Genomic DNA, 110,157 nt, shown 5'->3' on the forward strand with positions numbered 1-110,157 from the left:
GCCACTCGGACAATGTCGCAGCCGGAGGCTGTCAGCTCGGCGATCTGCTGCAGTGTGGCGTTGATGTCGGTGGTCTTCGTGGTGGTCATGGACTGCACGCTGATGGGCGAGTCGGAACCAACACCAACCGAGCCGACCTTAATCTGCCGGGTTTTGCGTCGGGGCGTGAGGACTGGCGGTGGCAATGGCGGCATTCCGAGACTGACCGAGGTCAAAATGTGCTCCTTGAAGATCTTTTTAATGAAGCGTCCGCGGCAGCCTTTGAATGGCGCCGCGACAAATTTTCCGCATCATCTGTTCTAAATTGTAAGCTGGTTCCCGGCTATCGGCGCCGGGGTGAGGCCTAGGCCATATATTTGCTGAACTGGCCGATGACCGGCTTCCATTCGGAAACTTTCAGCCCTGTGACTCCCCCGCCACGGCTCATCGGATCCTGCTTCAGGATCTCGTACAACGTGGCTTCATCGGTGGCCTGGAAGATTAGCAGGGCGCCGGCGCCGTCACCGTAGGGTCCTGAGGCCAGCACTACATCGGCTTGCGCCTGCTCCGCCAACCATTCGCGGTGCTTGGGACGGTGTTCGGTCCGCTCGGCTTCGGCTTCGGGACCATAGACATATTCAACGGCAAAAATACTCATGAGTTCACCCTATAGTAGGAGCACTTTGGCAAGCACAGCGACGGCAGCTGCCCAGAGCATGGAGGCCAAAGTGCCGATGATGAACCGTTCGCTGGCGGCGGGCGTATTTTTCAATTCCGGATACCTACCCAACCCCTTGATGGCAACAACATAGGCAATCGCCACTGGCTGGTTGGTGAGAATGGCGAGGACGACGGCGGCACGTTCCAACGCTCCGATCAACAGTCCCCCGCGCATGACTCCAATCTGGGCTTGCTTGGCTGGCGGCGAGCTGTCCGACGCTGTTACGGCTAGAGCAGCTGGAGCAGTATTTGCCCCGAAGTCTGCGGTGGAGTCGGCCGCCGGATCGTCCGCGTCGTGGTCTGTGCGCTCCTTGCCGTTTTCTGCCAACTCAACGGCTGCCACCGCACGTGATGTGGAAAGCTTCAGTATCCCGGCCGTCACGGGCCAACCCCCCAAACAGGCCGCCACCACTGTCAGTGCAATCCACAGTGCATCCATGGAATCCCTTTCTTAGTGTCGTTGACTTTCAGCGTAGTGGTCCCCTGTGACAATGGGCACGTCGGCCTGCGACAAGAGGATCTGAGCGGCAAGGGCACCGTTGCGTTCCTCGACCCACCCTGACCGAAGAATGGCTTTGCTGACGGCCTGCGGGCTGATACCCAATTGGTGCGCCACCTCCGTCTGGAGTGGATTCTGATTTGCCATGAGAGCATCCACTACGCGCCACTCGGATTCGGAACGTTTTCGCACCAAGTCCCCGATCAGCACCAGAACAGCTTCCGCTGCCGCAGCCTCTGGCACTGTCTGTCCGCGGACACAGAGGGGGACGCGCGCACCGGATTTCTTGGCCTTTTCCACTGCTTCGCGCGCTGCAATAAAGGCACCCCCAGCCGCTTCATGGGATCTGGCCGGCAAAGGCGAATTTACTCCTCCGACACCAATTCCCACGTGCCAATGCCCCGTTCGCAGCGCGCGCATGGCCACGTCAACAACGGCTGCGGGGTCCTCCAGCAGCCCCTGGACCTCATCACCGACAGTGCGTTCAAAGGCCAGCCGGGTGGGAATGTCAGCCAGGCTGGCCAACAGTTCAGGAACTCTGTCTTGGCTGGCGCGGCTGCCGCGCTGGTCGATTGTAAGAACAAACATGAGTAAACCATAATTGGTTAACCTTATAGAATCAACCATTTTACGGTGACTAGTGATCGTTAACGAGGAAACCCGAATGGGCGCCGAATGAACTGTGACTCAAACACTGGGCTCCAAGTCACGAACGTAGGCATAGCTGTGGCCGCGTCACATTGGGAGCTGTTTGGCCACCAGTGTTAAGGACCGCCGGGCCTCCTGGCGCACTTCTGGGATGGCACTTTCAGCAACAATCTCGGCAAGGATGGTTAGGCAATCGGGATGGTTGAAACTCTCGAACGCGCGCACAATCTTCCATTGCAGCAGGTCATCGTCCGGGCTGCCTTTAAGGCAACTGATTAGCGCCCGCAAAGCAGCCATACGGTCCTTGCCTGGCACGGATGAATAAAAGCACATGAAACCAACGGCATCGATTGCCTCCACAACTTGTATTCGTGGACCGTCGCGAATAACCGAGACAAGCATTGGCAGTATTTGAGTATCCATGCGGGCAAGAATTCGAGCCACGATGTCTCGCGGCAATGGATAGCTCGTTTTCCTGAAGACGCCTGGCTCCGGCCGCCTATGTTGGTTCTTGCCGATCGTTCCCAGCAGGGGAACAAGCATTCGTGCGGTTCCGACCCCGCCATTTTGAATTGCTCCACAGAGCTCCAGTTTGGTGTACAGCTTGGTTTCGCGCCGGAGTCGCTCGACAAAAAGGAGGTTCATCGAATCGTCCGACGACGCCGAGGGTGCAAGTAGCCGAATGGCAACAGTTCGCTTCACGGCATCGTCGGATTCCAGTTCTCCAATCAACTCCGTTGTTGACAGGTGACTGAAGGCGTCGAGATCCTTCTGACTCAGGAATCCTCGCCCCTGCAATTGACTCATCTGACTTTTCATCTAGCCGTAACTCTATCTGGACTACTTGAGGATGTGCGGGTCAGCCCCGGTTGCCCCTATGAGCAACTGACTTCCAACTCCGAGTCGTCGTCGGATGCGAGTGAAAGTGGCCGCTTGACTCGGCGAGACCGGAGTTCAATGACGGTGAGCACCGTCGCTGCAACGGCCAGTGCTGCGGCAGTCCAGAGCGTACCCCTGGCTCCGACCTTGTCATAAATCTGCCCACCGGTCAGCGCGCCTAGGGCCATTCCTGCGTTGAAAACACCCGACCAAAGCGCGGAGACACTCTCGCTGGCAGTGATGGGCGCAGCCGATTGGATCGCGGTTTGGGTAGTGACAGACACGCCACCGTAAAGCATCCCCCAAATAATCATGACAATGCCGGCGCCGAGAGCAGTGGTTGCAACCGCAGGCGCGAGGGTCAGCGTTGTCGCGATTCCCAATGCGAGAACGAGAAGGATGCCGACGGACGAGCGAGCAGCAATAGGACCTGCGGTGAAGTTGCCGGCAACCCCGAAAATGCCGTAGATCAGCAACATAGCTCCAACAAGGCCTGGGCTCAGGCTCGCGAAAGATTCGAGCGCGGGCCTCACATATGAATAGGCGGTGAAATGGGCTGTCACCAGAAGCGCAGTAATTGCCATTCCGATACGTACACCAGGAATTCGGAGCACACCAGCCAGACTTCCTGAAGGGTGACTTCGTTCGGCAGGCAAAGGGGGAAGCAAGACGATCATCAGCATTGCGATTAAGACGGCTGTGACGCTCAGAAACCAAAAAGCAAATCGCCAACCAAAAATCGCACCGATGAAAGTGCCTGTGGGGACACCGAGCACCGAAGCGACCGCAACACCACTGAAGACGATCGTCACAGCAAGACCCTTCGAAGGCACAGCGACCAGGCGCGGGGCAATACTGGGCGCAAGGGCCCACACTCCACCCATGCCAATGGCTAGGAGAACACGAGCCACTGACACGACGGCGAAGCTGCTGGCGATTGCGGTCAGCACGTTGGCAGCCGCGACAAGCACCATCAAGACGATCAACACGAGTCGGCGATCTATCGCCCGGATCAGAAACGGGGTCAGTGGAGAGGAGATAGCGGCAACGAGTCCGGTGATAGTCAGGGTGAGACCGACAGTGCCTTCGCTCTGGCCAAGGTCGGCGCCCATCGGGGTCAGCAGACCTACGGGCATCATTTCGGCCGCCACAACCATAAAGGTCGCAAATCCGAGAAGTACCACCCCAGCCCACCGATTCCCGGTCGGAGACAAACTTAGCGAAACGCGGTCAGTGGCTGGAGCAGAGCTCGGTGATGATGGGATCATGCAGACAAGTCCATCAATTCAGTCGGCCATGATCAACGGCGAATGCCTGATGGTGCTATTAGCTGAGGTAATCGATAAAGTTCAGGAGTGAGTATTAGAGAGTTGCCGATGCGGGAGCTGGAATGCTTTTTGGTCCTTTCGGAGGAACTGCATTTTGGCAGAACAGCAGAACGGTTGTACATTTCCCAAGGCCGGGTCAGCCAGTTGCTGCGCGCCCTCGAGCGCCGGATTGGGGTCACACTGGTAGAGCGGACCAGTCGCAAGGTTGCACTGACGGATTCCGGGGCAAAGTTCTGCGCTGACCTTCGGCCGGCACATCGTTTGCTGGCCTCGGTTGTTGATGAGGCCAAGGACCGTGCCCGAGCTACACCGACGCCGCTCTTGGTCGGATTTCAATGCGCATTCTACGAATCGATCGCCAAGGCGGTTAGCGCTTTTGAGCGAAACAATCCAGACAGCATCATCCAATTCAAAGAACTCCCTTTGGGTGATCCCTTCAGTGACGTCCTTGCAGCTCGCATCGACGCGGCAGTTTGCCTGCTTCCAGTTGCCGAACCGCAACTGGTTACTGGACCGGTGTTCTCGCGTCAGCAGCAAACCCTCGCAGTTGCCACCGGTCACCCCTTCGCAGCATTGCCAGAGATCACCGCGGAACAACTTGCCGACGTCGTCATGGTCCCCGTATGGGGACCGGCACCTGAGTATTGGCGCCAATCACAGTCACCAGAGAGGACTCCGTCCGGACGGCCGATCCAAACTCGCGCGGGAGTCTCCACTGTGCAAGAAGGACTTATGCGGGTCACTACAAGCAATGTGGGCCTGCTGCTCTGCCGGGCGAGCGCCGAACATTACTCCCGCCCGGACATATCCCACGTTCCCGTGACCGGACTTCCGGAGTCGGCCCTCGGTCTGGTCTGGCGGGCCGACAACGAAAATGATCGCATCCGCCGCTTCGCTCAGTCCCTGGCAGGCGCGCTGGACTGAATAACGGCTAGCCGAACAGATTGACCGGCTTGACGATGTCGGCGTAGATCAGCAGGGCCCCCATGACCATCAGCAGTGTTGCAGCCACATAGGTGACTGGCAGCATCTTGGCAATGTCAAAGGGTCCCGGGTCCTTCTTCTTGAACAGCTTGGCTACGAAGCGCCGCGCCCCTTCGTACAGGGCACCTAGGACGTGTCCGCCGTCGAGCGGTAACAGCGGGATCAGGTTGAAGACAAACAATGCAAGGTTTACGCCGGCCAGCAAGCCAATAAGGGTGGCGATCCGCGAGCTGAGCGGCACCTGCTCCATGGAGGCAACTTCACCGGCCACCCGGCCCACGCCCACCACGGAAATGGGGCCGTTCGGGTCGCGCGGTGCCGAACTGAAGGCCGCCTGAGCCACGCCCACCAACTTCTGCGGCAGTTGGAAGACGATGCCGCCCACCTGGGCAATGTTGTTGCCCACTGCGGGAAGCACCGCGCTGGCCGGTTGCGGCACCATTGCTGAGCTTGGACCCATTCCCATGAAGCCAACCTGGACGGTTTCGGCTTTTCCTTCGGCGTCCACCACTGCGGAGCCATTGGCGTTCAGCACGGGGCGGGCAGTGAGAACAGGGGTTACGGAGGTGGTGATTGTTTCCGCGCCGCGCTGGTAGGTAATCTCCACTGGCTTGCCTGCAGAGGCGCGGATCCAGTCGGTCAGAGTGGCCCAGTCAGTGACTTCTTTGCCGGCAAAGGTTTTGATGGTGTCCCCGGGCTGCAGTCCGGCGGCAGCTGCCGGCGTCTTGGTGCAGTTGGAAAGATCAGTCGGAGCAGGCTGGCCGTAGGCGACCTGGCAGGCGTTGACCTCGGAGAGCGTGGTGGTTGCCTGTGGCGTGCCAAACCCCATGAGCAGGACGGCCATGAGCACAATTCCAATGAGTAGGTTCATGGTGGGCCCACCGAGCATGATCACAATTTTTTTCCACACGGGGAGCTTGTAAAAAACCCTGTTGGAGTCCTCGGGACCCACCTCCTCGTGCGCCAGGCTGCGGGCTTCGGTGGCAAGCGTCTGGAACATGCCGGTGCTGGACGGCCGCACACTGCCATCACTGGGATTGGGCGGGTACATGCCCACCATGGCCACGTAGCCGCCGGCAGGGATGGCCTTGATCCCGTACTCAGTTTCACCCTTTTTCCGGGACCAAATGGTGGGCCCAAAGCCGATCATGTACCGGGTAACACGAACCTTGAAGAGCTTGGCGGGCAGCAGGTGCCCCACCTCGTGCAGGGCGATCGAAACGGCCACGCCAATAGCGACGAAGAGCACGCCGCCAATGAAAAGCAATACAGTCACAATGAACTTTCTAGCTACATATTTCCCGGTATATCAAGAGAATTCTTCAGCCCTTGGCGGCCAACAACTCGTTGGTCCGCGCCCGTGCCCACTTTTCAGCTTCCAGCACCGACTCTAGGGTCAGCTCCGAAACCGGTGTGTGTTCGCTGAGAACTTCCGCAATGGTATCCACAATGTCCAAGAAGCCTATCCGGCCTGCATGGAACGCGTACACGGCTTCCTCGTTGGCTGCGTTGTAGACGGCTGGGCAGGTGCTCCCCCTGCGTGCAGCTTCCTTGGCAAGTTCGACGGCGGGGAAGGCCACGTTGTCCAGTGGTTCAAACGTCCACGTGGCTGCCTTTGTCCAGTCACAGGCCAGGGCGGCACCCGGGACTCGCTCCGGCCAGCCCAGTCCCAGGGCGATCGGCAGGCGCATGTCCGGCGGCGAGCATTGCGCGAGGGTTGATCCATCGGTGAATTCGACCATGGAATGCACCACCGACTGCGGATGAACCACGGCCTCGATGCTATCCAGGGGCACATCAAAGAGCAGATGGGCCTCGATGACTTCCAGCCCTTTGTTGACCAAGGTGGCCGAGTTGGTGGTGACCATGGGGCCCATATCCCAGGTGGGGTGCTTGAGCGCCTGGGCAGGGGTCACGTCCGTGAGTTCTGCTCGGGTGCGGCCCCGGAATGGCCCTCCCGAGGCGGTGACAATGAGTTTGTGAACTTCCCCGGGCGTGCCGGAGCGCAGCGCCTGGGCCAAGGCCGAATGTTCGGAGTCGACGGGGACCAGCTGCCCGGGCGATGCCGCATCCTTGACAAGCTGTCCGCCCACGATGAGGGATTCCTTGTTGGCCAGCGCCAAAATCGCGGGGGTGCCCAGCGCGGCGAGTGTCGGCGCCAGGCCAATGGAACCGGTGATGGCGTTGAGCACCACATCCGCTCCGTGGGCGGTATTGGCACCCCATGCGGCAATGACGGTGGAGGCGCTGGGCCCCGTCACGATCTCCGGTTTGTAGCCTGTGGCCCCGGCCGCAGCGGCCCGGGAGTCGATCAGCGTACGCAGGGATTCGGCGTCGTCCGTGGCAATTCCGATGGCCAAAGCCCGGGTTTGCACGGCCTGCTCGGCAAGCAGCGCCAGGTTACCGCCGCCGGCACTCAGTGCGGTCACCGTGAAGCGGGGCGTCCCGTCGGCCAAGGTGGCACGTCCGACGACGTCGATCGCCTGCGTGCCGACGGAACCTGTGGAGCCAAGAATGATCACTTTTCGATGCTGCATAGCTACAAGTATTCCCCACCTGCTCCCCAGCCTCGTTCCTCGGCCGTGGTCCCTCGCAGGCGTGGGCCCACCCAACGGCAATCACCGCCCGAAAGCTCGCATCGGGGCCCTCGCGCTTGTGGGCCCAAACCAACGGCAAAACTGCATTTCCTCGGAGGCTATCCGGACGGTCGGCCGCAGGCGGCCTTTGGGTCCTCCTTTACGCCGCCTATGGAAATACAACCTCGCCGCCTCCGGCCAGGCATGAGGGGACTGGCCCAAAAAGTCGGTTCTAGTACTTTCTCACCAGAGGCCGCCCGATATGGCAGCGCCTCGGATCTTTTGCAGGGAGGAGCGCAATTGCTCCAATTCGGCGGGTGTGAGCGGATCGAAAATGGTTTCGCGCACCATAGTGACGTGGCCCGGCGCCGTCCGACGAACAGCGTCCCAACCCTCGGGTGTCAGGGTGATCTCCTGGCCGCGACCGTCGGCGCTGGCTGCACAGCGCCCGATCACTCCTTTGGCCTCCATGCGACGCAAGAGGTGGGAGACCCGCGACTTTTCCCACTCCAGTATGCGGGCGAGATCGCCCGAACGCACACCTTCGGGCGGGGCTTCGGATACTGCAGCCAAAACGGCATACTCACCCCCGGACATGCCGGCATCCTGGTTGAGCTGGCGGTCTATGACTCGCGGCATACCACTGACAAAGTCACGAAGCTCAAGCCAAATTGCTTGCTCGTCCGCACTGAGCCAGCGCGTCTGCGATTCTTGGGCTTCCGCCGCCTTCGACTCCGACTGGATCGGATTGGTCATGATGGGCCTCACTGTTCACAGTTCGCAATAGGTGGTTGACATGTCAATTATGTCTGATGCATGATGGAAACATCAAGTTTTAGTTGACACGTCATACACATTGATGGCGGGTTACAAATCCAAGGAGAACAGCGCATGACCAAGATCGCCATCGTCACCGGTTCCACCCGCCCCGGCCGCATCAACTCAGGTGTTGCAGAGTGGGTTCTTGCCCAGGCACAGCTGCGCGGCGACGCTGACTACGAGCTGGTAGACATTGCCGACTTCAACCTGCCCGTCCTGGATGAGGCCTACCCGGCCGGATACCAGAACTACCAGAACGACCACACCAAGCTCTGGTCCGCCAAGATCGCCGAGTTCGACGGCTACGTCTTCATCGCCGGCGAGTACAACCACTCGGTTCAGCCGGCCCTGGCCAATGCCATCTCCTACCTGAACGTTGAGTTCAACAACAAGGCCGCCGGCATGGTTGGCTACGGCTCAGCCTTTGGCGTCCGTGCCATGGAGCACTTGCGCGGCATCTTGTCCGAACTGCAGGTTGCCCACGTGCAGAAGACGGGCATGTTCTCACTGTTCACCGACTTCGAGAACTTCTCCACGTTCAAGCCCACCGAGTTGCAGGCCGCCTCCGTGGCCCCCATGCTGGATCAGCTGGTGAGCTGGACCCACGCACTGAAGTCTGTGCGTGAAGACGCCATGGCTGCCGTCTAAGCTCCACCCCGCCCAACGCGGTATCACTTTTGGCGCAGTTTGGCCCAACGCGGTATCACTTCTGGTGCAGTTTGGCCCTACGCGGTATCACTTTTGGCACCATACGACTGAACGCTCTCCCACATTGGGAGAGCGTTCAGCGTTTAAGTGCCAGAAGTGATACCGCGTCAGTGGAAAAGTCACCAAAGGTGATACCGCGTCGGTGGGAAACGCGCCAAAAGTGATACGGCGTCGCTAGGCGCGGCGCAGGATCTGCTGGGCGTGCTTGAGGATGGGCCCGTCAACCATCTGCCCCCGGAAGGCAAAGACACCCGTGCCAGCATCCTCGGCGGCCGCGAGCAGCTCAGTGGCCTCGGCGATGGCAGCATCCGAGGGCCGGTAAGCCCCGCGAATGACCGCCACCTGGCTGGGGTGGATGCACGCCTTGGCGCCAAAGCCGCTGGCGACGGCGTCGTCGGCCTCAACGGCCAGCCCGAGAAGGTCGGGGATGTCCGCGTAAATGGAGTCGATGGCCGTTTTCCCAAAGGCGCCGGCCGCCAGCAACAGCTGCGAGCGCGCCTGCACGGCCACTGCCCGGTAGCTGCCATCGGCGAACCTGCTGGATGTCCCTCCCAGGGAGGCGACCAGGTCTTCGGCCCCCCACATCAACGCAACAACATTGTTCAGCTGTGCCAGCGCTGGTGCCGCCATGATGCCTGCCGCAGTTTCGCACAGGGCCACTACCTGGTAGCCGGCGAGCGCAGCGACGGCCGCCGGGTTTTCTGACTTCGCCACCATGATGGTCCGGTACTCAGTGCGGGCAAGCGCTGCCAGGTCAAGGGTGCTCTCCGGAGTGTCCAGGGCGTTGATGCGGACCATGGTGGTGGCCGGGTTGAGCTGGTTGCCAATAAGGTACTCGCGCGCCTGCGCCTTGGCATCGGGCGCCACGGCGTCCTCAAGGTCAAGGATGACGGCGTCAGCCCGCTCGGCAGCCTTGTTGTAGCGCTCGGGTCGGTCGGCCGGGGCAAAAAGGAGCGCCGGGCCCATGGTGAATGGTGAAACTGTGATGGTGTGCTCCCTCTAAGTAGTCGGCTTGAGCCAGAACAGGGCGGTGCGGCTGGCCGTTCCCACTACGACGCCGGATTGGTTCCGTCCCGTGTGAACCATGGTCACAATACCCTGGCCCGGCCGCGACGATGAGAGCCGCTTTTCGGTGATCACGGTCTCCGTGTACAGGGTATCGCCGTGAAATAGCGGATGGGGGAAGGAAATATCGCTCATCCCCAACTGCGCCACAATGGTGCCCTGCGTCAGCTGCCCCACGGACTGGCCCACCATGGTGGCCAGTGTGAACATGGAGTTCATGAGCCGCTGCCCAAAAGGCTGCGTGGCGCTCCAGGCGGCGTCTAGGTGCAGCGCCTGGGTGTTCATGGTCATGGTGGTGAACAGGACGTTGTCCGTCTCCGTCATGGTCCGCCCCGGCTTGTGTTGATAGACGACGCCGGTCTGCAGCTCCTCGAAATACAAGCCTCTCTGGGCTATCACCTCGGGCTCACTCATACCGTGTCCACATCGTGCATCTCCAGGTTCAGCGGCGCACCGGTGGCGGCCACAATTTCTTCAACCGTAACTCCGGGCGCAAGTTCCTTTAGAACCAGCCCGTCAGGGGTTACTTCTATGACGGCCAGGTCGGTGACGATCAAATCCACGCAGCCCTTGCCTGTCAGCGGCAGGGTGCAGTTTTCCAGGATTTTCGGATTGCCGTCCTTGTCGGTGTGATCCATCATGACGATGAGCTTCTTGGCTCCAAAGACCAAGTCCATGGCGCCTCCCATGCCCTTGACCATCTTGCCGGGGATCATCCAGTTGGCGAGGTCGCCGTTTTGGGCCACCTGCATGGCACCGAGCACAGCCACATCTACGTGGCCTCCCCTGACCATGCCAAAGGAGAGCGACGAGTCAAAGAATGCCGCACCCTTGTTGACGGTGACGGTTTCCTTGCCTGCGTTGATCAGGTCCGGGTCCACATCTGCGGCCACCGGATACGGCCCGGTGCCCAGGATCCCGTTCTCGGAATGGAGCACCACTTCCACCCCGGCCGGGATGAAGTTGGGGATCAGTGTGGGCATGCCAATACCAAGGTTCACGTACTGGCCGTTGTGCAGCTCGCGAGCCACTCTGGCGGCTAGTTCATTGCGTGTCAGCGGCATGGTTATGCCTCCTTTGATTCGGTCTCAACCACCGGGTCGGATACTGTCCGCTTTTCAATGCGTTTCTCACTACCGGGGGAACCAGCAGGGATGTGGACCACGCGTTGGACAAAGATGCCAGGCACGTGGACGTGCTCGGGATCAAGTTCACCAGGTTCAACGAGTTCTTCCACTTCGGCAATGGTGATCTTCCCGGCCATGGCGCACAGAGGGTTGAAGTTCATGGCGGTGGCATGGAAAACCAAGTTGCCGTGCCGGTCGCCCTTCCAGGCGTGCACCAGGGCAAAGTCGGGGGTTAGTGATTCCTCGAGCACAAACTCGGCGTCACCAAAGCGGCGCACCTCCTTGGGCGGCGAGGCGATCGCCACCGTTCCGTCGGCGTCGTACTTGCGTGGCAGGCCCCCCTCACTGACCTGGGTGCCGACGCCGGCACTGGTGTAGAAGGCGGGGATTCCCGCACCACCGGCACGCAGCTTCTCGGCGAGGGTTCCCTGGGGTGTCAGTTCCACTTCTAGTTCACCAGCGAGGAACTGGCGGGCGAACTCCTTGTTCTCCCCCACATAGGAGGAAACGGTGCGCCGGATCCGGCCATCGCGCAGCAAGATACCCAAGCCCCAGTCGTCGACACCACAATTATTGGAGACGGTTTCCAGTTCGGAGGTGCCGGCGTCGTGCACGGCCTGGATCAAGGCGACGGGGATCCCGCACAGCCCAAACCCGCCCACGGCCAAGGATGCGCCATGGTGGATGTCATGGACGGCTGCGGCAGCTGATGCAACCACTTTGTTAATCATCGCTAAAACCTTTCACTGTGTCTTCTTCTCGTCACGCTGAACCAAAGGCGGCGGAGCCGGTGTTTCCGTAGGCGGCGTAAAGGAGACCCCAAAGGCCGCCCGCGGCCGACGGGTCGGATAGCCGCCGAGGGAATGCCGGTCCGCCGCCGATGGCCGGGAAGCCGCCGAGAAAATACCGGCCTGTCGTCACAGGCTACAGGCCAAGTTCGCGGGCTATGAGCATGAGCTGAACTTCGGTGGTGCCCTCTCCTACTTCCAGAATCTTGGAATCGCGGTAGTGGCGGGCAACCGGAAATTCGTTGATGAACCCGTAACCGCCAAATACTTGGGTGGCGTCGCGGGCGTTGTCCATGGCCGCCTCGCTTGCCACCATTTTGGCTATAGCCGCCTCGGTCTTGAACGGCTTGCCTGCCAGCATACGTGCGGCGGCGTCGTAGTAGGCCAGGCGTGCGGTGTGGGCGCGTGTTTGCATGCGGGCGATCTTGAAAGAGATGCCTTGGTAGTGCCCGATTGAGTGGCCAAAGGCGTGCCGTTCCTTGGCGTACCGTACGGCCTCATCCACGCAGCCCTGCGCCGTCCCGGTGGCGAGCGCCGCAATAGCGATGCGTCCTTCGTCCAGAATGGAGAGGAAGTTGGCGTAGCCGCGCCCGCGCACGCCGATCAGGTTCTCTTCCGGCACGTGCGTGTCCACAAGGGTGAGCGGGTGAGTGTCAGAAGCGTTCCAGCCCACCTTGTTGTACGCCTTCTCCACGGTGAACCCGGGGGTGCCATTGGGCACCAGGATGGTGGAGATTTCCTTCTTGATGGAACCGTTGGCACGCTCGGTGGTGCCCGTCACCGCCGTCATGGTCACAAACTTGGTGATGTCGGTGCCGGAGTTGGTGATGAACTGTTTGTGCCCGTCAAGAATCCACTCTCCACCCTCAAGGCGCGCCTTGGTGGTGGTGCCCCCGGCGTCGGATCCGGCGTCGGGCTCCGTCAGGCCGAAGCCTGCGAGCGCCTCACCGGCGGCCAGGGAAGGCAGCCACTGCTGCTTTTGTGCCTCGGTGCCAAAACGGTACACCGGCATGGCCCCAAGCGAGACACCCGCTTCCAGAGTGATGGCTACGGACTGGTCCACCCTGCCGAGCTGTTCCAGGGCCAAGGCCAGGGCAAAGTAGTCCCCGCCCATGCCACCGTATTCCTCGGGGAAGGGCAGTCCGAAGAGTCCCAGCTCCCCCATTTGGGCGACTATCTCGTAGGGGAAGCTGTGTTCCTCGTCGTGCTTGGCGGAAACTGGTGCCACCACGTTGTCGGCGAAGTCGCGGACTGTATCGCTCAAGTCCTGGTAGTCGTCGCTGAGTTCAAAATTTGGCACGTCATTCCCCTTCAGGGTTGGTTGGTTTTGCTTCATCCGGCACAATTGTTGCGACAATCTGGTCTGCCTTGACCAGTGCACCGATGCTGACGGCGATGTGCACCGTGCCGGCCATGGCTGCGGTGATCTGATGTTCCATCTTCATGGCCTCCACCGCCAGCAGCACCGTGCCTTCTTCGACCCAGTCCCCTGTTTTGGCGTTGACCACGGTGACGGTGCCGGGCATGGGGCTGCGCAGCTGCGGGTCGGCTGCGGCAGATTCGCGTTCCAGCCCGGCCAACATGCGCGCCGTGGCGGCGTCGCGGTCCAGCCGCTGGAGCGCCACACTCCACCCGCCACTACCCAGGAACACGGTGTCCCCTGCCAGGGCGAAGGCGTAGCCTTCCACCGACGCGGGCACCTCCTGCGTTCCGTTCAGTCCACTGACATGGACGACGTCGGGACCATCCGTGCCGTTGTTGTCCTCCGTGCCGCTGACTGTCACCACGCCGGTGCGGTCAGGCGCCGCCCAGCTGCTGCGCCACGGTGTCGGGTCGCCGAGCCGCCACCCGTCGGTGCGGTGCCACGGGCTATCAGACGGTGCTTCCTGGCGGCGCACCGCGGCCGCACCGGCCCGCGCAACAAAGGCCGCGGCTGCGTAGTCGGCGGCGTCCACGTGGCGGAAGTTCATCTCCGGCAGCTTGCGCTCGATCAAGTTGGTGTCGAGGCGACCGGCCTGCACGTCGGGATCGGCCAGGAGCAGGCGGAGGTATTCCACGTTCGTGGGCACGCCGAGAACCACGTAATCGGCGAGCGCAGCGTCCAGCCTGGCCAGCGACTCGGCGCGGTCTTTCCCCCAGGCTATGACCTTGGCCAGCATGGGGTCGTAGTTGGAGCTGATCTCAAGACCCCAGACCAACGAGCTGTCCACCCGGACGCCGGGGCGCAGCGCAACCGATTCATCCAGGGCGGCCAGGGTTCCGGTGGCGGGCAGGAAGCCCTCGGCCGGTTGCTCCGCATAAACGCGCGCCTCGATGGCGTGGCCCTCCAGGGTGACATCCGCCTGCGTGAAGTCAATCTTCTCCCCGGCGGCGATGCGAAGCTGCCATTCCACCAGATCCAGGGCTTCGCCGCGCACCCGCGCCACCATCTCGGTGACGGGGTGTTCCACCTGCAGGCGAGTGTTCATCTCCATGAAGAAGAACTCTTCGGGATTCTCATCCGAGACCAGGAATTCCACGGTCCCGGCACCGGTGTAGTTGACGCTGGCGGCAGCCGCGCAGGCGGCGGCTCCGATGCGGGCCCGGGTGGCGCCGTCGTCTCTCAGGCCAGACAACAGTGGTGAGGGCGCTTCCTCGATGACCTTTTGGTGTCTGCGTTGAAGCGAGCATTCGCGCTCCCCCAGGTGAATGACGTGGCCAAAGTTGTCGCCAAGGATTTGCACTTCGATGTGGCGTGGGGTGGAGACCAGGCGTTCGAGGAAGAGCGTGTCGTCGCCAAAGGAGCTGGCTGCCACCCGCCGTGCTGTGGCCAGAGTGGCTGGCAGTTCTTCCGGGGTCCACACGGCGTGCATGCCCTTGCCTCCGCCGCCAGCGGACGGCTTGATCAGCAGGGGAAAGCCGATGTCGGCCGAGGCGGCAATAAGGTCCGCGTCGGTGAGTCCGGGCGCTGAAATGCCCGGCACTACCGGCACACCCGCCTCGGTGACGTGGTTCTTGGACCGAATCTTGTCACCCATGACGTTCAGGGCCTCAATATTGGGGCCGATGAAGGTGATGTCTGCCTCCGCCAGGGCCTGGGCAAAAGCCAGGTTTTCGGAGAGGAAGCCGTAGCCGGGGTGGACGGCTTGGGCCCCCGATTCCTGGCAGGCGGCCACTATGGCTGGGATGGAAAGGTAGCTTTCGCTGGCGGCGGCCGGACCAATGCACACGGCCGTATCGGCCTCACGCACGTGGCGGGCTCCGACGTCGGCCTCGGAATAGACGGCAACGGAGCGGATCCCCAAGGCTCGCAGGGTGCGGATGACGCGGCAGGCGATCTCGCCGCGGTTGGCCACCAGGACGGTGTCAAAAAGAGGTGTCATGAGCGGATCACATTCTAAAGAGGCCGAAGGAGGTTTCCGGCAGCGGGGTCCGGGCGCAGACGTCCAGGGCCAGGCCCAGCACGGTGCGGGTGTCGGCCGGGTCAATGACACCGTCGTCCCAGAGGCGGGCGGTGGAGTAGTACGGGCTGCCTTGATCCTCATATTGGGCCTTGATGGGGGCTTTGAACGCCTCCTCGGCGTCCGCGGACCAGTCCTCGCCGCGGCCCTCAATTTGGTCACGTTTGACGGTGGCGAGCACCGAGGATGCCTGGTTGCCGCCCATGACGGAGATGCGCGCGGCCGGCCACATCCACAGGAACCGTGGCGAGTACGCCCGCCCGCACATGGAGTAGTTGCCGGCCCCAAAGGAACCGCCCACAATAACCGTCAGCTTGGGCACGCGGGCGGTGGCGACAGCGGTGACCATCTTTGCCCCATGCTTGGCGATGCCGCCGTGCTCGTAGTCCTTGCCCACCATGAAGCCGTTGAGGTTTTGCAAGAAAATCAGCGGAATTCCGCGTTGGTCGCACAGTTCAATGAAGTGCGCGCCTTTGAGCGCCGATTCGCTAAACAGAACCCCGTTGTTGGCCACAATGCCCACGGGGTGGCCGTGCAGGGTGGCGAAGCCCGTCACCAAGGTGGTGCCGTAGTTCTTCTTGAATTCGTGGAACTTACTTCCGTCTACCAGCCGGGCGATGATCTCGCGAATGTCGTAGGCGGTGTTCAGATCCGTGGGAACCGCGCCATACAACTCGCCAGGCTCCGCCTCAGGTTCAACGCTTTTGGACACGTCCCAGGCAGGTGCCGGGTTCAGCGGCAGGGTGGCCACAATGTCACGCACTATGGAGAGTGCGTGTTCATCGTTCTCCGCCAGATGATCCACCACCCCGGAAATCCTTGAATGCACGTCGCCGCCACCGAGTTCCTCGGCGGTGACGATCTCGCCGATGGCGGCCTTGACCAGCGGCGGTCCGCCCAAGAAGATGGTGCCTTGGTTGCGGACGATCACGGTCTCATCGCTCATGGCGGGCACATACGCACCACCGGCCGTGCACGAGCCCATGACGGAGGCGATCTGCGGGATCTTCCGGGCAGACATTTGGGCTTGGTTGAAAAAGATCCGGCCAAAGTGCTCCTTGTCGGGGAACACCTCATCCTGTTTGGGCAAGAACGCCCCGCCAGAGTCCACCAGGTAGATGCACGGCAGCTTGTTCTCAAGAGCGATCTCCTGCGCACGCAGATGCTTCTTGACCGTCATCGGGTAATAGGTGCCACCCTTGACCGTGGCGTCGTTGGAGAGAACCATGACGTGGCGCCCGTGCACCAGACCAATGCCGGCGATCACCCCGGCACCGGGGGACGCGCCGTCGTACATCCCATTCGCGGCCAACGGTGCAATCTCCAGGAACGGGCTGCCGTCATCGAGCAGGTGGTCGATGCGATCGCGCGGCAGAAGCTTTCCGCGAGCAATGTGGCGCTCACGGGATTTTTCCGGTCCGCCCAGCGCCGTAACACGCAGGTGCTCGCGCAGCTCGGCCACCAGCGTGCGTTGCCCGGTATCGTTGCGCGCAAAGGCCTCGCCACCTGGCTCAATCCGGGATTGCAAAGTCTCCATCGACTATTTGTCCGATCTTCAGCAGTAGATGCTAAGTTAGTAACCACTAACTGAGTTTCAGGTTAGTAGATGAATTCAGTGATGTCCAGCACAAGGAAAAAGATGAGCGAGCCAGCCAGTAACGCACGCACCCAGGCCAAGGCCAACCGTCGCGCCATCCTCCTGACCTCCGCCGCGACCCTTTTCGCCCAGCGCGGCTTCAACGGCGTGTCCATTGAGGACTTGGGGGCCGCGGCGGGTGTCAGTGGCCCCGCTGTCTACCGTCATTTCAGCAGCAAGCAGGCACTCCTGGGCGCCCTCCTTGTGGGTGTGAGCGAGGACCTTTTGCTTGGCGGACGTGAAGTCCTGGAGCGGAACCTCGACGCCGGCACCGCTTTGCGTGAACTTGTCAGCTTCCATGTCGATTTCGCCCTGGGAAAACCCGACGTGATCCGGGTCCAGGACAGAGACCTTGACGCGCTCAGCCCGGCGGACCTCCGCCAGGTCCGGTTGCTGCAACGAGGCTATGTTGAACTATGGGTGGAGGTTTTGGGCACGTTGTTTCCCGCCCGTGACGCCGTGTTGCGACGGCTACAAGCCCACGCGATTTTCGGCTTGATCAATTCCACCCCGCACAGCGTCCATCTGCAGGGTGGCCGCTTCGGTGCCGTGGCGGCCCGGCCTACGTTGGAAGCCATGGCGTGGGCGGGACTCACGGGCGTCTGAGACCCACCGCAGGCCCCAATAGCCCGTGGCGATGTCCACCCCATGGAACATCACCGCACGTTGCCAGAACGTAATGCTATTGTTACCCACGATGTCCACTCCAAAACCTGCTCAAATCAATGCTCCGCGACGTGGCCGCCCACTCGATTCAGCCCTCGCCGAGCGTGTCCTAAGAGCAACCCTGAACCAACTCAGCTCCGTCGGATACCCCCGGCTAGAAATTGAAACGGTCGCCGCAGACGCGGGCTGTTCTAAAACAACCATCTACCGCCGATGGGGAACCAAACCGCAGTTGGTGGCAACTGCGATTGCCTCGGAGTACCCCGGCCCTAGCGAGATCGACAACGGAAATGTGTTGGCGGATCTGTTGGAACATATGAGCATGGGACCCTCATTGCTTAAGTTCGGGAGCATGTCACCTGTCGCGTGGACGGCCATGCTGGAGCCGGAGGTGTCAGCTTACTTGCGGTCGGAGGTTCTAAACCGCCGCGATGAGGCGGCCGAGGTGCTGATCCAACGCGCGGTTGACCGCGGAGAGTTACCACCGGACGTCGACGGCCTTACGATCGTGCACACCGTGCTCGGGCTGGGCCTGTACTCACGATACTTGGTGGGCTCTCCGACAAACCCGGAGACCCTGCGACAGGTGTTGTCGGCACTGCTTGCCAACCCTCCTCGGAAACTCGCAACTGCCGCCTAGCGGTTCCTAACCCGCCGCGGTCCTGCACAGGCAGTGGCCCGCAGGCCACGGGCATTGAATCGCCAAATTTCAACGATTCCTTTTTCGTGACCTGCGGGCCAATTCTGGCGGGTGGGAACGAGGTGATCCAATCCCTTGCGCCTGATAGCTATCGCGACAAATTAGTGCGCCGGCAGTCCCTTATCGTGGCCAACTGTGTGCTCGCGCATGCTCGGCTGGATAGCCAAAACACCTGCGATCAGAGCCACACCGCCTGCGATCCATGAAGTCCATGCTGCCCCTGTATGGCCTGAGTATCCTGCCAGCCAGGGGGAAATAAACAGCAAAGCCCCAAGGACCATCAGTACCCATTCACCTACGGGGGTCCCCGGGCTCATGAGATTCCAGACACCGGCGGCCATCAACAAGACGCCACAACCAATCATCATGACCATTGAACTGCCTTGTTGGGTTGTCCACATGGTTGACAACGCGGCGTACAGACCAGCTGCCACGGCAACGAAATCTTGCCAGCGATTCCACCTCTTCATTGATACCAACCTCCTATTCGAGTTGGCTCCCAGAGTGGGGGTCAACTCCAATATACGTCCGCCGCGCGGGCGTTACTAGAGCCCAACGTTGCACTACGGCGGCAGTTCAGCCCAGGGCGAGGGCCATAGCCGGATCCTTCATGATGGCGCCAATATCGGCCAGGAACCGAGAGCCTTGTTCGCCGTCAACCAGGCGGTGATCGAAGGACAAACTCAGTGTCATGACCTGCCGCAGCGCAATGCCGCCCTGGTATTCCCAAGGTGTATTGCGCACCGCACCCAAGGCAAGAATCCCGGCCTCTCCCGGGTTCAGAATGGGTGTGCCGGCGTCAATGCCAAAGACCCCGATGTTCGTGATGGAGAACGTGCCACCACTTAGGTCCGCCGGTGGAGTCTTTCCGTTTCTGGCTGTGCTGGCCAGTTCTCCCAGTGCTACAGCCAGTCCGTGCAGACCCAGCGTTTGCGCATCCTTGATGTTGGGCACTATCAGCCCGCGTGGTGTGGCGGCGGCAATCCCCAAATTCACGTAGTTCATGGTGACGATCTCTTGGTTGGCCTCGTCCCAGCGCGAATTCAGCGACGGCTGCCGGGCCATCCCAATACAGACCGCCTTCGCCGCGAGTGTCAGGGGTGTCAGCTTGACGTCGGCAAAGCTCCGGCTCGCCCGCAGCCGGGCCAGGAAATCCATGCCCTCGGTAACATCGACGGTAAGAAATTCTGTGACGTGGGGGGCCGTAAATGCGCTCTTCACCATGGCCGCGGCCGTAAATTTACGCACACCCTTGATGGGGGTGCGTACCTCCCGCTCCGCGTTGCGCCCCGAGGGTTGGTACGACGCCGGAGCCGTGACCCCAACCGCTGGGGTTGTGTCACCACCAAAGGCAACCACATCCTGCCGGGTGATCAGGCCCCTCTCCCCCGTGCCCAGTATTGTGGCAAGGTCAAGTCCCATGTCCCGCGCAAGTTTCCGAACCGGCGGTGTGGAGCGGGGCCGATCTGCCTGCACCTGGGTGCTTGGGGCCGCCGGAACCGTGACCGAAACTGGCGCCTGAAAAGCGCGCGCGCGTCTGGAGGGACGCTTCGAGGACTCCGGATCGGCCCCGTAGCCAACGAGTGTGGGCACCCGCTTCGGCGCCGTATCACTTGCAGGTTCAGGGCTAACGGCCGGCGCCTCCCCGGCAACGTCGAAGGAGATAATCACCTGGCCCACTTCCACCACGGTGCCCGGCTCATGATTAATTCCAGTCACGACGCCCGCGTAAGGTGATGGCAGTTCAACAACGGCCTTGGCTGTTTCCACCTCACCAATGACCTGGTTGAGTTTCACCGTATCGCCAACAGCCACCTGCCAGCTAACGATCTCGGACTCGGTAAGACCTTCGCCGAGGTCGGGGAGCTTGAAATCCACAATCATGGTCATCCTTCCAGCCCGCTGAGGGAGTTGGGGCGGCCCAAGGCGCGGTCCACGCCGTCGAGCATACGGTCAAGGTCGGGCAGGTGATGCTTTTCCAGCTTGGAGGGCGGGTAGGGGATGTCGAACCCGGTGACACGCACAGGCGCGGCCTCTAAGTAGTTGAAGCAGCGTTCGGTGATGGCGGCGACGATCTCCGCCCCGAGCCCCAGCGTTTCGGAAGCCTCGTGGGTGACCACCAGGCGCCCCGTGCGGCGCACCGATTCCTCCAGCGGGCCGTAGTCAACGGGAGAGAGCGAACGGAGGTCGATGACTTCGATGGAAATACCCTCATCGGCTGCCGCCTTGGCCGCGTCGAGAGCCGTGGTCACCAGCGGCCCGTAGGTCACCAGCGTCACATCGGTGCCGGCGGCGACAATACGTGCAGCACCCATGGACGGCGCCCGAGAAAGGTCCACCTCCAGGTCAACTTCGCCCTTGGCATGGTAGCGGCGCTTGGGCTCAAAGAACAGGACAGGATCGTCGCTGGCGATGGCCTGACGCAGCATGGTGTAGGCATCTTGTGGGTTGGAAACGCTGATCACTCGCAGCCCGGAGGTGTGCACAAAGTAGGCTTCCGGTGATTCGGAGTGGTGTTCGGGCGAGCCGATGCCGCCGCCGAAGGGGACACGGATGGTCAACGGCATGCGCACCTGGCCGTGGGTTCTCATGTGCAGCTTGGCCACCTGTGAGACGATCTGGTCGAACCCCGGGTAGATGAAACCGTCGAACTGGATTTCGCAGACGGGCCGGAAGCCTCGATAGGCGAGCCCGACGGCGGTGCCAATGATGGCGGATTCGGCCAGTGGGGTGTCGATGACCCGGTGTGAGCCGAAGTCCTTCATCAGTCCGTCGGTGACGCGGAAGACGCCACCAAGTGTGCCGATGTCTTCGCCGAGCAGCACCACCTTGGGATCGTCTTCCATGGCTTTGCGCAGACCGGCATTAATGGCTTGGGTCAGTGTCAAGGTGGTCATGACCGGGTTCCTTCCACAAGGGTGTTCGCTGCCGTTGCACCGGAAAAGCTGGCCAAATAGCGTTCGTAGTGATCGCGCTGGCGGTCCAGGATGGCGTGGGGGGACGTGTAGACGTTGTCAAAGATACTCATGGGCGCCGGGTCGGGTGTTCCGATGCAGCCCGCCCGCAGCTCGGCGGCCACAGCATCGGCCTTCGCCTCAATGGCTGCCTCTTGGTCGGCGTCGAGCTTTCCGCGGCTTTGCAGGAAAATGCGCAGCCTGGCGATGGGGTCCTTGGCGCCCCACTCCTCCAATTCCGTCAGCCCCCGGTAACGGGTGGGGTCATCGGCCGTAGTGTGGGGGCCCATCCGGTAGGTCACCGCCTCGATGAAGCTGGGGCCGCCGCCGCTGCGTGCCCGGGTGGCCGCCCAACGAGTGGCTGCGAGCACGGCCAGAACGTCGTTGCCATCAACCCGCAGGCTGGGGATCCCATACCCGGGGGCCCGCCCGGCTATGGGAACGTGTGCTTGCAGGCCCACCGGTTCGGAGATGGCCCAGTGGTTGTTTTGGCAGAAGAAGACCACGGGGGCCTGGAAACTGGCTGCGAACACCATGGACTCATGGACGTCGCCCTGGCTTGTGGCGCCGTCGCCCAGGTAGGCGATGGCCAGGGATTCTTTGCCGTCCATGGTTAGTCCCATGGCGTAGCCGGTGGCGTGCAGCGTCTGTGCGCCAATGATGATCTGTGGCGTGGCCATGTTGAACTCATGGGGGTCCCAGCCTGTGTTGGCGCTTCCCCGCCACGTGCTCATGATCCCCGCGAGATCGGCTCCGCGGCAGTAGGCGACGCCGTTTTCGCGGTAGGTGGGGAAGATGAAGTCATCGTCGGCCAGGGCGCGTACGGACCCGATCTGGGAGGCTTCCTGCCCCAACATGGGGGGCCATAGGGCGAGCTGACCCTGGCGCTGGAGCGCTGTGGCCTCGAAGTCTATGCGCCGAATGACCACCATGTCGCTCAACAGCCCCAGTAGTTGCTCGTCGTCCACGTCTGCCACGAACGGCGCCAGTAGTTCATCTACGACGCCGGCCCCATCGGCGGCAATGAGTTGGTGAAGCCCTAGTTGTGGTGAAGTCCCGGGATCTGCTGTTGCGTCCAACACGGTGGTTCGCCTCCTTAGCGTTATGCCACAGGCGCTAAGCCCTGGCAGTCAGTCGGGGCGTCTTGTGGACGCTGACCCGCAATCCCCGCGCAAAGGCAGTGCCCGCGCGGCAGGGTGGCGTCGTTGCGACCCTTAGCTGTGACCATACTCACAGCGGACAACCAGCGCAATATCCATCTGAAAAATTGAGCAGGATGCACTAACTCCATTGAAGTGACCGTGCTAGTCTGCGCATTATGCCTACATTTGATGACACTGACGCACGGATCCTTCTAGCCATGGTCGAGGACCCCCGACAAACCGTAGTGGCCATGGCGGCGAAGCTCGGCCTCTCCCGCAACACTGTCCAAGCGCGCATGGTTTCCCTGGAAAAGCGGGACGCCTTTTTGGCCTTTGACCACAGGATCAGCCCGGCACCCATGGGCTATCCCCTGACCGCGTTCATATCCGTCCACGTACAGCAGCAAAAACTTGGCGCCCTGGCATCCTCGCTGGCATCCATCCCGGAAGTGGTGGAGGCCCACGGTCTCAGTGGCCGGGCAGACATCCTGGTACGGGTAGTCTCCAAGGGCGCGGAGGACCTTTTCCGCATCAACGGCAAGATCCTGGCCTGCGACGGCGTGGAACGCACGGAGACGTCGTTGGCCATGAATGAGCTGGTTCCCTTCCGCATGACCCCTCTGCTAGGCCGCGCCACGAGACGGTAGCCAGCACAGCGAGCTCTGCCCGCCAAAGAAATTGACTCCTGTTGCAATCCAAACTCCCGATGCCTCCGAATGACTGCTATGGGCTCCGTTTAGGGCCCTGTCAATCAAAGGCGGACAGGCATCTTCGCCTTCGAGGAAAAGGATTGAACGCCATGCGTACATCACCGAACAAGTTACTCGCCACTGTTTTTGGGGCTGTCTACCTTTTGGTGGGAGTCTTGGGATTCTTCGTCACCAGCGGGATCGGCTTCTTCGCCACGGAAGGCCGGAACTTGATCATCTTTGAGGTCAACCCGCTTCACAACGTCATCCACCTCGCCATCGGCGCGGCACTGCTGATCGCAGGTCTGACCTCGGTCACGGCCGCCAAGACGGTCAACTCCACCGTGGGCTCTGTCTACCTTCTGGTTGGCATTGTGGGCCTTTTCCTCCCGGGTTCGGCATTGAACATCATCGCGCTCAACGGCGCCGATAACGTTCTCCACTTGGCCAGCGCCTTGGTGCTGCTGGCCGTGGGTCTGTCGCAGGACCGGAGCGCCACCGCCAGAATCGCCTAACCATGGCAACCGTCCAACCCGTGGGCCCGGGGTTCCATGCTAGCCATGGAACCCTCCGGGCCGCGCGCCCAGCCCCGTCATTCCCTGCCCCCACAGCGCACCCACTGACCACGCTCTACGTCAGCCTTGCTGCACTCGGGGTGGCAGCACTAAGCGGCGCTGGCGCATCAAGTCTTATCGCCGGACTGGCGGGGGGCACGGCGCCAGCGCCATGGTTGCAGTGGATCTCCATCATCGCTACCTCCGCGTGGTCGGTGGCAGCACTTTTGTACGCGTTTGCCGCACTCCGCACCACTAAGTTGCTGTGGGCGGCAGTAGCGCAAAAGACCGTAGCCGTCGCTGCGGCCCTGCACCTTGGCGCACTATTGCTGGGGATGTGGCGGCTGCCGGAGACCACCCGGTCATTTGACCTCACATTGGCCGGCCTGTTGCTGCTGGAACTGTCGGTGCTCGCCGTCGCGGGCTGGCAACGCACCAGCGATGCTCGAGCACGATCAAACGCTCGAACCCACCATGCACCATCGGCGCTAGCGCTTGTAGCAACCCTGTTCGCGGCATCTATTTTGGTCGCGGCAGTCGCCACGGTAGGCATGGCTTCTTCGGCCGCAGGATCACTGGCAGTGCCGCACTCAGGGCATGGCGAATCTCAGCACAATCCCCAGCTGCCTTCAAATGTGCAGCAGCTCAAGAACTCTGAACATCACCACTGAATGGGCTGTTCGCTGGCAACTAGGTGCTAGGAATGCTACTTGCCAGCTGGGGTGTCGATGGCTGCCATAAGCTCCACCACGCGGTCCAAGAACGCATCCACCTGGCTCTCCTCATATCCGCCACCACCCTTGGCTGGTGCAAAAATGGCCCGGCGCACAATGTCAACGCTGAGCTCACCGTTATCTTCAATGTAGGTGAGGAGTTCGCGGCAGAGCAGGTCGACGTCGGCGGTGCTGTAGCCCTGGGTGTTCTTCCGCAGGGGGTGGCGGAACCGTTCGCCGTCGGGCCGGTGGAGCCTTGCACGCAACACCGTTGCGGTCTTGCCGATCTTGATCATCCACGCCTTTTCACCCTCGGCGTTGATGAGCAGTTCCTTCTCGCGGAGTACGAACTCGTCTTCAATCCTGTCCATGGCAGCATCCACTGCCTGGGCGTTGTAGCCACCGCGGGCTGGGTCAAAGGATGCTGTGCGGACGTCAAAGCTGGTGATGGCCTTACCGCTGGAGTCCGGGTTCAGGAAATAGGCGCGGGCGCGGTCAAGGAATACGTCCACCTGCTTGACGTTGTAGCCGATGTCCTTGGAGCCCACCAGTTTGAACTTGGAGTTAGTTCGAGTCTTTTGTTCCACAGTCACAGTCATTCCTCGGGAGTTACTTACTTGGGCGGGTGCCGGCCGGGCACGCAGTCACGGTGTGCATCAAATCTGACCTAAAACGCTAAAGGTGGCGTAGGCGACGGGCGCTGCAAACAAGATCGAATCCAACCTGTCCATAACGCCCCCATGTCCGGGCAACAAGTTGCTCATGTCCTTCACACCCAGTTCACGCTTGATCATCGACTCGGCGAAGTCGCCACCGGTTCCGGCAAAGACCATGCCAATGGCCAGGGCAAACCCAACCCACCAGTGCTCGTCAAGCAGGAACACGGTGGCGGGAATGGCCACCAGCGTTGCGCCGCCGAGTGAGCCGGCAAAGCCTTCCCAGGACTTCTTCGGGCTGATTTTGGGAGCCATGGGGTGCTTGCCAAACAGCACGCCCACCAAGTAGCCGAAGGTGTCGTTGGCAACCACCAGCAAAAGCATGATGACCACCTGAACAACACCCGGATTGATGTGCGCAAAGTCAAGGGTGAGCCCCAGCGTGGGCGACCGTTCACCGCGCAGCATCAAAAAGACGAAGCTCAGAAGGAAAGGAATCCACATCAAGGAAAATATGCCGGCAAGGATGCTCTTGAGTGCGCCTGGTTCCGGGTCCAGTGACCTCCACAATAAGGTGGCTCCGGCGCTGGCAACGAGGGCAAAGAGAAGGCCTTCGGAACCGGCAAAATAGGCCGACGCCGGCATGGCCAGTGAGCCGATCATGACAGGCGTCAGGGGCGCTTTGATGCCCTTGGTGCCGATGGCGCGGGTTACCTCCCACACCCCCACAACAACAAATGCTGTGGCGACCACAACGAACGCGAGCGGGAAGAACAGCAGGCTGCCGATCACCAAGGAAAGCAAGATGACACCCACAGCGATTGCCGCCGGAAGATCACGGCCGGCTTTGGGTGTGCGTGGCGGCTTTTTGTTCCCGAGCTCATCCGGCAGAGCGCCTACAGGGCCTGCCGGAAGCGGCACCGCAGGAATTCCGGTGACCGCAACGGCCGACACGGGAGCCCGCAGGGACGATTCATCAATCGACTCGCCGCTGGGGTCAACCGCAGTTTCAGGGTCAGCGTCGGCCGTCGGCTTAGTGGGCCTGTCCTGCTCGGCGTCCACGTCTGCGTCAGAAGCTTTGTCCGGCACCGCCTCAACCTCGGGTTCCGGGTCAGCAGCTGTATCGGCGCCGGATTCCGGCTCCGGATCAGCTTCAGGTTCCGACTCAGCTTCGGGTTCCGGGTCAGCAGCCTTGTCCGGCTCCTTCTCTGCGTCCGGTTCTACGACGGCGTCGCTTGATTCCTCGGCAGCCTGGTCCGCAGTTTCCGCGGCGCCGGCGTCCTGGGGGGCGTCGACGTCGTCCTTCACCACATCGGAGGCCAGAGCCTGCGGGCTGGACGTATCAGCGTCGGACGCCTCACCCTCCAAGGGCTCGGATTCCGCCGTCGAGGCATCAGGCTGCCGCACGGGCTGCGCCTGCAAGGGCTTTCCTGGCACCACAATGGGAATCATGCCCGTTAGTTCGGCAATGCGACGGGCTTTCCGCGAAGGGAACTGGTACTCGGCATCCGCTGGAGAGGCGGGCGCCGCTGAGTTGGACGCGGGCGGCTCCTTTTCAGGGGAGCTGTCCGGCGCAGGCTGGGGGTCTTTCATTAGACCTCGAGGAGCTCGACTTCCTTGCGCTTGAGCAACTCGTCGATGTTATCGGTGTGCGACTTGGTCAGTGCGTCAAGTTCCTTCTCGGCACGGGAGCCCTCGTCTTCACCGGCGTCGCCGTCCTTGACCAGCTTATCCAGCTGCTCCTTTGCCTTGCGGCGGACGTTGCGAACGGAAATCTTGGCGTCCTCACCCTTGGTGCGCACCAGTTTGACGTATTCCTTGCGGCGTTCCTGGGTGAGTTCGGGCATCATGATACGGATGACCGTGCCGTCGTTGGACGGGTTGGCGCCAACCTCGGAGGAGCTCAAAGCCCGCTCGATCTCATGCAGGGCAGACTTGTCGAAAGGTGTGATCAACAAGGTGCGCGCTTCCGGCACGGCAAAGGATGCCAGCTGCTGCAGCGGCGTGGGTGCACCGTAGTAGTCCACCATGACCTTGGAGAACATGGCGGGGTTGGCGCGGCCGGTGCGGACGGCGGCGAAGTCCTCTTTCGCGACCTCGATGGCCTTGTCCATCTTTTCCTCGGCCTCGAGCAAAGTATCTTCGATCACGTCTATCTCCCTCAACTGTATTGATTACATGACTCATCCACGGTCTATGCACGTGGCAAACCTGAGACCATCCTATCGTGGTCTGGCACCTTGACGGGGCCAGACCACACGGGAGGTTGGCGCAGTTACGGTGTGACCAGGGTGCCCAGTTCTTCACCAAGGATGGCGCGGGCCACGTTGCCTTCACCTTCCATGCCAAAGACCAGCATGGTGACGTTGTTGTCCCTGCATAGGCTGAACGCGGTCTGGTCCATGACACGGATGTCGCGGGCCATGGCCTCGTCGTAGCTGAGGTGGTCCAGCTTGACGGCTGTCGGGTCTTTCTTGGGGTCCGCGGTGTAGACACCGTCAACGCCGTTCTTGGCCATCAGCACGACGTCGGCATGGACTTCCAGCGCGCGCTGGGCAGCGACGGTGTCGGTGGAGAAGTAGGGCAGGCCGGCGCCGGCGCCAAAGATGACCACGCGGCTCTTTTCGAGGTGTCGGATGGCGCGCCGGGGAATGTAGGCCTCGGCAACCTGTCCCATGGTGATGGCGCTCTGCACACGGGTGTCGACGCCGGCCTGTTCCAGGAAGTCCTGGAGGGCCAGGCAGTTCATGACTGTGCCCAGCATGCCCATGTAGTCGGCGCGGGAGCGGTCCATGCCGGAGGCGGAGAGTTCTGCGCCGCGGAAGAAGTTGCCGCCGCCGACCACGATTGCCACCTCCACCTTGTCCACGGTGCTGGCGATCTGCTGGGCGATGCCCCGGATCGTGTCGGGGTCGACGCCGAGCTTGCCGGCACCGAAAACCTCGCCGGAGAGCTTGAGTAGGACGCGGCGGCGTTTGGTGGGTGCGCCGGTTGTTTCGGCGTTTTCCTGGGCAATCTCTGAGGTGTTCGTTGTCATGTCGCCTTCCATGGGGTCCGGCCACTTGCGTTGGCCAGTAATTCCCTCGATGCAGTTGTCTCGGTGCAGTGGTCACTGCTGTGCAGCGTTCGTGCCGGCCACGTGGACCGGTGATGAGAAGGTGCGTCTAAGATCATATCCGACCTTGGGCACAAAAAAGGGGCAGTCACTGTAAGTGGCTGCCCCTTCTTCATCACATTAGTGAGGTGTTGCTTTATGCTCCAACGCGGAAGCGTGCAAAGGCAACAGCCTTTACGCCGGCTTCGTCCAGGACGGAGCCAACGCTCTTCTTGGAGTCCTTGGCGAATGCCTGGTCAACCAGAACCATTTCCTTGAAGAAGCCGGTCAAACGGCCTTCAACGATCTTGGACATGGCTGCTTCGGGCTTGCCTTCGGCTGCTGCAGTTTCTGCGGCAATGCGGCGTTCGTTCTCAACGGTCTCGGCAGCGATTTCGTCGCGGCTCAGAACAGTCGGGGACATGGCGGCAATGTGCACGGCTACATCGTGTGCAACTTCCTGGTTGTCACCGTCAATTGCGAACAAAACGCCAACCTGGGCCGGGAGGTCCTTGGAGGTCTTGTGCAGGTAAGCGTCAACCGTGGCACCCTCAATGCGAGCGATGCGGCGGATTGCAACCTTTTCGCCCAAGAGCGCGCCGGCCTCGATGACCAGCTCGGAGAGCGGCTTGCCGTCGACGTCAACAGCCAGCAGGGTTTCGACGTCGGCAGCACCGGAGGACAGTGCGGTCGCGAGAACCTTGTTGGAGAAGTCGATGAACGGGGCAGCCTTGGCTACGAAGTCGGTCTCGCAGTTGATTTCAACCATGACACCAACGCCACCGTCAACAGCTGCGGCAACCAGGCCTTCAGCGGTGGAGCGGCCTTCGCGCTTGGTGGCGCCCTTCAGGCCCTTGATGCGGATGAGCTCCATGGCTTTGTCGGCGTCGCCGTTGGCCTCGTCGAGAGCCTTCTTGACGTCCATCATGCCAGCGCCTGTGCGCTCGCGCAGAGCCTTAATATCAGCAGCGGTGTAGTTCGCCATATGAACCCCTCAGTGTAGATTTTTCAGTATTTAAAACTATTACGGGAAAATCTGGCAGGACCGCTTTGCCTTGTGAGCGGTGCGATCCTGCCAGCTTGTATCCTCAAATATCAGCCGGTGAATTGATCCGTAGGCTGTAAAAGAATGGGTGAGAATTACTTCTCGGTTGCAGCTTCTGCAGCAGCTTCGGCCGGAGCCTCAACAACGGCTTCAACAACAACCTCGGCCGGAGCTTCAACAACAGCTTCAGCGGCGGCGGGAGCTTCGAGGAGCTCGCGCTCCCACGCAGCCAAGGGCTCGGCCGGAGCTTCGTCGTTGCCGGTTGCCTTGTTGTTGCGAGCGATCAAGCCTTCAGCAATGGCGTCAGCGATTACGCGGGTCAACAGTGCAACGGAGCGGATGGCGTCGTCGTTACCCGGGATCGGGAAGTCAACGTCATCGGGGTTGCAGTTGGTGTCCAAGATGGCAACAACGGGGATCTTGAGCTTGTGAGCCTCGTCGATGGCGAGGTGTTCCTTCGGGGTGTCAACGATCCAGAGCACGGACGGTGCCTTGGTCAGGTTGCGGATACCACCGAGGTTGGTCTGCAGCTTGGTCAGTTCACGCTTGAGGAGCAGGAGCTCCTTCTTGGTGTGACCGGAGGAAGCAACGTCCTCGAAGTTGATCTCTTCGAGTTCCTTCATGCGGGAGATACGCTTGGAAACCGTCTGGAAGTTGGTGAGCATACCGCCCAACCAGCGCTGGTTCACGTAGGGCATGCCAACGCGAGTAGCCTGCTCGGCAATTGCTTCCTGAGCCTGCTTCTTGGTACCGACGAAGAGTACGGTGCCGCCGTGTGCAACGGTGGCCTTTACGAACTCGTAGGCGCGGTCAATGAAAGACAGTGACTGCTGCAGGTCGATGATGTAGATGCCGTTGCGCTCCGTGAGGATGAATCGCTTCATCTTCGGGTTCCAACGACGGGTCTGGTGTCCAAAGTGGACGCCGCTGTCAAGCAGCTGGCGCATAGTTACGACGGGCATGCCGGCGCTCCTTCATGTAGTTTACGGTTCTTTAGCTTGAAACCTACGGCGAATAATCGCCAAGGTCCTGCTCCTGGCACCCATTGTGTTTCCCATAAACCGCTGTGAAGCGGACCGTATGGGCACAATCCATTGGCAGTTTCCGGATTGCTCCGGCTACTCGTCAGGGTGGGGTGCGCGTAGTCAGCATGCAAATAGCACACTGCTCTGTCCATGTTACTACAGTGGCCAGAGGGCGGCTAACCATAATTGGCCCCTCCACAGCGGCCCTACTCCCCCGGGCTGCGCACAATTTGCTGGGCATGGCCCTCCCGCCGCGGTCACCTCGGCGCATGCTGGGTTCATGAGCACAGTTCAGCGGCAAAGCAGGTGGCGTTTCCTGGCGGGAATCGCCTTGGCCGTGTGCGTGCTGCCGATGCCCGGCCCCACTGACAGCATGGCAGCGGGGTCACTTTCCAGCGTGGTTTCGGATACTGCTTCCGATACGTCTTCCGGCACGACGGCGGTACGTCCCCTCCCAGCCTCACTAGCCTGGGCGTGGCCGGTGGCCGGACCGTCCCCGGGAGGGCCACCCCGTGTGGTGCGTGCTTTCGACCCGCCAGCGAAGCCCTGGCTCAGCGGTCACCGGGGCGTGGACCTGCTAGCTCCCTTTGGTGCAACTATTCGGGCGCCAGCGGCTGGCGTCATCACTTTTGCCGGCACAGTGGTTGACAGACCCGTTCTAACAATTGCCACACCCGATGGTCTGCGGCTTAGTTTCGAGCCCGTAACCTCAACGTTGGCGGCGGGCGCCACCGTCACCAAGGGCCAGGAACTGGGATCGCTGGCGACCCCAACGCATTGCGACGCCGGTCCTCCGGGCCAGGAAAGCTGCCTACATTGGGGTGTGCGGCGCGGAGAGGATTACCTCAACCCCTTGCAGTTCGTCCTTGACCTGCGCCCGTCAGTGTTGCTGCCCCTCAGCGGCTGAGGTTGCTAGACGATCGCGGAGATGCCCGTGATGGCCCGGCCTGCGACGAGGGTATTGATCTCGTAGGTGCCTTCGTAGGAGTAGATGGCCTCGGCGTCGGCAAAGATCTTGGCCATCTCGTAGTCGGTGACAATGCCGTTGCCGCCAAAGATGCTTCTGCCCATAGCGACCGTTTCACGCATGCGGGCGGTGGTGAAGGCCTTGGCCAGGGCGGATTGTTCGTCCTTGGCAATGCCCTGGTCCTCTAGTTGGGCAAGACGGACCATCATGCCCATGGAGGCCACGGTGTTGCCGAGCATTTTGACGAGTTGGTCCTGGACCAGCTGGAAGGAGGCGATGGGCCGGCCGAATTGCTGGCGTTCCACAGCGTAGCGGCGGGCAACGTCAAAAGCGGCCATCTGCTGGCCCACGGCTTGCCAGGCTACGGCGAGCCGGGTGACCTTGAGGACCTTGTTGGTGTCGCGGAAACTGTTGCCGCCAGCGAGCTTGAACTCGTGGGGAACCACCACGTTCTCCAGCAGGATGTCGGCGTTCTGCACGGTGCGCAGGGAGATCTTGTTTTCAATCTTGGTGGCGCTGTATCCGGGCAGGGTGGTGTCGACAAGGAAGGCCTTGACCTGGTTATCGGCCACGTCTCGGGCGTAGATGACAACCCAGTCGGAGAATGTAGCGTTGCCGATCCAGCGCTTGGCGCCGTTGAGGATCCAGTTGTCGCCGTCGCGTACTGCTGTGGTGCGGGTGCCACCGGCAACATCGGAGCCGCCCAAGGGTTCGGTGAGCCCGAAGGCACCAATCTTCTTTAGGGAGTAGATGTCCGGCAGCCATGCCGCCTTCTGCTCCTCGGAGGCCAGGGCCTCAATGGAGCCGGTGAATAGACCATCGTGGACTCCCATAAACGTGGCAATCGAGGCATCGGCGCGCGTGAACTCCGCATGGCAGATACCTGCAAAAACATTGGAGTAGCCCTGGCGGTGGACGGGGCTGGCAATGTCCAGCTCGGCAAGCTTGGGGATCAAATCCATGGGGAACTCGCCACGGTTCCAGCAGTCCACGGCGATGGGCTTGACTTCCTTGGCCAGGAAATCGCGGATCACCTGCAGGCGTTCACGCTCGGCGTCGCTGAGCAGTTGCTCAAAGCCATAAAAGTCGCCGTCGGCGTAGGGCAGGTTGTTTAGGTCAATGTCAGCCTTGGACATGGTCATTCCTTTTTGCTTGATCTCATCGTTGAAAGTCAGCCGTTCGGCATCTCAACGAATATGTTACTCACGAGTAACATACCGCACCGGAGGTGACGTATGCAACATTTACGACTGGCGGCATTCACAGGGGGATGCTTCACTCGGCCAGAACCGGAGACCGCAACCCTAGAATTGCGCCATGACTCTAGAACGCTGGCAAAAGCTCTCCGAGTGGCCACTAATCATCATTTCGATCCTTTTTCTAGGGGCCTTCTCGCTACAAGTTTTGTCAACATCGGCGGCAGTGGCCACGACAGCGAGCAATTTCATCACTATCACTTGGGGCATTTTTGTCCTGGACTACGCATACTCCCTATTCCTGGCCCCCAATAGGAAAAAGTGGTTTGTTCGTCACTTGCACGAGTTGGCAATCGTAGTTCTGCCCATGCTGCGCCCGCTGCGATTGCTTCGCCTTGTGACACTTGTCAGCGTGCTACACCGCGTGGCCGGGAACGCCCTGCGAGGACGCGTTGTCACGTACGTCATCGGGGCGTCGTCGCTGCTCGTCTACATTGGGGCATTGGCCATGTACGACGCCGAGAGGAACGCACCGGGCGCGTCGATCACGACTTTCGCGGATGCCCTTTGGTGGTCAGTGGTAACCATTACCACTGTCGGCTACGGCGACTTCGCTCCCGTTACCGGCCTTGGCCGTGGCATCGCGGTGGGCCTGATGATTGGCGGAATAGCCTTGTTGGGCATTGTTACCGCAACGTTGGCCAGCTGGCTGGTCGAGAAGGTGTCGGCCACAGAATCGAGAGCTGAAGGTGCCACTGCGGAGCATGTGGAGCAGCTTCTGGCCGAAATCAGGGAACTTCGCCGCACGGTGGAGGCGGCGCAACTGGGGCGCACCACGGTGGAGGATACGTCGAGGTAGCAGTCTCCGAAAAGGCAAGATGGGACACAAAAAGCCGCAGGCCAGATTCCCTCGAAAGGGTCTCTGAGCTGCGGCTTTACACGTAGGGCCACTCGGACTTGAACCGAGGACCTTAGGATTATGAGTCCCGCGCTCTAACCAGCTGAGCTATGGCCCCGTGCGGAGTACTTCTGCACGGATGGAAACCACCTGCGCGAAAAGCACTCCTGCAATCGTAATGGATTCGCCCCTAAACTGCGTGATCCTCGTAGGTGCCGCCACGATAAATGTCTTCGAAAGTGTCCAGGGTCTTCTTCAGCCCATGGCGAGACACCATTTCATGGCCAGCCGCACCCATCGCGGCACGCTCCTCAGGGGACAGACGCATGATGGTGGTGATCTTGCTGGCCAGGTCGTCGCTGTTGTTCGGCTCAAACAAGTAGCCGTTGACGCCGTCCTCCACCAGATGGGGCAGCGCCATGGCGTTCGCCAGGATCACCGGAGTAGAGGCACTCATGGCCTCCAAGGTGACCAGGGACTGCAACTCGGCTGTGCCGGGCATGACGAACAGGTCAGCCTTCAGGTAGACGTTGCGCAACTCCTCGTCGCTGATCAACCCGGTAAAGGTTACCCGTGAGGACAGCCCCAGCTTCTCAGCCTGGGCTTTCAGGGCAGCCTTGACCTCGCCACCGCCCACCACAATCAGGTTCAGATTCAAATCCGCGGGCGCCTTGGCGATGGCGTCAATGAGCACGTCAATGTGCTTTTCCTCAGCCAACCGGCCTACAAAGGCAACCGTCGGATAGGGGTTCCGTTCAATGACCTCACCTTCGGCCAGTTCATAGTTACCCACCTCAATACCGTTGGACAACGGCAGCACCTTGCGCAGGAACGCATGCTGGTGCATGGCCTTGGCCGCCAACGGCGTAGGTGTGGTGACCACGTCGGCCTTGCTCATGACCTTGCCCATGTCACGCCATGACACCCTGCCCACAATGTTCTTGAACCACTGCGGGAACGGCAGGAACGGGTTCAGGTTCTCCGGCATGAAATGGTTGGTGGCCACGATGCGAATGCCGCGCTTCTGGGCCTCGGAAACTACCCGTCCACCAATCATGTAGTGGCTCTGCACGTGCACAACGTCGGGCTTGATCACATCAAAAAGGGCAATGATGTCGTTTTTGATCTCCCACCCCAGGCTGATCCGGAAGTACTCGTTGGTGGGAACCGAGCGCGAACGCAGGCGGTGCACCGTTGCCTCATCACGCTTTTCGGTGAACATGGGGCCGCTGTCCGCGCGGCACGCCATCACGTGGACGTCATGGCCGCGCGCGGTCATGCCCGTGGCCAACCTGTACGAGAACTGCGCCGCACCATTGACGTGCGGCGGGTAGGTGTCGGCGGCGATCAAGATCGTCAACGGCTTCTGCGGGCTCTCGCCGGGTGTGGATGTCACGGGATAAAACTCCTGGTGGATTGTGTGGCGCCCGGATCTGGCCGGCACCCAACGGAAGGCAACCGCAAAGGGTCACGACGCCGTCGTACTTCTGGTCAATGAGGCCCCGCTGTTGCAAGACCACTGCTGTACTACTTGACTACTTGCGCTGCTCCCGTTTCGCATCCTGGCGCCGCTTAACAACGTCGGGATGGTGCCGCGACAGCGCAACAACCCCCACGATAGCAAGCAAAGCGGCCCCAGCCATGGATATCGCGATCACCGGCGGCACATCGGGACGAAGCTCACCCAGGATCACAATGCCAATGGCGATACCAACCATCGGATCAATGACGGTCAGCCCGGCAATAACAAGATCCGGGGGCCCACTGGCGTACGCGCTTTGCACAAACCAGCTGCCCAGTCCCCCTGCTGCGGCAATGGCGATAATCGAGTACCACTGCACGTTCAGCAAAAACAGCCCGTTAGGGTCAAAGAGTTGTTTGGAAATGATGCGCGTCAAAACAGCAACAAATCCGAACAGGACACCGGCGCCGAGAATGTAGAAAAATGCTTTGAGCCTGTGCTTGAAAAGCACCAGTGACCCACCAAAAATGCCCAGGACGACGGCGAGCAGCAGCACCACCGTCAGCTCTTCCTGAACCGTGACGTGCGTGTTCTCGCGGACCACGTTGACGGCCAGCAAGACGAACAGCGCGCTTCCGGTGACACAGGCGCTGATGGCAACCACTGTGGCACGGTTGAGCCTGATGCCTTGGTCGCGGGAGTTCACAATGGTGGTGATCACCAGGGCGATGGCCCCGATGGGTTGGATGACCGTCAGGGTGCCCAGCGTCAGGGCAATTACGTTCAAGGCCATGCCCATGCCCAGCAGTACCAGGCCAAAAACCCATCGCGGATTCCCGAAGAGCCGCAGCAAACCGGACCCGCCCAGGGCCAAGCCACCAGTGTTGTTCTGGACGGCGCTGCCTTGGCGTTGCGCGCCAAAGGCAAGGAAGAACGCCCCAGCCACGGCACAGGCCACGGCAATACCCATCATTGTTGACCATCCTGGGGCAGGGGAAGCTGCGCTGCTGACGGGTGGTGAATGTCGCGGTGCTTGATTAGCAAGGCACGGAAATACTGGCTGAAGGCAATGACGTGCATGACCATCCCCGCCCCCAAGATCACCCACGCCGCAACGCTGGTGAGCTCCGAATCAAGTGCCTTCGCGAGCAGCAGCATGGGCGTACCGATCATCAGCGCAGCCGTACGCGTCTTGCCCAACATGGTGACTTTAAGACCGGCGTCGCCCCGGAAGAAGTACAAGGTGACGGCGAGCAGTACGACGTCGGGAATCAGCAGTAGGAGCAGCAGCCACAGCGGCAGGATATGGGCAATAACCATGGTGATCACCACAGCCACCAGGGCAACCCTGTCGGCCAACGGGTCCATCATGCGCCCCAGCTTTGAGGCCTGGTTAAGCTTGCGGGCAACGAACCCGTCAATCCAGTCGGTACAGCCCATCATGGCCAGGACAAACACGCCCCAACCGTATTGCTCCTTGGCTAGAACCAGCCACACAAACAGTGGCGTACCCAAGAATCGCACCACGGTGATGATGTTGGGGATAGTGACGATGGCGTTGGGATTGGCCATGGGTGCACTGGAACCGGCAGCCACCGTCTGTCACCTCTCCCTGAGGACTAGTAGTATCAACGCCGTTGCGCCTTTGGACCGCGCCTGCCGGGGCAGACGGGTATTACTTCTTGAACAACTTTCGCAGTAACAACACACAAGCTGTGGCCGACACGGCGAAAACGCTCAGTGGTTTCCATCGCGTTTTCACGATTTCAACCCCCTGGGCCAGGGCGCCTCCAGCCGTGGAGCTGACCGTTTCCTTCGCCCGAGTCTTGGCTTCGTCAATCAAGTACGCGGCCTGCTTCTTCACATCGGCTTGTTCAAGCAGTTCCTCGCGCAACGTCACCAGGTGCTCGCGGCGGGCGTTCGTGCGTGCAATGAGCTCATGCTCGTTGGCCTTGGGACCAAGCTCAGCCGCCTTGGCTTCACGCTCGGCTTTCGCCTTGGCGGCTGCGGCCTCGACTTCGGCTTTCTTAGCCTTCTTTTCTTCCTTACTCAGCTTCTTAGGAATGAGTGTGGAGGGGTCAAAGTCACGGCCTTCGCGGGCAATCCCGATGTCATGCCTGATCCCGCGCCAGGCATTTTCCGGCAGGAGCGGCAGCAATGACTTGAACTTCTTGTAAGTGACGAGCCCGCTGATGGCTATCAAGACCAGCAGCGCTGCGCTGACCACCAAGGCGGAGAGCCACAGGGGCATGACGGTGGCCAGCCCGGCAATGGCTGCCACCACCAAAGCGATGACCAACAGGGTCAGGAAAACCAGGGCCAGGGCGGCGTAGGTGGCTACACCGCCGAGGCGGCTCTTCTTGTGGTTCAGTTCGAGTTTGGCAAGCTCAATTTCATCCGTGACCTGGCGCGGCACAAGCCGGGCCGTCGTCTTGATCGCGGCGACTAGGGTTGAGCCCCCAGATGCCGGAATTTCCTCGGCCTCGACTTTTACGTCGTTCTGCGCACCTGCCATGGGATTGCCTCCATCATTTGCTTCCGCGGCCTTGGTGCCAGCTACGAAATCTTTGCGCGCGCGAATTACTTGCGACACTACCGTAAAGATAAAATTACCATTCAACCCCGCCGCGGATTCCCACGCCAGGGGAACGCGAATGGCGCCGTAAAACTTTTCCAACCCACTAGGGCAACTTTGTCCTCATCGAAACGTTCCAATTCCGGTGACGATACGCATAACATAAATAGCACAAGCGAACGCACCCATTTTTGCGGGCTTGGCACGGCATTACCTAACATCTCCCCAGCTAGGAACCCTTCTTGACCCCCATCACGCACCCCGGTGACAGCCTGTCCCGGCGGCAAAAACTCATTTACATCCTGGTCCTAGGCCTCTTGACCGCCCTTGGCCCCTTCACCATCGATTTGTATCTGCCGGCATTTCCGATCATCGGCAAGGAACTGGGCGTCAGTGCCACCGCGGTACAGCTGACACTGACCGCAACCACCATCGGCTTTGCCGCCGGACAGCTGATCGTGGGCCCGTTCAGTGACAAGTTTGGGCGCCGCATGCCGCTGATCCTGGCCACAGCCTTGCACGTGCTGGCCTCCATTGGAGCCGCCATGTCAACGGACATCACCATGCTGGGGATCTTCCGCGTCCTGCAGGGCATTGGTGCCGCCGGCGGTGGCGTGGTGGCCATGGCCATGATCCGTGACCTCTTCGGCGGCTACCAGCTGGTGCGAATGCTTTCACGCATGTCCCTAGTCAATGGCATGGCACCCATCCTCGCCCCGGTCATTGGGTCCCAGCTGCTGGGCATCATGGACTGGCCCGGTATCTTCTGGTTCCTGGCCGGCTATGGCGCACTGGTGGTCATCGCCGCTTTTGTCTTCATCATCGAAACCCTGCCACCGGAGAAGCGCAAGTCCGACGGCGTGAGCGTCACGGACCGCTACAAGGCCGTATTCAGTGACCGAATATTTGTCGGAACGCTATTTGTGGGAGGACTGAACTTCGCCGCCCTCTTCACCTACTTGTCGGCGTCGACCTTCCTGTTCCAAAACACCTACGGGTTCACCCCCCAGCAGTATGGCTTCCTCTTTGCCGTGAATTCCTTGGGCGTGGTGGCAGGTGTGCAGACTGCCGCCTACATCATGCGACACACGGGCCCGCAGTGGGTCATTGCCTGGGCCACAGTCGCCCAGGTGGGTGCGGCAATTCTCATGGTGGTCTTTGACCAGTTAGGCTTTGGCCTCTGGGGTGTCATGGTGCCGCTGTGGATCTTCATTTGCGCCACCGGCTTCATGTTCCCCTCCGTGCAGGTGATGGGCCTGGCCCGCAACGGCAAACAGGCGGGCACTGCAGCATCCCTCCTGGGCGCCGCAACCTTCGGCTTCGCCGGCCTGATCACCCCCGTGGTGGGCCTGGTGGGCGTGGCCACGGCAACACCCATGGCCATCATCATGGGCGGGTCCATCCTGCTGGCCATGGCGGCCCTGTGGTTCATTGTTCGCCCACGCATGGTGCCCACCATCTAGGACGCCACTGCATAGGCCCACACTTGCGCTTTTGATTGAGCTTGGACATAAAAGAATCCCCTGCACTCACAACGAGTGCAGGGGATTCTTTGACTCGATTTGAACCAGCAACTCCTCAGCTATTTGAGCGCCGTTAAGCTCTTAGCTAGGCCCGATGAGTCCGCTAACGATAACCCCGAGGGCTGCCAGTCCTGCCAACACCGCCCAATACTGCATGGGGATAAAGAACAAGGTGTGCGTGTTGAAGTAGCGGCCGCGAGCCTTCTCTGCTTCGTACTTCCATTGCTCTTCCGCGAGGGCGTGGGCTTCTTCGACCGATTGTGGCGCCGGCAGGCCTGGGAATTGGTAGGCGCCCACCTCGACGATCCGCCTTAGTTCCTGGGCTCGGTACCCCAGGGCAACGTCATAGGCGGCCTTCGGCCTAATCTGATTCAGCCAGCGTCCCATGTACCAGACCCCGACGGCCGCTGCAGCCAATCCAAAGCCGATCGCGATGGGGTTGCCGTGTGACAAACCGCCGGCTAATCCTCCCCCGAGACCACAAAACAATACGACCAAGATTCCCCACCCACGCCAAATAATCATTTCGATAGTCTAACTCGAAAGGATGGTCGCGGATGCAAAAAAATCCCCCGCACTCGTGACGAGTGCGGGGGATTTTTATTTGCAAGCTCCTCTGACTGGACTTGAACCAGTAACCCTTCGATTAACAGTCGAATGCTCTGCCAATTGAGCTACAGAGGAATGAAGCAGACAATAGATTAGCAGGCCATTTTCAGAAAAACAAAACGCTCAACTTACCTTTTATTTCTTCGTGCGCGAGGCCGTACGGAATTGGCATCCGTCAAACCGATGGCCCGAACCTGAGACAGGAACGGGCCATCGGGTGTTGGCTCCTCTGACTGGACTTGAACCAGTAACCCTTCGATTAACAGTCGAATGCTCTGCCAATTGAGCTACAGAGGATCGCGCAGAAACAACAATAACAAAGGCTGGCCCGGTTGCGAAATCGAAAGGGCATCCGGGGGCAAAATCAATCTCCGCGCAGCGCCCTTCGGGCAGTTTCGAGCTCCATAAGCTCACGTTGGAGCATCTGATAGCCCTCTGGATCCACGGCAGGATCCATGCGCTGCAAGGCGCCGAGCCGTTCTTGCTTGAGTCGGGTGATTTGCATCTCAAAGAGCCTGCGCAGGATGTCACGGCAGTACCTGTGCAGCGTTTCCTCATTGGTGGCCGGCAGCGGGCTAAGCGCCAACTCCGCAACCAGGGAAGAAAGGACCGGTGGAACACTCTCCCGAACTGCCTCCAACCACTGCGAGGATGCCACCAAAGACTCCCCCGCCGCCGCAATTCCTTCCTGAACTGCCTTGAACGCGGGAATCACAAACTCGGTGGCCTGAAAATGCTGCCAGTTCCCCGTAGTGAGCAGGCCAGGATGCTGCAGCACCACTTCCAGCGCCTCACGCTCCATCCGGCTCTGCGGATCGCGAGGATCCGGTCGGGCAAATTCTGGCTCGGCAGGCTGCACCGAAGGTTCGACGCCGCTACCGGCTCCCAGCCCACGCTCACCGTACGCCGGGGTACTGGCCGCGGCGCCGCCGTCGTACGGGGTCCCCTGCTGCTGCGACGGGGCAGGGGCGCGAGAGGCGGAGGAATGCGATGCCCCGGCACCGTGGGCAGGCTGCGCGTGCGCCCGTTTCTCGGCACCCTTGACGGCCCGCAACACCTCATCGGGATCGGCAATGCCCAGCCAGCCGGCCAATTCTTGGCTGTAGCCCATCCGGGTGGAGCCGTCGCGGATGGCGGCGACCACCGGCGCCGAGGCGCGCAGGCCGCTCACCCGCCCTTCCACGGTGCTCAGGTCAAACTTGGCCAGCGTGGAGCGGATGGCAAATTCAAAAAGTGGCCGGCGGGAGCGGATCAGGGAGTGTACGGCCTCGTCACCGCCGCGCTGGCGCAGCTCGCAGGGGTCCGCGCCGGAAGGCTCCACAGCCACGAATGTCTGGGCCACGAACCGCTGATCCTCATCGAACGCCTTCAGAGCCGCCTTTTGCCCGGCAGCGTCGCCGTCGAAGGTGAAGACTACCTCGCCTCCCGTGCCGTCGTCGGAGAGCAGGCGGCGTGCCACCTTGATGTGGTCGGCGCCAAACGCGGTGCCACACGTTGCCACAGCGGTGTCCACCCCGGCCAGGTGACAGGCCATGACGTCGGTGTAGCCCTCCACCACCACCAGCTGGCGTTTGGAGGCGATATTGCGCTTGGCCAGGTCGATGCCGTAGAGCACCTGGGACTTTTTGTAGAGATGGGTCTCGGGGGTGTTCAGGTATTTGGGGCCCTGGTCGTCCTCGAAGAGTTTCCGGGCGCCAAAGCCCACCGTGTCCCCGGCAATGTCCCGGATGGGCCACATGAGCCGGCCACGGAAACGGTCGTAGATCCGGTTTTGTCCGGCCCCGGAGGAACTTTCGGAGAACATCCCGGTGAGCTTGAGTTCCTCGTGCGTGAAACCCTTCCCCGTCAGATGTTTGAGCAGCGAGTCCCAGCCCTGGGGCGAAAACCCGACGCCGAAGTGGTCTGCGGCGCTGCGCTCAAAGCCGCGCTCGGCCAAAAATTGCCGCGCTGTGGCCGCCGCGGGGGTGAGTAGCTGTTCGCGGAAAAATTCGCTCGCGATCTTGTGGGCGTCAAGCAGCCGTTGCCGCCGCCCCACTTCCTCACGGCGCGGACCGGTCCCCCCATCCTCATAGTGGAGTTCAAAGCCAATGCGGGCGGCAAGTTTTTCCACGGCCTCGGAGAAAGGAATGTGATCCATCTTCTGAATGAAGGAGATGACATCGCCGCTCTCCTGGCAGCCAAAGCAGTGGAAGTACCCCATCTGGGGGCGCACATGGAAGGAGGGGCTGCGCTCGTCGTGGAACGGGCACAGGCCCTTGAATGACCCTATTCCGGCAGATTTTAGGGTGACGTAGGCGTCGACGATCTCCTTGAGGTCGGTGCGCGTTCGCACCTCATCAATGTCTTCTCTTTTAATTAGCCCAGCCACACCGCCAGTTTACGTGAGCGGCGGTTGCCGTAATACCTAAAGCAGTGTGCGTTCGGTCCCCACGAGCCGCTCGTGCAGCGCCAGCGCCGAAACATCAGTCAGTGAGGCAATCTGGTCGATGACTACCCGGAGCCGGGCGTCGTCGTCGTTGGCCTCGCGCCAGTCCGCAGCAAACATGGTCTCCAGATGCGCATCTCCGGTGGCATTTAGCACCGCCACCAGCTCGCTGAGGACGTCCTGCTGGCGCTGGTAGATGGGCTGGCGGTGGTCGGTTGTCATGACGAACGTGGTGGCCAGGCCTTTCATGACGGCAATTTCGATGGCCGTTTCTGCAGGGACCACAACGTCCGCCGCGTACCGGGTGAGCCGCTCGGGCCCATAAATTTCGCGGGTGGCTCCGACGGCGCTTTGGCAGAAACGGCCGATCAGCTGACTGGTCATGTCCTTCAGTGCAGCCATCGAGGCGCGGCTGCCGTCGGCGTGGCGTACCCACACCTTGGTTGCCTCCAGCCGTTGCAGGGCCGCGTCGATCTCCGCAGTGTCCACCTGGGGCAGATACCACTGTTGGGTGTAGCCCAGGACGCGGTTGCGCTGGTCCTGGTTGGCCAGCCATTTCAACTGCACGTGGCCGGCAACAATGGCGTCCTCCACGTCGTGCACAGAGTAGGAGATGTCATCGGCTAAGTCCATGACCTGGGCCTCGATGCAGGTCTTGCCTACCGGGGCGTTCTGGCGCAGCCAGGCGAAAACTGGGAGATCGTCGGCGTAGGCCCCGAACTTGCTGGTCCGGCGCCCGTCTATCAGGGGCGCGTCTGCTGCCAGCCACGGGTATTTGGCCGAGGCGTCCAGGGAGGCGCGGGTCAGGTTCAAGCCGGCCGAACCGCCGTCGGCCGTCAACACCTTGGACTCCAGCCGGGTCAGCAGCCTCAGCGTCTGGGCGTTGCCCTCGAACCCGCCGATGTCATGGGAAAGATCATTCAGGACAGATTCGCCGTTGTGGCCAAACGGCGGGTGGCCTAGGTCGTGGGCCAGGCAGGCGGTGTCCACGACGTCGGGATCGCAACCCAGCGTCCGCCCCAACTCGCGGCCAATTTGGGCCACTTCCAGGCTGTGGGTGAGCCGGGTCCTCACGAAGTCATCGGTGTCCGGTGCCACTACCTGTGTTTTAGCACCCAGCCGGCGCAATGCCGAGGAATGTAATACGCGCGCCCTGTCCCGCTCAAACACCGTACGGAAACTCGTTTTAGGCGCTTCCTGAACCCAGCGCTGCGCATCGAAGGGAGAGTACTCGGGCTGCGTTTCGGTGGACATAAGCCTAAGTTTAGGGCCAACAGTGCAGGAGCCGTTGCCTGCTGTCCACAGGCGGCAGGGATCCCGCGCTATTGAGCAATCGTTACGCTGCGCAGCTGAAGTCCAGGCCCGAGCTTAGGCTACGTGAAAGCTTCAGTGATCACATTGGCGCATGCCCGGACCACGTCGCTTATGCCTGAAACCCGACACGAGTTCTGCGTCGAGTTGTTCGCTAACTCTGCGCCAATTTCAAACTGGCGCAGAGTTAGCAACTAACCGCGTGCAGGAATCGCGGGCACGGCAGGATCACCCGCCTGAGACGTCCAGTTCGGCTCCGACGAGTTCCACTTTCTGCGAGCCGCTGAGCGTCCTCTCATTGAGCCAGCCCTCGGGCAAGGCGGTGCGCTTGGGGGTGCCAGCGCGGCCGCGGGGACCCTCGGCGTCGGTGCCGGGGTACGGGGAGTCCATGTCGAGCTGATCCAGCAGCCCGCGCAAAACTTCCAGGGTGGGCACGGCAGACAGCTGGGCGCGCAATTCCCCACCGACAACGTAGCCCTTGAAGTACCAGGCCATGTGCTTGCGAATATCGCGCAGGGCCTTGTTCTCGTCGTCGAAGGTGTCAACCAACAGCTCGGCGTGGCGGTACACAGCAGCTGAGACCTCGGCAAGTCCGGGGCGGTGACGGACATCGCTGCCCTCAAAGGCGGCCATCAGGTCACCAAAGAGCCAGGGGCGGCCCTGGCAGCCACGGCCCACCACAACGCCGTCGACACCCGTCTGGCGGACCATGGCAATGGCGTCCTCGGCGCTCCAGATGTCGCCGTTGCCCAATACGGGAACGTCCGGGAGGGCCTCGCGGAGGCGGGCAATTGCATCCCAGTCGGCCTTGCCGGAGTAGAACTGGCTGGCGGTACGGCCGTGCAGGGCGACGGCGGCAACACCGGAGTCGCGGGCGATCCGGCCGGCTTCCAGATAAGTCAGGTGGTCATCGTCGATGCCTTTGCGCATCTTGATGGTCAGCGGAATATCGCCCTTGGACGCCTCGCGGACCGCCGTCTGCACGATGGAGGTGAAAAGGTCAATCTTCCACGGCAGGGCCGCTCCCCCGCCACGGCGGGTCACCTTGGCCACGGGGCAGCCGAAGTTCAAGTCGATGTGGTCGGCGTGGTCTTCCTCAACCAGCATGCGCACGGCCTTGCCCACGGTCTCGGGGTCCACACCGTACAGCTGCACGGAACGGATCTTCTCGTCCTCGTCGTGACTGATCAGCCGCATGGACTCCGGTGTTCGCTCCACCAGGGCACGAGAAGTGACCATTTCGGAGACAAAAACGCCGCCGCCATGCTCGCGGCAGAGCCGGCGAAAAGCGGTATTGGTGATCCCAGCCATGGGCGCAAGCACCACCGGAGTTTCCACGGTGATGTTGCCGAGCTTCAGGGGCGGGAGGTCCAACTTGGTGTCGCTGGTGGGGATATCTGTAACAGTCACGCTTCAATTCTCTCAAATCCGTGCAAATTAAGCTCCCGCCCGCGTTGCGGGGCGGATCCACTTCGATTTCACGCCTCTGCCATCCGGTGAGTGCCCAGCTGATGCGGGTTGTGGCGTGCTCAACCCGCATTAGCTGCGCACTCAGGCAACGGTAAACGCGCGACCCGCCTCAGCTGCGCAGTGAACAAGCTCACCGCCGCACGGGTAACCACAGCAGCCACACCGTTGCTAGACTGACTGGTCAGTACAAAGAATTGATTTTATCGGTACCCTGCCTTGGCAACCCCGCCAGCACCGTCCCGCGTCACGAAAGGAACCTTGGTGCATATCAACGCCCACAGTCTGGAGCTGTCCGCAGATCGCGGCCCCGTCTACGGCCCGCTCACCTTTGAGATAGGCGACGGGCTGACCGTGCTCCGCGGCCATGCAGGCAGCGGGCGCACCAGCTTGCTGCTGACACTCGCTGGGCGAATGAAGGCCGACGCCGGTGAACTCACCGTGGGCGGCCACAGCCTCCCTCGCGAGCTGAGGGCCGTCCAGAAAATGACCGCCGTGTGCGGTTTCGCCGGAATTGATGAGCTCGAGGACTCCGTGAGCGTGGGCGCCGCATTGCGGGAGCGCAAAGCATGGCTCGCCCCCTGGTGGTCCATTGTTCGCCAGCTCAACGACGTGGACGTGGCGCAGATGTGTGCACCGATCTTTGGTGAGGAACCCATCCCCCACGCCAACACCGTCATTTGGGACTTATCCGACACCCAAAAATTCTTACTGCGGATCACCCTAGCCATGATGAGCAGTCCCGCGGTCTTGTTCGTGGACGACCTGGAACAGATCCGTGGCCGGGATTCGCGTGCCGTCTTGTGGGGCCGCCTGGCGCAACTTTCGGATGGGCATACCGCCGTGGTGGTGTCCGCCTCTTCCCTTGACTCGGATCTGTGGGTTGGTCTGGAAAACCACCCAGAGATCGTCGAGATGAGCACCACCGCAGCCGAGCAAGAATTGATCGAGGAGACCGTCTAAATGTTTGCCTTTTTGTCCTCCGGCACCGAACTGAGCCGCTTCAAACGCGGCAAGATGCCCAAGATCGCCGTGGCGGTCATGCTGTTCATCCCCCTGATCTACGGCGCCCTGTACCTGTGGGCCTTCCAAGCACCCGACAAGCACATGAACGATCTCCCCGTGGCCCTGGTCAATGAGGACACCGGCGCCACCAACGGCACCGAGCCCATCCATGCCGGAACGGATCTGGCCAACGAGCTGATGGGAGGCATGGAGCTCAAATGGGACAAGGTGGACGCCACCGACGCCGCCCAGGGCGTGGCCGACGGCAAGTACTACTTTGCTCTGACCATCCCGGCGAACTTTTCCACGAACGCCGTCTCCGTCGGTACCGACACACCAGCTCAAACCATGCTGGATGTGCAGTACAACGACTCCAATAACTTCCTCTCCACTGTCCTGGGCAAGCAGGCCATGGCCCAGGTGCGCGACGCCGTCGCCCAACAGCTGGGCGAGCAAACGTCAAGTACCTTGCTGGTGGGCCTGCACGACGCCGGGACAGGGCTACGTGCCGCGGCCGACGGTTCCGCCGAAATCACCACCGGCCTGGACAGTGCCAAGGATGGTGCCGGAAAACTGGTGATCGGCATGAACGATCTGGCCAGCGGCTCATTGACTTTGCAAAACGGCGCCGGTCAGCTCGCCACGGGCGCCACCACCTTGTCTCAGGGCATCAACACCCTGGCCGGAGGGACTTCCTCGCTCTTCAACGGCGCCTCCTCCCTGTCCACCGGGGCCAACTCCCTGGCGAGCGGCGTCGGAACGTTGTCCGACGGCGCGGGCCAGCTGGCAACGGCCAGCAAGACCCTTTCCGACGGCACCGGGACCCTTGCAGCAAAAATGAACGATTCGCTTCCTGACGCCCAGAAGCTGGGAACCGGGGCCACCTCAGTGTCCGACAACGCCGCCCTCCTGGCTGCGAGCGCCGCCAAGGTTTCCGGGTCAGTGGCAATGCTGGGCACCAACGCTGACGGTGTCTCCGCCGGAGCTGCCGCGGCCGCGGAGAATCTCAACGCACTGATTTCAAGGGCCCAAAACGGCGAGGCCATCAGCGCGCAGCAGCTACAGGTTCTCCAGTCCCAGCTGACGCCTGTTGCCGGAGGATCTGCCGCCCTGGCGGCCGGGGTCCACCAGCTCGGAACCGACGGCGCCACCCCGCTGGCGGCCGGTGCCGACTCGCTGTCCAAGGGCGCAGCGGTTGTGTCCGGCGGTGTAGGCAAGCTGACTACGGGCGTTACCGAAGCAGCCACGGGCGCCAGCACTCTGTCCGCGGGTGCGAACCGGCTACACGACGCGGCAATCAAGCTAGCGGCGGGGGCTGCAAATGCGGCCACCGGTTCCCATGATGTGGCAGCAGGAGCGTCTTCACTCACTGATGGAGCCTCGCAGCTTGCCGCCGGGGCTTCCTCCGCCAATGACGGCGCCGCTGCTCTCGCGGCGGGTGCCGGCACCCTCAGCGACGGCACCTCGGATCTTGTCACGGGGACGGGAAAACTTGTGGACGGCGGCGCAACCCTTTCAGAGGGTGCCGATAAGTTGGCCACCGGCAGTCACACCTTGACCCAGAAACTGCGCGACGGTGGCCAGGCGTTGCCCAACGATTCCTTGGCTCTTCTGGACCACAAGGCCCAGGTGCTGGCCAATCCGGTGGGCGTCAATGCCAGCTGGGACAACCAGTCCTCCAGCTTTGGTGTTGGCTTTGCCCCCTTCTTCATTGCCCTGGCCACCTTTGTGGGCGCCCTGATTTCCTGGCTGTTGCTGCGTGCCTTGCCCACCCGGGCCCTGGCCGCCGGAGCATCGGGAATTCGGGCAGTGCTCACCGGTCTGCTCCCTGCCCTGGCCATTGGCCTGGGTCAAGTGTTGATCATGGTGGCTGTCTTGTTGTGGGGCCTGAAGATGGACCCGGTCTACCCGGTGGCCATGGCCGGGTTCATCTACCTGACCACTGTGGCGTTCCTGGCGTTGCAGCAGATGTTCATCATTGTCCTAGGCACAGCTGCCGGCCGGGTTCTTAGCCTGGTCCTGCTGATGCTGCAGCTGAGCTCCTCCGGTGGCACGTATCCGGTGGAGACCACTCCCGGCTTCTTCCAGGCCCTGCACCCGTTCATGCCCGCCACCTATGTGGTGAATGGGCTTCGGGAGTTGACGACAGGTGGAATAGACTCCCGTATGTGGATTGCGGTGGCATTCTTGGTAGCCATGACGGTTGGTTCGGTGGCCATTAGCTCCTGGAGCGCCGGGCGCCAACGCGTCTTCTCCATCAAGCGACTGCACCCGGAACTGGAAATGTAGGTCCCGCCACCGCCGTCCACCGTCTAGACCATCTCTGCTAAAGGAATCCCATGCCGCGCATCACAGCGACCAAACAGGCTATCTTGACTGCCGCACTGGAACTGGGTGCGTTGCATGGGATTTCCGGCACCACCATGGAGGAAGTGGCAGAACGTGCCGGGGTTGCCAAGGGCAGCGTGTATTACAACTTTGCCTCCAAGGACAAACTTTTTGGGGAACTGCTAACCACCGGGGTGGGGACCTTGTCCTCAACTCTGCGTGAGGCCCGGCTGAGCGCTACCGGGTTTGGGCGCATCGAAACCATGGTCACCGCCATGCTGAGATTGATTGCGGACAACCGGGCACTGGCCAAGTTGATGGCAGCGGAAATCTTCCGCACCGACAGGGTATGGCAGGAGTCCATGTTCATCCTGCGCCGAGAGGCCCTGTCCGAATTTGAGGCGGCCCTGAACCCGTTGGTTCCAGCAGATACCTCCGAGGATGCCAGGTTGCTCATGGCCAGCGCCATCTTCGGCGCCACCTTGATGGGAGGGCTCGAATGGTTGCTGTTCAGCCCGGACAAGCCCGCCGCCGCTGTGGCCGACGCCGTACTCTTCACGTTCTCCGGACGCCTGGGCGAAGGCCAGTCGGAAGCGACCATTTAGGTGCCTGCCGGATTCCTCCGGTAGTCTCAGCAATGAATCATCCAACGCCCGGGAGGGCGCGAGCAACAGAAAAGAGGAAAGCCAGCACCATGATGGCCGAACCCCCGAGTATGTACTCCATGGCCCCCTCCGGCTCCGCATAGGATTTTCCTAACACCTTGCGGCAGGTAAACCGAGGCTGGCCATAGACGAGCCTCCCCCACCCTTACTGCCGTTTGGATATTCCCATGAACACCCGTCGCACTGTCACGCGCCTGCAAAACCTCGCTCCCCTGAAGGTCCGGGAAACCCCCGCCCCGCCCGCCTCAACTGGCCCAGCCAGCCCGGGCACCGGCGTCGAACACGCACCCCAGCGCACGGCCAACAGCATGGTTGACGCCGGAATTTACCTTGACGGGGTCCGAATCTCTTCCCCCAGCACTCTCCCGGACACGTTTCGGGAATTGAACAAGGCACCCGGGTCCATGGCCTGGATCGGCCTGGTCCGCCCCGAAGAGACGGAGCTGCAGGAGCTGGCTGCCGAGTTTGATCTCCATGAGCTGGCCGTTGAAGACGCCGTCATGGCGCACCAGCGTTCAAAGATCGAACGTTATGGGACAACACTTTTTGCCGTGCTGCGTGCCACCCGGTACCTGGAGTCGCAAGAAGAGGTGGAGTTTGGTGAGCTGCACATTTTTGTTGGCGCCAACTTCATCATCACGGTTCGTCACGGCCACTCCCCCGACCTGGCCCTGGTCCGGCGCCGCATGGAACAGGACCAGACGCTGCTTCGCCTGGGCCCGGAGGCGGTGCTCTATGCCATCTTGGATACGGTGGTGGATGGTTTTGCGCCCGTGGTGACGGGCCTGGAAAACGACATTGACGAGATCGAAACCGAAGTGTTCAGCGGCGACCCCCAGGTATCGCGGCGCATCTACGAGCTCTCCCGTGAGGTTATCGAGTTCCAGCGCTCCACCAAGCCCATGGTGGGCATCCTGGCTGCCCTGGCCGGCGGGTTCACCAAGTACGGAATCAACGAGGACCTGCAGCAGTACCTGCGCGACGTGGACGATCACGTCACCCAGGTCAACGAGAAGATCGACGGTTTCCGGTTCATGCTCCGCGACATCCTCACCGTCAATGCGACCCTGGTGGCGCAGCGTCAGAACGAGGAAATGAAGCATCTGGCCGAGGCCAGCAATGATCAGAACGAGGAAGTGAAGAAGATTTCCGCCTGGGCGGCCATCTTGTTCGCACCCACCCTGGTGGGCACCGTTTACGGCATGAACTTCGATTCGATGCCCGAGCTGCATTGGGACTGGGGTTACCCGTTGGCTCTGATCGCCATGTTCGGGGTCAGCGTGGTCCTGTTCGGCATCTTCCGCAACCGGCGTTGGATCTAAGGCGCGCCGCACCCTCGCGTCACAGGAGCCAGCCGTTTTCCTGCGCTATGTGGACGGCCTCGGCACGGGTCTTGGCACCGGTCTTGCCCATGGCGCTGGAGAGGTAGTTGCGCACGGTGCCGTCGGAGAGGAACGTTGCCTTGGCGATCGAGGCCACCGTCCCGCCCTGACTGGCCGCTCGCAATACGTCCGTCTCCCGCTCGGTCAGGGGGCTCTCCCCGCTGGTGAGGGTTTCGGCCGCGAGCGCCGGATCCACTACGCGCAGCCCGGCCGCCACTTTGCGTACGGCGTCGGCCAGTTGGCGTGCCGGGGTGTCCTTGACGACAAATCCGCCCGCCCCTGCCTGGAGGGCGCGGCGCAGGTAGCCTGGGCGGCCGAACGTGGTGACCATGAGAACCTTGCACCCGGGCGCAGTAGTGCGCAGCTCGGCTGCCGCGGCGATGCCGTCAAGTCCGGGCATTTCCACATCCAGCAGGGCCACGTCCGCATTGTGAAGTACGACGGCGGCGCTCACCTCATCGCCGCGGCCCACCTCCGCCACCACATCAATATCGTGCTCCAGCCCGAGTAGGGCTGCAAGGGCGCCACGAACAAGGGCCTGGTCGTCGGCTATGACAAGTCTGATCATAGGCTGAGCCTAAGCCTAAAGCCGCCCAGCTCCGAACGGCCCAGCTCCAGGGTGGCCCCCGCCGCCGCGGCACGTTCGGCTAGGCCCTTCAAGCCATTGCCCGCTGTGGTTTCGGCGGGGTTCTGCCCCGTGGGATTCTGCCCGATGGGTGCGCCGCCCGGGCCGACGCCGTCGTCGTCGATCTGTAGGAACTTGGCACCCAGGCTGACCCGGCAGCGCCCGGCATCCCCGTGCCGGATCACATTGGTGACGCCTTCGCGTAGAGCCCAGCCAAACAGCTCCCGGGACTTTGCCGGGACGGCGTCTGCGGCACCGGGCAGCTCGGCGTCGATCCCAGCTGCCGCCAAGGCAGTACGGGCACTGGCCAGCTCGGTCAGGACGTTGACGCCACGGTAGCCACCAACGGTGGCTCGAACGTCCTCGAGGGCGCCGCGGGCCAGGTCTTCAAGGTCGGCGATCTCCGCCGCGGCCTTCTCCGGGGCAACCTCCAGCAGCCGGCCAGCCAGCTCGGCCTTGACCGCGATGACGGTGAGGGAATGACCCAGGATGTCGTGCATGTCCCGGGCCACCCGGCTGCGCTCCTGAAGGACAGCCAATTCCGCAAGTTCATGCTGGGTCTGGCGCAGTTCACGGATGGTAGAAAGTTGCCGTGAGAACGCCATCATCATCAGTCCCAGGGAGGCGATGGTGACCGCCTGGGAGAAGGCGTTGGTGCTGTCCACACCCTGCGAGAGGTTGATGAACATGCCGGCCACCGCCAGCCCACCGATGGCAAAGCCGGTCACCACCCGGGGCATGCCTTGGCTTGCGACAAACACGGCCACAAACGTCCACAGCCACGTAACCCCCAGGACACTGTCCTGATAGGCGAAAAAGCCCGTACTGAGAGCAAAGAATGCCAGGGCCAGCAAGGCCTTGAACCGCTGGCTGCGGTACCAACTCACCGGTGGACCCAACAGGAACAGGACAATGAAGGCCAAAAGGTGCGCCCACATCAACACCTTGAGCCAGGTGGGCTCCCCGGCGGCGGCTGAAAAGTCGCGGCTGTTGGTGGCCAGCAGGATCAGGCACGCGATGCCCGCACCGGTGAACCACCGCCGGGTGCCGCGACCGGCCACCAGTTCACGAAAGGTGGGAACGTAGCCCAGGGGAGGAAACCAGCCCACGGCCGGGACGTTGTTCGGAGCTGCCATGCTGATAACTCTATGCGTCCTGGCCGCTGCGCCCGCCATCTAGACACGCTTGGTGTCGCGCCGGAAGGCGAGCGTTGCACCCACGGTGAAGACGGCCAGCCAAATGGCGACGTTGACCACCCAGCTCCAGTCGAAGTCTCCGGTTAGCGGGCTGCGTGCCAGCTGTCCCAGACCATAGGTGGGAACGAACTTGGCGATTTCTCCGAAGGTGGTTCCCATGACGGAGATGGGCACGAACAGTCCGCCCAGCATGGCCAGCACGGCCAGGATGGGGCCCAGCAGCTGCATGACGTTTTGGGAGGGCACCAGGTAGCCCATGAACAGGCCTAGTGCGGCAAAGGTCAAGGAGCCAAGCCAGGCGACCAGCCCGGCGATGAGCCAAATCTGCCAGTCCATGCGGACGCCGAAAGCGAACCCGATCACAAACTCGGTGGCCACCGACAGTAATGCCAGGGACAGTGCGGACAGTGCCTTCACGGCAATATAAGCGGCAGGCTGCAACGGGGTTAGGCGCAGTTGCCGGCTCCAGCCCAGTGCCCGTTCAACCGCCACCATGCCGCCGGCCGAGGTTGCCGCAGTCATGGCACCATAGACGGCCAGGCTGATCAGGATGTAGGAGCCATAGCTTTGGCCGTTGGGCAGGTGCTGGTCCTTGTTGGGCAGGCCGAAGATCAGGAAGAACAGTGCGGGCATCAGGAGCGTGAAGATCACTGTGCGGCGGTTGCGCAGGAGTCGCCTGATTTCAATCTTGATGAACGTGACGTTCAGGCCGCCGGCGGAGGGGACTCGACGCTCCAGGGAGACACGTTCGGGCTGGGTGGGTGAGGGGGTTGCGAGCGTGCTCATATCAGTTTCCTTCCGCAAGGCTGGGTGTTTGGGCGTCATCCCCGGTGAGTGCCACGAAGGCATCTTCAAGGTTGTTCGAGGTGATCTCAAGATCGACGGCGTCGGTTTGGGTCAGCAGGTATCGTGCCACGACGTCGGAATCCTTGGTGTGCACACTGACCTTTCCGCCCTGAACGCTGACCGAGTCGACACCTGGCAGGCCCGCGATGGCGGGCTGGTCAGGGGCGTTGAGACGGGCCGTCACGGTGCGCCCGGCCGCCAGGTTCTTGATCTCGGCAGCGCTACCGTCGGCCACAATCTTCCCGCGCCGCAACAAGATGATCCTGTCGGCGTAGGCGTCGGCCTCCTCCAAGTAGTGGGTGGCGAAGACCACGGTCCGGCCACGGGCGGCGTCGGCCCGGATGGCGGCCCAAAAATCGCGCCGTCCCTCCACATCCATGCCGGTGGTGGGTTCATCCAGGATCAGCAGGCCGGGGTCGGAGAGCAGCGCCAGGGCAAAACGGAGCCGTTGCTGTTGGCCGCCGGAGCACTTTTCCACCATGCGGGAGGCGATCTCGGTGATGCCTGCCCGTTCCAGGACCTCATCCACAGGACGGGTGTCAGCGAACAAGGTAGCCGTCAGCTCCAGGGTCTCGCGCACGGTGAGGTCCTTGAGTAGGCCGCCGGATTGCATGACGGCGGACACCTGGCCGCGGGCGATGGCCCCTCGCGGGGTGTGCCCGTAAATGCTCACCGTTCCGTGGCTGGGCACGGACAGCCCCAGCAGCATGTCGATGGTGGTGGTCTTGCCGGCGCCGTTGGGGCCGAGGAAGGCGACGATCTCGCCGGGTTTGATGGCCAGGGAGACACCGTTGACGGCGGCCACGGCGCCGAAAGACTTATGCAGGTCGCGGGCGTCGACGGCAAGGGTGGTGGCCGGTGCTTCCACTGTCTGGGTGGTGGGGTGGGTCATGACAATCCTTAGCGATTCTTCGGGGAAAGTGGGGACACGATGGGTATTTACGACTGGCGGGCCGGAGCGTGCCAATCCAAGTTCTTGGCGCGAGCCAAGGTGGCGAAGCGTTGGGCCGCCAACGCAACGGCAAGGTAGAGCATGATGCCCACGGTGCCCAGCGAATTCGTGGCTCCGTTGTTGGGAGAGAGCACCTCGCCCGCCTGGTCAAGGCCCAGGTGGATGGCGATGCCCACCACCCACAGCACAATGGTGAGCCAGTTGCCTTGGCGCGTGAGCACGCCGTCGACCCTCCACAGGTGGACGTAACGGCCACGCAGCCACCCGAAGATGGCCCCCGAGACCAGGCCCGCCACCAGTGCGCCGTACGCGGCGCCGGTGATCTGCACCCGGCCGGCGAGCTGCACAATCTGGACCAGGCCAACCACGCCGAGCACCATCATGAGTGTGTAGGGGCGCTGCTCTTTCAACGGCCGGGCCCGCAACTGCCGGGAGATAACCCAGATGAGCACCACCGCGGCGATGAGGATGTTGATGACGTTTTGCTGGTTCACGGTGTGCAGGCTCCTTGGCGGATTTTCCGGCCCAGTCGGCCCGGTTATTCAATCGTGCTGCCATCCGGAGGTTTTTGCCGCACACGTTTATCACCGCTTGCCGATGACATTTGTCATGCGTTGCCATTGTGTTCGAGTCCGCCGTCCCCTAAGAATGGACTATGACGGTCACGCTGAGGTCTCTGGAAACTGCTGTCCCGCCCACCATTTTGGTGCAGACCCAGGCCCGGGATGTTTTTGCCGCCCAACCCGGACTGACCCGCCTGGGCCAGCGCCTGGTGCGCACTTGTTTTGACTCGGCCGCGATCGACACCCGGCACACCGCCGTGGCGGAAATGAGCGTTGACTTCCACAGCGACGACCCCGTGTTTTACGACGGCGGCACCGGCTTGTTGCTTTCCCCCAGCACCAAGGTGCGCAACGAGTTGTTCACGGTGGAATCCACCAAATTGTTCATTGAGGCCGCCAGCAAGGCCGTGGCCGCCTGCACGGGCATCACGGCCGACGACGTCACCCACGTCATCACCGTCTCCTGCACCGGATTCTTCAACCCTGGCCCCGACTACAAGATTGTCCGGGCCCTGGGCCTGCAGCCGTCGGTACAGCGCTACCACCTGGGCTTCATGGGCTGCTACGCGGCCTTCCCGGCGCTGCGGGCCGCAAAGTCATTTTGCGAGGCCGACCCGTCCGCCGTGGTGCTAGTAGTGACGGCCGAGCTTTGCTCCCTCCACGTGCGGACATCCAACAATCCGGACACCATCATGGGATCCTCCTTGTTCGCCGATGGTGCCGCTGCCGCCGTGGTCACTGCACGCGATCTTCCCACCACGGGGCCCGTAGTGGTGCTGGATGAATTCGAGACCGTCCTGACGCCGGTTGGCGAGGATTCCATGGCGTGGAACATCGGCGATGAGGGCTTTGAAATGGTCCTGGACAGCTACGTCCCCCACATCATCGATGACCATATTGTGGGCGCCCTGGAACCGCTGCTGGCCCACAACCCGGCACTTGCGGGGGCCCCGTACCGGGACATCAAACACTGGGCCATCCACCCCGGCGGGCGCAGCATCCTGGACAAGGTGGAGGCCAAACTCGAGCTCACGCAGGAGCAGTTGGTGCCAGCCCGTGAAACCTTGCGCAACTACGGGAACATGAGCAGTGCCACAGTGATGTTCGTGCTCAAGCACATCATGGATCTGCCGTCCTCCGAGGCCAGGGAACCCATCTGCGCCATGGCGTTCGGGCCCGGGCTGACGGTAGAGACAGGGCTCTTTACAAAGGTTTCTCCAGTCCCGCTCCTTGGCTCGCAGGCGGCAGACACAGCGGCTGACGTAGTTGCTTTTGGGGTGGACCCGAGCGCCCTTGAAGACGCTGTCAGTGCCTGATCCGGCAGGCTTTTTGCGCCATCGGGACCCCGATGCCGTGGAGGAAATGGACAAACCGGATTGTGATCTTGAAAAACTGCAGCGCACCTATGCCCAGTTCCCGCTCATCAACGCCGTGGTGTCCGGTTGGCGTGCAAGTTACCGGCACCGGATCCGGCCGCTGCTGAACAGCACTACCGAAACCACCTTGCTGGACGTCGGCTGCGGTGGCGGAGATGTGGCCCGTAGCTTGGCCAAGTGGGCGGCCGCCGACGGTTTGAAGCTGCGGATTACCGCCATTGACCCGGATGAGCGGGCCTTCGCCTTCGCCTCGTCACAGCCCCCCATTTCCGGGCTGAGCTACCGTCGGGCATTGAGTTCTGAACTCGTTGCCGAGGGTGCCGCGTTCGACGTCGTCATCTCCAACCACATCCTCCACCACCTCAGTCCGTCCCAGCTGGGAGCCGTGCTCGCCGACTCGGAACAACTGGCAGGCAGCCTGGCCGTGCATAGCGATATTGCCCGCAGCCCCGTGGCCTACGCCTTGTTCGGTGCCGGTACCCTGCCGTTCTTTCCCGGTTCCTTCATCCGCCGGGACGGGCTGACCTCCATTCGGCGCAGCTACACCTCCGCAGAACTACGCTCAGTGGTGCCCCCTGGATGGAGTGTCACCTCGGAACGCCCCTACCGAAACGTGCTGCTCTTCACCCCCGTTCCGGACAGGCCCCGCCGTGCTTGACGTGCTAATAGTCGGTGCCGGGCCAGTGGGGCTGTACCTGGGGGCACTTCTGCTCCAAGAGGGTTTGGCCGTACGCATCCTCGAGCAACGCACCGAACGCAGCACGCATTCCCGCGCCATCGGCATCCACCCTCCGGGCCTGGCCGCCTTGGCCGAGGTGGGCATTGCCGCCGATCTGATCAGCGAGGGCGTGCACATCACCCGGGGCCTGGCCCGCAGTGCCGGCCAGCCGGTGACCGGGCTACGTTTTGAGGGCATCGGGAACCGGTATCCGTTCATCCTTGCACTCCCCCAGACACGGACCGAGGAGCTACTTCAGGCTCGAGTTGAAATACTTGACCCTGGCGCTTTACTCCGCGGACTCGCCGTCACTGCCCTGCACGACGCCGGAAATTCCGTCACACTCACAGCCGCCCGGGCCGCCGGGGAAGGGTTGGATACTCTCGAAGCCGACAGCCAGCACCTCACTGCCCGGCTTGTGGTGGGTGCCGACGGGGCTCGCTCAAGCGTCCGGCGCGAGCTGAGGATCGCCACCCGGGGACGCAACTACCCCGACACGTATCTGATGGGCGATTTTCCCGACACCGGTACCGACGGATCCGCCGCCGTGCTTTACCTGGAAACGGGCGGCATCGTGGAGTCGTTCCCGTTGCCGGGCGGATTGCGGCGCTGGGTGGTCCACACCGACACGTTGCTGGCCGGCGCCTGCGCCGCAGACTTGGCACAGTTGATTGCCGCGCGCACCGGTGTTGCCGTGCCGGCGGGCGAAAACAGCATGCTCAGTGCGTTTGGTGTCCGGTCACGGATGGCGACCAGCATGGTGCAGGGCAGGGTAGCCCTGATTGGCGACGCCGCCCACGAGATCAGCCCGATCGGCGGCCAGGGCATGAACCTGGGCTGGCTCGACGCCGCCGCCCTGGCGCCGATCATCGTCGCGGCCCTGCGCGGGGAATCGACGGGCCTGCGACTGGAACGCTTTGAGCAAACGCGGATGGCGGCAGCCCGCCGGGCCTCGGCACAGGCCTGGCTGAACATGGCCCTGGGACGCCCGGCGCCGGCGTCGTTCCTGGAAACGCGGCACCTGCTGGTCCGGGCAGTATTCGGGGCACAGTGGCCCCGGGATTTGGTGGCCCGGCGCTTCAGCATGGCTGGGTGGGCGCACCGCTGATCGAGGCCGCTAGATCAGAAAAGGCGTGCTGGGCAGTGTCAGGTAATCGTCGGGGTGGGTGACGGGTGCGCTGAGCATGCCAGTGCACGAGTCGATGAAAAAATAGCCCACCCCGGCCCAATTGGGTTCCTCGGTGCCGTTATTGATCCGCTTCTCGTATTCCGCACAGACACCCATCATCATGGGCCCAAGAATCATGGACCTGGCCTGAATAATCTGCGGCGGAATATTGCCCAGTGCCGTTTGTAGGCGCCGGATCAAGCCCTCTACCTCCGGATTTGTCACGGCAGAGCTGGCCAGCGCCTCCGCCATGGAGGGAACGGTTCGGACCTGAAACAAGAAGCCCGCGCGCCAATTGGGAACCGGCAGCGACGCCAAATGATCAATCCACGGCAAGATTAGGGCCGTCAGCAGGTCTCTAACCCCGGCATCGTCGTCCAACGCAGCGATCAAGGCCACTCGGCGGTGGTTCATCTCCTGAAGGTGACGGCCGAGCAAGGCGCGCAACAGTTCCTCGCGGCCACCGAAATGGTACGCGATGGCCGAATGGTTTGCCGTGCCTGCGTGCTCGGTGATCTTCCGGTTTGATACCGCGTCGATCCCATAGCGGGCAAAGAGTTCCTCGGCGGCGTCCAACAACGATTCCCGTGCCTTGTCACTGTGCAGTCCCATGCACGCATGCACCCCCTTCATCAGCTCCCAACGCTACCGTGTGCGCGGCTACTTTGAAGCCCTCGTTCCACCCATTCGCGTTTTTACGCCACGTGGCGTAAATTTAACATTCTGGTTCGCCACCCGCATCTCCAGGGACCGTCCGCCAGTGTTCACGCACACGTTCGACACCATATTTTCAGGAGCACCACCTTGAGCAAACAGCCCGCCATGGACACCACCCATCCCCCGGATGGGGGCTCGCCAGACCTGGCACCCGATCTTGCCGCCGTGGAGGCTGCAGCCCTGAAACGGGCAAAGGCCGAAACTATCGGACGCTACGTGGCCATGTTCTTCATGCCCTTGATCATGGTTTCGATGATGATCAGCGGCTACCTGGGCACCATGCACGCGCCAACCCCACACAACATGCCGATCGCCGTCGTCGGCTCCGGACAGCAGGCAAGCCTCTTTGCCGGGGCTTTGGAGGCGGGCAACCCCGACGCCGTCGACGTTCAAATTGTCGACTCGGCCGAATCGGCCCGTCAGCTGGTGCTGGAACGCAAGATCTCCGGAGCGGTTTACATCACCGACGGGACGGCAACCGTCTACACAGCCAGTTCCGCTGGCGCATCCCAGGCCACAGTGGTCAAGGGACTGCTCGCGCCCAAGGTACTGGCCCAGGGCCTGACACTGCAAACCGAGGATCTGGCTCCCCTGCCACAGAATGATGCCGCCGGTCTCGGTGCCATGTTCCTTGCCACTGCACTGGTGATGGCCGGCTATTTGCCGTTCAGTATGACGCTCTCCAATTCCCCAGAGCTATTACGCTTCCGCCGCGCCGTTCCACTGCTCGCCGGCTGGGCTGCGCTGGTCGCCGCCCTTGTCTGGGGTGTGACCGGGCCCGTACTGGGTGTGGTGCAGGGCCACACGATGGCCGTGCTGGGTATCGCCTGGCTGGGCGTCTTTGCCATCGGGTCCGTGCAGCTTTTGTTGACGCGATTTTTGGGCCCCATGGCCGTCATCGCCGCCATGCTTTTTTTGACGGTGCTGGGCATGCCCGCTTCCAACATGAGCATGTCCGTCTACACCATGCCCGGATTCTTCACATTCCTGCATTCGGTCCTACCCACCCCGGCCATCGGCGAAGCCCTGCGCTCAGTCCTGTACTTTGACGGCAGCGGAGTTGGGCCGCACCTGCTGGTCCTGGTGATCGGCGCAGTCCTTGCCCTTGGCCTGACACTGATGTTCGACGCCCGCAAACGGCGCCGGAATCCCAGTTACACGGGGCCAAAGCCCAGTGTTCCCTCATTGCATGGTGGTCCGCGACCCAAGACCCGCCGCTGGCGCTACGGCTCCTTGCTGCTGTTTCCGCTGGCCATGGTGACCATGATGATTTCCGTGACGGCCGGTGCCATGGGGTCACCGACACCCCGGGACATGCCCGTGGCGATCGTTGGTACCACCGTTGCCCAGGCCCAGCAGGCAGTTGACGGGTTGAACAAGAGCATGCCAGGACTGTTTGACCTGCGTGCCCTCGGTTCTGCAGAGGAAGCACGCACCCAGGTGCAGGACCGGACTGTCACAGCCGCGTTTGTGCTCCCCTCGGCCGAAAATCCACAGGCCACCTTGGTGACCAACCAGGCCGCCGGCGCCAGCGCGCAGCAGGTTACCGTCGCAGTCTTCGGGCAGGTCGCCACGGCGCAGCACCTAAAAATGGTCACCGAAAACGTGGCCCCTCTGTCCTCGACAGACACCATGGGCTCCGTGAGCATGTATATCGCCATGGGTTGGATCATGGCCGGGTTCATGATCATCATCGTCGGTGCGAACGCGGCCCCGAAGTCCCGCCCGTTGCGCAGACTCCTGCCCATCGTCACCGCCTGGTCGGTGTTCATGTCGGCGGCACTGTGGCTCATCGCCGGACCCATCACCGGCAGCATCGAGGGCCATTTTTGGCCACTGTTTGGAGCGGGGATCGTCGCCATCTTCTGCGTGGCAATGTTCACCACCGTACTCGAGCGGCTTATGGGGATGTTCGCTGTGGTTCCGGCAGTTGGCATCTTGATGCTTGTCGGCATTCCAGCCTCCGGCGGTGGATTGTCCGTGTATATGGAGCCGGAGATCTTCCGCGTCCTCCACCAGTTCCTGCCCATGCCCGCGGGGGTCGAATCGATCCGCTCTATCCTCTACTTCGGCTCCGACACCGTTGGCACCCACCTGCTCACGTTTGGGATCTGGGGCGCCATTTCATTGGCCTTGGTCATGATCATTGACAAGATCAAGCCACCGCGCACCGAGATGCACCCGATTGAGCCGGAGACCACCGGCGTCGAACCGGCGAAGGAACTGGTCACGGCCTAGCAGTGCTGAGCTGACCGCCGTGGCCTGCATGGCCCGGCGGTCAGTAGCCAGCAGGCCAGCTGAACGCGGCGGGTGCACTTGCCTGCGAGGAACCGGTGGAGATGACGATGTCGACGTCCTCGTGTTCGGCCAGCGCGATGTCCGCGGCATCGCCGGCATACTTGGTGCCGTTCACGAACGTGGTGATGGTGTATCCGCCGGCCGTCGTGTACGAGCCGAGCTGTTTTGCCGACAGCGCCACATTCCACTCTGTGAAGAACTCGCCCAGCGTGAATCCCTTTTGCACCGGCGACTCCACGTGGATGATTCCGGAGGTGTCATGGGTGTGCAGGGGCGAGATCAGCTGGGCGCTAAGGTCTATTCCGACGTCGGCGGGAACCGTGATGGCCTTACCGTCGGCGGTGATGCTCAGATGCGTATGGATATGTTCGGCAGTCCCCTCGGCCGTGAGCATGGTCAGTCCGGCGGCTTGTGCCCGGGACGCGGCATCGGTAGGGGCGGCCCACGGCGGTGCCTGGGCGGATCCCTGCGCGGGCGACTGCGCACTGGAGGTACTGGTACCGGCCGTTGCGGACCCCAAAGAGCCACTTAGGCCAGAGATGACGCCCACCGCCACTACGGCCACCACGGCGGCACCGGCACCCGAAAACATCAGGAGGCGACGGCGTCGTTCCTTGGCTTTCTGTTCGGTGGCCATGGCCGCGGCTTTCCGGCGCACGTCCTCGCTTTTTCCAGACATGGGGTCTCCTTACAGCCCCGTGAAAGTACGGCGCCAAGACATGATGCTCCCATGCCTAGCCAGCGTCCGGGACGTTTCCGGGCACATTCACAGCGAATGCAACGCTCCCGCCCAGCGTGAGGATCCTCGCACGCCACGTCACAAATACGGCTGAACCCCAGGCCTGGCCCGGCGAGCAGCTAGATTCAACAGATGCTCAGCATCACAGATATCTGGCCACTTTTCGGCATCAAAGTCACCAGCCCGAACCTCGTCATGAGGATTGTCCGTGATGAGGATATTCCCGGCATCGCGGAAGCTGCCCTGGCCGGAATCCACGATCCAGCCACCATGCCATTTTCAGTGCCGTGGACCGATGAGCCGCGCGAACAGATGATCAAGAACATGGCAAAACACCAGTGGAAACTCCGAACCACAGTGCGCCCGGATCATTGGACCCTGAATTTCGTCATCCTTCTCGACGGTGTACCCATTGGAACCCAATCCATCGGCGCCAAACTGTTTTCACTGACCAAGAGCGTCTCTTCCGGTTCCTGGCTGACGGCCAACCACCAGGGGAAGGGGTATGGCAAGGAGATGCGTGCGGCGATCTTGCTTTTTGCCTTCGACTATCTGGGCGCGGAAGTTGCCGAGTCCGGCGCGGCGGCGTGGAATGAGCCGTCACTTGGTGTCTCGCGAAGCCTCGGCTACCGGGCCAATGGTCTCAAGCGCGTTGTGGGAAGACCCGGCCAGTTGACACACATGCAGGAACTGCGTCTGGCAGCGGAAGACTTCGCGCGGCCTACCTGGAATATTGCCGTTGAAGGTTTCGAGGCCGCCCGAAACGAAGTATTGCTTCCCGCGCCCTAGGCACGGGAGTGCGTCAGCTCACGGATTGCTCCACAGCTGAGGGCTCCGCGGATGGCATCGCGGCTGATGTCTTCCGTCCCGTTGACTTCACCACGGCGACCGCGACCGCCGTCGTAACCGGAATGGCCAGGACAAGGCCAATGGAGCCGACGAGGATCCGCACGACTTCCTCGGCCAGCTCGGCACTAGTCAGGGCTTTGAGCAGCGGCTGCTCATAGAGGGACACCATGAGCAGCACCGGCAGGGCACTACCGGCATAGGCGAAGGCGATGGTGTAGACGGTTGAGGCGATGTGGTCGCGCCCAATGCGCATGGCCGAGGTAAAGAGCTCGCGGGCGCTGGTGTCCGGGGCCAGCTCGTACAGTTCCCAGACAGCCGATGATTGGGTAATGGTCACATCGTTGAGCACCCCCAGCCCCGAAATGATCAGCCCGCACAGGATCATCCCGGACAGCGACATGCCCTGGGTGAGATTCAACAGCTGGTATGAGTTGTGCCCGGAGGTCCCGGTCAACGCCGCCGCGTCCACCGCCCATGCCGCCAAGCCCGCAGTGACCCCCAGCCCAAACAAGGTGCCCAACAAGGCCGTGGACGTCCTGGCCGAGAATCCGTGGGCAAAGTACAGCACGCCGAACATGATGGCCGAGGAACCTACCAGGGCCACCGTCAGCGGCGGCTTCCCTTCCGCCAGGGCGGGCAGGATGAACCAGGCGAGCACGGCGAAGGCCCCGCCTAGGCCCACAATGGCACGCAGCCCACGCCATCTGGCGACGGCAATGACAACCACGGCGTACAGCATGGCCAGCAGCCCTATGGGCAGGGTCCGGACAAAGTCCATGAAAACATACTGCGGGCCCGAATTTTGTGTCCCGGTGACAGCGGCCAGCCCGGATAGGTTCAGGTAGTTGATCCTATCGCCGGCCTTCACACCACGGGCCTGAACAACGTCGGGACTGACAACGACGGGCACCTCGGCAAGCCCCTCCACGGCCGTGTAGGCGATGAAGCAGCTGGCGCCCGGGTCGCCCACACTGGCGCCTGGGCAGGTCTCCGTGGCGGTGCGTTGCACTGTGCCGGTATCGATGCTGGCGCCGGGTGCTGCAGAGTAGGGGTTTCCTGCTGCTGGGGCACCACTGTTCCCGGCAGGCCACAGCAGTGTCATGGCCACAATGGTGAGCAGCGCCAACGGCACCAGGATCCAGCTCAGGAGCACCACGGCCCGGCGCCGCATGGCGTTGCGCTGGCGTAACTCCGTGCGGCTCAGGGCCACTTCATCCGCGTGTGAATGTGAATGTCCCATGGGCTGAAATCAGTCCTTCGGTTGTTCTTGATTCGTGTTTGCGGCCCGGGTCTCGACAGGCTCGACCACCGGCGGCAGGCCAGAAGCGGTCTGAGTCGGCATTATTTGTAGGCGACGTAAAGGAGACATCCAAGGCCGCTCGCGGCCGTGGTGTCGGATAGTCGCCGGAAAAATGCCGGTCAGCCCGCGCTCCGGTTACTCCCCGAGGACCAGTGTTTCGGTGCCGCGAACCTTGGCGGCTCCCACTTCGATCATCGGATTGACGACGGCGGCGAGGGCCTCCATCGAATCGTCCAGTTCCAGCAGCACCGGGTACTGGTGGGTGATCAGGGCCAGGAGGTCGTACACGGCGCGAACGGCATCCTCGTGGGCCAGCTTGGGCTCGACGCCCAGGAACACTTCAGAGGCCGCCGACGCCGGGGCGCCGTCTTCGGTAGGCAGGTGTCCCTGCGAGTAGCTGACGGCGAACGCCTCGATGCGGCCCTTTTTGCTGGGCTGCACGCTGGCACCGAACGCACTTGCCGGCTCGGCCCGCAGCACCAAGGCGCCATGGGCTCCTGTGAGGTCATCCAGGAACATGCGCTGCACGGCCCCGGGTGACAATGGCCCCGTCGGATCCCAGGTGTTCACCGACTCGTAGTACCTGCCCACAACGTCGGTAAGTTCCACCGAACCGGTGGCCAGGTCCTGGACGCGTGCCGAAGCTTCGGCCTCGGTACCCTCGCCAAACGCCGGCAGTTTCAGGGCAGCCGGAGCCACCTCCACAACACGGTTGCGCTGCAAAACGCTCAGCCCCATGGCTGCGGCGAACGCGGCACCGGAGGTTTCCGGGGCCACTTTGGTGCGCAGGGCCGCGGTACTGACAAGTCCGGCAGCTAAGGCACCTTCCGCTTCGCGGCGCAGCATGGTCAGCAAGGTGGCACCAACGCCTGCGCGGCGGTGGTCCTTGGCAACCTCAACGAACGCCCACAGACGCTGTGGGTGCAACGTGGTGGAGTACACCACCCCGGCAGCCACCGGGATGCCCTGGTCCTGCGCGACGATAGTCCTTCGCCACGGGTTGGCTTCGGATTCCGGTGCCAGTGCGGCCCGGAAAGCCCCAGCCGCGGCAGATTCGGCGTCGCCCCAGATTTCGCGCAGTGTCAGGTCATCGCCGTCCTGCCAGGCGCGGTAACTCAGTTCAGCCATGCTTAGGCACCCAGCAGGCGGGTGGCCAGGTATGCCTGAACCTGATCCAGGGGCACGCGCTCCTGGCTCATGGTGTCGCGCTCACGGATGGTGACGGCGTTGTCCTCGAGCGTCTCGAAGTCGACGGTGATGCAGAACGGCGTGCCGATTTCGTCCTGGCGACGGTAACGGCGGCCAATGGCACCGGCGTCGTCAAAGTCGATGTTCCAGTGCTTGCGCAAGGTGTTGGCAAGCTCCTTCGCCTTCGGAGAAAGATCCTCGTTGCGGCTCAGCGGCAGGACGGCGGCCTTGACGGGGGCCAGGCGCGGGTCAAGCTTGAGCACGGTGCGCTTGTCCACGCCACCCTTGGCGTTGGGCGCCTCGTCCTCAACGAATGCGTCCACCAGGAACGCCATCATGGAGCGGGTCAGGCCGAAGGAGGGCTCAATGACGAACGGGGTGAAGCGTTCGCCCGTGGCCTGGTTGAAGTAGCTCAGATCGGTGCCGGAACCCTTGGTGTGGGAGCTCAGGTCGTAGTCGGTGCGGTTGGCGACACCCATGAGCTCGCCCCACTTGGAACCCTGGAAGCCGAAGTTGTACTCGAAGTCGATGGTGCCGGCGGAGTAGTGGGCACGCTCATCTTCGGGGACGTCGAAGCGGCGCATGTTTTCCGGGTTGATGCCCAAGTCGATGAACCAGTCCCAGCACAGTTCAACCCATTCCTTGAACCACTGCTCGGCGTCCTCGGGTGCCGTGAAGAACTCGATTTCCATCTGCTCGAACTCACGGGTGCGGAAGATGAAGTTTCCGGGCGTGATCTCGTTGCGGAACGCCTTGCCGATCTGGCCGATGCCGAACGGCGGCTTCTTGCGCGAGGTGGTGAGCACGTTGTTGAAGTTCACAAAGATGCCCTGCGCGGTTTCCGGGCGCATGTAGGCCATGCCGGCCTCACTGTCGACCGGGCCAAGGAAGGTCTTCATCAGGCCGGAGAAGAGCTGCGGTTCGGTCCACTGGCCCTTGGTGCCACAATCGGGGCAGACGATGTCGTCCATGCCGTTTTCCGGCTTGCGCTTCTTCTTTTCCACGAACGCCTCGATGAGGTGGTCCTGGCGGTGGCGCTTGTGGCACTGCGTGCACTCGACCAGCGGGTCGGTAAACGTGGCGACGTGGCCCGACGCTTCCCAAACGGCCTTGGGCAAGATGATGGAGGAATCCAGCCCCACCATGTCCTCGCGGCCGCGGACAAATGACTGCCACCATTCGCGCTTGATATTTTCCTTCAGCTCCACGCCAAGGGGGCCGTAGTCCCAGGCCGAACGTGAACCGCCGTAAATTTCACCGGCCTGAAAAACAAAGCCGCGACGTTTCGCGAGGGAGATGACCAGATCAAGCTTGGACTGAGGCGCCACTTTTTACTCCTAGTTTTTACGAGGCCGCTGGGTGCGGTCCGTCTCGGCATCCAGCCTACCGTTTCGCGCCGTCCCCTTCGACCTCCGGGCACCGTTGGTGGCGGCCCTAGAGCCCTTCATATCTGCCTAGGCGGATGCGAGATGCTCGACGTCGGCGTTTGCACCGGTGTTGCGCCACGCCTGGTCACCAACAAAGGGGTAGTGAGCTAGACCAACACAACGCAGGCCGGGCTCCCAAAGTCCAGCACCTGCAAGGGTTCCAGGACGGGCAGCCCTTCCGCATCCAGCTCGAAGATCGCAACGTTGTTGGACAGTTGGTTGGCAACGTAGATCTTGCCCTGCCCCACGGCAAAGTGGCGCGGCCAGTTGCCGCCGCTGGGCACCTCGGCAACGAACCCCGGAGCCACGTCATCGGCGAGAGCCGCCACGTCCAGCACCACCATGGTGTTGGGGCCACGGACGGCCGCGTAAAGCTTGGAGCCGTCGTCGGACAGCTGAATGTGGGAGGGGTAGAACTGTTCGGCCGCTTCAATGGCCCCGGCAGTTGCGGCCAGTGGCGACTTCGAACGCCACTGCCACACATGGCCCTTTTCGACTCCGGAACGCCGCAATACGTGCAAGAAGCCGTCCAGCTCACCGGCCACCAACAGGAAATCACCCTTTAGTGCAACATGGCGCGGACCGGTCCCCGAGGGGAGCACGGCAGAGCCCACGCGTTGGTAGCTGCCGGCAGTCAGTGCATATTCATCCACCCTGTCGGCCCCGAGATCCGCCACCAGCACCGTGCCCCAGGGGGTTGCGGTGACTTGGTGGGCGCGGGAGGAGCCCTGCCGGTCACTGACGGGCCCCGTGCCCGGGTTCGATAAAAGCTGCGCGGGAGCGGGCACCGCGCTCCCCCACTCCGAGACAGGGATGACGGCGGTGGTGCCCGAGGAATAGTTGGCGGCCAGGACGTACCCGTCCTGCACGATGAGGTGGCAGGGGTCAGCCCCACCGGACGATGCACGGCCCCGCACTTCCAGCGACTGCGGGTCAAGGTCAGCCACTGAACCGTTCGGGCCTTCCTCCACGGCGAACAGCGACTGCTCGCCGCTGGTCAGGAACGACGGGTTCGACACCCCCGCACTCTGGGCCAGCAGCGCACCAATAGTGCCGTCGTCGGCCAGGGCATAACGGTGAATTCCGGGACCGGTGCCGGAACCTTCCTCGGTGTAGCCGCTGATAAGGATCTGGGGTGCTGATGGCATGGGTGACTCTCCGCTCGACGGGCGATATTGCCTCCACGCTACCGCCCCGGGCACCCCCAGCCGCTTCCATACGGCACAATTAACACATGAGTTCACATGAGATCATTGACATCCCCATCCGCGACGACATGATCCGACTGGGCCAACTGCTCAAACTTGCCAGTTTGGTGGAGGACGGCGTGGAAGCCGCGGACCTCATCAAGAACGGCATGGTGAAGGTCAACGGCGAGATCGACGAGCGCCGCGGCAGCCAGTTGCACGACGGCGACACCGTCACCGTCAACGGCGAAACGGTCCGGATCAGGGCCGCGAAATAGCCCCAAGCCTCAGCGGCTACTTAACGGCCGCTGAGGTGAGGACCTTGTACTGCAAAAATTCGCTCACATGCGCCATTTCCTGGGCGTTGATGCCGTGGAAGATCCCGGCGTACAAAACTTTGGTCAGTTTTACGTGGGCCCGCATCCAGGTGTTGGTGAACTCCACGGAGCTGGCTGGAATGACAGGGTCGGCCTGGTCGCGGCCCCAGAATACGTCCGGCTTCGCGGCGGCCACGGCGGCATCGTCAAAGAAGCTGTCGCCCTCGGACTCCACCACAAAACCTGAAAGTCCCACGACGGCTGCATAGTCCGTGGGCCGGTGACGCAGAAGCGTTGTAGCCATGCACATGCCCTGTGAGAACCCCAACAGGGTCACCGAGGTGTGGGCCGGGCGGACGCCGTCGAGCCATTCCTCCACAGCGCCAGCCGCCTCCGTCACAGCGTCCAGAGAATAGGAAAGGTCCGTGCGCAGCGGGAACCAGGAATACCCGGGACCGGCTGGCAAGGATGCGCGAATGGAGGCGACCGTGAAGTCGGCCGGGAGCTGGGCGGCCAGGCCGAAAAGATCGGCCTCATCGGCACCGTAGCCGTGGAACATGACAAGCAGCGGCGTGCCGGGGCGCTCATTTTCGGGGCGGGACCATAGAACTGTGGGGGTTTCACTCATGCACCCCATCTTTTCATGACCCGGGGCTGACACAGAATCTTCCCTCAGGATTTGGGAGGGCTGGCAGTGGCGCGATTGCACACCGTCAGGGCAGGATGGGAGGGTGAAAGAATTTACGGCACCCAGTCAGCAAACCCCCGCCGAGTCCGATCCGGCACTTCACCGCCACCCATGGAACCGCTACGTGGCCATGGGCGACTCTTTTACCGAAGGAATCGGCGATCCCGAACCCAGCAGCCCCGGCGGCTACCGAGGCTGGGCAGACAGGCTCGCCGAGGAACTGAGCCGCGACCGCGACGATTTTCGCTACGCCAATTTGGCCATCCGAGGCCGACTCATGGGGCAAATCCTCAGCGAACAGCTGGAACCAGCTTTGGCGCTCAAGCCGGATCTGCTGAGCATCTCCGCAGGCGGCAACGACCTGATCCGCCCGGGCTCCGACCCCGATTCCCTGGCCGATTCCTTGGATGCTGCAGTGGGCAAGATGACGGCGGCCGGCGCTACCGTATTGCTGTTCAACGGCCCGGACATTCGTGACACTCCCGTGCTGGGCATGGTCCGCGGTCGAGTGGCCATTTACAACGAGAACCTGCGCACCATCGCTTCCCGGCATGACGCCGTGGTGGCGGACATGTGGTCCCTGCGTCAGCTAACAGACCCGCAAATGTGGGCCGATGACCGTTTGCACTTCTCTCCGCTTGGCCACCACACCATCGCCATCATGGCCTTGAACGCGCTCAACGTCCCCCATGGGCTCCTCCCCCGGTTACCCAAACCGCTACCCCCGCAGAAGTGGCAGACTGCACGGGCCGAGGACCTGGTCTGGGCTAGGGAGTTCCTTGTCCCGTGGGTGCTGCGCAGGCTACGCCACCAGTCCTCCGGCGACGGTATCACCCCCAAGCGCCCCACCCCGGGACCGGTCTTTGGCCCAGACGTACTGCACGGAGCCGAGGGCTAGGCGCGGTGGCGGGCCGCGCTCTCTGGGGAGGGCTCGGCTGGGGGTTCCACGCTGATCACACTCGCCCTTTCGACGGCGTGTTGACCCCAGTGTTCGGGCGGCGGTTCGGCGGCCGACTCCTCGGCTGGTACGGCCCCGGCTACGCCCTCTCCCAGTCCCGTATGCTCATCGGCTAGCGATTGGCCTTGCCCGCGACGCCGGAACAGCAAGGCCGCTAGGATTGCGCCGAAGGCGAAGAAGCCGGCACCCCACCAGTAGGCGACGGCGTAGCTGTGGACGGCTGCCTGGGCGGCAATTTCCGCGGTTGGCGGCACGTGCGCAGCCAGATAGCTGGTGGCGGCCGTGGCAGCCAGGGTGTTCAGCAGGGCCGTGCCGATGGACCCGCCCACCTGCTGGCTCGTATTCACCAGTGCGGAGGCGACGCCGGCGAACTCGCGATCGACACCATACGTGGCGGTTTGGATGGATGCTGGCATGATCGAGCCGATGCCGAACCCCAGGATCATCAGCGGCGGCAGGAGGTCGCTGGCGTAATTACTGTCCAGGTTCAGCCGGGTCAGGTAGGCCATGCCTACGGCGGCAAGGACCATGCCAAAAGGAACCATGATTTTTGGCCCGAACCGTGGCAAGAAGATGTTGGTCGACAGCTGCGCGGCCAGGACCAGCATGCCGATCATGGGCAAGAAGCCGATGCCCGTCTGAATGGGTGAATAGTGCAGGGACGTCTGAACGTAGTAGGTAACGAACAAGAAGATGCCAAACATGCCAGCACCGGCGATCAGCACCGAGGCGTAGGCGGCGCCGCGGTTGCGGTCCAGCACAATATGCAGCGGCAGGATCGGGTGCGCGGCGCGGCGCTGCCAGAGCACGAAGGCGACCAGCAGCACGACGGCCCCGGTGAGCATGCCCCAGGTCTGCGGCGCATGCCATCCATCGGTTTCGGCGTTGGAGAAACCGTAGACGAGCCCAAACAGTGCACCGGAAACCAAGACGGTCCCCGGGATGTCGAGCTTGGGCCGTGGGCCGTGAACCGTTGCGTGACTGACGAAGATGCTGGCACCGATCACCGCAAAGATGGCGATGAAGACGTTGATGTACAGGTTCCAGCGCCAGTTGAAGTCCTCGGTCAGGAACCCGCCGAGCAGAAGCCCCACGGCACCCCCGGCCCCGGCGATGGCACCGAAGACGCCAAAGGCGCGGGCCCGCTCCTTGGGAATGGTGAACGTGGTGGTCAGCACTGCCAGAGCCGTGGGAGCTAGCAACGCCCCGAAGGCGCCCTGCAGTGCGCGGGCGAAGACCAGCATGCCGAAGCTGCCTGCGGCACCGCCCAGCGCGGAGGCCCCGGCGAAGCCGATCAGGCCGATGATGAAAGTACGTTTTCGGCCCATCAGATCGGAGAGCCGCCCGCCCAGCAGCAACAGGCTGCCGAAGGCCAGGGAGTAGGCGGTGATAATCCATTGGCGGTCTCCATTGGTGAAACCAAGATCGCGCTGCGCGGAGGGAAGAGCAATGTTGACGACGGTCGAATCCAGTACGACCATCAATTGCGCAAGGGCCACTGTGGTCAGCGTCCACCAGCGTCGCGTGGACACCACTGAGGCGTCCCGTTCATCCTTTTCGAGGGTTCGAATTTGTGACATGTGCGACACTATATACGATACTATTGAGTTTCGGATCTTAACAGTTTCAGAATTTGCCGTGAATGGGCAATGAGCGAAAAACACGAGCGAAGGAGACCGCCGCTATGACGCAATCGTTCCTCACCGAAGAGCCGCAACGGGAGGAGCCGACGACGCCTGCCTCCCCTGCGTCCAAACCGGTGAAGCTGGGCCGCAAACGCGACCACACCCGCGATCCTGCCATCCTTGAAGCCGCCTTGGCTGTCCTTGCCGAAACTGGCTACGACGGCATGACCATTGACATGGTGGCGGCCAGGGCCAAGGCGGGCAAGGCCACCTTGTACCGGCGCTGGCCCTCCAAAGCAGAACTGGTTTTGGACGCCGTTGCCTGCCTGAAGAAGGCTGACACGGATCCGGCACGCCTGCCAGACACCGGAACCCTGCGAGGGGATCTCACCGCCATGATCAAGCCCCACACGATCGAGGACGGCGAACGCAAGCTACAGATCATGGCCGGGCTCATGTCCATGCTGAACAGCACTCCTGAATTGGTGGACACGGCTACCGCAGCCATCGTGGACCCCCGGGTTGCCGTGAACCGTATCTTCTTGCGCCGTGCCGTGGACCGTGGCGAAATCCCTTCCGACTGCGACCTTGAAACGCTGGCACTCGTCTCGCCGTCGATGGCGGCCTTCCGCGTCTTGGTCTTGAAGAAGACTGTGGACAGGGACTTCCTACTTTCGTTGATCGACGGCGTCATACTGCCAGCGGTCGGCCTTGGCGTGGGCCCCACTCGGCGGCTAACGGAGGACGGCTCGACCGATACTAGGTAGGGAGCGCCGTGGCAAACATCGGACTGTCAGGCAAGCGGACTAGGATGAGAAGAAGCGCGAATTATCTGTGCGCCAATATGGAAGAGGTGCGTTGTGCTCAGTGTTCTCAACCTAGAGGCGGCAGGTGATCTGGCCGCGGCATCGTCGAGTTCGGCAGGGCTCCAGCCATGGTTCGTTTTCATCATTATTGCCGTGGTGCTGTTGTCCAGCTTCGTCAGGGCGGCCAGTCGCAAGAGGCGCACCCGCGACGCCGGCCAGTACGCACCCGCCTCCCCTACGGGAAAGCCCGGCGTTGCACACCAGGCAACCCCGGTTCCCTACGCAGGAACCCTCCTCAACGGTGTCCCGATGAAAAATTACGACTCCGCACACGGGCACCAAACCGGAGGTTTCGCCAACGAGCGAATGCGCGCCGAGGCCGAGCTCAAGCGCCAGCTTGATGCCCTGGACACGGCCCGACGCATCGGCCAGGTCACAGCCGAGCAGTACGCCGTCCACCGCGATGCGATCTTCAAGGCGTTCTAGGCAGCCGCGCACCCGCGCTAGTTAACGCCAGGGTGCGGGTTCCGGAAGCGGAACGTAGTGAGCGCATGGATTGCCGCGGTTCAGTCGCGCAGTGGTGATCCGATGACGTCGAAACGAAACCCGCCAAAAGTGCCCGAAAGGAGCGGTCGTGCGGCCGCTATCGATGCTTGGACCTCGGGCAAGTTGAGGGATGCTTGATGCGCCTCGGCGCTCTCCCATAACTCCACGACAAAGACCGTGTCGGGGTCCGCGTCATTGATTCCAACCTCATACGCCAAGCACCCGATCCCCCTGAGGGTGTCGCTGCGCTGCGTGAGTTGAGCAACTAACTCATCCCGTTTCCCGGGGAGGACACCAAGCGTGCCTGCATTTGCGAAGGTCATGCCATGAGGTTAGCAGCCGCCCCTGTACCCGCCAATCGAACGGCAAGTGCTTGAACGCCCGCTAGTCGGCTCACGTCAGCGTCTGTTCTAGGTATTGCTCTTTTTCGTTGAACACCAGATGGCCTTGGGCTCCGTTGATGATGGGGAGTTGTGGTGGAACGTGGCCGCATTCGACATTGCCAATAATGGGTACGCCTAGCGTTCCTAAGGCATCAAGGACGGCCGCGGGCTGGGTTAGAGATGGAGAGTCAGGGGCGCCGGTCCGTCCCACGAGGATGGCCTTGGCGCCGTCGAAGAATCCGGCCAAGCGCATGCCGTGGAGATGACGGCAAATCGTGGTCGCATCAACACCGGAAGCTTCTACGTAGACGATGAGAGAATCTCTGGGGCCCTCTCGCAACGCTTTGGTGTTGAGGTAGGGGGTGCCAGCGAGATTGGCCATCGTCTCTATGCAGCCGCCGATCAGGCGGCCTGAAACACCCACAGGTTCCTGGCCCTGGTCGAGCCGTTCCCAGACCCCAGTGCCGTTCCATGCTTGTTCCGTGACTTCGGGCTTATTTTCCCAATCGTCCCAATCGTTAACGCGGTGAACGCCCGGAGACGACTGTTTGAATATTGAGCCCGCAGGGAGCGAGGCAATATCTATCCATGACATCAGTGAGTCCGGGACAAGGTACGGAGTGTCCATGAGGTTGCTGCCGTGAAGAGTTGCCATTCCTGTCAGCAGCGTGATCGGGGTGAGCAGGGTTGAAATGTCGGAGTACCCTACGAACCAGCTTGGTTCGGCAAGCGCGAGGGCATCGAAATCCAGGTGCGGAATAAGGTCGATGGCCACTGTCCCGCCCCATGGGGGAACAATGGCTTTGATCGTGGGGTCCAAGAGCATCCGCATTAGCTCTGCGGCGCGCTGTTCAGCAGGTGCACTGGTGTGCGTGGAACCGTCTAGACAATCACCGATATCGACCGTGAAACCACGGTCACGCAATTGTCTTACTGCAAAGTGAAGGCGTCCCAAAAGCGGTTCGGGTACACCGCTTGACGGTGCTGTCACGCCAATGACGGCGCCCGGTACCAACGGCCGGGGGTATCGAATCTCCATGGACTAATACTTGCATGGGGCCACGCCGCGTGCTTGACCGTAGGTGGAAGGCCAAATGCCCCTAGCCTCGTCTTTCGGCGATCCCGCCCACGGTCGTATATGCGAGAACGAATTCGCCACCGATCGCGTCAATTGTGGCCCCCAAACCGGCCAGAAGGGCTTCGAGCTTCTCTTGGGGCAGGCGATTAATGCCGCCGGAGGTCGATGTCTGCTCCAACCACGCGTCGCGGCTGATGGTCGCCTCCCAGTCGACGGCGACGCTCTCGAATGGATGGAAAGCGTTGGTGGCTTGGATCCCCGCCTCGGCCGCGTCAATGATCCCGTTGTAGGCACCGCGCCGCAGCGCTGTTGCCCACGGGTTGAATGGGAGCCCGGTTTCGAGTGAAGCGAAGACCTTCCCGAACTGCGCCGCGAGTTCGGCCGGCGGGCGAGCCTCGTTCCAGAACAGGACCAAAAAGCCGCCGGGCCGGAGCACGTCAGCAGCCCTGGCAGCCCCCGCGACGGGGTCCACCCAATGCCAGGCCTGCCCGGAGATGAGACCGTCAAACATGCGGCCAGCAGCATCCCAGTCCTCGAACCGCGCTACCTCGACGTCGAAACCCTGGAGGCGGGCGAACTCGGCCATGCGCGGGTCAGCTTCTACGCCGAGCACCGTGAACCCGCGATCGCTGAACGGCCGCGACGAAATGCCGGTGCCGATGCCGACGTCAAGAATCGCCCTGCCGGGCAGGCGGCGGGCGATCTCGTCAATGAACATGTCCGGGTAGTGCGGTCGGGTCCGATCGTAGCGGGCGGCATCGTCACCGAAGGACTCAGCCATCTCGCGCCGTTGGGGCGATGCGCCACCCTGAGAAGGAGGCGATGCAGGTGTAGTGACCATGCGCCCACCCTAAGTGGGCCTGTGGTCACGGGTCAACGGATCGGGGGCAGGCCAGAGTCGCGCTCCACCGGACTCTCCGCCCCACCGCGAAGGGCCGTTGAGCTAGTCCGTGAAGAAGGACTCCCGGAGCAGCTTTCCTACGGTGGCCACCTCGGTCAAGAAGCCATCGTGGCCGATCGCAGAATCGATCCGATGCACTTCCACATCACCCGGCAGTGCTGCCGCCAACTCGTGCGACTGCGACGGGAAGTAGAGCCTGTCACTGTTGACCGCCGCGATGAGGAACTCGACACCCTCGGTCCGTGCCAGCGCCTGTTCCAACGTGCCCCGTCCGCGCGTGACATCGTGGCTCATGAGCGCCTCGGTGATGGCAATGTAACTGTTCGCATCGAAGCGGCCCACGAGTTTACGTGCCTGGTGGTCCAGGTAACTTTCCACCTGGTACCGCTCGGCGAAGGAGTTGGATGCGGCAGGGCGCAGGCGTCCGTGGCTGAGCGGGTTTTCTCCCGGCTGGACACTGCGCCCAAAGCGTTGCTCCATCTCGGACTCGGAACGGTACGTGATGTGGGCAATCCGACGGGCCAGCCCCAGCCCTGCGGTGGGGGCGGCGCCGTCGTAGTAGTCCCCGCCAGCAAAGGCCGGGTCCTGACGAATGGCCAACACCTGTGCCTGTGAGAACGCTATCTGCTCGGCGGTACTTGCGGCACAAGATGCCACCACGGCGCACCGTTGGACACGTTCGGGGAAGGTGACCGCCCATTCCAGGGCCCTAGCGCCACCCATGGATCCACCCACCACCGCATGCCAGAAGGTGATCCCGAGCAGGTCAGCGAGCCGCGCCTCCGCCGCCACCGAATCACGGATGGTGACGAACGGGAAGCGCGAACCGTAAGGCGCGCCGTCGTCGGCAATACTGGAGGGTCCGGTGGAGCCGTAGCAGCCACCGAGCATGTTGGCGGCCAGCACAAAGTACTTGGTGGTGTCGATGGCCTCGCCGGGGCCCACCAGGCCTTCCCACCAGCCGTCTTCCTCGGATTCACCGCGGCTAACATGCGTGCTGCCGGTTAGGGCATGCTGGATCAACACGGCGTTGGTGCCCTCGGCATTGAGCGTGCCCCAGCATTCGAACGCCATGGTGACCGAGGGCAATTCGCCGCCGGCTTCTAACTCGAGCGTACCGATCTGCAGGGAGCGCAAAACTCCTCCGCCTAGGCCCACACCGGCAGACCAGGGAGCGCCCACGGAGCTGGTTTCCACCGCTGGTCCCGTCTCAGGCGAAAACACGTCCACCTCCCCTACCGCTTGTCCCACCGAACTCACGCCGATTTTGCTGCGCGGAATCCGGCTTCAAGGTCGGCAAGGATGTCTTCAATACCTTCCAAGCCCACCGAGAGGCGGACCAGTCCGGGGCGGACACCGGCCGCCAACTGCTCTTCAGGCGACAACTGTGCGTGGGTGGTCGACGCCGGGTGGATGACCAAGGAGCGCACGTCACCGATGTTGGCGACGTGGGAGTGCAACTCCAGGCCGTCGACGAAACGCTTGCCGGCCTCGGCACCGCCGACGATGTCGAAGGCGATGACTGCACCGGTGCCCTTGGGTCCGTACTTGCGGCCACGCTCAAACCACGGGCTTGAGGGGATGCCGGCATAGGCCACGGCCTCGACGTTCTCATTTTCTTCAAGCCAGGTGGCCACGGCCACGGCGTTGCTGACATGCCGTTCAACGCGAAGGCTCAGCGTCTCAATGCCCTGGGCGATGAGGAACGCGTTGAACGGCGCCACGGCCGAGCCGAGGTCGCGCAGCAGCTGGACCCGGGCCTTGAGGATGTAGGCAAGGTTGGCGCCCAGGGCGCTTCCCACGCCCAGATCGCGCGCATAGACAAGACCGTTGTAGCTGGCATCCGGGGTGTTGAAACCGGGGAACTTTTCCGGGTTGGCGCCGAAGTCGAACTTCCCGCCGTCGACAATCACACCGGCGATGGCGCTGCCGTGGCCGCCCAAGTACTTGGTGGCGGAGTGGATGACGATGTCCGCACCCCACTCCAGGGGGCGGATCAGGTAGGGGCTGGCGAGGGTGTTGTCCACCAAAAGGGGCACGCCGGCCTCGTGAGCGATGGCGCTGACGCCTTCGATGTCCAGCACGTCCTGGCGCGGGTTGGAGACGACCTCGCCGAAGAAGGCCTTGGTGTTGGGCTTGACGGCTGCGCGCCACTGGTCAAGGTTGTCGGGGTCAGCCACGAAGGTGACCTCGATGCCGAGCTTCCGCAACGTGTTCGCCAGCAGGTTGTACGTGCCGCCGTAGATGCTGGGGCTGGAGACAATATGGTCCCCTGCCTCGGCCAGGTTCAGGATTGCGAACGTGGTGGCCGCCTGACCGGAGGCGAGCAGCAACGCGCCGACGCCGCCCTCAAGGCTGGCAATGCGCTGTTCGACGGCGTCCTGGGTAGGGTTGCCGATGCGCGTGTAGATCGGTTCCAGTTCTGCCAGGGCGAAACGGGCTGCGGCGCTTTCCGCAGACGGGAACACGAACGATGATGTCTGGTAGATCGGCAGGGCACGGGCACCGGTGGTGACATCGGGCTCCTGGCCCACGTGGATCTGACGGGTTTCAAATGACCAAGCGTTGTTCATGGCAATTTCCTTCAACACTGGGGGCCTACGACTTCGGCCCACCATTTCCCATGCAGGAAAGATGAGCCTCAGGAGTCCATGGGGCCCGCGCTTGCACCGAAACCGGACGGTTCGGTACCAGGTCTTCACCCGGGGCACCCCACCGCGGTGGAGGGTTGCCGGTCAGCGAGCCGGGGCATTTCGCTGACACTCATGACCTACATCCAGTGTGCGAGATAAGGTCGCGAACTTACAAGATTGTGACGAATTTATGACCTACATCGAATAAGTGCTTGAAATTTGCCACCATAAGTGGCAATGGCTGAACTTATGAGCGGATTCGCCGCGGTGAGTGCGCAGCTGATGCGATTTAAACGCCAACACCTCGCAACTGCTGCGCACTCACCGTATCGCCAGGACTTGGCTACTTCCCGAGGCCCGCGCGTCGAAGAGCCTCGGCCATGGCCGTGTTCGCCGATGAGGGTCCCGAGCCCTGGTTTGCGGCACGCTGCTGTCCACCCTTCGGCTGTCCACTGCGTTGCTGTCCGCCGGAATTACCGCCGGTTTTGCCTCCGCCGCCGGGGGTTGCGCGCGCCGAAGTCCGAGGTCCGGCGTCGTTCCCTTTCCGCTCCCGGGAGTTACCTGAGGGCGCCTTGGCCTCGTCATCCAGGCGCAAGGTGAGGGAGATTCGCTTGCGTTCGGGCTCCACCTCCAGCACCTTCACACGGACCACCTGGCCGGATTTGACCACGGCATGCGGGTCAGAGACGAACGAATTGCTCAGCGCAGAGACGTGCACCAGGCCGTCCTGGTGCACACCAATGTCTACGAAAGCGCCAAAGGCGGCCACATTGGAGACCACGCCTTCGAGAATCATGCCGGGGCGCAGGTCAGTGATTTTCTCGACACCGTCGGCGAAGGTGGCGGTTTCAAAGCGGGGGCGGGGATCACGTCCGGGCTTTTGCAACTCGGCAACAATGTCTTTGACGGTGGGCAGGCCAAAGCTGCCATCGACGAAGTCACCCGGATTGACGCCGGCCACGGCCCCCACACCTCCGGAAATCTCGGCGGCTTTTGCGCCCACCGAGGTGAGAATCTTGCGCGCCACCCCGTAGGCCTCGGGGTGAACACTGGAGGCATCCAGCGGCTCGGCACCGCCGGTGATGCGCAGGAATCCGGCGCATTGCTCGAACGCCTTGGGGCCCAGGCGGGCCACCTTGAGCAGGTCCCGCCGCTTGCTGAACGGGCCGTGCTCGTTCCTGTGCGCCACAATGTTTTCACTGAGCAAGGACCCCACCCCCGCCACGCGTGCGAGCAGGGCCGGGGAGGCCATGTTCAGGTCCACGCCCACGGCGTTCACACAGTCCTCGACGACGGCGTCCAGGGATCGTTCAAGCTTGGCCGGGGTGAGATCGTGCTGGTATTGGCCCACGCCGATCGACTTGGGATCAATTTTTACCAGCTCGGCCAGCGGGTCCTGTAGCCGTCGGGCGATCGAGACGGCCCCGCGCAGGGACACGTCCATGCCGGGCAGCTCGGCCCCGGCCAGCGCCGAGGCTGAGTAGACGGATGCACCGGCTTCGGAAACCACCAGCTTGGTCACTTTGAGCCCAGGATTGCTGCGTTTTAGTTCAGCCAGTAACTCGGCGGCAAGCTTGTCGGTTTCCCGGCTGGCCGTGCCATTACCGATCGCCACCAGTTCTACCTGGTACTTCAGCGCGAGGGCATGCAGCGTGGCCAACGCTTCGTTCCAGCGCTTTGCCGGAGCGTGCGGATAGATGGTGTCGGTGGCGACCACCTTCCCTGTCCCATCGACCACAGCCACTTTGGTGCCGGTGCGCAACCCCGGGTCCAGACCTAGCGTCGCCCTGTTCCCGGCCGGTGCGGCCAGCAACACGTCGCGCAGGTTTGCGGCAAAGACGCGTACGGATTCCTCCTCTGCGCTCTGGAACAGGCGCACGCGCAGGTCCACAGAGAGGCGCGTCAGGATGCGGGTGCGCCAGGCCAGACGGGCGCTTGTCATCAACCAGGTGTCAGCGGCCCTGCCCGACTCGCTAATACCCAACGAATGGGCCACGGCATTTTCGTAACCGGCGCGAGCTTGCGCCTGCGCATCGGCGTCCCGGGTGTCGGCCTCGGACAGATCCAGGGTCAGAACGCCCTCCTTTTCGCCGCGCAGCAGGGCCAGCACCCTATGGCTGGGCAGCGTGTGCGGAGGCTGGGCGAAGTCAAAGTAGTCCTTGAACTTCTCCCCCTCAGCGGCTTTACCGGCCTTCACCTTCGAGCCCAGACGCCCCTTCTTCCACAGCCGCTCGCGAAGCTCCCCCACCAACGCCGCATCCTGACCGGCCCGCTCGATCAGAATGGCGCGCGCGCCGGCCAACGCTTCATCGGAGCTTGGTACGCCCTTGGCGTCGGAGACGTAGCCATCGGCAGCCACGGCGGGGGCCAGGGCAGGGTTGGCCAGCAAAGCTTCAAGGAGCGGTTCCAACCCGGCCTCGCGGGCGGCGTCGGCCTTGGTTTTGCGCGTCGACTTGTAGGGAAGGTAAAGATCTTCCAGCTCAGATTTCGTTGTGGCGGCATCAATCGCCGCGCGCAGGGGGGCAGTCAGCTTGCCTAGCCCGTGGATGGTTTCAAGAATTGCCAGGCGCCGGGCTTCAAGCTCACGCAGGTACCGCAACCGCTCTTCCAAATCACGCAGCTGGGCGTCGTCGAGGGTCCCGGTTGCCTCTTTCCGGTAGCGGGCAATGAAAGGCACGCTCGCGCCGTCGTCCAACAGTCCGACGGCGGCACGAACCTGGGCGACTCGCACCCCCAGTTCTGCGGCAATGGCGGCGGCTATGCGCGTCTCAATAGTGGCGGCGTCGGGGCGGATCAGGGCGGCAGCAGAATGAGTCACAAGGACAATTCTGCCCCAGATTCGCCGTCCCGCGCGGCACCCCCAACACAGGACATCCCATATGACTTAGGTAACACTAAGTCGAGAGCCCGATCACAAAGTGCCAAGATGATCCTATGCGAATGGATCATGTCTCTTACGCCTGTGAATCAGATGGATTGGCTGCCACCACGGAGCGAATCGCAACCGCCCTCGGGGTCGATGCAGTACGCGGTGGAATACATCCGCGCTTCGGCACCCGCAATATGATTATTCCTCTCACCGACCACCACTATGTGGAAATTGTTGAGTGCCTCAACCACCCGGCGTCAGACAAAGCCCCGTTCGGGCAGGCCGTCAAGGCCCGGTCCGCGGCAGGAGGTGGCTGGATGGGATGGTGTGTCGCCGTTGACGACCTGACCCCGTTCGAGGACCGCCTTGGCCGCAGTGCCGTGCCTGGTAATCGCAAGTTCCCTGACGGGCAAGAACTGGTGTGGCAGCAGATCGGCATCAAGGGTCTCATCGCAGACCCGCAGGTGCCGTACATGCTCAAGTGGGAAGGGGATCCTGCCCTGCACCCCTCACTGGCTCGCCCCTCCACAGTCAAGCTTTCATCGCTGACCATTGCCGGTAGCGCCGAACGCGTCACCGAATGGCTCGGCGAGCCCGTTGAACGTCCCTTGGATGACGTCTCGGTCGAATGGATCGCGCCCCGCGGCACGCCCGGCATCATGAGCGTCACCTTTGAAACGGCCAACGGCCCGGTCACCATTTAGCTCTTCACGTGGGTCCACGTTGGGACCACGACGGCGGCACTCTCCCTTTGTGGGCGAGTGCCGTTTGCGTTGGCACTACCCGAACCCGAGCGCCGGGCCCATGGTGAACGCTGCAATGTCGACGAGCGAATGCGCAATCACCAAGGGCATGACCCGGCCATATTTCTTGTACAACCAACAAAACAACAGCCCCATCAAGAAGTTGCCCACAAAGGGGCCGAAGCCCTGGTACAGGTGGTAGCTGCCGCGGATTAGCGAGCTGATGACCGCCGCCGCGACAGGCGAGAAACCGATCTTCTCCAGACGACCCAGGAGGTAGCCCACCATGATGACTTCCTCCAGCAGCCCGTTGTGGATGGCGGAGAGGATCAGCACCGGGATGGTCCACCAATACTGATTCAACGCGCTGGGGATGATCTCGGTGGTGACGCCCAACGCCCGGCCAGCCGCATAGAGACCCAGCGACGGCACGCCAATCACGATTAGCAGACCCAAGGCGCCCAGCCCGTCGCGGACGGGGTGCCTGAAGTCGAGCCCGATGCGCCGGAACACCGATTTCCCAGGCTCTGCCAGCAGGTAGAACACCAGGAACACCGGAACCAGGGCAAAGAAGATGCCCAGCAGCTGGTAGGTAAGGTCGAAATACTCGCGGCTACTCTGCGTCGTGTTCAGCGTGGAAGTACCCGCCGACAGAGGCGCCGCCGTCATTTTCTGAATCAGGGACACCACCGAGTACACCGCCGACTGCCCCAGGGAAAGCCCCAGCACCAGGAGCACCTCAAAGATGAGCCTGCGCCGAGACCTCCCTCCCCACGAGAAGCTGACGACGCCGGACTCGGGGCCGGCGTGGGTTGCTGGTGTGGACAGATTCTCACTCATGTACACCATCATGCCTTCCCTGCCTCCGATTCTCCGTTCCGCCTGCAGGAAATGCTGCCGCAGATTCTTCACGTCCAAGTTGCCAGGGCTTGGAGTTCCGAAACTCGACCGATATAAAACACGATCCGCATTCCGGAGGACCTCAACGAGGCCGTTGCATCCATGGACAAGCATCCTTGACGTAAAGGTCGCTTGTCAGTAAAGTCTCCCTTACATCAAGGGAGCTCAATCGGGGCTTCGCAGCTAGAGAGAAGGTTGATGACATGAACGTCACCGGGGTTTCACAGACGCGCTGGGGAAAGGCACGCTTTGGAGGCGGCTCCGCGGCACTTTGGAGCATCTCGATTGGGATAGGAGCAATCACCTCAGCGGGCCTAGGATGGCTCTTCCTGCTGCTCGGTGATGTGGAGCGACCCGTGCTCGCATTCACCATTACGCTCGCTAGCACGCTGCCGGTCACCACAGCACTGGGATGGGCGGTCCTCGTTGACCGCTCAACCCTTAAGGGGGCGATCGAAAAACCAGACGACTCCATCGAGTCGTCCTGGTACCAGAAGGCAGCGGTTGGCGCTTTCGGAGACATCCTGATCATCGGCGGCCTTGGTGCTGCCGTGTTCGCTTTTACGAAGATCGAAGCTCCGATTAGTTGGTGCCTCGCCGCCGTGGTGCTGTTTGCCATGGTCGACTTCGCGGGACGTTACGCGTGGCAGAAGAAGTCAGTTTCCTGATGCAGAACACGCTTCCACAGCGCCGCCAAGATCTTGGATGGTCTCAACAACGTTTGGCGGACGAGCTCGGGGTGTCGCGTCAAACCATTATTTCCATTGAGAAGGGCCACTACGACCCTTCGCTGCCGGTTGCTTTCAGGATCGCAGCCGTTTTTCAATGCAGTATTGAAGATCTGTTCACCCCAGTCCTGTAGTCCAATCCGCTGCATCACACAGTCCCACCGGGTGTTCCTTAGAGAACCGGCAAGGAGTGACACCCGTCGTGGTCCGGCATGTCCCCCGGGCTATGCTCAAGGAGTGAATTTCACCGATGTCACTTTGATGGAAAACCAGTTCGTGCGGCTCGAGCCACTTTGCCAGGTGCACCACGACGACCTCGTCATGGCAGTTGAGGTCGATGAGTTGTGGAAGACCTGGTACAACACCCATGTTCCCAACCCGGACTCAATGGCCGCGGAGATCACCCGCCTGCTGGCCCTAAACGCCGAGGGGCGAATGGTCCCGTGGGCCATCATCGATCCGGTCACTTCACACGCCGTTGGTGTGACCACGTATTTGAATCTCGATCCAGCCAATCGCCGTCTCGAAATCGGTTCAACCTGGATCGGCTCGAAGGCACAGGGCACGGGGATCAACGCCGCAGCCAAATTGCTTCTACTCCAGCGAGCGTTTGAGGAACTGGGCTGCATTGCCGTGGAGTTCCGTGCACATTGGCACAACCACCAATCACGCCGCGCCGTCGAACGCCTTGGCGCCAAACAAGACGGCGTCCTTCGCAACCACCGGATTTTCGAGAATGGCACCGTTCGCGACACCGTCGTGTTTTCCATTGTCGAAGCAGAGTGGCCGACAGTGAAGTTCGGACTGTCTGAACGACTCGGCGCTCACCTACGGCAATCTGCCTCCGCGAGTTGAACGTCCGCTCTCACTCCTTTAGGTATTGGGGCTACCAATCACTGACCAACTCCCGGCGTCTACATAGCTCCGTCATCGGCTTTGCGCCACGAAATCTGTGTGCCGCGCGTCCCGTAGACCGTTCCCGTACGGGTTGCCGTCGCGAGTCGCAGAACATCATGATGGAGGTCGAAACTACACTCTTGAAACGCCCCGATGAGCCCCGTTCTCCTCGGAGCTTCTGCTTTGCCCGGAAATCAGATCAGGGTCAAACCGGGACCTGCAGCCCAGCTGAGCCTCATTTGCTCGGGCGGCCGGTTTTCGGTCGCCTGAGGCCGAGCGCCACAAGGATGATACCGATGCCCGCGACGATCAGCCCGACGGTGAGCCACATTCGGTTACCGGTCATGAAACTTCCCGGGATCAGGTTCATTCCCTGCCCGGCGAATACTCCACCGATGATCACAGCGATCAAACCTATGGCGATGAGGGCGATGCGCCCGACTCTGCTGTTCACGTTACCTAGCTTACTCTTGACCGCTTCGTGCTCATGGGAGACTGCCCTCAGATCAGGGCCGCAGCAGAGCGCATGGCGCAATCAGGACGTTTCATCCAATGGTCCAGCCAGCCTTCCCCTGCCGGACGAACCATCGCTAATTGTTCATGTTCTGGATCTGATGTTCCGGTGTTCCGGGGCACGAGCCCTGATCGGGACCGTTGCAACTCGGGCTCGACGCCGAGATACCCCGGCCCGAGAATCGCTTGCGGGTCGCGCGGGACCGGTCAGTGTCGTGAGGCCGCCCGGAGGTGCGCCTCGCGGAGGAGGTCGCGCAGTAGGGTGGAGGTATTGAGGCCGGGCGACACGACGGCCAACCAACCCTGCTGGCCGTACTGCGGGTGCGGTATGACGACGTCTATTGTGGCAGGATCCTCTGCCGGCGTCCGTCGGGTGTGCTCTGAAGGCGGGTAGCCGATGAGTTGTGTGAACCGGTCGCGACCAACATTGACGTTGACGCGGAAGACCCCCTGGCGGTTTAGCTGCGAGCTCTCATCGAAGCCTGGATAGTCCTTTGTTACCACGGTGGCAAACGGCCATCGGTGGTCGGCCGGCAGCGCGGCCGATGCCGCGTCGTAGGCAAACGAGTCACCCCACGCGATTCCCGGGGCATCACTTTGAGCGGCAACGGTCTCCACGACAACCCCGGGAAGTGACTTCAACCAAGTGATAATCTCTTCTTCACTCATGCCCCCGATACTGGTTGAAGACCCCCAGTGAGTCAAGACATCGGAGTTGGACAACGCCTAGGGTCGAGGGGGAAAGGACACCGCCCTCGCCGATGTCCATTCCAAGCGGTCCCCGGTTATCGACCCACGATCGGAATCCAAGGGCTGTCCTGCGGCAGGTTCCCCAGCGGGATGCCACCGCTGTTACTGCTTCCACCTTGCCTATGGCACAATCCTCGTTGTGAATACCATCGATTTGACTGGGCAACTGATCTGCAAAGGCGACGACGAGATTGCAGTCGTTACAGAGTTTCTACCTCGACATATTGAACTGACTCACGCTGAACCCGGTTGCATTTCTTTCGAGGTGAACCCGACTGACGATCCACGAGTGTGGAATGTCGCCGAGCGTTTCCAGGATGCTGACTCTTTCCATTCCCATCAAGCACGTGTCAAGGCCAGCGACTGGGGACGGGCAACGGCAGGCATCAAACGAAGCTATTCCATAACGGGCTTGTAGACTCCGGATTTCCGCAGTTCCACATTTCTCGGTGGTTCCGTTTTCCCTTGAGCACTGCTCATCCGCTGACGGTACCTCGTGCAGACGTGGACGGCTGCGGTCCAATCCCCGCGGTTACGACGAGGGGCTGGTGAATCGGAGGTAATAGCCATCCGGGTCCGTGACGCGGAAATCGACCAGTCCCCAATCTCGCTCCTGAAGGTCCTCCGTGAGAGTGATGCCCCCATCGACGATTCGGTCTCGCAGAGCATGCACATCATCGACCTCGATCACCATTTCCGTCATCACCGGATGAGCACGACGCGCCAGATCGACTGGTTCGGATTCGCATAAACCGATCCGAACTGTTCCCATGCGAAGCGACGCGTAACGTGGTGGACCATCCTTGCGACCGATCACTTGAAAGCCCAAAAGATCGTAGAAAGCTGTCGTCATGTCCACATCGCCGGGAAAGATCTCAACTCTCAAGAATGCATCCATAGAATCTACCTTGACCCATCTGCGAATATCCGTCGATGGCACCCCGGCGCCATCACTTTCGCCAGGGCGGGACTTCTTCGCACAACGTGATGAGCCCCGCATGCAAACCGACTTATGGGACGGATCTTACTGGTTTGCGGCCCAAATGGAGATGCCAGCCGCGAAGAGGAACCTATGCACCCTTCGCATCCGGTTGGCTGTTTAATGATCGAGATCCTAGAGCGAGGTGGATTGCTCTTAGCTGATCAAAGTAGCGGAAGTTCACCTTCATCGTTTCTCTACCAACGGTGACGGTGCAGAAGAGCCCGCTCGGCTTACCAAGGAACTGATCGCGGGGTGACTCCTCTATGAGGCGCTTGATGACCGTCTGCGAAAACGTTCCCGAACCGAACACCATGAAGCGGCGATCGGTCGCGATCACGATTCGGTACCCCCCGCCACGGTTTTGGATGGTCATCTGCGCCGCGAACCCGCCGTGAATTACTTCGCCAGGTTCAACCTGTGTTTGGGCGCGCTGAATGATCTTGTCTGCCATGGTCATGCGCTCCACAATATCAGCGCCGTTTCAAGGACCAGACGCAATTTTTCAAAGCGGCCGGTGGGAGCCGTCTCATACTTCGTTGCGCCCGGCGGCCGTTCGGCATGCCTACCAGGTGCATGCCGCGAGGTTGTCGGCGTAAGGTGACGGCATGATCCTTCCCGCTGTTCGTGACCCTCGGCTTGTGAGTATCAGTCGGGGCGGGACACTCACCAAGACCGACCACCGGCTTTTGGCGGTGTGGGCGGCCGCCTGCGCTGAACATGTGCTGCCCTTGTTTGAGGAGTTCAACCGCGAGGACACCCGACCCCGTGATGCTATTGAAGCGGCACGGGCGTGGGCTCGCGGCCAGGCGAAGATGATGGAAACCCGTGCGATCGGCGGGCACGCGATGGGTGCCGCCCGCCCTCTGCGGGGCCCCGCGCGCTTCGCAGCCTATGCAGCCGGCCAGGCAGCCTGCGTTGCCCATGTTCCCGAGCACGACCTCGGTGCCGCCGCCTATGCCATCAAGGCGGCCCAGGCCGCAGCGCCTCTGGGGAAATCCAAGGAGGCTGGTCGGGCTGAACGCGACTGGCAGCACCGGCAGATTCCACCCAATCTTTACGACCTGGTCCTCGAAGACCAAGTCCGCCGCAACGATATCTGCTGGTCGGTATTCAACGACTGAAGTTTCGATCCGATCACTTTGCCCGAAAGAGGATCTGATGACGAGCCTAGCCATTTGTCAGGGGAGGTCGATCGGAAGACGCAGTGACTTCATAGGTACACCCTCTAGTAAATAAGTGGGCGACCGCTTACTATTGAAAGATGAATACCGTTTCGACGAAAGACCAAACGCTCCCCTCTCCTAGCAGCCAAGCGACGTCACTATGGGTGCCGGCGCGGCGATGGACGGCAGTGGTCTTGCTGGTGGCTGGGATTGCCACGCTGGCAACATCGTTCGCTGCCCTCCCTGTGCCGGTTCTTGCACTCGTTGTCGCAGCATGGTCCGTGGCAGTGGTGGTCTTCGCCCAATCCGCTCACGGACCCACCGGATTCTTGATTCTGTCGATTTGCGTCAAAGTCACAACACTCTTCATCATCGGACTGCTCATCTTTGACCCGGCGTCCCCGATCGGAGCGCAGAACGGTTTGTACTGGATCCCGCTGGGGCTGCTGAACATGGGAAGCGGACTGTGGTTTCTGAAGATGATTCGCAGGCGAGCAGCATGACTGAACCCACCCCCCGACGCAGGTTAAGCGCCGATGACCGAAGGGCAGAGATCTCACATGCCGCCCGATCTCTGTTCGCCACCAATGGGTACCACGCAACAACCACGCGCGAACTCGCACGAGCGGCCGGGGTCAGCGATGCGTTGCTCTATCGGCATTTTGCCAACAAGCGCGACTTGCTTGAATTTGTGGTCACCGAGGCCATCGAGACGTTCAGCTCGTTGCCACCGCTAGAACGAATGGAAGCACTTCCAACAGACCAGTTGCTCCTGCGCCTCGGCCACGGATTCTTGGAGCGGATCACTGCCAACCTGGATCTCATCCTGATCCTCGTCGGCAACCACGCAGAGGTTCAAGATGCCCGCTTTGCCAGCTTCATCGACAGCGCAGCGTCAGCGCTCGGCGAGCAGCTAGCGCAGCGCGGGGTCGCCAAAAACGCGGACGAAGGGTATCTCAGCGCGCGATCGTTCTTCGGAAGCCTCATTTCATTCATCTTGCTTCAGCGCGTACTCGGCATGGACTCCGTTCGCCCGGTTGACTCCGGTCGCTACCTCGAGCACTTGGTCGAATTGACGGTGAAGGGTGCTTAGATGCCGTATCTGGACATCATCCGAATACTGGCCCTCGCGACGATGGGCATCCTCACCGGCGCATACGTCGACGGCGCACTCGTTCTGGTCCCCGCACAAAATCGACTCTCCGCATCGGCCTACACCGAGTCCGAACAGGCAAACACAGCTCTCGGGACCATCAGGTATCGCATTCTGGTGTTCGCCACGATCGGCACCGGCGCGCTCTTGGCAATCACGTTCGCTGCCCACCCTGCCCAACTCACGCTCTCAGTCCTCGCGATCATTCTGGTAGTAGCCGCCACCGCGCTAACCATTGCGCGAGTTGTCCCCATCAACAAGAAGGTGCACATCTGGGCAGCAAGCGCGCCACCTTCGGACTGGGCAGACACCCGCCGGAAATGGCACCGCTTCCACTACATCCGAACAGCAATGGTCCTCACCGCAATGCTGCTTCAGCTATTCGCTGTAGTTGCCATCACGACCTAACCCAAATCCAGCCGCCTCACGTCACTGTTTCAGAAGGCCTTTATCGATCAGACTCCGGGCAGTATCCACGATGCTTTCCTCGGGTGGCTGCGGCTGCCAGCCCAGTACCGTCCAGACCTTGTCAATGCTCATCTTCCGGGTAATGCCGAGGTCGGGTACGACCTCCCGCACCGTCTTGTCGAACATGCCAACAATGCGCAACTCAAGGTTGGGGATCGACTGGCTGGGCACGCGCTTGGCGGCCTCGCCGAAATGGGCTTTCAGTATGCTGCCGGTCACGAGAACGGTGGTCATGCTCAGGCGCCGATAGTGTTGAGCTCGGCAACATCGGCCTCGGACAACGCCAGCACGGGGCCCGCGACGTTTTCGCGCAGGTGCGCCACCGACGACGTTCCGGGGATGAGCAGCATATTTGGTGAACGGCTGCAGCAGCCAGGCAAGGGCGACGGCGGATGGTCGGGTGCCGAGGCGATGCCCTGGCTGGCGAGGTTGTGGATCAGTTCGTCGTCGTCCCGGTTAGCAATATTGTAGAAGTTTTGCACACAAGCCACTGGCGCGATCGACTGGGCCTCGGCAATCTGATCGGCCGAAACCGTACTGACGCCGAGATGCCTGATGAGGCCCTCCTGCTGCAGCTCAGCCAGGGCGGTGAACTGGGCTGAGATCGCCCCGATTCCGGTCCGCGGGTGGTCTAAAGACGCCTGGGCTTGCCATCTGCATGGCGCCGTAGCCACTCCCCCGGCGATCCTATGAGCGACAGGGACAAGCTGGAGTCACTGGCTGGTGCGGTTTCGCCGGTTGAACGGATCCGGCAGGCTGTGGCACGGCCGTCGAGCAATGAGAGAGGCGCAATGTGAGAATCGCGGCCCATCCGGGTTACTGGGCATTCCCGCAGATCGTTCGGCTATTGGTCAGCCCCCATCGACAACTCCATCGCCCGGGTAGCCAGGGAGTATCTGAATGACCTGTTGGCGGACCACATTGGGATCGCCCCTGAGCCTCACCAACACTTCAACCGCTACACCTTCACCCCCTCGAATCATGCCCAATAGGATGTGTTCGGTGTCAATGTAGTTGTTCCCGAGTATCAGGGCTTCGCTAAGCGAGAATTCCAGCACCGACTTAGCATGCGAAGTGAACGCGACACTCCCCTTGGCGGTCCGCAGCCCTCCTGTCCACTGCCTGAACTGAGGCTACCCAGCAACCGGACAGCGTGGGTTTTCGTCCTGCTCAAAGTTCCCCTGTGGGACCGTGAAGACCGCCAACCGAACTCCGCGGTTACACGTGCAATCCCGACAAAGCATAATTTTCATGTCTGGGGCCTGAAAACCACATCGTCCAACGTTTACTCGTTGGCGGACTGTCCACTGTTCGGTCTCAGCTCTTCGAAATGCTGCTCAAACATGACTTCATAGCCATCTGGATCCAGCCCGTAAAATATCCGCGCCCAGAAGACGTCCTCCGGTTCGAGGGTGACGGTCAGCCCCTCTTCCTTCCACAGTTTGTAGATGCCGTCGAGGTCGTTGGTTGGAATGGCCAGGACCGTGCCGCTGCCGTTCGGCCCGGCCTTCGCTGCCTTCTCGCGGTCCGCGTTGTGATAACCGTGTGCGTACATGTCCGACAAGATCAGCCAGGTGTACCCGAAGGTCAGATACCGAAGGTTGGGTTGGTCCGGGTGCGGAATCTGCTTGAAGCCAAGTCGCAAGTACAGTGCGCATGATCGTTCGATGTCACGTACTCTAAATCCCACCTTTAGCTGCTTGCTGCCCCTCAACATACGTACCTCCTGTGTTGCAAACCAGCCTAGCCCGGTGGCCTGTGGAGCGTCGGTGTGCACAACGGCGGCGAGACCGCGCTTCATTTTCTACGGATGCGTCATCGATGGCTTCGCTGTGCAGATTTCCGTCGCCTTCAACGACCATCGGCCCGCCAAGATCGTCCAGCAGCCCGGATTGCCTGAGCAGGTCAAAGAGCAACATGCTTTCAGACAGGCCGACACGGATTGCCCGTCGTCGGAGCAATTGAGGGCAATTATCGTTCCAGCTCCCGCGAAAGCGGTTCCTCGACCAAGTTAGATGTCGCCCGCCGTGACCAGCCGCCTCGACAGTGCGATTCCGCGACCGATCGTCGTGACCAATATCAGGAACATTGCAGTATTCATCGTGTAGTAGGTAGTAAATGGAGTTAAAATAATGTTCGAGATTCGAGGAGTCACGACATGACCGATACCAATTCATACTCCGCGGGGACCCCCTGCTGGGTCGAGACCCTCCAGCCGGACCCCGACGCTGCCGTGGCCTTCTACAGCGAGCTGATGGGCTGGACGTTCGACGAAGCGGGACGGGGCGGTTATCGTATTGCCCGGCTCGACGGGCGACGTGTGGCTGGCATCGGGCAAGCTCCAGCCATGCTCGATCGCGGCGCCTGGGTGACCTACGTCCTCGTGGCCGACCTTGATCAGACCGTGACGGCCATCCGTGACGCGGCCGGATCCGTACTGGCAGGTCCAATGGAAGGCCGGGACGGTGAACGCACCGCCATTTTCACCGATCCAAGCGGTGTCGCGTTCGGAGTGCGGCAAGGCAGCATACCGACCGTCGCCGACGTCGTCGACGCACCAAATGCCTGGCAGATGAGCGCACTGCATACGCCCGATCTCATGGGCGCCGAAACATTCTATGCCAAGGTATTCGGCTGGCGACTCGAAGCTGCGACTGGCTCCGGCATCAGCCTGTGGCGCCTCACTGGCAGCACGCGTAGGGCGTCCGACTCGACCCTGCCCGACGACGTCGTCGCGGTCGCCACAAGGGCTGACCCTGCCTCCGGCATACCGCCCCACTGGGCAGTCAATATTCAGGTCGACGACGCCGATGACCTCGCCGCCAGGGTCGTCGAACTCGGCGGAACGGTCATCATGCCGCCAACCAACACACCGGGGTTCCGCAACGCCCTACTCGCCGACCCCAGCGGTGGAGTCCTAGCAATCAGCCAGGTCGTCAAATCGACGGTCTAGCCGATCGAAAGCGTCGTTTGGCGCCCCTTTTTAATTGGCCGCTCTGGTAGTCCGGCAACACTTGAAAACAGACTGAGCGTGAGGGGTGAATTGAAGGATGACAAGTAGCGGGTTTGCTGAATACTCACCCAACCAACGTCAAGATGAAACAGCGCTAGATAGTACCGTGGACGTCAGATTGGCCACGAGTGGTGACATCGATGCTATACGGGACATCGATAACAAAGCGGGCCGCTCACCAGCTGACGTAGTGGCCTTGGCCGCGGCAATTCTTGACGAGAACCGACTGGTTGTTATCGCTTCCGTCGACGGCAGCATTGTCGGGTGGGGCAAGACTCACTTCTGGTCCAACGCCGAAGGACGGGCACCCGGAGGGCACTACTTGGGCGGAGTTACTGTACTCCCCGATTTCAGGCGCCGCGGGATAGCTCGGGTATTGACTCAAATACGAATGGACTGGATCTGGGCACACGCAGAATCGGCTTGGTACATCGTCAACCGCTCCAACCGGGCATCGATCGATCTTCATCGTCAGTGGGGGTTCGTTGAGGTTGCCAGAGCTGCGAAATTTCATACGACCAGCTTCACCGGTGGCGTGGGTTTGCTGCTACAAGCGAAGCAGTCAGGGCCGAGGAATCTTTCCTCTTGCAGCCGACCCATCCCCAGTGACGAAGAACCTAATTACGACGATTCCAACCACTGCCAGTAAGGAAGTAAAGAGGAGCCCGTCGAATGGTTCTAGATACTTGCCAAAGTTATAGGCCGCCGCAGCGAAGGTAACCAAAGCCCAGCGAACCCGCCTCGTTCAGCTGGGCAGTTGCGCATTTGGGCAGCTCCTCCGTCGTTATCGTGTGTTGCACGATCCCACCCATCAAGCAGCAAACCAACTGGTTTCTGATTTTCTTCTTCGGCATGTTCTGCCAAGAACAACGGCGTCGAGAACCCCGACCAAATTCAACTTGCAGTGATAACGTCCCTAACCGGAACGCAAAGCCATGATTTGACCCCCAAGATTGGCTATCTGTGCAGAATTTAGAGCTTCACGATCCACAGTTACAAATCGCTTGAAGCCTTCGGAACGGCAAATCTGCACGGGCAGTGGTCCTGCAGTGGATGCCAGATTCTAGGCCGCGCAACCAGGAACGCTGCAAGAAGCCCGCTCATGGCGCCAAAGGTGCCTGAGTGCGACTCTCCCGACGTCCGTCCATATCCGCTTCCGGAATCATGCCCTCCAGTATCCGACCTTCGCCAGCAGCAATGTCTCTCTAGTGGAGTCCTCTGGCACCTGGATCTCCGGGGGAAAGACACCCATGGCCCGGAAGCCGTCGATCTGCGGCCCGATAATCTCCCAGAGCCCGTCGACGAGCGGATCCGGGAGGGCATAGTCCAGTCCGAGGAAGTGCGCGATCGACCAAGCTTGGAACGCCCGATAAGTGCTCGTGTGCTCGAGGTAGTCGCCGACCGAAAAGTCTCCGTAGCTGAGGTGGACAACCTTGTCGTAGTCGAGATCTTGAGACACCGCTTGAGTTGCTGCGTCATTGATCTCGTCGTAGCTTGCGATCGGATCTTCCCCGAGAAGGTCTCCGTCGTACCGGTTGCCGACCTCCTCTGCGGTACGACCGGCGAGGACGTCCGGGACCCAGGCCTCATCGAACGCGTGATAAGCAAGAATGTCCCGAATAGTCGGGTTGGGCTTTCGCGACCACTCGGCCGGGGCGGCAAGCGACAGCTGGTCGGGATCGATCATGTCGACCACATCACGAAGGGCAGCGTCGGACATAAGAAAGAGATCTTGTCTGTTCATGATGGAACGGTAGCAACGAATAACGCCGGGGGGAAGATCTAGCGGTGGACACCCACCGAGTTGGGCGGCACGATTGAGGGACATCGACGACTGGAGCAGACCATGCACGTCATCCGGATAACGACCGACCTCACGGTGCCAGACGTCGAGGAGGCGAAGGCCTTCTACGCGGACTACCTCGGGCTCGACGGGGAGGACATGGGTCTCGACTGGGTCACCCGCTTCGTGGTACCCAGCACCGGGGCGCACATTCAGCTCGTGTCTCGGGATGCGACGGCGTCTGAGAACCCACAGCTCACCGTAAAGGTCGACGACGTCGACGACGCCTACGCTGAGGCCCGTCGCCGCGGCTACGAAGTTGTTCACCCCTTGACCACGGAGCCGTGGGGTATCCGCCGGTTCTTCGTCCGCGCCCCAGATGGGACGGTGCTCAACATCGCCCAGCATCGCGACCCTTAGCATCGCCTCGTACCGCGGGAGCCGCGAACTGTCCTGGAAGTCTGGGTTCTGCTACGTTCTCGGAGAAAGCTCGCCGCAGACCTTGACTTCTAAATCTATATAGCTAGATTTGTACTTATGGAAAATTTAGGGCGTGTGACTCCGGCTACCTCGTTGGTGCTGGAGGCCTTGCTATCTGCGGAAAGTGTTTGGGGGCTGCAGATCGTCAAGGATGCCGGAAAGAAGCCAGGGACCATCTATCCAATCTTGGAGCGTTTGGAATCGCTGGGATGGATCACCGGAGAGTGGGACACCCAGGAGTCCCGCAAGGGACCGCGGCGACGCTACTACCGACTGCTTGCTGAAGCCCGCCCTCTAGCTGTGGCCTACGTGAAAGTCCAGCAGGACAAGGGCGCGCGGGCTGGAGTGCGGCCCTCACCGGTGACGCGCCAGACCGAATGGTGCAGCGCGTGAAGGGTGGGGACATCGTCCTGGCTGCCTGCGTGGCACTGACTCCAGCACGGTCTCGCGAGGTACGAGAGGAGCAATGGCGAGCAGACCTGAGGGACGGCCCCGATCTGGGAATCTCCCGGTCATCCTTGCTACTCGGGGCCTTGCGCTCGTCGGCTTTGGCCAGGTTCCATGAAGTGCTGTACCGCGGGAGCGTGATGCTTTCGCACTTATCAAGGGGGAAAAACATGAAACTGGTATTTGGCGCTGTCGCAGCTGGAGTAACTGTTGCGGCAGGACTCGCTTTTGGTCTCCACGCAGCCCAACCGCAAGATTCGTATCGATCACCGGAATCCACGGTGATCGCAGGATACGAGGGCTGGTGGAACGCGACCCCCGCCGAAGGAAGTGCGGCTGGCCTGCCCCAGGAAACGGTGGCGGTCAGTACGCGGACCGGCAAGATTGTTGACGCATTCAATCGCTCCAGGAACGACGCGCGGCAGGTCACGTTGCCAACGGATGTTAAGTACGACGTCGTTCCGGACCCATCATGGCCCAAGGATTCCGTGGTCATCATCGATACCTCATCGGGAAAAGTCATCGAGAGCTTCCCCGTGAACGACAGAGGCGAACCGATCCGCTGAGGGTCCGGGCCTTTTTTCGCAAAGCTGGCACAAGTGGAAGTCCGGCCTGCATTCTGCGGGCTTCCACTGGTCATTCGATGGCTTCGGGCACAGCGTGGCAGGATGACGACCCTCGAACGGTTTATCGGAGAAATTCCACAGCCGGATGCCATCCTCGCGCTAGTTGATGGACCGACTCAGTATCCCTGGCCCAAGGATGCGGCTGAACGCGACGCCTTGTTTCAGCGCGTGGGATTGCGCCTAGGCAACCCAGTGTTTCGACGAGATCCTGCGCCGTCTGACCGAGCTCCACGGCGAGCCCACCATTCCATTGCATGGGCAGAGATTCCTGCGGAGGATATGGAACGTCAACGGCATGGACATAGATGTCCACTTCGGCAATGACAGTCGCAGCTCGCTGATGGTAGGAGTCCAGGACGAACAGATATTCGCCGACGTGGAAGCCTATGCCCGCGACAACTGAACCATCCCTTACCTCGAAATTTCTGGGACGGATCCTGGGTTGTCCTGCCGAATGCCCCACGCGACCGGCCAACGTCCATCATGCAATGACGCTCCGCTCGAAAATCGTACAAAAATTCTTCAGCATGTGTCGATCTGCTCTAGCGCCGTTCGACCTATGGGTGAGAAGGTCGAATGGCGACCTTCCAGAACCAAGGAGTACCAGATGGCCAAGTACATGCTGATCATGCGCGCGACGGACGAGTCGTTCGCGAACTTCACGAGCGTCGACTTCAATGAGATCCTCGAGGCGATGGGCAAGTTCAACGACGAGCTGATCCGCGCCGGCGTCCTGCTGGCGGCCGAAGGCCTCGACGACGCAAGCAAAGGAGTCGTCGTCGACTTCACACAGGACACGCCCGTCGTGACTGACGGCCCCTACGGAGAGACGAAGGAACTGTTCAACGGCTACTACATCCTCGACGTAGCGTCGATCCAGGAGGCAGTCGAATGGGCCAAGCGCGCACCGATGACCGCGGGAAGCAAGACTGAGATCCGTCGCGTACCGTCGATCGACGAGTTCCCTCAGGACAACGTCTGGATCCAAAAGGAGCGCGCCTGGCGCGAGCAGACCGGGCAGCTCTGATCTAGTGAGCATGTCGGAGGCGCGGCGCGCCGTCGAAGCGGTGTGGCGCATGGACTCCGCACGCATCGTCGGCGCCCTCGCCCGCTACACAGGCGACTTCTCGTTGGCCGAAGACCTCGCGCAGGAGGCCCTCGCCGAGGCTCTCGTCTCCTGGTCTGTTGATGGAGTTCCTGCCCAGCCGACCGGATGGCTGCTCACCACGGGCCGCCGTCGGGCGATCGACGCCTTTCGCCGCCGGTCCGCCCGGGACGAACGGTATGCCCTGCTTGCCCGCGACCTCGACGAGGAGTTGCCTGGTGTGGACGCACTGTTCGACCCCGATGCGATTGACGACGACGTGCTGGCTTTGATGTTCATCTCGTGCCATCCGGTGCTCTCGAAGGAAGCCCGGATCGCCTTGACCCTGCGGGTCGTCGGCGGGCTCAGTACCGAGGAGATAGCCAAGGCTTTCCTCGTTCCCGTGCCAACCATTCAGGCGCGCGTCACCCGCGCAAAGAAGACTCTGGCCGCTGCGCAAGTGCCGTTCGCTGTGCCCGAACCGCAGGAGTTGTCCGAGCGGCTCGGCTCGGTGCTTCAGGTCATTTACCTGATATTCACAGAAGGGTCGTTCGCATCGGGCGGCGACGAGTGGATTCGCAGGGATCTGGCCGACGAGGCCCGCAGGCTGGCCCGCGTACTAGTGCGGCTCGCGCCCGTGCCTGAGGTCTTCGGGCTGCTGGCGCTGATGGAACTGACTGCCGCCCGATTTCCTGCCCGACTCGACGCGTCCGGGAACCCGGTGCTTCTGGAGGATCAGGACCGGCGGCTGTGGGACCAATCGGCGATTCGGCGCGGACGGGCTGCGCTCGCACGAGCTGTCACGGCCGGACGTGGACTGGGCACATACGGCCTTCAAGCCTCCATCGCTGAGTGTCACGCACTGGCGCGCTCGGTTGCCGAGACCGATTGGCCGCGGATCGTCATCCTCTACGAAGCGCTCGGACGGCTGACGCCTTCACCCATCATCGAACTCAATCGAGCGGTCGCGGTGGCAATGGCCACCGGTCCAGCTGACGGTCTCGCGTTGGTCGACGCGATAGCCGCACGGGGCGAACTGGCTGGCTCGCACCTGCTCCCCTCGATCCGAGGAGAGATGCTCACCCGACTAGGCCGACGCGACGAAGCGCGGTCCGCACTCCTTCAGGCGATTGTGCTGTGCGGGAACGCCGCCGAACGCGCGGTGCTCGAGCGCAAGATCGACAGCGCCAACACACCGTAAGTGTGCCTGCCCCTATCCATGCGATCCTATCTCCGCCAGTAGGGGGTATTTGAGGAAATCTTGAGCAAACCGGATTGCTCCAGAATCGGGCGGGAAAACTCCGTTGATTCGCTGTGGGCAAGCGTCTTTCCGTGGGCGATGGCCGAGCGGGCACGGGCAGCAGTCAGCGCCCTGTAAATTCCGCGCCCGCGGTAGGCATTCAAGGTTGCGCCACCCCAGATCCCGGCAAATTCGCTCTCCGGCACGGGTTCAAGCCGCCCACTGCAGACAATCCTGCCATCGGCTTCGGCCACCCAGAGCTCCATGCCGTCCTTCCGCGCCAAGCGATCCAGCATGGCGTCGGCTGTACGCGGGTCAACGGGATCACCAAAGACTTCGTCAGCCATGGCGCACGCGGCCCTCACATCAGCCTCAGAAGTGACTCGCCTCAAAGCCACACCCTCGGGCTCTGGGACATTGGCGCACAGCCCTTCTAGCGGACCCACCATGATGGACTCTTCATCCCCAGGGGAGAAACCCTGCTGCATGAGTGCCTCGGCCAGCCCAGGATTCCTGTCGTGCTGGCGCACCTTCCACAAAATCTTGTCAATCTCGGGATCGGAAAGGAAATGCTCAATTGCGCCAGTCACCAAGCCTGGCAAACCGTGTACCGCTGTGTCACCCAAATCTCTGTAGGTGACAAAGCCAAGACCACCGGCAAATGTGGCCAAACGCAATGGGCCCAAGCGAGCCACACGCAGTGCCCCCGGCGTTTCCGCATCGGTTCGTAGCTGTTCGTCGTAGGCCTGGAGGTATCTCTCCCGGATCGTCATTTCCGAAGCATGTCAGGGCTGCGTGCCAGGCGCAACTGCGTAGCGGCCCGGCACTGCAGTCCATCGGGCGGCCTCCAGAGAACAATTGGTGTCAATGCAGCCACTATTGGGGCCATTTCTGGACGTTCAGTCACCACATTCAAAATCTCCTCGCCCCATCAACAATCATGGTGACCGATTAGAACTAAACTCGAATTCGACCCTGTCCACAACCCAAGGAGTCATCATGCGCGCTACCATCATCTACGGCCCCGGCGACATCCGGGTCGAAGACCGCGACTACCCCACCGTCCTGCAACCCACCGACGCCGTGGTGAGAGTCACCGCAGCCTGCGTTTGTGGCTCCGACCTCTGGCCATATCGCGGTGTAAAGCCCACCCACGAGCCCTCTGCGATCGGGCATGAATTTATCGGACTTGTGGAAAGCATCGGCGACGCCGTGGACAATTTGGCCGTGGGCGACTTAGTCATCGCCCCGTTCGTGATCAGTTGCGGAAAGTGCGCGCAGTGCCTCAACGGCGTCACCGTAGCCTGCGATCACCTAGCTGGCTGGGGCGGCAAGGACGACGCCGGGCTGGCGATCGACGGCGGTCAGGGCCAAGCCGTGCGTGTCCCCTTGGCAGAATCGACCCTGGTCAAGGTTCCTGGAGTCACTGAGCCTGACGATGCTTTGCGCGCCAGCTTGTTGACCCTCTCTGATGTCATGGCCACCGGCCACCACGCGGCCCTCGCCGCGAAGGCCGGCCCCGGCCGGACCGTCGTCGTGGTCGGCGATGGCGCCGTGGGCCTGTGCGGGGTCCTGGCAGCCAAGCGCTTGGGTGCCGAGCGAATTATTGCCATGTCCCGGCATGCCGATCGGCAGGCCATTGCCCGGGAATTTGGCGCCACGGATATCGTGGAAGAGCGCGGGGATGAAGGCGTGGCGAAGGTCCGTGAACTCCTCGGCGGGACCTTGGCCGATTCCGTCTTGGAGTGCGTCGGCACCAAGGAATCCATGGAGCAGGCGCTGCACAGCGTCCGCCCGGGCGGGGCGCTGGGCTTTGTCGGCGTTCCCACCGGCGGTGCCGAGATTCCGCTGCGCTACCTCTTCGACACCAACATCACCATCGGTGGCGGCATGGCCCCGGCCAGGACCTATATTCCGGAGTTGCTTGCCGACGTCCTGGCTGGCAGCATCAACCCGGGTCGGGTGTTCGACGTCGTCATGCCGCTTGAGGAAGCACCCGAAGCCTACCGTGCAATGGATGAACGACGCGCCATCAAGGTCCTGCTGATCCCCTAGCAGTGCCGTTTTGAAGGTTGGCTCCACTGAATCGGCTGAGGTCTCGACCAAGGCGATTCGCTACTACGAGCAGCTGGGTCTGGTGCAGCCGACCACTTGGTGGGGCTCGCCATGCCCTCTGTGACCCTTTCAGCTACGGACGGTCGAGAAGTGAACCTCGCCGATCTCGGCAGCGGCCGGACCATTATCTACCTGTGCCCGTTGACCGGGGCGCCTGGGACAGATCTGCCGGAAGGATGGGAATCCATTCCCGGCGCTCGTGGCTGCACCAGGGAGGCCTGCCTTTCCCACTGCTGTCAGACCCTCAGTTCTCGCCAACACTCACGCCCAACAGGTCCTCGAGTGGTTGCAGGGTGGGTGACAATCCAGTCCCTGCCGCGTTGGTCGACGCCGGCCTAGAGACTCAACGCCCACGTCACATGCCTACGACCGTCCGGTTCAACGTTGGCCACGGCGGGGTGCTCATGGCGGACAGGGTGTCTGCCCGAAATCAGCGAAGTTTTGATATCTCCTCAAGCGGAACATAGAAACTCACTTCGCCAGTTTCGGCATTCACACGCGCCTTCAGCTTGATCTTGCCCAGCACACGTCGCCCTGCGGAGATCTCAACCGGGTAAGAAGACGCCGCGTAGACGTCACAATCTTCAATGAATTCATCCATGGGGCAAAGCTAGCAGGCGGCTGGGGAAACCACACCGTGCGTAACGAGGCTAGAGGGTACGGGTGGGGATAGGCTCGTGCCTATGAGTGCCCCACGCCAGATCATCATGGTCCGCCACGGACAGTCGGCTGCCAACATTGACCAAACGTTGTACAACCGGATTCCTGACTATCGCATCCCGTTGACCGAGCAGGGTGTGGCGCAGGCGAAGGCTGCCGGGGAGCAAATCCGGCGCCGGCTGGACGGGCAGAAGGTCTGCGTCTACGTGTCGCCATACTTGCGGGCGTATCAAACCTTGGAGGCGTTGAACCTGGGCGATCTGGTGGAGCGGACCATGGAGGAGCCGAGGCTGCGGGAGCAGGACTGGGCCAATTTTCAAAACCCGGCCGAGATTGCCGACCAGAAGGAACTCCGGAACGCCTACGGTCACTTCTTCTACAGGTTTCGCGAGGGCGAATCGGGTTCCGACGTCTATGACAGGGTGTCGTCATTCATGGAGACCCTGTACCGGCACTGGTCCAAACCGGACTACGCACCCAACACCTTGCTTGTGACACACGGGCTCACCATGCGGCTGTTTTGCATGCGCTGGTTCCACTGGTCGGTGGAGTACTTTGAGTCACTGAACAATCCAGGAAACGCAGAGGTCCGCGCCCTGGTATCCACGACCGGCGGCTACGCCCTCGACACACCCTTTCAGCAATGGACACCTGCCCATCCAGCCAAAACCGTCTTGGACTCCCCCGACCATATTTGGTGAGCGATTCAGTCATTGCCGTGTCGCTCGTCCAGATCTCGAATATCCCAATCGTCAACCACCGGCTTGGCTCGTTCTTGCCTCACCAACTCCGCATGGTGTTCGAAACCACGCACCACGAACGACATGGCCGTGAAGATCAGTCCGCCGTAGAAAATCACTGGATTGGTGAGCGCCGGAATGGATAGCAGAACCTGCTCAGAGAGGTTCACAAACGGGGAGATCCACATCAAGGCCAGCGGTAGTACCGTGTAGCCTACGATGCCCGAGGCGGTCATGATCAAGCCAATAATGAACATTTTCCTGGCACTGACTAGTGGTGGCATGACTCCCCCTTGAGTGGCTGGCAACCTTGTCCTTTCCGTATCCTAGCGCGCCCCTGGCGCACCGCCCTCGGATGTCTTATTACGGCATACTTCACTGGCCTAATTGGGCTAATCGGCGACGGTAAGGGTAGCCTTGGCAAAGTAGGGGCACCCCTCTGCAACAAGTACGAGCAACACCGGAGTACCTAGGTGCTAGCAACATTTGTCATTGGCCTGCGCGAAGGCCTCGAGGCAGCCCTCATCGTGGGCATGATCGCAGCGTTCCTGCGCCGCAACGGTTCCTCACTCAAGCCCATGTGGCTGGGCGTGGGCGCGGCCGTCCTGCTCAGCGCCCTGGTGGGCATCACCTTGGAAGTTGTCTCCGCCGCCCTCCCCCAGCAGCAGCAAGAAGCCATGGAGACCGTGATCGGTGTAGCCGCGGTGGTGATCGTGACCTTTATGGTGCTGTGGATGAGCAAGAACGCCCGCAGCATGAAAACCGTGCTGGAGACCCATGCCGGCTCCGCGCTGAAGGGCGGATCAATTTTCGCCATGGCCGGCATGGCATTTTTGGCGGTTCTCCGCGAAGGTGTGGAGACCGCCGTCTTCATGGTCGCAGCGTTTCAATCCTCCCTCGATCCCCTGGCAGCCGGCGGCGGTGCAATCCTGGGCCTGGCGATCGCGGCAGGCATCGGATTCCTGCTGTTCCGAGGCGCCATCAAGATCAACTTGGCAAAGTTCTTCACGGTAACCGGCGCATTCCTGGTGTTCGTGGCGGCGGGCCTGGTCATGAAATCCTTACGCACAGCCCACGAGGCCGGCTGGGTCAACATAGGCCAGGACGCCACCGTCAACCTTGCCTGGCTAGCCCCCAACGGCAGCGCCAGGTCGGCCATTCTGACCGGCGTGTTCGGTATTCCCAACGACCCCCGGGCCATCGAAGTCCTTGGCTGGGCACTCTATTTGATCCCCATGCTCGCGTTCGTCCTGTGGCCGCGCACCTGGCGCCCCAGTGCCGTGCGACTCCCCCGCATCCAGTTCGCGGCAGCCGCAACCCTTGGCGTGGCGGCGATCGCCTTGGCCATGTTCGCCCCCTTGTCTGTCCCGGCGGCCCCCTCTGGCTCAAGTGCGACGCCGGCCAACACCTCCAGTGATCAGGCATTCGGTACGCTGCGGGTCACCGGCGGCACCTCACCGGAGCTGCTTGTTTCGGTGGAAGGGGCGGAAACCTCCCACGCCCTCACCAGCCATGGCACCCAGTCACATGCCGGGCGGACGGCCAGCGTTTACACGGCCGACGTCGCCAGCAGCAAAGCTGGCGGGCCCGACAAACTCTCAATCACCGATCTCGCAGGGCTCAACGGCGGTCGCCTGCCTGTAGGGATCAGCTCCACCAGCAACCCCGGGCCGTTCGCCGCCGATTGGCAGCCCCAGGGTGAGATCACCGTGTGGCTTGTTGACGGTGTCATCCTGGACGCCGTCAACAACCAGGGCTCCACCCTGACCTTGAGTGGCGGCGGCCTGAGCACCTCCCGCACCATGGTGGTGGCCTCCGACGGAGCATGGCATGTGCCCGACACCCATGTGCAAAGCGTTGCGACGGAACTCAGCGCCCACGAGGGTGCCCAGGCTGAGATCGTGCTGTGGAGTATTTACCTGCCGATCGTTTTCACCTTTGCCGCCCTGATCTTGGTCCGGGCCGGCCGCCGCAATCGTCGGCAGCTGCTCGCCACGGCCCCCTCACCGTAGCGCCCCAACTCCTGCGCCGGGCGCACCCTACGCTTCCCCCCCCCCTTTTGAAGACCATTGTTTAAGGACCCCTATGTCTAACCTCAGTTCCCGTTCAAAGTTCCGTGCCGCAACGCCTGGTTTGGTGGCCGGAACGGCTCTCCTTGCCCTCGCTTTGAGTGCCTGTGGCAGTGCCTCAACGTCCGGAACTGGTGCCGCCGCTGGCGGCAATGCCGGGACCGCGTCGGTGAGCAACGGCGCAGCCCAGGTCACCGTCAGCGTTGAAAAGGTCAACGGCGAGGACCAGTGCGTCCCCAATTTCAGTTCAGCCCCCGCCGGGCCGGTGACGTTCACCGTCTCCAACAAGGACGCCTCGGGCGTCAGCGAGGTGGAACTGCTGAGCGACAAGCGCATCCTCGGTGAACGTGAAAACGTCATTCCCGGTCTGAAGGCCGTCAGTTTCACCGTGACCCTTGATGGCGGAACGTACCAGATCTACTGCCCGGGTGCCGGAACAGAGAAGACCACGTTCACCGTTACCGGTGGCGCCTCCGCCGGGTCCGCCAATGGTGTGAGCGACCAGCTCAAGGCTGGCACCGAGGGGTACGCAAAGTATGTGGCAGGGCAGGTGGATTCGTTGGTAACGGCCGTTGCCGCCCTGCAAACAGCGGTGGACTCCGGCGACGTGGCGGCAAGCCAGAAAGCATATGCCGCGGCCCGCCCGTTCTATGAAAGGATCGAACCGGTGGCCGAGAGCTTCCCAGACCTTGACCCCGCGCTTGACTTGCGTGTGGCCGACGTCGAGCCCGGGGCCAAGTGGACAGGTTTCCATCCCTTGGAGAAGGACTTGTTTGAAAGCAAGGCCATCACCGCCGACACCAAGGCCCTGGCGGCCGGCATTGTCACGAACGTAGGAACGCTGAAGAAGCTGACGGACGATTTGGCGGCCTCCGACGGCTACAAGCCCGAGGAACTCGCCAACGGCGCCAGCGGCCTGTTGGAAGAGGTACAGTCCGCCAAAATCACCGGCGAGGAGGAGGCGTACTCCAAACTGGACTTGGTTGATTTTGTGGCCAATATTGAGGGCTCACAGCAGGCCTTTGAGTACCTCAAGCCCGCGTTGACCCAGATCGACTCCGGCCTGACCACGGAAATCTCCAGCCAGTTCGACACTGTCAACAAGGCCATGGCCGCCTACGCCGATCCCGAAGCCTTGGGCGGTTACAAGCCGTACACGGCCGAGTTGAAAGCCTCCGACGCCGCCTCCCTGACTCAGTTGATCCAGTCGCTGCAGGCCCCCTTGGCCAAGATCGCTGAAAAGGTTGCCACGGTCTAAATGAGCAACGAACAGCCCGTCGATTCCCTCTCCCGTCGCCGCTTCTTTGGCGGTGCCGGTTCGGTTGCCGCCGCCGGGGCCGGTGGTTTGATTCTCGGTGCCGGCGGCGCCACCGCGGTGGGCGGGGCGGTGGCCAACGCGCAGGAACCCAACCCGGCGGCCGACGTTGAACGCCTCCAGGCAGCTAGCGCGGCCCTGAGCTACCCGTACTACGGCACACATCAGAGCGGCATCGACACTCCCCCGCAGGACCACCTGGTGTTTACGGCCTTCGACTTGAGCGCCACCACGCCCACTGAGTTGCAGCTGGTGTTGGCCAAGTGGTCGGCGGCAATGGCTGAGATGACGGCGGGCCGCCCCGTGGGCAAGGTGGAGCCGGGCCGCGAGCAGGGGGTTCCCGTTGACACCGGTGAGGCGTTCGACATGGGTCCGCAGGGGCTGACCCTAACACTTGGTTTTGGCCCGTCCCTTTTTGATGCCAGGTTTGGGCTGGCCAAGTTTGCTCCGATCGACTTCGCAAACCTGCCCGCAATGGCCGGCGAAGCACTTGATCCCGCCTACACGGGTGGCGATTTGTGCATCCAGGCCTGCGCCAATGATCCGCAGGTGGCCTACCACGCGGTGCGGAATCTGGCCCGGATGGCCAGGACGTCGGTGAAAACAAAGTGGACGGTGCTCGGCTTTGGCCGGGCCTCGGCAGGGCCCACGCAAAAGACCCCCCGTAACCTGATGGGCTTCAAGGACGGCACCCGCAACGTCAGTGGCGAAGCGGATTTTGCCGAGCACGTATGGGTGGGCGAGGAGGCGGGGCAGCCGTGGATGAAGGGTGGCAGCTACCTGGTTGCCCGCAAGATCCACATGCTCATTGAGACCTGGGATGAGGACCCGATCGGCGATCAGCAGAGCGTCTTTGGGCGCACCAAGCAAGAAGGCGCCCCGCTCTCGGGACAGTCCGAACACGACGTCCCCGACTTCCATGCAACGGTGGCCGGCAAGGCTGCGATCGCCCCCGATTCACACATTGCCCTAGCCGCCCATGAGAACAATGGTGGCACCAAGATCCTGCGCCGCGGCTACAACTTCACCGACGGCCTGGATTCGGTGGGCCGTCTCGACGCCGGGCTCATGTTCATCAGCTACCAAAAGAACCCGGAACAATTTGTGGCCTTACAGCGCAAACTCGGGTCCTCGGACAGGCTCAACGAGTACATCCGGCACGTGGGCTCCGCCGTTTTCGCGATCCCCGCAGGGTTACCGGAGGCGGGAAGCTACTACGGCAAGGACTTCTTCGCCTAGCTCCTGCGGCTCTATGCGTCCGGCGCCACAATGACCTCGGTGCCGGCGTCGCCGAACGCCTGCAACTGTTCGGCGGTGATGCCGGAGTCGGTGATGAGCTTGTGAAAGCTGCCCTCCTCCATGGTGGCAAAGGCGCGCCTGCCAATCTTGGAGGAGTCGGCCAGCATGTACGATTCCGAGGCCCTCCCGGCCATGCGCGAATTCACCGACGCCTCACCTTCGTCGTCGATGGTGGGGCCGGCCCCGGGCTCAATGCCGTTGACGCCGATGAAGGCGATGTCCAGGGCCACCTTTTGCAGGATCGAATCCGCGTAGGGGCCCACCAGCTCGTAGGACTGCGGGTTGACGATGCCGCCGGTGACCATGATTTTGAAGTTGGGCCGAATGGCCAGCTGGGCGGCGATGTTAATGGCGTTGGTGACAACTGTCAGGGTGGGCCGGTTGGAGGGTTCCATCAGATCCTCGCGCGTGGATAAGACTTGGGCCAGGGCGGTGCTGGTGGTTCCCCCGCACAAGCCAATGACGGCACCCTTGGGAATCAGCTCACTGGCTGCCATGGCGATGCTGTGCTTTTGTGCCGAGTGGTCGTCCCGGTTGTAGCGCCCGGGCAGGTTGTAGGAGACGGACCCAGCCATGGCGCCGCCACGGGTGCGGGTGAGCAGGCGCTCGGTGGCCAGCGAGTCCAGGTCCCGTCGCGCGGTTGCCGGGGAGACACCCAACTTGAGCACTATTTCCTCGACCTCCACCTGCCCGCTCGTGGCCAAAAGATCAAGGATGGCGGTCAAGCGTTCGTTGCGGTTCATGTTTTCTCTCCCCTGGGAATACTTACTGCCAACCATCAAAGGTACCCCCGCCGCGGACGACGGCGGCGCCACCTCGGGCGCATGGCCTTGGCTTTTGCCTTTATTTGGCGTTGGCAAACAGGGCCAGCAGCCTGGCCACCTCGGGAATCAGGGCCTCACGGCCGGCGCCGAGGTACTTGCGTGAATCGACAACGGCCGGGTTCGCTTCAAGGTACGCGCGCACTCCCCGGGTGAAGAAGCCGTTCAGGTGGGTTGAGACGTTGATCTTGGTCATGCCCGCCAGTATGGCCGCCACAATGTTCTCATCCGAGACGCCTGAGGAGCCGTGCAGGACTAGGGGCACTTCCAGCGCTGCCTTTAGCTCGGCGATGCGGCCAAGGTTCAGTGCGGCGGACCGTTCGGTCATGGCATGTGAGGAACCCACGGCAACGGCCAGGGCGTCCACGCCGGTGGCCGCGACAAAGGCGGCGGCCTCGGTGGGATCGGTGAGGACACCGGGTGCGTGGGCACCGTCCTTGCCTCCCACCTTGCCCAGCTCGGCTTCGACGTAGACGCCGCGTGCGTGGGCGTAGGCAGCAACCCGGGCCGTCACCTCCACGTTCTTCTCATACTCGAAGTGCGCGCCGTCGTACATGATGGAGCCAAAGCCCATATCCACGGCCTGGTAGGCCAGCGCCTCGTCCTCAGCGTGGTCAAGGTGCACGGCCACAGGCACCGACGCCTTGCGGGCGGCTGCCAGCGTGGCCAAAGCAATGGGTTCAAGGCCGCCGTGGAACTTGGCACAGTTCTCGGAGATCTGCACAATAACCGGCAGCCCGGCTACCTCGGCGCCAGCAATGAGGCTTTCGAGGGTTTCCAGGTGGACCACATTGAAGGCGCCCTGGCCGGTGCCGGCCGTAGCGGCAAGGTCCATGATGTCGCGGGTGTTCGTCAAAGCCATGAAGTGTGTTCCTTAGTGGTCTGTGATGATGAGTTGTGCGGCCAGTTCGGCGTGGCGTAAGGAGATTTCGCCTGCTCCAGGCATGAGCACAGCCGCCGCGCTCCAGGCGGTGGCGCGGCGGAGGATCTCGCGAATGTCCGTGACTCCGTTGGCGAGGGCGACGGCGGCCGCACTGACGGCCGCGTCGCCGGCACCCGTGGGGTTCCCGGCCAAGGGGGCTGGCAGCTTTGCTTGGATGCATCGCCCCGGCGTTGCGGCGTCAAAGGCGAGCATGCCTTCTTCCCCCACACTGACCAGAACACGTTTTGCGCCGAGGTCCATCAGCTTGCGCGCGGCACTGACAAGGTCCGTCTCCCCGACGGCTTCCATCAGCTCGTGGTTGTTCGGCTTGAGCAGATCGGCGCCAGCTTTGGCGGCGGTCAGGATGCCGCTGCCGGAGGTGTCGATGATGGCCGGGACGCCCGCGTCGTGCGCCATTGCCACCAGCGCCGGGTAAAAGTCGGCCGGAGCATTGACCGGAAGTGAGCCCGATCCCACCAGCACGCCCGGGCGGGTTTCCCCCCCACTTTCGGCCAGGTGATCTACAACGGCGGCAAATAGCGCCTGCCACTCGGCGGCACTCAGATCCGGGCCGGTTTCGTTGAAAATACTGGTGGTGTTGTTCACCGTGTCGACCAGGGCGATGGAGCGGCGGGTGGCGCCTTCCACGGAAATCAGCTGGTGGGCGATGCCGGAGGCCACTAGATCCTGACGAAACTGCTCACCGGAGGGTCCGCCCGCCGTCGAAATGGCGAATGTGGGGAACCCCAGCTGATGCGCCACACGGGAGACGTTCAGCCCCTTTCCGCCTGCCCGGTAGAGCGGGGTGGGTACCCGGTGGGAGGATCCCAGCTCCACGCCGTCGACCGTGTAGGTCACGTCCATGGCCGGATTCGGCGTGACAGTCAGAACAGTATTAGTCAACGCTGAAGACCTTTGCCGGTTCGGTGATTGTGTGTGCCTTCAGCGCGGAGCCAATCAGGCCGGCGTTCTCGCCCAGGACGGCGCGGACATACTGGGGCCTGCGGTGGAAGCTCAACAGTTCATCTACCCGAACCGCAAGGGGGTCGATCAGGGCCGCACCTGCCATGGAGAGCCCGCCGCCAAGGACCACCGTTTCGGTGCCGAGAATGGAGACACACTGGGCAATGCTGAACGCCAGTGCGTTGATGGCATCGGTGAAGATCTGCTGCGCAAGGGGGTCGCCGTTCTGTGACTTCTCCAGAACCGCGCGGGCCCCGTCCACAGGGGTACCGCTGGCCTCTGCGTAGCGACGGGCAATGGCCCCGGCTGAACCCAGGGACTCCATGATCTGCATGCCGCCATCGGGGCCCGGGACCATGGCGTGGCCGATTTCCCCGGCATAGCCGTCACCGGAGATGCGGGCGCCGTCGCAGATCAGGGCTCCGGCGATGCCTGTGCCAATGACGAGGACAAGAACGTCGCGTTTGCCAACGGCTGCGCCAATCCGGAATTCAGCTTCCCCAGCCATCGATACGTCGTGCCCAAAGGCGACAGGCAGGCCCAGAGCCTGCGTCAAGGTGTCGGTAAAGGGGAAATCACGCCATCCCAGGTTGGCTGAATACACGCCGATTCCGTTGACTTCATCGACAATCCCCGGCACAGTCACGCCGACGGCGGTGATGGTGATCTCCGGATGCGCAGCCCGGTACTCCGTGGTCAGTTCAACGATCCGGGCACAAACGCTCTCACCGGAGCGCCCTTCGTCCAAGGGGGTGGGGTGGCGTTGGAGGTCGTTGATGGCAATATTGTTGCCGCCAAGGTTTCCGGTGATGATTCCGACCTTCATGTCGGTGCCCCCCACGTCAAAGGCGAGAACACCCTGGGAGGTGGACGGTTGCGCCGACGTTGTGCTTGGGTGCGTGGAACTGTTCATGAAGTAATTACTTTCGCAAGAGGGATGCCGACTGCGTTGCCACCAACGAGCGCCCGGGAAGATGAATGTTAGGCACCGCACAAGTGAAACGTGGGGTGCCTAACACTTTAGCCAATGACCGAGGTCGTCTGTGTTTCAGTCCGTCAGGATGACCGAACGTGTCAGGTTGCGCGGCAGGTCCGGGTTCATCCCGCGGGCGCGGGCACGTTCCAACGTGACGCGGTGGACGCGGGCCAGCTCGGCCAGGGGGTGCACTGTGGTGTTGATGTACAGCGCGCCGGTCTTTTCCATGTCCTTATCCAGGCCCTCGGGCTGGTCGCCGAACATCCAGGTGACACGATTCGGGGCGGCGATGGAGATGGGGCCGTGGCGGTATTCCTTGGCCGGGTAGGACTCGGTCCAGCCCTGGACTGCCTCGCGCATCTTCAGGCCGGCTTCGTGGGCGAGGCCCACGGTCCAGTTGGTGCCCAGGAAGGTGAACTGCTCGGCGTCGATCAGTTCCTGCTCCACCGGTGCGGTGACTGCGGTCTTGGCGTCCTCGATGGCGACGCTGAGGTCAACACCGATGCTTGTCAGCAGGTACGTCAGGGCCGTGGTGGCAAAGCGGGTCTGCACCACGGACTGCTCGTCAGCGTAAGGGAGTTCGACGACGTCGTCGGCCAGGGTCATGATCGGAGAGGTGGTGTCCCCGACAAGTGCGACGGTGCGCACGGTGCCCTGGATCGCGGTCAGGATTTCCAGCACCTCCGTGGTGGTTCCGGAGCGGGTGATGGCGACGACGGCGTCGTAGCCGCGTTCGGCGCCCAGGAACGCCTCGGACGCTGCGAAGGCGTCGGTGACACCCTTGCCTGCAGTTTCGCGGGCAGCGGCGTAGCTTTGTGCCATGAACCAGGAGGTGCCGCAACCGATGACAGCAACACGCAGGCCGTCGGCCGGAAGCAGGTCCTCAGACTTGGCCTGCGCAATGGCGGTGGCCCAAACCTCAGGCTGGCTGGTCAGTTCGGCATCCATAAAGGGACCAAGTTGGCTCATGCTGTGCATTCTCCTTCTGCTGAAGTGAGCGGCCAGGCAACGTATTGTTGCTTGCTTCTTCACTTGACGTATTGATAATTACCTTAGCACAAAATGATTATTATTGACTTGAAAGCGTCACTATCAATCAAATTGCGT

Annotated in this window: 115 protein-coding genes, 3 tRNA genes, 1 pseudogene and 1 riboswitch (1 of these 120 only partly in view); of the genes and pseudogenes, 44 read left to right on the forward strand and 75 right to left on the reverse strand. The window is 62.0% G+C overall.

The window, feature by feature from the left end:
- From ispG to CXQ94_RS15150, 6 genes are all read right to left on the reverse strand, one after another.
- Nucleotides 1-215, reverse strand: partial view of a flavodoxin-dependent (E)-4-hydroxy-3-methylbut-2-enyl-diphosphate synthase gene (gene ispG / locus CXQ94_RS15125; protein ID WP_104091407.1) — the 5' end (the start) only. 949 nt of this gene lie to the left of the window's left edge; only the first 215 of its 1,164 coding nucleotides appear in the window; the start codon lies at nt 213-215; the stop codon falls past the left edge of the window.
- Nucleotides 216-343: 128 nt separating this feature from the next.
- Nucleotides 344-637, reverse strand: a complete 294-nt coding sequence (locus tag CXQ94_RS15130; RefSeq protein ID WP_104091408.1) for a YciI family protein — start codon at nt 635-637, stop codon at nt 344-346.
- Between the two features lie 9 nt (nt 638-646).
- The gene (locus CXQ94_RS15135) at nt 647-1,138 is read right to left on the reverse strand and encodes a hypothetical protein (protein WP_104091409.1); all 492 of its coding nucleotides are present in this window, start codon (nt 1,136-1,138) and stop codon (nt 647-649) included.
- Between the two features lie 12 nt (nt 1,139-1,150).
- The gene (locus CXQ94_RS15140; protein WP_104091410.1) at nt 1,151-1,786 is read right to left on the reverse strand and encodes a hypothetical protein; all 636 of its coding nucleotides are present in this window, start codon (nt 1,784-1,786) and stop codon (nt 1,151-1,153) included.
- A 147-nt stretch (nt 1,787-1,933) separates the two neighbouring features.
- On the reverse strand, nt 1,934-2,665 hold the full coding sequence (locus CXQ94_RS15145; RefSeq protein ID WP_181034244.1) for a hypothetical protein: 732 nt from the start codon (nt 2,663-2,665) through the stop codon (nt 1,934-1,936).
- 56 nt (nt 2,666-2,721) lie between these two features.
- A complete protein-coding gene (locus CXQ94_RS15150; RefSeq protein ID WP_104091412.1) occupies nt 2,722-3,993 on the reverse strand; it encodes an MFS transporter in 1,272 nt (423 codons plus the stop codon).
- An 87-nt stretch (nt 3,994-4,080) separates the two neighbouring features.
- Between CXQ94_RS15150 and CXQ94_RS15155 the strand changes: the two genes are divergently transcribed.
- The gene (locus CXQ94_RS15155) at nt 4,081-4,977 is read left to right on the forward strand and encodes a LysR family transcriptional regulator (RefSeq protein WP_219817061.1); all 897 of its coding nucleotides are present in this window, start codon (nt 4,081-4,083) and stop codon (nt 4,975-4,977) included.
- A gap of 7 nt (nt 4,978-4,984) precedes the next feature.
- Here CXQ94_RS15155 and CXQ94_RS15160 read toward each other — a convergent pair whose 3' ends face one another.
- The 3 genes from CXQ94_RS15160 to CXQ94_RS15170 all read right to left on the reverse strand — a co-directional run bounded on the left by CXQ94_RS15160 (nt 4,985) and on the right by CXQ94_RS15170 (nt 8,369).
- Entirely contained in the window at nt 4,985-6,316 is a 1,332-nt protein-coding gene (locus CXQ94_RS15160) for an RIP metalloprotease (RefSeq protein WP_104091413.1), read from the reverse strand.
- 43 nt (nt 6,317-6,359) lie between these two features.
- A complete protein-coding gene (gene dxr, locus CXQ94_RS15165) occupies nt 6,360-7,574 on the reverse strand; it encodes a 1-deoxy-D-xylulose-5-phosphate reductoisomerase (protein ID WP_104091414.1) in 1,215 nt (404 codons plus the stop codon).
- A 282-nt stretch (nt 7,575-7,856) separates the two neighbouring features.
- On the reverse strand, nt 7,857-8,369 hold the full coding sequence (locus CXQ94_RS15170; protein ID WP_104091415.1) for a MarR family winged helix-turn-helix transcriptional regulator: 513 nt from the start codon (nt 8,367-8,369) through the stop codon (nt 7,857-7,859).
- Between the two features lie 135 nt (nt 8,370-8,504).
- Here CXQ94_RS15170 and CXQ94_RS15175 point away from each other — a divergent pair, with 135 nt between their 5' ends.
- On the forward strand, nt 8,505-9,080 hold the full coding sequence (locus tag CXQ94_RS15175) for an NADPH-dependent FMN reductase (protein ID WP_104091416.1): 576 nt from the start codon (nt 8,505-8,507) through the stop codon (nt 9,078-9,080).
- A gap of 234 nt (nt 9,081-9,314) precedes the next feature.
- On the opposite strand, the gene CXQ94_RS15180 is transcribed toward CXQ94_RS15175, so the two are convergent.
- The 7 genes from CXQ94_RS15180 to CXQ94_RS15210 all read right to left on the reverse strand — a co-directional run bounded on the left by CXQ94_RS15180 (nt 9,315) and on the right by CXQ94_RS15210 (nt 17,097).
- Nucleotides 9,315-10,106 carry a CoA ester lyase gene (locus CXQ94_RS15180; RefSeq protein ID WP_104091417.1) on the reverse strand — a complete coding sequence of 264 codons (792 nt, stop codon included), beginning with the start codon at nt 10,104-10,106 and terminating at the stop codon, nt 9,315-9,317.
- A 33-nt stretch (nt 10,107-10,139) separates the two neighbouring features.
- Nucleotides 10,140-10,619 (reverse strand): MaoC family dehydratase, encoded by a 480-nt coding sequence (locus tag CXQ94_RS15185; protein ID WP_104091418.1) that lies wholly within the window; start codon nt 10,617-10,619, stop codon nt 10,140-10,142.
- Nucleotides 10,616-11,269 carry a CoA transferase subunit B gene (locus CXQ94_RS15190; RefSeq protein ID WP_104091419.1) on the reverse strand — a complete coding sequence of 218 codons (654 nt, stop codon included), beginning with the start codon at nt 11,267-11,269 and terminating at the stop codon, nt 10,616-10,618. The genes CXQ94_RS15185 and CXQ94_RS15190 overlap by 4 nt, the downstream gene beginning before the upstream one ends.
- Before the next feature lie 2 nt (nt 11,270-11,271).
- Nucleotides 11,272-12,063: a CoA transferase subunit A gene (locus CXQ94_RS15195; RefSeq protein ID WP_104091420.1), complete on the reverse strand. Its 792-nt coding sequence runs from the start codon at nt 12,061-12,063 to the stop codon at nt 11,272-11,274.
- Between the two features lie 193 nt (nt 12,064-12,256).
- A complete protein-coding gene (locus tag CXQ94_RS15200; protein ID WP_104091421.1) occupies nt 12,257-13,420 on the reverse strand; it encodes an acyl-CoA dehydrogenase family protein in 1,164 nt (387 codons plus the stop codon).
- Nucleotide 13,421: 1 nt separating this feature from the next.
- Nucleotides 13,422-15,482 carry a biotin carboxylase N-terminal domain-containing protein gene (locus tag CXQ94_RS15205; RefSeq protein ID WP_104091422.1) on the reverse strand — a complete coding sequence of 687 codons (2,061 nt, stop codon included), beginning with the start codon at nt 15,480-15,482 and terminating at the stop codon, nt 13,422-13,424.
- Between the two features lie 7 nt (nt 15,483-15,489).
- A complete protein-coding gene (locus CXQ94_RS15210) occupies nt 15,490-17,097 on the reverse strand; it encodes a carboxyl transferase domain-containing protein (protein ID WP_104091423.1) in 1,608 nt (535 codons plus the stop codon).
- A 102-nt stretch (nt 17,098-17,199) separates the two neighbouring features.
- Between CXQ94_RS15210 and CXQ94_RS15215 the strand changes: the two genes are divergently transcribed.
- Both CXQ94_RS15215 and CXQ94_RS15220 read left to right on the forward strand, forming a co-directional pair.
- On the forward strand, nt 17,200-17,802 hold the full coding sequence (locus CXQ94_RS15215) for a TetR/AcrR family transcriptional regulator (RefSeq protein ID WP_104091424.1): 603 nt from the start codon (nt 17,200-17,202) through the stop codon (nt 17,800-17,802).
- A gap of 91 nt (nt 17,803-17,893) precedes the next feature.
- Nucleotides 17,894-18,502 (forward strand): TetR-like C-terminal domain-containing protein, encoded by a 609-nt coding sequence (locus tag CXQ94_RS15220; protein ID WP_181034245.1) that lies wholly within the window; start codon nt 17,894-17,896, stop codon nt 18,500-18,502.
- 161 nt (nt 18,503-18,663) lie between these two features.
- Here CXQ94_RS15220 and CXQ94_RS15225 read toward each other — a convergent pair whose 3' ends face one another.
- The 4 genes from CXQ94_RS15225 to pdhA all read right to left on the reverse strand — a co-directional run bounded on the left by CXQ94_RS15225 (nt 18,664) and on the right by pdhA (nt 22,541).
- Nucleotides 18,664-19,032 (reverse strand): SPW repeat protein, encoded by a 369-nt coding sequence (locus CXQ94_RS15225; protein WP_104091426.1) that lies wholly within the window; start codon nt 19,030-19,032, stop codon nt 18,664-18,666.
- Between the two features lie 106 nt (nt 19,033-19,138).
- Nucleotides 19,139-20,446, reverse strand: coding sequence for a dihydrolipoamide acetyltransferase family protein (locus tag CXQ94_RS15230; RefSeq protein WP_104091427.1), 1,308 nt, complete (start codon nt 20,444-20,446; stop codon nt 19,139-19,141).
- A 2-nt stretch (nt 20,447-20,448) separates the two neighbouring features.
- Entirely contained in the window at nt 20,449-21,459 is a 1,011-nt protein-coding gene (locus CXQ94_RS15235; protein WP_104091428.1) for an alpha-ketoacid dehydrogenase subunit beta, read from the reverse strand.
- On the reverse strand, nt 21,456-22,541 hold the full coding sequence (gene pdhA / locus CXQ94_RS15240; protein WP_258067121.1) for a pyruvate dehydrogenase (acetyl-transferring) E1 component subunit alpha: 1,086 nt from the start codon (nt 22,539-22,541) through the stop codon (nt 21,456-21,458). Before pdhA ends, CXQ94_RS15235 begins: the two co-directional genes overlap by 4 nt.
- 293 nt (nt 22,542-22,834) lie before the next feature.
- On the opposite strand from pdhA, the gene CXQ94_RS15245 reads away from it, so the two are divergent.
- The 3 genes from CXQ94_RS15245 to CXQ94_RS15255 all read left to right on the forward strand — a co-directional run bounded on the left by CXQ94_RS15245 (nt 22,835) and on the right by CXQ94_RS15255 (nt 24,572).
- Nucleotides 22,835-23,305 (forward strand): Lrp/AsnC family transcriptional regulator, encoded by a 471-nt coding sequence (locus CXQ94_RS15245; protein WP_104091430.1) that lies wholly within the window; start codon nt 22,835-22,837, stop codon nt 23,303-23,305.
- Nucleotides 23,306-23,457: 152 nt separating this feature from the next.
- A complete protein-coding gene (locus CXQ94_RS15250) occupies nt 23,458-23,862 on the forward strand; it encodes a DUF4383 domain-containing protein (RefSeq protein WP_104091431.1) in 405 nt (134 codons plus the stop codon).
- Between the two features lie 2 nt (nt 23,863-23,864).
- Nucleotides 23,865-24,572, forward strand: a complete 708-nt coding sequence (locus CXQ94_RS15255) for a hypothetical protein (protein ID WP_104091432.1) — start codon at nt 23,865-23,867, stop codon at nt 24,570-24,572.
- Nucleotides 24,573-24,607: 35 nt separating this feature from the next.
- Here CXQ94_RS15255 and CXQ94_RS15260 read toward each other — a convergent pair whose 3' ends face one another.
- From CXQ94_RS15260 to rpsB, 6 genes are all read right to left on the reverse strand, one after another.
- Nucleotides 24,608-25,201: a DivIVA domain-containing protein gene (locus tag CXQ94_RS15260; protein ID WP_258067122.1), complete on the reverse strand. Its 594-nt coding sequence runs from the start codon at nt 25,199-25,201 to the stop codon at nt 24,608-24,610.
- Nucleotides 25,202-25,270: 69 nt separating this feature from the next.
- A complete protein-coding gene (locus CXQ94_RS23255; protein WP_306418910.1) occupies nt 25,271-26,863 on the reverse strand; it encodes a phosphatidate cytidylyltransferase in 1,593 nt (530 codons plus the stop codon).
- On the reverse strand, nt 26,863-27,420 hold the full coding sequence (frr, locus tag CXQ94_RS15270; RefSeq protein ID WP_104091434.1) for a ribosome recycling factor: 558 nt from the start codon (nt 27,418-27,420) through the stop codon (nt 26,863-26,865). The genes CXQ94_RS23255 and frr overlap by 1 nt, the downstream gene beginning before the upstream one ends.
- 125 nt (nt 27,421-27,545) lie before the next feature.
- Complete coding sequence (gene pyrH / locus CXQ94_RS15275; protein WP_104091435.1) at nt 27,546-28,307, reverse strand: UMP kinase; 762 nt, start codon at nt 28,305-28,307, stop codon at nt 27,546-27,548.
- Nucleotides 28,308-28,521: 214 nt separating this feature from the next.
- Nucleotides 28,522-29,349, reverse strand: coding sequence for a translation elongation factor Ts (tsf, locus tag CXQ94_RS15280; RefSeq protein ID WP_104091436.1), 828 nt, complete (start codon nt 29,347-29,349; stop codon nt 28,522-28,524).
- A gap of 155 nt (nt 29,350-29,504) precedes the next feature.
- Entirely contained in the window at nt 29,505-30,371 is an 867-nt protein-coding gene (gene rpsB / locus CXQ94_RS15285; RefSeq protein WP_104091437.1) for a 30S ribosomal protein S2, read from the reverse strand.
- A 343-nt stretch (nt 30,372-30,714) separates the two neighbouring features.
- Between rpsB and CXQ94_RS15290 the strand changes: the two genes are divergently transcribed.
- A complete protein-coding gene (locus tag CXQ94_RS15290; RefSeq protein WP_258067111.1) occupies nt 30,715-31,341 on the forward strand; it encodes a M23 family metallopeptidase in 627 nt (208 codons plus the stop codon).
- Between the two features lie 5 nt (nt 31,342-31,346).
- Here CXQ94_RS15290 and CXQ94_RS15295 read toward each other — a convergent pair whose 3' ends face one another.
- Entirely contained in the window at nt 31,347-32,537 is a 1,191-nt protein-coding gene (locus tag CXQ94_RS15295; protein WP_104091438.1) for an acyl-CoA dehydrogenase family protein, read from the reverse strand.
- A gap of 181 nt (nt 32,538-32,718) precedes the next feature.
- Here CXQ94_RS15295 and CXQ94_RS15300 point away from each other — a divergent pair, with 181 nt between their 5' ends.
- Nucleotides 32,719-33,456: a potassium channel family protein gene (locus CXQ94_RS15300; protein WP_104091439.1), complete on the forward strand. Its 738-nt coding sequence runs from the start codon at nt 32,719-32,721 to the stop codon at nt 33,454-33,456.
- 83 nt (nt 33,457-33,539) lie between these two features.
- Here the strand turns inward: CXQ94_RS15300 and CXQ94_RS15305 are convergent.
- The 5 genes from CXQ94_RS15305 to CXQ94_RS15325 all read right to left on the reverse strand — a co-directional run bounded on the left by CXQ94_RS15305 (nt 33,540) and on the right by CXQ94_RS15325 (nt 37,472).
- Nucleotides 33,540-33,613: transfer RNA gene (locus tag CXQ94_RS15305), tRNA-Ile, on the reverse strand.
- A 72-nt stretch (nt 33,614-33,685) separates the two neighbouring features.
- Complete coding sequence (locus tag CXQ94_RS15310) at nt 33,686-34,891, reverse strand: glycosyltransferase (RefSeq protein ID WP_104091440.1); 1,206 nt, start codon at nt 34,889-34,891, stop codon at nt 33,686-33,688.
- A 139-nt stretch (nt 34,892-35,030) separates the two neighbouring features.
- Nucleotides 35,031-35,930: a DMT family transporter gene (locus CXQ94_RS15315; protein ID WP_104091441.1), complete on the reverse strand. Its 900-nt coding sequence runs from the start codon at nt 35,928-35,930 to the stop codon at nt 35,031-35,033.
- Nucleotides 35,927-36,529 carry a CDP-alcohol phosphatidyltransferase family protein gene (locus CXQ94_RS15320; RefSeq protein WP_104091528.1) on the reverse strand — a complete coding sequence of 201 codons (603 nt, stop codon included), beginning with the start codon at nt 36,527-36,529 and terminating at the stop codon, nt 35,927-35,929. The genes CXQ94_RS15315 and CXQ94_RS15320 overlap by 4 nt, the downstream gene beginning before the upstream one ends.
- A 103-nt stretch (nt 36,530-36,632) precedes the next feature.
- Entirely contained in the window at nt 36,633-37,472 is an 840-nt protein-coding gene (locus tag CXQ94_RS15325; protein WP_104091529.1) for a phage holin family protein, read from the reverse strand.
- A 302-nt stretch (nt 37,473-37,774) separates the two neighbouring features.
- On the opposite strand from CXQ94_RS15325, the gene CXQ94_RS15330 reads away from it, so the two are divergent.
- On the forward strand, nt 37,775-38,995 hold the full coding sequence (locus tag CXQ94_RS15330) for a multidrug effflux MFS transporter (RefSeq protein WP_104091442.1): 1,221 nt from the start codon (nt 37,775-37,777) through the stop codon (nt 38,993-38,995).
- A gap of 141 nt (nt 38,996-39,136) precedes the next feature.
- Here CXQ94_RS15330 and CXQ94_RS15335 read toward each other — a convergent pair whose 3' ends face one another.
- The 6 genes from CXQ94_RS15335 to dusB form a co-directional block, all read right to left on the reverse strand.
- Nucleotides 39,137-39,580, reverse strand: a complete 444-nt coding sequence (locus CXQ94_RS15335; protein WP_104091443.1) for a hypothetical protein — start codon at nt 39,578-39,580, stop codon at nt 39,137-39,139.
- 86 nt (nt 39,581-39,666) lie between these two features.
- A tRNA-Asn gene (locus CXQ94_RS15340) sits at nt 39,667-39,739 on the reverse strand.
- A gap of 146 nt (nt 39,740-39,885) precedes the next feature.
- Nucleotides 39,886-39,961: transfer RNA gene (locus CXQ94_RS15345), tRNA-Asn, on the reverse strand.
- A gap of 67 nt (nt 39,962-40,028) precedes the next feature.
- Nucleotides 40,029-42,032 carry a DNA primase gene (gene dnaG, locus CXQ94_RS15350; protein WP_104091444.1) on the reverse strand — a complete coding sequence of 668 codons (2,004 nt, stop codon included), beginning with the start codon at nt 42,030-42,032 and terminating at the stop codon, nt 40,029-40,031.
- Between the two features lie 36 nt (nt 42,033-42,068).
- A complete protein-coding gene (locus CXQ94_RS15355; RefSeq protein WP_104091445.1) occupies nt 42,069-43,343 on the reverse strand; it encodes a deoxyguanosinetriphosphate triphosphohydrolase in 1,275 nt (424 codons plus the stop codon).
- Nucleotides 43,344-43,628: 285 nt separating this feature from the next.
- Nucleotides 43,629-44,810 (reverse strand): tRNA dihydrouridine synthase DusB, encoded by a 1,182-nt coding sequence (dusB, locus tag CXQ94_RS15360; protein ID WP_181034246.1) that lies wholly within the window; start codon nt 44,808-44,810, stop codon nt 43,629-43,631.
- Nucleotides 44,811-45,131: 321 nt separating this feature from the next.
- On the opposite strand from dusB, the gene CXQ94_RS15365 reads away from it, so the two are divergent.
- From CXQ94_RS15365 to CXQ94_RS15380, 4 genes are all read left to right on the forward strand, one after another.
- Nucleotides 45,132-45,830 carry an ATP-binding cassette domain-containing protein gene (locus CXQ94_RS15365; protein WP_181034247.1) on the forward strand — a complete coding sequence of 233 codons (699 nt, stop codon included), beginning with the start codon at nt 45,132-45,134 and terminating at the stop codon, nt 45,828-45,830.
- Nucleotides 45,831-48,161, forward strand: coding sequence for a YhgE/Pip family protein (locus CXQ94_RS15370; protein WP_104091447.1), 2,331 nt, complete (start codon nt 45,831-45,833; stop codon nt 48,159-48,161).
- A gap of 50 nt (nt 48,162-48,211) precedes the next feature.
- Nucleotides 48,212-48,805, forward strand: a complete 594-nt coding sequence (locus CXQ94_RS15375; protein WP_104091448.1) for a TetR/AcrR family transcriptional regulator — start codon at nt 48,212-48,214, stop codon at nt 48,803-48,805.
- Between the two features lie 368 nt (nt 48,806-49,173).
- Nucleotides 49,174-50,187 (forward strand): magnesium and cobalt transport protein CorA, encoded by a 1,014-nt coding sequence (locus CXQ94_RS15380; RefSeq protein WP_258067124.1) that lies wholly within the window; start codon nt 49,174-49,176, stop codon nt 50,185-50,187.
- A gap of 19 nt (nt 50,188-50,206) precedes the next feature.
- Here CXQ94_RS15380 and CXQ94_RS15385 read toward each other — a convergent pair whose 3' ends face one another.
- From CXQ94_RS15385 to CXQ94_RS15405, 5 genes are read right to left on the reverse strand one after another with little or no spacing between them, the layout of a single operon-like run.
- Complete coding sequence (locus tag CXQ94_RS15385; protein WP_104091450.1) at nt 50,207-50,815, reverse strand: response regulator transcription factor; 609 nt, start codon at nt 50,813-50,815, stop codon at nt 50,207-50,209.
- Entirely contained in the window at nt 50,812-52,008 is a 1,197-nt protein-coding gene (locus CXQ94_RS15390) for a sensor histidine kinase (protein WP_219817062.1), read from the reverse strand. Before CXQ94_RS15390 ends, CXQ94_RS15385 begins: the two co-directional genes overlap by 4 nt.
- A 39-nt stretch (nt 52,009-52,047) precedes the next feature.
- Entirely contained in the window at nt 52,048-52,854 is an 807-nt protein-coding gene (locus CXQ94_RS15395) for an ABC transporter permease (protein ID WP_104091451.1), read from the reverse strand.
- 1 nt (nt 52,855) lies between these two features.
- Nucleotides 52,856-53,806 carry an ABC transporter ATP-binding protein gene (locus CXQ94_RS15400; RefSeq protein WP_104091452.1) on the reverse strand — a complete coding sequence of 317 codons (951 nt, stop codon included), beginning with the start codon at nt 53,804-53,806 and terminating at the stop codon, nt 52,856-52,858.
- 47 nt (nt 53,807-53,853) lie between these two features.
- Complete coding sequence (locus CXQ94_RS15405) at nt 53,854-54,360, reverse strand: hypothetical protein (RefSeq protein WP_104091453.1); 507 nt, start codon at nt 54,358-54,360, stop codon at nt 53,854-53,856.
- 161 nt (nt 54,361-54,521) lie between these two features.
- Here CXQ94_RS15405 and CXQ94_RS15410 point away from each other — a divergent pair, with 161 nt between their 5' ends.
- Genes CXQ94_RS15410 through CXQ94_RS15420 form a run of 3 tightly spaced genes read left to right on the forward strand, consistent with a single transcriptional unit; the run spans nt 54,522 to nt 57,631 of the window.
- The gene (locus CXQ94_RS15410; protein WP_104091454.1) at nt 54,522-55,745 is read left to right on the forward strand and encodes a type III polyketide synthase; all 1,224 of its coding nucleotides are present in this window, start codon (nt 54,522-54,524) and stop codon (nt 55,743-55,745) included.
- Nucleotides 55,738-56,463 carry a class I SAM-dependent methyltransferase gene (locus tag CXQ94_RS15415; protein WP_258067112.1) on the forward strand — a complete coding sequence of 242 codons (726 nt, stop codon included), beginning with the start codon at nt 55,738-55,740 and terminating at the stop codon, nt 56,461-56,463. Before CXQ94_RS15410 ends, CXQ94_RS15415 begins: the two co-directional genes overlap by 8 nt.
- A complete protein-coding gene (locus CXQ94_RS15420; protein WP_146070323.1) occupies nt 56,456-57,631 on the forward strand; it encodes an NAD(P)/FAD-dependent oxidoreductase in 1,176 nt (391 codons plus the stop codon). The genes CXQ94_RS15415 and CXQ94_RS15420 overlap by 8 nt, the downstream gene beginning before the upstream one ends.
- Nucleotides 57,632-57,640: 9 nt before the next feature.
- On the opposite strand, the gene CXQ94_RS15425 is transcribed toward CXQ94_RS15420, so the two are convergent.
- Nucleotides 57,641-58,303, reverse strand: coding sequence for a TetR/AcrR family transcriptional regulator (locus tag CXQ94_RS15425; RefSeq protein WP_181034248.1), 663 nt, complete (start codon nt 58,301-58,303; stop codon nt 57,641-57,643).
- A 192-nt stretch (nt 58,304-58,495) separates the two neighbouring features.
- Between CXQ94_RS15425 and CXQ94_RS15430 the strand changes: the two genes are divergently transcribed.
- Nucleotides 58,496-60,646 carry an ABC transporter permease gene (locus CXQ94_RS15430; protein WP_219817063.1) on the forward strand — a complete coding sequence of 717 codons (2,151 nt, stop codon included), beginning with the start codon at nt 58,496-58,498 and terminating at the stop codon, nt 60,644-60,646.
- Nucleotides 60,647-60,686: 40 nt separating this feature from the next.
- Here the strand turns inward: CXQ94_RS15430 and CXQ94_RS15435 are convergent, their stop codons facing one another.
- Nucleotides 60,687-61,385 (reverse strand): hypothetical protein, encoded by a 699-nt coding sequence (locus tag CXQ94_RS15435; RefSeq protein WP_104091457.1) that lies wholly within the window; start codon nt 61,383-61,385, stop codon nt 60,687-60,689.
- A gap of 192 nt (nt 61,386-61,577) precedes the next feature.
- On the opposite strand from CXQ94_RS15435, the gene CXQ94_RS15440 reads away from it, so the two are divergent.
- Nucleotides 61,578-62,234, forward strand: a complete 657-nt coding sequence (locus CXQ94_RS15440) for a GNAT family N-acetyltransferase (RefSeq protein WP_104091458.1) — start codon at nt 61,578-61,580, stop codon at nt 62,232-62,234.
- Between the two features lie 13 nt (nt 62,235-62,247).
- Here CXQ94_RS15440 and CXQ94_RS15445 read toward each other — a convergent pair whose 3' ends face one another.
- The 4 genes from CXQ94_RS15445 to CXQ94_RS15460 form a co-directional block, all read right to left on the reverse strand.
- Entirely contained in the window at nt 62,248-63,465 is a 1,218-nt protein-coding gene (locus CXQ94_RS15445; RefSeq protein ID WP_258067125.1) for a YibE/F family protein, read from the reverse strand.
- 264 nt (nt 63,466-63,729) lie between these two features.
- Nucleotides 63,730-64,722 carry a GNAT family N-acetyltransferase gene (locus tag CXQ94_RS15450; RefSeq protein ID WP_104091460.1) on the reverse strand — a complete coding sequence of 331 codons (993 nt, stop codon included), beginning with the start codon at nt 64,720-64,722 and terminating at the stop codon, nt 63,730-63,732.
- A 2-nt stretch (nt 64,723-64,724) separates the two neighbouring features.
- Complete coding sequence (locus CXQ94_RS15455; protein WP_104091461.1) at nt 64,725-66,110, reverse strand: glycine--tRNA ligase; 1,386 nt, start codon at nt 66,108-66,110, stop codon at nt 64,725-64,727.
- 206 nt (nt 66,111-66,316) lie between these two features.
- Nucleotides 66,317-67,357 carry a beta-propeller fold lactonase family protein gene (locus CXQ94_RS15460; RefSeq protein ID WP_104091462.1) on the reverse strand — a complete coding sequence of 347 codons (1,041 nt, stop codon included), beginning with the start codon at nt 67,355-67,357 and terminating at the stop codon, nt 66,317-66,319.
- Nucleotides 67,358-67,443: 86 nt separating this feature from the next.
- On the opposite strand from CXQ94_RS15460, the gene CXQ94_RS15465 reads away from it, so the two are divergent.
- Nucleotides 67,444-67,674 (forward strand): RNA-binding S4 domain-containing protein, encoded by a 231-nt coding sequence (locus CXQ94_RS15465; protein ID WP_104091463.1) that lies wholly within the window; start codon nt 67,444-67,446, stop codon nt 67,672-67,674.
- Between the two features lie 16 nt (nt 67,675-67,690).
- Here the strand turns inward: CXQ94_RS15465 and CXQ94_RS15470 are convergent, their stop codons facing one another.
- Complete coding sequence (locus CXQ94_RS15470; protein WP_104091464.1) at nt 67,691-68,341, reverse strand: alpha/beta hydrolase; 651 nt, start codon at nt 68,339-68,341, stop codon at nt 67,691-67,693.
- 190 nt (nt 68,342-68,531) lie between these two features.
- Between CXQ94_RS15470 and CXQ94_RS15475 the strand changes: the two genes are divergently transcribed.
- Nucleotides 68,532-69,299, forward strand: a complete 768-nt coding sequence (locus CXQ94_RS15475) for an SGNH/GDSL hydrolase family protein (RefSeq protein WP_104091534.1) — start codon at nt 68,532-68,534, stop codon at nt 69,297-69,299.
- Here the strand turns inward: CXQ94_RS15475 and CXQ94_RS15480 are convergent.
- Nucleotides 69,296-70,939, reverse strand: a complete 1,644-nt coding sequence (locus CXQ94_RS15480) for an MFS transporter (RefSeq protein WP_104091465.1) — start codon at nt 70,937-70,939, stop codon at nt 69,296-69,298. The genes CXQ94_RS15475 and CXQ94_RS15480 overlap by 4 nt on opposite strands.
- Before the next feature lie 104 nt (nt 70,940-71,043).
- Between CXQ94_RS15480 and CXQ94_RS15485 the strand changes: the two genes are divergently transcribed.
- Both CXQ94_RS15485 and CXQ94_RS15490 read left to right on the forward strand, forming a co-directional pair.
- Nucleotides 71,044-71,751, forward strand: a complete 708-nt coding sequence (locus CXQ94_RS15485) for a TetR/AcrR family transcriptional regulator (protein WP_104091466.1) — start codon at nt 71,044-71,046, stop codon at nt 71,749-71,751.
- Between the two features lie 93 nt (nt 71,752-71,844).
- Complete coding sequence (locus CXQ94_RS15490; RefSeq protein WP_104091467.1) at nt 71,845-72,276, forward strand: hypothetical protein; 432 nt, start codon at nt 71,845-71,847, stop codon at nt 72,274-72,276.
- A gap of 80 nt (nt 72,277-72,356) precedes the next feature.
- On the opposite strand, the gene CXQ94_RS15495 is transcribed toward CXQ94_RS15490, so the two are convergent.
- The 6 genes from CXQ94_RS15495 to CXQ94_RS15520 all read right to left on the reverse strand — a co-directional run bounded on the left by CXQ94_RS15495 (nt 72,357) and on the right by CXQ94_RS15520 (nt 80,149).
- On the reverse strand, nt 72,357-72,659 hold the full coding sequence (locus CXQ94_RS15495) for a putative quinol monooxygenase (RefSeq protein WP_104091468.1): 303 nt from the start codon (nt 72,657-72,659) through the stop codon (nt 72,357-72,359).
- A 70-nt stretch (nt 72,660-72,729) separates the two neighbouring features.
- Complete coding sequence (locus CXQ94_RS15500; RefSeq protein WP_104091469.1) at nt 72,730-73,758, reverse strand: S66 peptidase family protein; 1,029 nt, start codon at nt 73,756-73,758, stop codon at nt 72,730-72,732.
- 61 nt (nt 73,759-73,819) lie between these two features.
- Complete coding sequence (locus CXQ94_RS15505) at nt 73,820-74,638, reverse strand: bifunctional 2-polyprenyl-6-hydroxyphenol methylase/3-demethylubiquinol 3-O-methyltransferase UbiG (protein ID WP_104091470.1); 819 nt, start codon at nt 74,636-74,638, stop codon at nt 73,820-73,822.
- Between the two features lie 102 nt (nt 74,639-74,740).
- Complete coding sequence (locus CXQ94_RS15510; RefSeq protein ID WP_104091535.1) at nt 74,741-75,880, reverse strand: homoserine O-acetyltransferase; 1,140 nt, start codon at nt 75,878-75,880, stop codon at nt 74,741-74,743.
- A gap of 74 nt (nt 75,881-75,954) precedes the next feature.
- Nucleotides 75,955-77,271, reverse strand: coding sequence for a bifunctional o-acetylhomoserine/o-acetylserine sulfhydrylase (locus CXQ94_RS15515; protein ID WP_104091471.1), 1,317 nt, complete (start codon nt 77,269-77,271; stop codon nt 75,955-75,957).
- Between the two features lie 82 nt (nt 77,272-77,353).
- A riboswitch (SAM riboswitch) is annotated at nt 77,354-77,469 on the reverse strand.
- 205 nt (nt 77,470-77,674) lie between these two features.
- Nucleotides 77,675-80,149, reverse strand: coding sequence for a Tex family protein (locus tag CXQ94_RS15520; protein ID WP_104091472.1), 2,475 nt, complete (start codon nt 80,147-80,149; stop codon nt 77,675-77,677).
- Between the two features lie 116 nt (nt 80,150-80,265).
- Here CXQ94_RS15520 and CXQ94_RS15525 point away from each other — a divergent pair, with 116 nt between their 5' ends.
- Nucleotides 80,266-80,904 carry a VOC family protein gene (locus CXQ94_RS15525; protein WP_104091473.1) on the forward strand — a complete coding sequence of 213 codons (639 nt, stop codon included), beginning with the start codon at nt 80,266-80,268 and terminating at the stop codon, nt 80,902-80,904.
- 75 nt (nt 80,905-80,979) lie between these two features.
- Here the strand turns inward: CXQ94_RS15525 and CXQ94_RS15530 are convergent, their stop codons facing one another.
- On the reverse strand, nt 80,980-81,783 hold the full coding sequence (locus CXQ94_RS15530) for a CPBP family intramembrane glutamic endopeptidase (protein WP_104091536.1): 804 nt from the start codon (nt 81,781-81,783) through the stop codon (nt 80,980-80,982).
- Between the two features lie 263 nt (nt 81,784-82,046).
- On the opposite strand from CXQ94_RS15530, the gene CXQ94_RS15535 reads away from it, so the two are divergent.
- From CXQ94_RS15535 to CXQ94_RS15545, 3 genes are all read left to right on the forward strand, one after another.
- Entirely contained in the window at nt 82,047-82,511 is a 465-nt protein-coding gene (locus CXQ94_RS15535; RefSeq protein ID WP_104091474.1) for a hypothetical protein, read from the forward strand.
- Nucleotides 82,511-82,705: a helix-turn-helix transcriptional regulator gene (locus tag CXQ94_RS15540; RefSeq protein WP_104091475.1), complete on the forward strand. Its 195-nt coding sequence runs from the start codon at nt 82,511-82,513 to the stop codon at nt 82,703-82,705. Before CXQ94_RS15535 ends, CXQ94_RS15540 begins: the two co-directional genes overlap by 1 nt.
- 127 nt (nt 82,706-82,832) lie before the next feature.
- Nucleotides 82,833-83,426, forward strand: coding sequence for a GNAT family N-acetyltransferase (locus CXQ94_RS15545; RefSeq protein WP_104091476.1), 594 nt, complete (start codon nt 82,833-82,835; stop codon nt 83,424-83,426).
- 277 nt (nt 83,427-83,703) lie between these two features.
- Here the strand turns inward: CXQ94_RS15545 and CXQ94_RS15550 are convergent, their stop codons facing one another.
- Together CXQ94_RS15550 and CXQ94_RS15555 are read right to left on the reverse strand one after the other, a co-directional pair.
- Nucleotides 83,704-83,922: a hypothetical protein gene (locus CXQ94_RS15550; protein ID WP_146070324.1), complete on the reverse strand. Its 219-nt coding sequence runs from the start codon at nt 83,920-83,922 to the stop codon at nt 83,704-83,706.
- 266 nt (nt 83,923-84,188) lie between these two features.
- The gene (locus CXQ94_RS15555) at nt 84,189-84,650 is read right to left on the reverse strand and encodes a DUF6194 family protein (protein ID WP_104091478.1); all 462 of its coding nucleotides are present in this window, start codon (nt 84,648-84,650) and stop codon (nt 84,189-84,191) included.
- Between the two features lie 220 nt (nt 84,651-84,870).
- Here CXQ94_RS15555 and CXQ94_RS15560 point away from each other — a divergent pair, with 220 nt between their 5' ends.
- Nucleotides 84,871-85,149: a putative quinol monooxygenase gene (locus CXQ94_RS15560; protein WP_104091479.1), complete on the forward strand. Its 279-nt coding sequence runs from the start codon at nt 84,871-84,873 to the stop codon at nt 85,147-85,149.
- 114 nt (nt 85,150-85,263) lie between these two features.
- Here CXQ94_RS15560 and CXQ94_RS15565 read toward each other — a convergent pair whose 3' ends face one another.
- Together CXQ94_RS15565 and CXQ94_RS15570 are read right to left on the reverse strand one after the other, a co-directional pair.
- Nucleotides 85,264-85,629: a glyoxalase/bleomycin resistance/extradiol dioxygenase family protein gene (locus CXQ94_RS15565; protein WP_181034249.1), complete on the reverse strand. Its 366-nt coding sequence runs from the start codon at nt 85,627-85,629 to the stop codon at nt 85,264-85,266.
- A gap of 172 nt (nt 85,630-85,801) precedes the next feature.
- A complete protein-coding gene (locus CXQ94_RS15570; RefSeq protein ID WP_104091481.1) occupies nt 85,802-86,170 on the reverse strand; it encodes a hypothetical protein in 369 nt (122 codons plus the stop codon).
- Between the two features lie 148 nt (nt 86,171-86,318).
- On the opposite strand from CXQ94_RS15570, the gene CXQ94_RS15575 reads away from it, so the two are divergent.
- The 4 genes from CXQ94_RS15575 to CXQ94_RS15590 all read left to right on the forward strand — a co-directional run bounded on the left by CXQ94_RS15575 (nt 86,319) and on the right by CXQ94_RS15590 (nt 88,437).
- A complete protein-coding gene (locus CXQ94_RS15575) occupies nt 86,319-86,834 on the forward strand; it encodes a putative immunity protein (protein WP_104091482.1) in 516 nt (171 codons plus the stop codon).
- A gap of 140 nt (nt 86,835-86,974) precedes the next feature.
- On the forward strand, nt 86,975-87,379 hold the full coding sequence (locus CXQ94_RS15580; protein ID WP_146070325.1) for a hypothetical protein: 405 nt from the start codon (nt 86,975-86,977) through the stop codon (nt 87,377-87,379).
- Nucleotides 87,376-87,969: a TetR/AcrR family transcriptional regulator gene (locus tag CXQ94_RS15585; RefSeq protein ID WP_104091484.1), complete on the forward strand. Its 594-nt coding sequence runs from the start codon at nt 87,376-87,378 to the stop codon at nt 87,967-87,969. The genes CXQ94_RS15580 and CXQ94_RS15585 overlap by 4 nt, the downstream gene beginning before the upstream one ends.
- Nucleotides 87,970-88,437, forward strand: a complete 468-nt coding sequence (locus tag CXQ94_RS15590) for a DUF1772 domain-containing protein (protein ID WP_104091485.1) — start codon at nt 87,970-87,972, stop codon at nt 88,435-88,437. It abuts the gene before it with no gap.
- Nucleotides 88,438-88,458: 21 nt separating this feature from the next.
- Here CXQ94_RS15590 and CXQ94_RS15595 read toward each other — a convergent pair whose 3' ends face one another.
- The 4 genes and pseudogenes from CXQ94_RS15595 to CXQ94_RS15610 all read right to left on the reverse strand — a co-directional run bounded on the left by CXQ94_RS15595 (nt 88,459) and on the right by CXQ94_RS15610 (nt 90,214).
- Nucleotides 88,459-88,731 (reverse strand): hypothetical protein, encoded by a 273-nt coding sequence (locus CXQ94_RS15595; protein ID WP_104091486.1) that lies wholly within the window; start codon nt 88,729-88,731, stop codon nt 88,459-88,461.
- Nucleotides 88,732-88,733: 2 nt separating this feature from the next.
- Nucleotides 88,734-89,171, reverse strand: a complete 438-nt coding sequence (locus CXQ94_RS15600) for an aldo/keto reductase (RefSeq protein WP_258067113.1) — start codon at nt 89,169-89,171, stop codon at nt 88,734-88,736.
- A gap of 201 nt (nt 89,172-89,372) precedes the next feature.
- Nucleotides 89,373-89,588, reverse strand: a pseudogene (locus CXQ94_RS15605) (Clp protease N-terminal domain-containing protein); the annotation flags it as partial.
- 194 nt (nt 89,589-89,782) lie between these two features.
- The gene (locus tag CXQ94_RS15610) at nt 89,783-90,214 is read right to left on the reverse strand and encodes a VOC family protein (protein WP_104091489.1); all 432 of its coding nucleotides are present in this window, start codon (nt 90,212-90,214) and stop codon (nt 89,783-89,785) included.
- A gap of 441 nt (nt 90,215-90,655) precedes the next feature.
- Between CXQ94_RS15610 and CXQ94_RS15620 the strand changes: the two genes are divergently transcribed.
- Together CXQ94_RS15620 and CXQ94_RS15625 are read left to right on the forward strand one after the other, a co-directional pair.
- The gene (locus CXQ94_RS15620) at nt 90,656-91,450 is read left to right on the forward strand and encodes a VOC family protein (RefSeq protein WP_104091491.1); all 795 of its coding nucleotides are present in this window, start codon (nt 90,656-90,658) and stop codon (nt 91,448-91,450) included.
- Nucleotides 91,451-91,616: 166 nt separating this feature from the next.
- Nucleotides 91,617-92,159, forward strand: a complete 543-nt coding sequence (locus CXQ94_RS15625) for a GNAT family N-acetyltransferase (RefSeq protein WP_258067114.1) — start codon at nt 91,617-91,619, stop codon at nt 92,157-92,159.
- 513 nt (nt 92,160-92,672) lie between these two features.
- Here CXQ94_RS15625 and CXQ94_RS15630 read toward each other — a convergent pair.
- Nucleotides 92,673-93,254 carry a hypothetical protein gene (locus tag CXQ94_RS15630; protein ID WP_104091493.1) on the reverse strand — a complete coding sequence of 194 codons (582 nt, stop codon included), beginning with the start codon at nt 93,252-93,254 and terminating at the stop codon, nt 92,673-92,675.
- 102 nt (nt 93,255-93,356) lie between these two features.
- Here CXQ94_RS15630 and CXQ94_RS15635 point away from each other — a divergent pair, with 102 nt between their 5' ends.
- From CXQ94_RS15635 to CXQ94_RS15655, 5 genes are all read left to right on the forward strand, one after another.
- The gene (locus CXQ94_RS15635) at nt 93,357-93,713 is read left to right on the forward strand and encodes a VOC family protein (RefSeq protein WP_104091494.1); all 357 of its coding nucleotides are present in this window, start codon (nt 93,357-93,359) and stop codon (nt 93,711-93,713) included.
- 117 nt (nt 93,714-93,830) lie between these two features.
- Nucleotides 93,831-94,166: a PadR family transcriptional regulator gene (locus CXQ94_RS15640; RefSeq protein ID WP_104091495.1), complete on the forward strand. Its 336-nt coding sequence runs from the start codon at nt 93,831-93,833 to the stop codon at nt 94,164-94,166.
- 224 nt (nt 94,167-94,390) lie between these two features.
- Nucleotides 94,391-94,786, forward strand: coding sequence for a hypothetical protein (locus CXQ94_RS15645; RefSeq protein ID WP_104091496.1), 396 nt, complete (start codon nt 94,391-94,393; stop codon nt 94,784-94,786).
- A 667-nt stretch (nt 94,787-95,453) separates the two neighbouring features.
- Entirely contained in the window at nt 95,454-95,873 is a 420-nt protein-coding gene (locus CXQ94_RS15650) for a YciI family protein (protein WP_104091497.1), read from the forward strand.
- A 49-nt stretch (nt 95,874-95,922) separates the two neighbouring features.
- The gene (locus CXQ94_RS15655) at nt 95,923-97,131 is read left to right on the forward strand and encodes an RNA polymerase sigma factor (RefSeq protein WP_258067115.1); all 1,209 of its coding nucleotides are present in this window, start codon (nt 95,923-95,925) and stop codon (nt 97,129-97,131) included.
- Between the two features lie 26 nt (nt 97,132-97,157).
- Here the strand turns inward: CXQ94_RS15655 and CXQ94_RS15660 are convergent, their stop codons facing one another.
- A complete protein-coding gene (locus CXQ94_RS15660) occupies nt 97,158-97,943 on the reverse strand; it encodes a GNAT family N-acetyltransferase (RefSeq protein WP_104091499.1) in 786 nt (261 codons plus the stop codon).
- A 226-nt stretch (nt 97,944-98,169) separates the two neighbouring features.
- Here CXQ94_RS15660 and CXQ94_RS15665 point away from each other — a divergent pair, with 226 nt between their 5' ends.
- Nucleotides 98,170-99,225, forward strand: a complete 1,056-nt coding sequence (locus tag CXQ94_RS15665) for a zinc-dependent alcohol dehydrogenase family protein (RefSeq protein WP_104091500.1) — start codon at nt 98,170-98,172, stop codon at nt 99,223-99,225.
- A gap of 490 nt (nt 99,226-99,715) precedes the next feature.
- On the opposite strand, the gene CXQ94_RS22675 is transcribed toward CXQ94_RS15665, so the two are convergent.
- Complete coding sequence (locus CXQ94_RS22675; RefSeq protein ID WP_181034250.1) at nt 99,716-99,886, reverse strand: hypothetical protein; 171 nt, start codon at nt 99,884-99,886, stop codon at nt 99,716-99,718.
- A gap of 82 nt (nt 99,887-99,968) precedes the next feature.
- On the opposite strand from CXQ94_RS22675, the gene CXQ94_RS15675 reads away from it, so the two are divergent.
- Nucleotides 99,969-100,646 (forward strand): histidine phosphatase family protein, encoded by a 678-nt coding sequence (locus CXQ94_RS15675; RefSeq protein WP_104091501.1) that lies wholly within the window; start codon nt 99,969-99,971, stop codon nt 100,644-100,646.
- Between the two features lie 5 nt (nt 100,647-100,651).
- On the opposite strand, the gene CXQ94_RS15680 is transcribed toward CXQ94_RS15675, so the two are convergent.
- Nucleotides 100,652-100,969: a hypothetical protein gene (locus CXQ94_RS15680; RefSeq protein ID WP_146070326.1), complete on the reverse strand. Its 318-nt coding sequence runs from the start codon at nt 100,967-100,969 to the stop codon at nt 100,652-100,654.
- 189 nt (nt 100,970-101,158) lie between these two features.
- On the opposite strand from CXQ94_RS15680, the gene efeU reads away from it, so the two are divergent.
- The 3 genes from efeU to efeB all read left to right on the forward strand — a co-directional run bounded on the left by efeU (nt 101,159) and on the right by efeB (nt 105,308).
- The gene (gene efeU / locus CXQ94_RS15685; protein ID WP_104091503.1) at nt 101,159-102,697 is read left to right on the forward strand and encodes an iron uptake transporter permease EfeU; all 1,539 of its coding nucleotides are present in this window, start codon (nt 101,159-101,161) and stop codon (nt 102,695-102,697) included.
- A 73-nt stretch (nt 102,698-102,770) separates the two neighbouring features.
- Nucleotides 102,771-104,012 (forward strand): iron uptake system protein EfeO, encoded by a 1,242-nt coding sequence (efeO, locus tag CXQ94_RS15690; RefSeq protein ID WP_104091504.1) that lies wholly within the window; start codon nt 102,771-102,773, stop codon nt 104,010-104,012.
- Nucleotides 104,013-105,308, forward strand: a complete 1,296-nt coding sequence (gene efeB / locus CXQ94_RS15695; protein WP_104091505.1) for an iron uptake transporter deferrochelatase/peroxidase subunit — start codon at nt 104,013-104,015, stop codon at nt 105,306-105,308. It begins immediately after the preceding gene.
- An 11-nt stretch (nt 105,309-105,319) separates the two neighbouring features.
- Here efeB and CXQ94_RS15700 read toward each other — a convergent pair whose 3' ends face one another.
- The 5 genes from CXQ94_RS15700 to CXQ94_RS15720 form a co-directional block, all read right to left on the reverse strand.
- Entirely contained in the window at nt 105,320-106,111 is a 792-nt protein-coding gene (locus CXQ94_RS15700; protein ID WP_104091506.1) for a DeoR/GlpR family DNA-binding transcription regulator, read from the reverse strand.
- A gap of 100 nt (nt 106,112-106,211) precedes the next feature.
- Nucleotides 106,212-107,051, reverse strand: a complete 840-nt coding sequence (locus tag CXQ94_RS15705) for a class II fructose-bisphosphate aldolase (RefSeq protein WP_104091507.1) — start codon at nt 107,049-107,051, stop codon at nt 106,212-106,214.
- Between the two features lie 12 nt (nt 107,052-107,063).
- Nucleotides 107,064-108,014 (reverse strand): 1-phosphofructokinase family hexose kinase, encoded by a 951-nt coding sequence (locus CXQ94_RS15710; RefSeq protein WP_258067116.1) that lies wholly within the window; start codon nt 108,012-108,014, stop codon nt 107,064-107,066.
- Nucleotides 108,007-108,987 carry an ROK family protein gene (locus CXQ94_RS15715; RefSeq protein ID WP_104091509.1) on the reverse strand — a complete coding sequence of 327 codons (981 nt, stop codon included), beginning with the start codon at nt 108,985-108,987 and terminating at the stop codon, nt 108,007-108,009. The genes CXQ94_RS15710 and CXQ94_RS15715 overlap by 8 nt, the downstream gene beginning before the upstream one ends.
- Before the next feature lie 135 nt (nt 108,988-109,122).
- The gene (locus CXQ94_RS15720) at nt 109,123-110,028 is read right to left on the reverse strand and encodes an SIS domain-containing protein (protein WP_258067117.1); all 906 of its coding nucleotides are present in this window, start codon (nt 110,026-110,028) and stop codon (nt 109,123-109,125) included.
- Nucleotides 110,029-110,157: the final 129 nt, after the last annotated feature.

The sequence above is a fragment of the Arthrobacter sp. GMC3 genome, assembly GCF_002929305.1.
Taxonomy (GTDB): domain Bacteria; phylum Actinomycetota; class Actinomycetes; order Actinomycetales; family Micrococcaceae; genus Specibacter.

What these genes read in the sequence shown, in the direction of transcription:
- CXQ94_RS15130 (WP_104091408.1), bottom strand. Translation starts at nt 637, where the DNA reads ATGAGTATTTTTGCCGTTGAATATGTCTATGGTCCCGAAGCCGAAGCC.
- CXQ94_RS15135 (WP_104091409.1), bottom strand. Translation starts at nt 1,138, where the DNA reads ATGGATGCACTGTGGATTGCACTGACAGTGGTGGCGGCCTGTTTGGGG.
- CXQ94_RS15140 (WP_104091410.1), bottom strand. Translation starts at nt 1,786, where the DNA reads ATGTTTGTTCTTACAATCGACCAGCGCGGCAGCCGCGCCAGCCAAGAC.
- CXQ94_RS15145 (WP_181034244.1), bottom strand. Translation starts at nt 2,665, where the DNA reads ATGAAAAGTCAGATGAGTCAATTGCAGGGGCGAGGATTCCTGAGTCAG.
- CXQ94_RS15150 (WP_104091412.1), bottom strand. Translation starts at nt 3,993, where the DNA reads ATGATCCCATCATCACCGAGCTCTGCTCCAGCCACTGACCGCGTTTCG.
- dxr (WP_104091414.1), bottom strand. Translation starts at nt 7,574, where the DNA reads ATGCAGCATCGAAAAGTGATCATTCTTGGCTCCACAGGTTCCGTCGGC.
- CXQ94_RS15170 (WP_104091415.1), bottom strand. Translation starts at nt 8,369, where the DNA reads ATGACCAATCCGATCCAGTCGGAGTCGAAGGCGGCGGAAGCCCAAGAA.
- CXQ94_RS15175 (WP_104091416.1), top strand. Translation starts at nt 8,505, where the DNA reads ATGACCAAGATCGCCATCGTCACCGGTTCCACCCGCCCCGGCCGCATC.
- CXQ94_RS15180 (WP_104091417.1), bottom strand. Translation starts at nt 10,106, where the DNA reads ATGGGCCCGGCGCTCCTTTTTGCCCCGGCCGACCGACCCGAGCGCTAC.
- CXQ94_RS15185 (WP_104091418.1), bottom strand. Translation starts at nt 10,619, where the DNA reads ATGAGTGAGCCCGAGGTGATAGCCCAGAGAGGCTTGTATTTCGAGGAG.
- CXQ94_RS15190 (WP_104091419.1), bottom strand. Translation starts at nt 11,269, where the DNA reads ATGCCGCTGACACGCAATGAACTAGCCGCCAGAGTGGCTCGCGAGCTG.
- CXQ94_RS15195 (WP_104091420.1), bottom strand. Translation starts at nt 12,063, where the DNA reads ATGATTAACAAAGTGGTTGCATCAGCTGCCGCAGCCGTCCATGACATC.
- CXQ94_RS15205 (WP_104091422.1), bottom strand. Translation starts at nt 15,482, where the DNA reads ATGACACCTCTTTTTGACACCGTCCTGGTGGCCAACCGCGGCGAGATC.
- CXQ94_RS15210 (WP_104091423.1), bottom strand. Translation starts at nt 17,097, where the DNA reads ATGGAGACTTTGCAATCCCGGATTGAGCCAGGTGGCGAGGCCTTTGCG.
- CXQ94_RS15215 (WP_104091424.1), top strand. Translation starts at nt 17,200, where the DNA reads ATGAGCGAGCCAGCCAGTAACGCACGCACCCAGGCCAAGGCCAACCGT.
- CXQ94_RS15220 (WP_181034245.1), top strand. Translation starts at nt 17,894, where the DNA reads ATGTCCACTCCAAAACCTGCTCAAATCAATGCTCCGCGACGTGGCCGC.
- CXQ94_RS15225 (WP_104091426.1), bottom strand. Translation starts at nt 19,032, where the DNA reads ATGAAGAGGTGGAATCGCTGGCAAGATTTCGTTGCCGTGGCAGCTGGT.
- CXQ94_RS15230 (WP_104091427.1), bottom strand. Translation starts at nt 20,446, where the DNA reads ATGATTGTGGATTTCAAGCTCCCCGACCTCGGCGAAGGTCTTACCGAG.
- CXQ94_RS15235 (WP_104091428.1), bottom strand. Translation starts at nt 21,459, where the DNA reads ATGACCACCTTGACACTGACCCAAGCCATTAATGCCGGTCTGCGCAAA.
- CXQ94_RS15245 (WP_104091430.1), top strand. Translation starts at nt 22,835, where the DNA reads ATGCCTACATTTGATGACACTGACGCACGGATCCTTCTAGCCATGGTC.
- CXQ94_RS15250 (WP_104091431.1), top strand. Translation starts at nt 23,458, where the DNA reads ATGCGTACATCACCGAACAAGTTACTCGCCACTGTTTTTGGGGCTGTC.
- CXQ94_RS15255 (WP_104091432.1), top strand. Translation starts at nt 23,865, where the DNA reads ATGGCAACCGTCCAACCCGTGGGCCCGGGGTTCCATGCTAGCCATGGA.
- CXQ94_RS23255 (WP_306418910.1), bottom strand. Translation starts at nt 26,863, where the DNA reads ATGAAAGACCCCCAGCCTGCGCCGGACAGCTCCCCTGAAAAGGAGCCG.
- pyrH (WP_104091435.1), bottom strand. Translation starts at nt 28,307, where the DNA reads ATGACAACGAACACCTCAGAGATTGCCCAGGAAAACGCCGAAACAACC.
- tsf (WP_104091436.1), bottom strand. Translation starts at nt 29,349, where the DNA reads ATGGCGAACTACACCGCTGCTGATATTAAGGCTCTGCGCGAGCGCACA.
- rpsB (WP_104091437.1), bottom strand. Translation starts at nt 30,371, where the DNA reads ATGCCCGTCGTAACTATGCGCCAGCTGCTTGACAGCGGCGTCCACTTT.
- CXQ94_RS15290 (WP_258067111.1), top strand. Translation starts at nt 30,715, where the DNA reads ATGAGCACAGTTCAGCGGCAAAGCAGGTGGCGTTTCCTGGCGGGAATC.
- CXQ94_RS15295 (WP_104091438.1), bottom strand. Translation starts at nt 32,537, where the DNA reads ATGTCCAAGGCTGACATTGACCTAAACAACCTGCCCTACGCCGACGGC.
- CXQ94_RS15300 (WP_104091439.1), top strand. Translation starts at nt 32,719, where the DNA reads ATGACTCTAGAACGCTGGCAAAAGCTCTCCGAGTGGCCACTAATCATC.
- CXQ94_RS15315 (WP_104091441.1), bottom strand. Translation starts at nt 35,930, where the DNA reads ATGATGGGTATTGCCGTGGCCTGTGCCGTGGCTGGGGCGTTCTTCCTT.
- CXQ94_RS15320 (WP_104091528.1), bottom strand. Translation starts at nt 36,529, where the DNA reads ATGGCCAATCCCAACGCCATCGTCACTATCCCCAACATCATCACCGTG.
- CXQ94_RS15325 (WP_104091529.1), bottom strand. Translation starts at nt 37,472, where the DNA reads ATGGCAGGTGCGCAGAACGACGTAAAAGTCGAGGCCGAGGAAATTCCG.
- CXQ94_RS15335 (WP_104091443.1), bottom strand. Translation starts at nt 39,580, where the DNA reads ATGATTATTTGGCGTGGGTGGGGAATCTTGGTCGTATTGTTTTGTGGT.
- CXQ94_RS15355 (WP_104091445.1), bottom strand. Translation starts at nt 43,343, where the DNA reads ATGTCCACCGAAACGCAGCCCGAGTACTCTCCCTTCGATGCGCAGCGC.
- CXQ94_RS15370 (WP_104091447.1), top strand. Translation starts at nt 45,831, where the DNA reads ATGTTTGCCTTTTTGTCCTCCGGCACCGAACTGAGCCGCTTCAAACGC.
- CXQ94_RS15375 (WP_104091448.1), top strand. Translation starts at nt 48,212, where the DNA reads ATGCCGCGCATCACAGCGACCAAACAGGCTATCTTGACTGCCGCACTG.
- CXQ94_RS15380 (WP_258067124.1), top strand. Translation starts at nt 49,174, where the DNA reads ATGGTTGACGCCGGAATTTACCTTGACGGGGTCCGAATCTCTTCCCCC.
- CXQ94_RS15385 (WP_104091450.1), bottom strand. Translation starts at nt 50,815, where the DNA reads ATGATCAGACTTGTCATAGCCGACGACCAGGCCCTTGTTCGTGGCGCC.
- CXQ94_RS15390 (WP_219817062.1), bottom strand. Translation starts at nt 52,008, where the DNA reads ATGGCAGCTCCGAACAACGTCCCGGCCGTGGGCTGGTTTCCTCCCCTG.
- CXQ94_RS15395 (WP_104091451.1), bottom strand. Translation starts at nt 52,854, where the DNA reads ATGAGCACGCTCGCAACCCCCTCACCCACCCAGCCCGAACGTGTCTCC.
- CXQ94_RS15400 (WP_104091452.1), bottom strand. Translation starts at nt 53,806, where the DNA reads ATGACCCACCCCACCACCCAGACAGTGGAAGCACCGGCCACCACCCTT.
- CXQ94_RS15410 (WP_104091454.1), top strand. Translation starts at nt 54,522, where the DNA reads ATGACGGTCACGCTGAGGTCTCTGGAAACTGCTGTCCCGCCCACCATT.
- CXQ94_RS15425 (WP_181034248.1), bottom strand. Translation starts at nt 58,303, where the DNA reads ATGGGACTGCACAGTGACAAGGCACGGGAATCGTTGTTGGACGCCGCC.
- CXQ94_RS15435 (WP_104091457.1), bottom strand. Translation starts at nt 61,385, where the DNA reads ATGTCTGGAAAAAGCGAGGACGTGCGCCGGAAAGCCGCGGCCATGGCC.
- CXQ94_RS15440 (WP_104091458.1), top strand. Translation starts at nt 61,578, where the DNA reads ATGCTCAGCATCACAGATATCTGGCCACTTTTCGGCATCAAAGTCACC.
- CXQ94_RS15445 (WP_258067125.1), bottom strand. Translation starts at nt 63,465, where the DNA reads ATGCGGCGCCGGGCCGTGGTGCTCCTGAGCTGGATCCTGGTGCCGTTG.
- CXQ94_RS15450 (WP_104091460.1), bottom strand. Translation starts at nt 64,722, where the DNA reads ATGGCTGAACTGAGTTACCGCGCCTGGCAGGACGGCGATGACCTGACA.
- CXQ94_RS15460 (WP_104091462.1), bottom strand. Translation starts at nt 67,357, where the DNA reads ATGCCATCAGCACCCCAGATCCTTATCAGCGGCTACACCGAGGAAGGT.
- CXQ94_RS15465 (WP_104091463.1), top strand. Translation starts at nt 67,444, where the DNA reads ATGAGTTCACATGAGATCATTGACATCCCCATCCGCGACGACATGATC.
- CXQ94_RS15470 (WP_104091464.1), bottom strand. Translation starts at nt 68,341, where the DNA reads ATGAGTGAAACCCCCACAGTTCTATGGTCCCGCCCCGAAAATGAGCGC.
- CXQ94_RS15475 (WP_104091534.1), top strand. Translation starts at nt 68,532, where the DNA reads ATGGGCGACTCTTTTACCGAAGGAATCGGCGATCCCGAACCCAGCAGC.
- CXQ94_RS15480 (WP_104091465.1), bottom strand. Translation starts at nt 70,939, where the DNA reads ATGTCACAAATTCGAACCCTCGAAAAGGATGAACGGGACGCCTCAGTG.
- CXQ94_RS15485 (WP_104091466.1), top strand. Translation starts at nt 71,044, where the DNA reads ATGACGCAATCGTTCCTCACCGAAGAGCCGCAACGGGAGGAGCCGACG.
- CXQ94_RS15495 (WP_104091468.1), bottom strand. Translation starts at nt 72,659, where the DNA reads ATGACCTTCGCAAATGCAGGCACGCTTGGTGTCCTCCCCGGGAAACGG.
- CXQ94_RS15500 (WP_104091469.1), bottom strand. Translation starts at nt 73,758, where the DNA reads ATGGAGATTCGATACCCCCGGCCGTTGGTACCGGGCGCCGTCATTGGC.
- CXQ94_RS15505 (WP_104091470.1), bottom strand. Translation starts at nt 74,638, where the DNA reads ATGGTCACTACACCTGCATCGCCTCCTTCTCAGGGTGGCGCATCGCCC.
- CXQ94_RS15515 (WP_104091471.1), bottom strand. Translation starts at nt 77,271, where the DNA reads ATGAACAACGCTTGGTCATTTGAAACCCGTCAGATCCACGTGGGCCAG.
- CXQ94_RS15525 (WP_104091473.1), top strand. Translation starts at nt 80,266, where the DNA reads ATGCGAATGGATCATGTCTCTTACGCCTGTGAATCAGATGGATTGGCT.
- CXQ94_RS15530 (WP_104091536.1), bottom strand. Translation starts at nt 81,783, where the DNA reads ATGAGTGAGAATCTGTCCACACCAGCAACCCACGCCGGCCCCGAGTCC.
- CXQ94_RS15535 (WP_104091474.1), top strand. Translation starts at nt 82,047, where the DNA reads ATGAACGTCACCGGGGTTTCACAGACGCGCTGGGGAAAGGCACGCTTT.
- CXQ94_RS15540 (WP_104091475.1), top strand. Translation starts at nt 82,511, where the DNA reads ATGCAGAACACGCTTCCACAGCGCCGCCAAGATCTTGGATGGTCTCAA.
- CXQ94_RS15545 (WP_104091476.1), top strand. Translation starts at nt 82,833, where the DNA reads ATGGAAAACCAGTTCGTGCGGCTCGAGCCACTTTGCCAGGTGCACCAC.
- CXQ94_RS15555 (WP_104091478.1), bottom strand. Translation starts at nt 84,650, where the DNA reads ATGAGTGAAGAAGAGATTATCACTTGGTTGAAGTCACTTCCCGGGGTT.
- CXQ94_RS15565 (WP_181034249.1), bottom strand. Translation starts at nt 85,629, where the DNA reads ATGGATGCATTCTTGAGAGTTGAGATCTTTCCCGGCGATGTGGACATG.
- CXQ94_RS15570 (WP_104091481.1), bottom strand. Translation starts at nt 86,170, where the DNA reads ATGACCATGGCAGACAAGATCATTCAGCGCGCCCAAACACAGGTTGAA.
- CXQ94_RS15575 (WP_104091482.1), top strand. Translation starts at nt 86,319, where the DNA reads ATGATCCTTCCCGCTGTTCGTGACCCTCGGCTTGTGAGTATCAGTCGG.
- CXQ94_RS15580 (WP_146070325.1), top strand. Translation starts at nt 86,975, where the DNA reads ATGAATACCGTTTCGACGAAAGACCAAACGCTCCCCTCTCCTAGCAGC.
- CXQ94_RS15585 (WP_104091484.1), top strand. Translation starts at nt 87,376, where the DNA reads ATGACTGAACCCACCCCCCGACGCAGGTTAAGCGCCGATGACCGAAGG.
- CXQ94_RS15590 (WP_104091485.1), top strand. Translation starts at nt 87,970, where the DNA reads ATGCCGTATCTGGACATCATCCGAATACTGGCCCTCGCGACGATGGGC.
- CXQ94_RS15595 (WP_104091486.1), bottom strand. Translation starts at nt 88,731, where the DNA reads ATGACCACCGTTCTCGTGACCGGCAGCATACTGAAAGCCCATTTCGGC.
- CXQ94_RS15610 (WP_104091489.1), bottom strand. Translation starts at nt 90,214, where the DNA reads ATGTTGAGGGGCAGCAAGCAGCTAAAGGTGGGATTTAGAGTACGTGAC.
- CXQ94_RS15620 (WP_104091491.1), top strand. Translation starts at nt 90,656, where the DNA reads ATGACCGATACCAATTCATACTCCGCGGGGACCCCCTGCTGGGTCGAG.
- CXQ94_RS15630 (WP_104091493.1), bottom strand. Translation starts at nt 93,254, where the DNA reads ATGAACAGACAAGATCTCTTTCTTATGTCCGACGCTGCCCTTCGTGAT.
- CXQ94_RS15635 (WP_104091494.1), top strand. Translation starts at nt 93,357, where the DNA reads ATGCACGTCATCCGGATAACGACCGACCTCACGGTGCCAGACGTCGAG.
- CXQ94_RS15640 (WP_104091495.1), top strand. Translation starts at nt 93,831, where the DNA reads ATGGAAAATTTAGGGCGTGTGACTCCGGCTACCTCGTTGGTGCTGGAG.
- CXQ94_RS15645 (WP_104091496.1), top strand. Translation starts at nt 94,391, where the DNA reads ATGAAACTGGTATTTGGCGCTGTCGCAGCTGGAGTAACTGTTGCGGCA.
- CXQ94_RS15650 (WP_104091497.1), top strand. Translation starts at nt 95,454, where the DNA reads ATGGCCAAGTACATGCTGATCATGCGCGCGACGGACGAGTCGTTCGCG.
- CXQ94_RS15655 (WP_258067115.1), top strand. Translation starts at nt 95,923, where the DNA reads ATGGACTCCGCACGCATCGTCGGCGCCCTCGCCCGCTACACAGGCGAC.
- CXQ94_RS15660 (WP_104091499.1), bottom strand. Translation starts at nt 97,943, where the DNA reads ATGACGATCCGGGAGAGATACCTCCAGGCCTACGACGAACAGCTACGA.
- CXQ94_RS15665 (WP_104091500.1), top strand. Translation starts at nt 98,170, where the DNA reads ATGCGCGCTACCATCATCTACGGCCCCGGCGACATCCGGGTCGAAGAC.
- CXQ94_RS22675 (WP_181034250.1), bottom strand. Translation starts at nt 99,886, where the DNA reads ATGGATGAATTCATTGAAGATTGTGACGTCTACGCGGCGTCTTCTTAC.
- CXQ94_RS15675 (WP_104091501.1), top strand. Translation starts at nt 99,969, where the DNA reads ATGAGTGCCCCACGCCAGATCATCATGGTCCGCCACGGACAGTCGGCT.
- CXQ94_RS15680 (WP_146070326.1), bottom strand. Translation starts at nt 100,969, where the DNA reads ATGCCACCACTAGTCAGTGCCAGGAAAATGTTCATTATTGGCTTGATC.
- efeO (WP_104091504.1), top strand. Translation starts at nt 102,771, where the DNA reads ATGTCTAACCTCAGTTCCCGTTCAAAGTTCCGTGCCGCAACGCCTGGT.
- efeB (WP_104091505.1), top strand. Translation starts at nt 104,013, where the DNA reads ATGAGCAACGAACAGCCCGTCGATTCCCTCTCCCGTCGCCGCTTCTTT.
- CXQ94_RS15700 (WP_104091506.1), bottom strand. Translation starts at nt 106,111, where the DNA reads ATGAACCGCAACGAACGCTTGACCGCCATCCTTGATCTTTTGGCCACG.
- CXQ94_RS15705 (WP_104091507.1), bottom strand. Translation starts at nt 107,051, where the DNA reads ATGGCTTTGACGAACACCCGCGACATCATGGACCTTGCCGCTACGGCC.
- CXQ94_RS15715 (WP_104091509.1), bottom strand. Translation starts at nt 108,987, where the DNA reads ATGAACAGTTCCACGCACCCAAGCACAACGTCGGCGCAACCGTCCACC.
- CXQ94_RS15720 (WP_258067117.1), bottom strand. Translation starts at nt 110,028, where the DNA reads ATGCACAGCATGAGCCAACTTGGTCCCTTTATGGATGCCGAACTGACC.